Source organism: Bacillus sp. AFS029637 (genome assembly GCF_002584985.1).
Taxonomy (GTDB): domain Bacteria; phylum Bacillota; class Bacilli; order Bacillales; family Bacillaceae_G; genus Bacillus_A.
This window is the reverse complement of sequence record NZ_NUPZ01000013.1, coordinates 1-115,343: the sequence shown is the minus strand read 5'-3', so window position 1 is coordinate 115,343 and position 115,343 is coordinate 1. Positions and strand designations below refer to the sequence as shown.

At 34.5% G+C, this 115,343-nt stretch carries 107 protein-coding genes, 3 pseudogenes and 4 other annotated features; of the genes and pseudogenes, 79 read left to right on the top strand and 31 right to left on the bottom strand.

All coding sequences use genetic code 11. The features are described 5' to 3' along the window. The first annotated feature begins 374 nt into the window (after positions 1 to 374). The gene (colA, locus tag COE49_RS05475) at positions 375 to 3,011 is read left to right on the top strand and encodes a collagenase ColA (RefSeq protein ID WP_098840734.1); all 2,637 of its coding nucleotides are present in this window, start codon (positions 375 to 377) and stop codon (positions 3,009 to 3,011) included. A gap of 219 nt (positions 3,012 to 3,230) precedes the next feature. On the opposite strand, the gene COE49_RS05470 is transcribed toward colA, so the two are convergent. Continuing rightward, positions 3,231 to 4,610, bottom strand: coding sequence for a catalase (locus tag COE49_RS05470; protein ID WP_098840733.1), 1,380 nt, complete (start codon positions 4,608 to 4,610; stop codon positions 3,231 to 3,233). A 270-nt stretch (positions 4,611 to 4,880) separates the two neighbouring features. Between COE49_RS05470 and COE49_RS05465 the strand changes: the two genes are divergently transcribed. The 3 genes from COE49_RS05465 (at position 4,881) to COE49_RS05455 (ending at position 7,863) form a co-directional block, all read left to right on the top strand. Continuing rightward, the gene (locus COE49_RS05465; protein WP_088229494.1) at positions 4,881 to 6,098 is read left to right on the top strand and encodes an aspartate aminotransferase family protein; all 1,218 of its coding nucleotides are present in this window, start codon (positions 4,881 to 4,883) and stop codon (positions 6,096 to 6,098) included. 4 nt (positions 6,099 to 6,102) lie between these two features. Continuing rightward, positions 6,103 to 6,288, top strand: a complete 186-nt coding sequence (locus tag COE49_RS05460; RefSeq protein ID WP_088229493.1) for a hypothetical protein — start codon at positions 6,103 to 6,105, stop codon at positions 6,286 to 6,288. 123 nt (positions 6,289 to 6,411) lie between these two features. Further along, complete coding sequence (locus COE49_RS05455; RefSeq protein ID WP_088229492.1) at positions 6,412 to 7,863, top strand: MFS transporter; 1,452 nt, start codon at positions 6,412 to 6,414, stop codon at positions 7,861 to 7,863. A gap of 66 nt (positions 7,864 to 7,929) precedes the next feature. Here COE49_RS05455 and COE49_RS05450 read toward each other — a convergent pair whose 3' ends face one another. The 3 genes from COE49_RS05450 to COE49_RS05440 are packed head-to-tail and all read right to left on the bottom strand — an operon-like array spanning position 7,930 to position 11,103. Next, positions 7,930 to 9,039: a DUF4018 domain-containing protein gene (locus COE49_RS05450; RefSeq protein ID WP_088229491.1), complete on the bottom strand. Its 1,110-nt coding sequence runs from the start codon at positions 9,037 to 9,039 to the stop codon at positions 7,930 to 7,932. After that, a complete protein-coding gene (locus COE49_RS05445) occupies positions 9,011 to 10,177 on the bottom strand; it encodes a DUF58 domain-containing protein (RefSeq protein WP_088229490.1) in 1,167 nt (388 codons plus the stop codon). Before COE49_RS05445 ends, COE49_RS05450 begins: the two co-directional genes overlap by 29 nt. Next, complete coding sequence (locus COE49_RS05440; protein ID WP_088229489.1) at positions 10,174 to 11,103, bottom strand: AAA family ATPase; 930 nt, start codon at positions 11,101 to 11,103, stop codon at positions 10,174 to 10,176. The genes COE49_RS05445 and COE49_RS05440 overlap by 4 nt, the downstream gene beginning before the upstream one ends. Before the next feature lie 206 nt (positions 11,104 to 11,309). Here COE49_RS05440 and COE49_RS05435 point away from each other — a divergent pair, with 206 nt between their 5' ends. Together COE49_RS05435 and COE49_RS05430 are read left to right on the top strand one after the other, a co-directional pair. Beyond that, positions 11,310 to 11,627 (top strand): PadR family transcriptional regulator, encoded by a 318-nt coding sequence (locus COE49_RS05435; RefSeq protein WP_088229488.1) that lies wholly within the window; start codon positions 11,310 to 11,312, stop codon positions 11,625 to 11,627. 7 nt (positions 11,628 to 11,634) lie between these two features. Next, entirely contained in the window at positions 11,635 to 12,171 is a 537-nt protein-coding gene (locus COE49_RS05430) for a DUF2812 domain-containing protein (protein ID WP_071711860.1), read from the top strand. Positions 12,172 to 12,285: 114 nt separating this feature from the next. On the opposite strand, the gene COE49_RS05425 is transcribed toward COE49_RS05430, so the two are convergent. Together COE49_RS05425 and COE49_RS05420 are read right to left on the bottom strand one after the other, a co-directional pair. Continuing rightward, entirely contained in the window at positions 12,286 to 12,579 is a 294-nt protein-coding gene (locus tag COE49_RS05425; RefSeq protein WP_088229487.1) for a hypothetical protein, read from the bottom strand. Positions 12,580 to 12,722: 143 nt separating this feature from the next. Continuing rightward, positions 12,723 to 12,971, bottom strand: coding sequence for a DNA alkylation repair protein (locus COE49_RS05420; protein WP_088229486.1), 249 nt, complete (start codon positions 12,969 to 12,971; stop codon positions 12,723 to 12,725). A 272-nt stretch (positions 12,972 to 13,243) separates the two neighbouring features. On the opposite strand from COE49_RS05420, the gene COE49_RS05415 reads away from it, so the two are divergent. From COE49_RS05415 to COE49_RS05375, 8 genes are all read left to right on the top strand, one after another. Further along, the gene (locus tag COE49_RS05415; RefSeq protein WP_088229485.1) at positions 13,244 to 13,627 is read left to right on the top strand and encodes a VOC family protein; all 384 of its coding nucleotides are present in this window, start codon (positions 13,244 to 13,246) and stop codon (positions 13,625 to 13,627) included. A 14-nt stretch (positions 13,628 to 13,641) separates the two neighbouring features. Beyond that, the gene (locus COE49_RS05410) at positions 13,642 to 14,184 is read left to right on the top strand and encodes a GNAT family N-acetyltransferase (protein WP_088229484.1); all 543 of its coding nucleotides are present in this window, start codon (positions 13,642 to 13,644) and stop codon (positions 14,182 to 14,184) included. Then, a complete protein-coding gene (locus COE49_RS05405) occupies positions 14,184 to 14,777 on the top strand; it encodes a kinase (protein ID WP_088229483.1) in 594 nt (197 codons plus the stop codon). The genes COE49_RS05410 and COE49_RS05405 overlap by 1 nt, the downstream gene beginning before the upstream one ends. 482 nt (positions 14,778 to 15,259) lie before the next feature. Further along, a complete protein-coding gene (locus tag COE49_RS05395; RefSeq protein ID WP_088229482.1) occupies positions 15,260 to 15,994 on the top strand; it encodes a LytR/AlgR family response regulator transcription factor in 735 nt (244 codons plus the stop codon). Beyond that, a complete protein-coding gene (locus COE49_RS05390; protein ID WP_098253430.1) occupies positions 15,994 to 17,310 on the top strand; it encodes a GHKL domain-containing protein in 1,317 nt (438 codons plus the stop codon). Before COE49_RS05395 ends, COE49_RS05390 begins: the two co-directional genes overlap by 1 nt. Positions 17,311 to 17,399: 89 nt before the next feature. After that, a complete protein-coding gene (locus tag COE49_RS05385; RefSeq protein ID WP_088229480.1) occupies positions 17,400 to 18,083 on the top strand; it encodes a YhfC family glutamic-type intramembrane protease in 684 nt (227 codons plus the stop codon). Beyond that, on the top strand, positions 18,080 to 18,466 hold the full coding sequence (locus tag COE49_RS05380) for a DUF3887 domain-containing protein (RefSeq protein ID WP_088229479.1): 387 nt from the start codon (positions 18,080 to 18,082) through the stop codon (positions 18,464 to 18,466). The genes COE49_RS05385 and COE49_RS05380 overlap by 4 nt, the downstream gene beginning before the upstream one ends. A gap of 113 nt (positions 18,467 to 18,579) precedes the next feature. After that, positions 18,580 to 18,891: a hypothetical protein gene (locus COE49_RS05375; protein ID WP_088229478.1), complete on the top strand. Its 312-nt coding sequence runs from the start codon at positions 18,580 to 18,582 to the stop codon at positions 18,889 to 18,891. Positions 18,892 to 18,931: 40 nt separating this feature from the next. Here the strand turns inward: COE49_RS05375 and COE49_RS05370 are convergent, their stop codons facing one another. Together COE49_RS05370 and COE49_RS05365 are read right to left on the bottom strand one after the other, a co-directional pair. Continuing rightward, positions 18,932 to 19,147 (bottom strand): helix-turn-helix domain-containing protein, encoded by a 216-nt coding sequence (locus COE49_RS05370; protein ID WP_088229477.1) that lies wholly within the window; start codon positions 19,145 to 19,147, stop codon positions 18,932 to 18,934. A gap of 10 nt (positions 19,148 to 19,157) precedes the next feature. Then, positions 19,158 to 19,640, bottom strand: a complete 483-nt coding sequence (locus COE49_RS05365; protein WP_088229476.1) for a DUF2975 domain-containing protein — start codon at positions 19,638 to 19,640, stop codon at positions 19,158 to 19,160. A gap of 238 nt (positions 19,641 to 19,878) precedes the next feature. Here COE49_RS05365 and COE49_RS05360 point away from each other — a divergent pair, with 238 nt between their 5' ends. The 11 genes from COE49_RS05360 (at position 19,879) to COE49_RS05310 (ending at position 34,761) form a co-directional block, all read left to right on the top strand. Further along, a complete protein-coding gene (locus tag COE49_RS05360) occupies positions 19,879 to 20,667 on the top strand; it encodes a DeoR/GlpR family DNA-binding transcription regulator (RefSeq protein ID WP_088229475.1) in 789 nt (262 codons plus the stop codon). Between the two features lie 330 nt (positions 20,668 to 20,997). Further along, positions 20,998 to 21,864 (top strand): carbohydrate ABC transporter permease, encoded by an 867-nt coding sequence (locus tag COE49_RS05355; RefSeq protein ID WP_088229474.1) that lies wholly within the window; start codon positions 20,998 to 21,000, stop codon positions 21,862 to 21,864. 10 nt (positions 21,865 to 21,874) lie between these two features. Continuing rightward, complete coding sequence (locus COE49_RS05350; RefSeq protein WP_088229473.1) at positions 21,875 to 22,693, top strand: carbohydrate ABC transporter permease; 819 nt, start codon at positions 21,875 to 21,877, stop codon at positions 22,691 to 22,693. 25 nt (positions 22,694 to 22,718) lie between these two features. Beyond that, positions 22,719 to 24,080: an extracellular solute-binding protein gene (locus COE49_RS05345; RefSeq protein ID WP_088229472.1), complete on the top strand. Its 1,362-nt coding sequence runs from the start codon at positions 22,719 to 22,721 to the stop codon at positions 24,078 to 24,080. An 80-nt stretch (positions 24,081 to 24,160) separates the two neighbouring features. After that, positions 24,161 to 25,588 carry a CehA/McbA family metallohydrolase gene (locus COE49_RS05340; protein ID WP_098840731.1) on the top strand — a complete coding sequence of 476 codons (1,428 nt, stop codon included), beginning with the start codon at positions 24,161 to 24,163 and terminating at the stop codon, positions 25,586 to 25,588. Beyond that, positions 25,581 to 26,288, top strand: coding sequence for an HAD family hydrolase (locus tag COE49_RS05335; protein WP_098253433.1), 708 nt, complete (start codon positions 25,581 to 25,583; stop codon positions 26,286 to 26,288). The genes COE49_RS05340 and COE49_RS05335 overlap by 8 nt, the downstream gene beginning before the upstream one ends. Positions 26,289 to 26,349: 61 nt before the next feature. After that, on the top strand, positions 26,350 to 27,450 hold the full coding sequence (locus tag COE49_RS05330) for an ABC transporter ATP-binding protein (protein WP_098882913.1): 1,101 nt from the start codon (positions 26,350 to 26,352) through the stop codon (positions 27,448 to 27,450). Positions 27,451 to 27,690: 240 nt separating this feature from the next. Continuing rightward, on the top strand, positions 27,691 to 29,352 hold the full coding sequence (locus COE49_RS05325; RefSeq protein ID WP_098882912.1) for an alkaline phosphatase: 1,662 nt from the start codon (positions 27,691 to 27,693) through the stop codon (positions 29,350 to 29,352). Between the two features lie 218 nt (positions 29,353 to 29,570). After that, complete coding sequence (locus COE49_RS05320) at positions 29,571 to 31,958, top strand: immune inhibitor A domain-containing protein (RefSeq protein ID WP_088229463.1); 2,388 nt, start codon at positions 29,571 to 29,573, stop codon at positions 31,956 to 31,958. A gap of 293 nt (positions 31,959 to 32,251) precedes the next feature. Beyond that, positions 32,252 to 33,283 (top strand): Delta(5) desaturase DesA, encoded by a 1,032-nt coding sequence (gene desA / locus COE49_RS05315; RefSeq protein ID WP_140417273.1) that lies wholly within the window; start codon positions 32,252 to 32,254, stop codon positions 33,281 to 33,283. A gap of 290 nt (positions 33,284 to 33,573) precedes the next feature. Next, positions 33,574 to 34,761 carry an RtcB family protein gene (locus COE49_RS05310; RefSeq protein ID WP_098945755.1) on the top strand — a complete coding sequence of 396 codons (1,188 nt, stop codon included), beginning with the start codon at positions 33,574 to 33,576 and terminating at the stop codon, positions 34,759 to 34,761. Between the two features lie 275 nt (positions 34,762 to 35,036). Here the strand turns inward: COE49_RS05310 and COE49_RS05305 are convergent, their stop codons facing one another. Together COE49_RS05305 and COE49_RS05300 are read right to left on the bottom strand one after the other, a co-directional pair. Further along, on the bottom strand, positions 35,037 to 35,384 hold the full coding sequence (locus COE49_RS05305; RefSeq protein WP_088229461.1) for a VOC family protein: 348 nt from the start codon (positions 35,382 to 35,384) through the stop codon (positions 35,037 to 35,039). A 250-nt stretch (positions 35,385 to 35,634) separates the two neighbouring features. Further along, complete coding sequence (locus COE49_RS05300; RefSeq protein WP_141552134.1) at positions 35,635 to 37,059, bottom strand: amino acid permease; 1,425 nt, start codon at positions 37,057 to 37,059, stop codon at positions 35,635 to 35,637. Positions 37,060 to 37,326: 267 nt separating this feature from the next. Here COE49_RS05300 and COE49_RS05295 point away from each other — a divergent pair, with 267 nt between their 5' ends. After that, positions 37,327 to 38,076, top strand: coding sequence for an IclR family transcriptional regulator (locus tag COE49_RS05295; protein WP_098253470.1), 750 nt, complete (start codon positions 37,327 to 37,329; stop codon positions 38,074 to 38,076). 51 nt (positions 38,077 to 38,127) lie between these two features. After that, positions 38,128 to 39,792: a M20/M25/M40 family metallo-hydrolase gene (locus COE49_RS05290; RefSeq protein ID WP_098253471.1), complete on the top strand. Its 1,665-nt coding sequence runs from the start codon at positions 38,128 to 38,130 to the stop codon at positions 39,790 to 39,792. A 222-nt stretch (positions 39,793 to 40,014) separates the two neighbouring features. On the opposite strand, the gene proC is transcribed toward COE49_RS05290, so the two are convergent. Further along, positions 40,015 to 40,833 carry a pyrroline-5-carboxylate reductase gene (gene proC, locus COE49_RS05285; RefSeq protein WP_088229456.1) on the bottom strand — a complete coding sequence of 273 codons (819 nt, stop codon included), beginning with the start codon at positions 40,831 to 40,833 and terminating at the stop codon, positions 40,015 to 40,017. Between the two features lie 339 nt (positions 40,834 to 41,172). Then, positions 41,173 to 41,383: a binding site (T-box leader), on the top strand. 145 nt (positions 41,384 to 41,528) lie between these two features. On the opposite strand from proC, the gene proB reads away from it, so the two are divergent. Then, a complete protein-coding gene (proB, locus tag COE49_RS05275) occupies positions 41,529 to 42,632 on the top strand; it encodes a glutamate 5-kinase (RefSeq protein WP_088229455.1) in 1,104 nt (367 codons plus the stop codon). 40 nt (positions 42,633 to 42,672) lie between these two features. Beyond that, positions 42,673 to 43,920: a glutamate-5-semialdehyde dehydrogenase gene (locus COE49_RS05270; protein ID WP_098253472.1), complete on the top strand. Its 1,248-nt coding sequence runs from the start codon at positions 42,673 to 42,675 to the stop codon at positions 43,918 to 43,920. Between the two features lie 49 nt (positions 43,921 to 43,969). On the opposite strand, the gene COE49_RS05265 is transcribed toward COE49_RS05270, so the two are convergent. Together COE49_RS05265 and COE49_RS05260 are read right to left on the bottom strand one after the other, a co-directional pair. Beyond that, positions 43,970 to 45,163 (bottom strand): NupC/NupG family nucleoside CNT transporter, encoded by a 1,194-nt coding sequence (locus COE49_RS05265; RefSeq protein ID WP_088229453.1) that lies wholly within the window; start codon positions 45,161 to 45,163, stop codon positions 43,970 to 43,972. 215 nt (positions 45,164 to 45,378) lie between these two features. Next, on the bottom strand, positions 45,379 to 46,614 hold the full coding sequence (locus COE49_RS05260) for a helix-turn-helix domain-containing protein (RefSeq protein ID WP_088229452.1): 1,236 nt from the start codon (positions 46,612 to 46,614) through the stop codon (positions 45,379 to 45,381). Positions 46,615 to 46,749: 135 nt separating this feature from the next. Here COE49_RS05260 and COE49_RS05255 point away from each other — a divergent pair, with 135 nt between their 5' ends. The 6 genes from COE49_RS05255 to COE49_RS05230 all read left to right on the top strand — a co-directional run bounded on the left by COE49_RS05255 (position 46,750) and on the right by COE49_RS05230 (position 53,403). After that, entirely contained in the window at positions 46,750 to 49,041 is a 2,292-nt protein-coding gene (locus COE49_RS05255) for a glycoside hydrolase family 3 C-terminal domain-containing protein (RefSeq protein WP_088229451.1), read from the top strand. A gap of 202 nt (positions 49,042 to 49,243) precedes the next feature. Continuing rightward, complete coding sequence (locus tag COE49_RS05250) at positions 49,244 to 50,287, top strand: ArsR/SmtB family transcription factor (RefSeq protein WP_098253474.1); 1,044 nt, start codon at positions 49,244 to 49,246, stop codon at positions 50,285 to 50,287. Positions 50,288 to 50,344: 57 nt separating this feature from the next. After that, the gene (locus tag COE49_RS05245) at positions 50,345 to 51,559 is read left to right on the top strand and encodes an MFS transporter (protein WP_098253475.1); all 1,215 of its coding nucleotides are present in this window, start codon (positions 50,345 to 50,347) and stop codon (positions 51,557 to 51,559) included. Positions 51,560 to 51,657: 98 nt separating this feature from the next. Beyond that, on the top strand, positions 51,658 to 51,984 hold the full coding sequence (hmoA, locus tag COE49_RS05240; protein ID WP_071711829.1) for a heme-degrading monooxygenase HmoA: 327 nt from the start codon (positions 51,658 to 51,660) through the stop codon (positions 51,982 to 51,984). A 59-nt stretch (positions 51,985 to 52,043) separates the two neighbouring features. Beyond that, the gene (locus COE49_RS05235; protein WP_098253476.1) at positions 52,044 to 52,748 is read left to right on the top strand and encodes a nucleotidyltransferase domain-containing protein; all 705 of its coding nucleotides are present in this window, start codon (positions 52,044 to 52,046) and stop codon (positions 52,746 to 52,748) included. A gap of 235 nt (positions 52,749 to 52,983) precedes the next feature. Then, entirely contained in the window at positions 52,984 to 53,403 is a 420-nt protein-coding gene (locus COE49_RS05230) for a VOC family protein (protein ID WP_088229447.1), read from the top strand. Between the two features lie 104 nt (positions 53,404 to 53,507). Here the strand turns inward: COE49_RS05230 and COE49_RS05225 are convergent, their stop codons facing one another. The 5 genes from COE49_RS05225 to COE49_RS05205 all read right to left on the bottom strand — a co-directional run bounded on the left by COE49_RS05225 (position 53,508) and on the right by COE49_RS05205 (position 57,868). After that, positions 53,508 to 54,113, bottom strand: a complete 606-nt coding sequence (locus tag COE49_RS05225; protein ID WP_140417271.1) for a hypothetical protein — start codon at positions 54,111 to 54,113, stop codon at positions 53,508 to 53,510. Positions 54,114 to 54,178: 65 nt separating this feature from the next. Next, a complete protein-coding gene (gene lsrF, locus COE49_RS05220; protein WP_088229445.1) occupies positions 54,179 to 54,961 on the bottom strand; it encodes a 3-hydroxy-5-phosphonooxypentane-2,4-dione thiolase in 783 nt (260 codons plus the stop codon). A 6-nt stretch (positions 54,962 to 54,967) separates the two neighbouring features. Continuing rightward, positions 54,968 to 55,330 carry a cupin domain-containing protein gene (locus tag COE49_RS05215; protein WP_000909986.1) on the bottom strand — a complete coding sequence of 121 codons (363 nt, stop codon included), beginning with the start codon at positions 55,328 to 55,330 and terminating at the stop codon, positions 54,968 to 54,970. Between the two features lie 25 nt (positions 55,331 to 55,355). Further along, positions 55,356 to 56,918 carry an autoinducer-2 kinase gene (gene lsrK / locus COE49_RS05210; protein WP_098945754.1) on the bottom strand — a complete coding sequence of 521 codons (1,563 nt, stop codon included), beginning with the start codon at positions 56,916 to 56,918 and terminating at the stop codon, positions 55,356 to 55,358. After that, on the bottom strand, positions 56,918 to 57,868 hold the full coding sequence (locus COE49_RS05205; protein ID WP_098253500.1) for a sugar-binding transcriptional regulator: 951 nt from the start codon (positions 57,866 to 57,868) through the stop codon (positions 56,918 to 56,920). Before COE49_RS05205 ends, lsrK begins: the two co-directional genes overlap by 1 nt. Before the next feature lie 179 nt (positions 57,869 to 58,047). Between COE49_RS05205 and COE49_RS05200 the strand changes: the two genes are divergently transcribed. The 4 genes from COE49_RS05200 to lsrB are packed head-to-tail and all read left to right on the top strand — an operon-like array spanning position 58,048 to position 62,505. Then, positions 58,048 to 59,529 carry a sugar ABC transporter ATP-binding protein gene (locus COE49_RS05200; protein ID WP_098357492.1) on the top strand — a complete coding sequence of 494 codons (1,482 nt, stop codon included), beginning with the start codon at positions 58,048 to 58,050 and terminating at the stop codon, positions 59,527 to 59,529. After that, positions 59,526 to 60,479 (top strand): ABC transporter permease subunit, encoded by a 954-nt coding sequence (locus COE49_RS05195; RefSeq protein WP_088229441.1) that lies wholly within the window; start codon positions 59,526 to 59,528, stop codon positions 60,477 to 60,479. Before COE49_RS05200 ends, COE49_RS05195 begins: the two co-directional genes overlap by 4 nt. Beyond that, a complete protein-coding gene (locus COE49_RS05190; protein WP_140417268.1) occupies positions 60,476 to 61,465 on the top strand; it encodes an ABC transporter permease in 990 nt (329 codons plus the stop codon). The genes COE49_RS05195 and COE49_RS05190 overlap by 4 nt, the downstream gene beginning before the upstream one ends. Continuing rightward, on the top strand, positions 61,462 to 62,505 hold the full coding sequence (lsrB, locus tag COE49_RS05185; RefSeq protein ID WP_088229439.1) for an autoinducer 2 ABC transporter substrate-binding protein LsrB: 1,044 nt from the start codon (positions 61,462 to 61,464) through the stop codon (positions 62,503 to 62,505). Before COE49_RS05190 ends, lsrB begins: the two co-directional genes overlap by 4 nt. A gap of 46 nt (positions 62,506 to 62,551) precedes the next feature. On the opposite strand, the gene COE49_RS05180 is transcribed toward lsrB, so the two are convergent. Continuing rightward, positions 62,552 to 64,054 (bottom strand): malate:quinone oxidoreductase, encoded by a 1,503-nt coding sequence (locus tag COE49_RS05180; protein WP_088229438.1) that lies wholly within the window; start codon positions 64,052 to 64,054, stop codon positions 62,552 to 62,554. Between the two features lie 381 nt (positions 64,055 to 64,435). Here COE49_RS05180 and COE49_RS05175 point away from each other — a divergent pair, with 381 nt between their 5' ends. Then, a complete protein-coding gene (locus COE49_RS05175; protein ID WP_098945753.1) occupies positions 64,436 to 65,482 on the top strand; it encodes a DUF2332 domain-containing protein in 1,047 nt (348 codons plus the stop codon). A 416-nt stretch (positions 65,483 to 65,898) separates the two neighbouring features. Here the strand turns inward: COE49_RS05175 and COE49_RS05170 are convergent, their stop codons facing one another. Beyond that, positions 65,899 to 66,384, bottom strand: a complete 486-nt coding sequence (locus tag COE49_RS05170) for a GNAT family N-acetyltransferase (RefSeq protein ID WP_088229432.1) — start codon at positions 66,382 to 66,384, stop codon at positions 65,899 to 65,901. Between the two features lie 169 nt (positions 66,385 to 66,553). On the opposite strand from COE49_RS05170, the gene COE49_RS05165 reads away from it, so the two are divergent. The 3 genes from COE49_RS05165 (at position 66,554) to COE49_RS05155 (ending at position 68,668) form a co-directional block, all read left to right on the top strand. Next, positions 66,554 to 67,045 carry a nitroreductase gene (locus COE49_RS05165; protein WP_141556612.1) on the top strand — a complete coding sequence of 164 codons (492 nt, stop codon included), beginning with the start codon at positions 66,554 to 66,556 and terminating at the stop codon, positions 67,043 to 67,045. A gap of 125 nt (positions 67,046 to 67,170) precedes the next feature. Further along, complete coding sequence (locus tag COE49_RS05160; RefSeq protein ID WP_098945751.1) at positions 67,171 to 67,932, top strand: glycosyltransferase; 762 nt, start codon at positions 67,171 to 67,173, stop codon at positions 67,930 to 67,932. 61 nt (positions 67,933 to 67,993) lie between these two features. Continuing rightward, a complete protein-coding gene (locus tag COE49_RS05155) occupies positions 67,994 to 68,668 on the top strand; it encodes a hypothetical protein (RefSeq protein ID WP_098945750.1) in 675 nt (224 codons plus the stop codon). A gap of 30 nt (positions 68,669 to 68,698) precedes the next feature. Here COE49_RS05155 and COE49_RS05150 read toward each other — a convergent pair whose 3' ends face one another. Then, positions 68,699 to 69,217 (bottom strand): kinase, encoded by a 519-nt coding sequence (locus tag COE49_RS05150; RefSeq protein ID WP_098253482.1) that lies wholly within the window; start codon positions 69,215 to 69,217, stop codon positions 68,699 to 68,701. Positions 69,218 to 69,319: 102 nt separating this feature from the next. On the opposite strand from COE49_RS05150, the gene COE49_RS05145 reads away from it, so the two are divergent. Genes COE49_RS05145 through COE49_RS05135 form a run of 3 tightly spaced genes read left to right on the top strand, consistent with a single transcriptional unit; the run spans position 69,320 to position 70,727 of the window. Beyond that, the gene (locus COE49_RS05145) at positions 69,320 to 69,628 is read left to right on the top strand and encodes a YfzA family protein (RefSeq protein ID WP_098945749.1); all 309 of its coding nucleotides are present in this window, start codon (positions 69,320 to 69,322) and stop codon (positions 69,626 to 69,628) included. A 9-nt stretch (positions 69,629 to 69,637) separates the two neighbouring features. Then, positions 69,638 to 70,174, top strand: coding sequence for a GNAT family N-acetyltransferase (locus COE49_RS05140; protein ID WP_098945748.1), 537 nt, complete (start codon positions 69,638 to 69,640; stop codon positions 70,172 to 70,174). Positions 70,175 to 70,208: 34 nt separating this feature from the next. Continuing rightward, positions 70,209 to 70,727: a cysteine hydrolase family protein gene (locus tag COE49_RS05135; RefSeq protein WP_098945747.1), complete on the top strand. Its 519-nt coding sequence runs from the start codon at positions 70,209 to 70,211 to the stop codon at positions 70,725 to 70,727. An 82-nt stretch (positions 70,728 to 70,809) separates the two neighbouring features. Here COE49_RS05135 and COE49_RS28415 read toward each other — a convergent pair. Together COE49_RS28415 and COE49_RS05125 are read right to left on the bottom strand one after the other, a co-directional pair. After that, positions 70,810 to 70,980 (bottom strand): annotated as a pseudogene (locus COE49_RS28415) (DUF6198 family protein); the annotation flags it as partial. Positions 70,981 to 71,119: 139 nt separating this feature from the next. Next, positions 71,120 to 72,343, bottom strand: coding sequence for an ATP-grasp domain-containing protein (locus COE49_RS05125; protein ID WP_098253484.1), 1,224 nt, complete (start codon positions 72,341 to 72,343; stop codon positions 71,120 to 71,122). Positions 72,344 to 72,473: 130 nt separating this feature from the next. Between COE49_RS05125 and COE49_RS05120 the strand changes: the two genes are divergently transcribed. Then, complete coding sequence (locus COE49_RS05120) at positions 72,474 to 73,571, top strand: YheC/YheD family endospore coat-associated protein (protein WP_088229427.1); 1,098 nt, start codon at positions 72,474 to 72,476, stop codon at positions 73,569 to 73,571. Between the two features lie 256 nt (positions 73,572 to 73,827). After that, positions 73,828 to 74,358: a hypothetical protein gene (locus COE49_RS05115; protein ID WP_088229426.1), complete on the top strand. Its 531-nt coding sequence runs from the start codon at positions 73,828 to 73,830 to the stop codon at positions 74,356 to 74,358. 235 nt (positions 74,359 to 74,593) lie between these two features. Here the strand turns inward: COE49_RS05115 and COE49_RS05110 are convergent, their stop codons facing one another. Then, positions 74,594 to 75,031, bottom strand: coding sequence for a YndM family protein (locus tag COE49_RS05110; RefSeq protein WP_088229425.1), 438 nt, complete (start codon positions 75,029 to 75,031; stop codon positions 74,594 to 74,596). 181 nt (positions 75,032 to 75,212) lie between these two features. Here COE49_RS05110 and COE49_RS05105 point away from each other — a divergent pair, with 181 nt between their 5' ends. The 9 genes from COE49_RS05105 to COE49_RS05060 all read left to right on the top strand — a co-directional run bounded on the left by COE49_RS05105 (position 75,213) and on the right by COE49_RS05060 (position 90,960). Continuing rightward, a complete protein-coding gene (locus COE49_RS05105; RefSeq protein ID WP_098253486.1) occupies positions 75,213 to 78,695 on the top strand; it encodes a DUF4020 domain-containing protein in 3,483 nt (1,160 codons plus the stop codon). Between the two features lie 108 nt (positions 78,696 to 78,803). Next, positions 78,804 to 79,040, top strand: a binding site (T-box leader). Positions 79,041 to 79,094: 54 nt separating this feature from the next. Continuing rightward, positions 79,095 to 79,328, top strand: a binding site (T-box leader). 194 nt (positions 79,329 to 79,522) lie between these two features. After that, positions 79,523 to 80,599: a bifunctional 3-deoxy-7-phosphoheptulonate synthase/chorismate mutase gene (locus tag COE49_RS05100; protein ID WP_088229423.1), complete on the top strand. Its 1,077-nt coding sequence runs from the start codon at positions 79,523 to 79,525 to the stop codon at positions 80,597 to 80,599. Between the two features lie 9 nt (positions 80,600 to 80,608). Further along, positions 80,609 to 80,827 (top strand) — a binding site (T-box leader). Positions 80,828 to 80,880: 53 nt separating this feature from the next. Beyond that, positions 80,881 to 82,053 carry a chorismate synthase gene (gene aroC / locus COE49_RS05090; RefSeq protein WP_088229422.1) on the top strand — a complete coding sequence of 391 codons (1,173 nt, stop codon included), beginning with the start codon at positions 80,881 to 80,883 and terminating at the stop codon, positions 82,051 to 82,053. Between the two features lie 18 nt (positions 82,054 to 82,071). Next, the gene (hisC, locus tag COE49_RS05085; RefSeq protein WP_098253488.1) at positions 82,072 to 83,172 is read left to right on the top strand and encodes a histidinol-phosphate transaminase; all 1,101 of its coding nucleotides are present in this window, start codon (positions 82,072 to 82,074) and stop codon (positions 83,170 to 83,172) included. Further along, positions 83,165 to 84,265 carry a prephenate dehydrogenase gene (gene tyrA / locus COE49_RS05080; RefSeq protein ID WP_098840986.1) on the top strand — a complete coding sequence of 367 codons (1,101 nt, stop codon included), beginning with the start codon at positions 83,165 to 83,167 and terminating at the stop codon, positions 84,263 to 84,265. Before hisC ends, tyrA begins: the two co-directional genes overlap by 8 nt. A gap of 16 nt (positions 84,266 to 84,281) precedes the next feature. Beyond that, positions 84,282 to 85,571, top strand: coding sequence for a 3-phosphoshikimate 1-carboxyvinyltransferase (gene aroA, locus COE49_RS05075; protein WP_098945746.1), 1,290 nt, complete (start codon positions 84,282 to 84,284; stop codon positions 85,569 to 85,571). Between the two features lie 153 nt (positions 85,572 to 85,724). Next, positions 85,725 to 86,882 (top strand): GNAT family N-acetyltransferase, encoded by a 1,158-nt coding sequence (locus COE49_RS05070; protein ID WP_088229418.1) that lies wholly within the window; start codon positions 85,725 to 85,727, stop codon positions 86,880 to 86,882. A 183-nt stretch (positions 86,883 to 87,065) separates the two neighbouring features. Then, positions 87,066 to 87,632, top strand: a complete 567-nt coding sequence (locus COE49_RS05065) for a TetR/AcrR family transcriptional regulator (protein ID WP_098253491.1) — start codon at positions 87,066 to 87,068, stop codon at positions 87,630 to 87,632. Positions 87,633 to 87,843: 211 nt separating this feature from the next. Next, positions 87,844 to 90,960: an MMPL family transporter gene (locus COE49_RS05060; RefSeq protein ID WP_098357485.1), complete on the top strand. Its 3,117-nt coding sequence runs from the start codon at positions 87,844 to 87,846 to the stop codon at positions 90,958 to 90,960. A 31-nt stretch (positions 90,961 to 90,991) separates the two neighbouring features. On the opposite strand, the pseudogene COE49_RS27530 reads toward COE49_RS05060, so the two are convergent. Next, positions 90,992 to 91,430, bottom strand: a pseudogene (locus tag COE49_RS27530) (stress protein). Between the two features lie 244 nt (positions 91,431 to 91,674). Between COE49_RS27530 and COE49_RS05050 the strand changes: the two are divergent. Both COE49_RS05050 and ltaS read left to right on the top strand, forming a co-directional pair. Further along, the gene (locus tag COE49_RS05050) at positions 91,675 to 93,300 is read left to right on the top strand and encodes an ABC-F family ATP-binding cassette domain-containing protein (RefSeq protein WP_048526047.1); all 1,626 of its coding nucleotides are present in this window, start codon (positions 91,675 to 91,677) and stop codon (positions 93,298 to 93,300) included. Positions 93,301 to 93,813: 513 nt separating this feature from the next. Beyond that, positions 93,814 to 95,787, top strand: coding sequence for a lipoteichoic acid synthase (ltaS, locus tag COE49_RS05040; RefSeq protein ID WP_088229414.1), 1,974 nt, complete (start codon positions 93,814 to 93,816; stop codon positions 95,785 to 95,787). 58 nt (positions 95,788 to 95,845) lie between these two features. On the opposite strand, the gene COE49_RS05035 is transcribed toward ltaS, so the two are convergent. Continuing rightward, entirely contained in the window at positions 95,846 to 96,517 is a 672-nt protein-coding gene (locus COE49_RS05035; RefSeq protein WP_088229413.1) for a TerC family protein, read from the bottom strand. Between the two features lie 174 nt (positions 96,518 to 96,691). After that, complete coding sequence (locus COE49_RS05030; protein ID WP_088229412.1) at positions 96,692 to 98,140, bottom strand: DHA2 family efflux MFS transporter permease subunit; 1,449 nt, start codon at positions 98,138 to 98,140, stop codon at positions 96,692 to 96,694. 172 nt (positions 98,141 to 98,312) lie between these two features. On the opposite strand from COE49_RS05030, the gene COE49_RS05025 reads away from it, so the two are divergent. Both COE49_RS05025 and COE49_RS05020 read left to right on the top strand, forming a co-directional pair. Beyond that, the gene (locus tag COE49_RS05025) at positions 98,313 to 98,858 is read left to right on the top strand and encodes a TetR/AcrR family transcriptional regulator (RefSeq protein WP_088229411.1); all 546 of its coding nucleotides are present in this window, start codon (positions 98,313 to 98,315) and stop codon (positions 98,856 to 98,858) included. Between the two features lie 51 nt (positions 98,859 to 98,909). Then, positions 98,910 to 99,050, top strand: a pseudogene (locus tag COE49_RS05020) (WapI family immunity protein); the annotation flags it as partial. 64 nt (positions 99,051 to 99,114) lie between these two features. Here COE49_RS05020 and COE49_RS05015 read toward each other — a convergent pair. After that, complete coding sequence (locus tag COE49_RS05015; protein ID WP_088229410.1) at positions 99,115 to 99,942, bottom strand: peptidoglycan-N-acetylglucosamine deacetylase; 828 nt, start codon at positions 99,940 to 99,942, stop codon at positions 99,115 to 99,117. 290 nt (positions 99,943 to 100,232) lie between these two features. Between COE49_RS05015 and COE49_RS05010 the strand changes: the two genes are divergently transcribed. The 17 genes from COE49_RS05010 to COE49_RS27920 all read left to right on the top strand — a co-directional run bounded on the left by COE49_RS05010 (position 100,233) and on the right by COE49_RS27920 (position 112,532). Next, positions 100,233 to 100,916: a DNA alkylation repair protein gene (locus COE49_RS05010; RefSeq protein ID WP_088229409.1), complete on the top strand. Its 684-nt coding sequence runs from the start codon at positions 100,233 to 100,235 to the stop codon at positions 100,914 to 100,916. Between the two features lie 16 nt (positions 100,917 to 100,932). Beyond that, positions 100,933 to 101,634, top strand: coding sequence for a nucleotidyltransferase domain-containing protein (locus COE49_RS05005; protein WP_098840981.1), 702 nt, complete (start codon positions 100,933 to 100,935; stop codon positions 101,632 to 101,634). A gap of 15 nt (positions 101,635 to 101,649) precedes the next feature. After that, positions 101,650 to 102,195: a GNAT family N-acetyltransferase gene (locus COE49_RS05000; protein ID WP_088229407.1), complete on the top strand. Its 546-nt coding sequence runs from the start codon at positions 101,650 to 101,652 to the stop codon at positions 102,193 to 102,195. A 33-nt stretch (positions 102,196 to 102,228) separates the two neighbouring features. Then, a complete protein-coding gene (locus tag COE49_RS04995) occupies positions 102,229 to 102,729 on the top strand; it encodes a GNAT family N-acetyltransferase (RefSeq protein ID WP_088229406.1) in 501 nt (166 codons plus the stop codon). Between the two features lie 102 nt (positions 102,730 to 102,831). Beyond that, a complete protein-coding gene (locus COE49_RS04990; protein ID WP_088229405.1) occupies positions 102,832 to 103,770 on the top strand; it encodes a DMT family transporter in 939 nt (312 codons plus the stop codon). Positions 103,771 to 103,826: 56 nt separating this feature from the next. After that, positions 103,827 to 104,228: a GNAT family N-acetyltransferase gene (locus COE49_RS04985; RefSeq protein ID WP_088229404.1), complete on the top strand. Its 402-nt coding sequence runs from the start codon at positions 103,827 to 103,829 to the stop codon at positions 104,226 to 104,228. A 111-nt stretch (positions 104,229 to 104,339) separates the two neighbouring features. Further along, positions 104,340 to 104,948 carry a hypothetical protein gene (locus COE49_RS04980; protein ID WP_088229403.1) on the top strand — a complete coding sequence of 203 codons (609 nt, stop codon included), beginning with the start codon at positions 104,340 to 104,342 and terminating at the stop codon, positions 104,946 to 104,948. A 20-nt stretch (positions 104,949 to 104,968) separates the two neighbouring features. Further along, entirely contained in the window at positions 104,969 to 106,216 is a 1,248-nt protein-coding gene (locus COE49_RS04975; RefSeq protein ID WP_088229402.1) for a glutathionylspermidine synthase family protein, read from the top strand. Positions 106,217 to 106,483: 267 nt separating this feature from the next. Further along, positions 106,484 to 107,284: an AAC(3) family N-acetyltransferase gene (locus COE49_RS04970; RefSeq protein WP_140417296.1), complete on the top strand. Its 801-nt coding sequence runs from the start codon at positions 106,484 to 106,486 to the stop codon at positions 107,282 to 107,284. A 12-nt stretch (positions 107,285 to 107,296) separates the two neighbouring features. Continuing rightward, positions 107,297 to 107,986 (top strand): phosphopantothenoylcysteine decarboxylase domain-containing protein, encoded by a 690-nt coding sequence (locus tag COE49_RS04965; protein WP_088229400.1) that lies wholly within the window; start codon positions 107,297 to 107,299, stop codon positions 107,984 to 107,986. Positions 107,987 to 108,106: 120 nt separating this feature from the next. Continuing rightward, the gene (locus tag COE49_RS04960; RefSeq protein ID WP_140417267.1) at positions 108,107 to 108,580 is read left to right on the top strand and encodes a tetratricopeptide repeat protein; all 474 of its coding nucleotides are present in this window, start codon (positions 108,107 to 108,109) and stop codon (positions 108,578 to 108,580) included. A 12-nt stretch (positions 108,581 to 108,592) separates the two neighbouring features. Further along, positions 108,593 to 109,642 (top strand): hypothetical protein, encoded by a 1,050-nt coding sequence (locus tag COE49_RS04955; RefSeq protein WP_098945745.1) that lies wholly within the window; start codon positions 108,593 to 108,595, stop codon positions 109,640 to 109,642. Next, entirely contained in the window at positions 109,635 to 110,129 is a 495-nt protein-coding gene (locus COE49_RS04950) for an NUDIX hydrolase (RefSeq protein WP_098945744.1), read from the top strand. The genes COE49_RS04955 and COE49_RS04950 overlap by 8 nt, the downstream gene beginning before the upstream one ends. Before the next feature lie 104 nt (positions 110,130 to 110,233). Then, the gene (locus tag COE49_RS04945; RefSeq protein WP_088229396.1) at positions 110,234 to 110,743 is read left to right on the top strand and encodes a ribonuclease FAU-1 family protein; all 510 of its coding nucleotides are present in this window, start codon (positions 110,234 to 110,236) and stop codon (positions 110,741 to 110,743) included. A gap of 209 nt (positions 110,744 to 110,952) precedes the next feature. After that, positions 110,953 to 111,543, top strand: coding sequence for a TetR/AcrR family transcriptional regulator (locus COE49_RS04940; RefSeq protein WP_088229395.1), 591 nt, complete (start codon positions 110,953 to 110,955; stop codon positions 111,541 to 111,543). Then, positions 111,540 to 112,280, top strand: a complete 741-nt coding sequence (locus COE49_RS04935; protein WP_098945743.1) for a hypothetical protein — start codon at positions 111,540 to 111,542, stop codon at positions 112,278 to 112,280. Before COE49_RS04940 ends, COE49_RS04935 begins: the two co-directional genes overlap by 4 nt. Positions 112,281 to 112,439: 159 nt before the next feature. Next, positions 112,440 to 112,532 carry a putative holin-like toxin gene (locus COE49_RS27920; RefSeq protein ID WP_001290205.1) on the top strand — a complete coding sequence of 31 codons (93 nt, stop codon included), beginning with the start codon at positions 112,440 to 112,442 and terminating at the stop codon, positions 112,530 to 112,532. 228 nt (positions 112,533 to 112,760) lie between these two features. On the opposite strand, the gene COE49_RS04925 is transcribed toward COE49_RS27920, so the two are convergent. Beyond that, the gene (locus tag COE49_RS04925) at positions 112,761 to 113,582 is read right to left on the bottom strand and encodes an HNH endonuclease (RefSeq protein ID WP_098253497.1); all 822 of its coding nucleotides are present in this window, start codon (positions 113,580 to 113,582) and stop codon (positions 112,761 to 112,763) included. A gap of 149 nt (positions 113,583 to 113,731) precedes the next feature. On the opposite strand from COE49_RS04925, the gene COE49_RS04920 reads away from it, so the two are divergent. Continuing rightward, complete coding sequence (locus COE49_RS04920) at positions 113,732 to 114,817, top strand: AI-2E family transporter (protein WP_088229392.1); 1,086 nt, start codon at positions 113,732 to 113,734, stop codon at positions 114,815 to 114,817. A 239-nt stretch (positions 114,818 to 115,056) separates the two neighbouring features. Here the strand turns inward: COE49_RS04920 and COE49_RS04915 are convergent, their stop codons facing one another. Together COE49_RS04915 and COE49_RS04910 are read right to left on the bottom strand one after the other, a co-directional pair. Beyond that, positions 115,057 to 115,197 (bottom strand): YrzI family small protein, encoded by a 141-nt coding sequence (locus COE49_RS04915; protein ID WP_088229391.1) that lies wholly within the window; start codon positions 115,195 to 115,197, stop codon positions 115,057 to 115,059. 27 nt (positions 115,198 to 115,224) lie between these two features. After that, positions 115,225 to 115,343 (bottom strand): YrzI family small protein (locus COE49_RS04910; RefSeq protein WP_141552133.1); only part of this gene is annotated, 119 nt, incomplete at its 5' end.

Below are 115,343 nucleotides of genomic sequence, written 5' to 3'. Positions count from 1 at the left end.
GGAATGGTGTTAGTTGAAAATTATTTGTTGGCTAATGCAAAAATAATCTTCAACGAGTCCTTTCGTCATAAAAAGAGGAATTTGTGTCGAAATATTTATACATTGCGGAGACAAATATGTATATTTTATTCTACAGTATTAATGAAAGAATGCTAGCTATGCATAAGAAATGTAATTGGCACAGTTTTTGCTTGTATTAAATGTAAGGAAGGGGATTGTATGTAAGGAATCTGTATTCGTAATAGTATAAAACGAGCTACTATTGCATTAGTGATTTTACATGTATTTATAGCGGAACTGTAAATACATACAAATAAGTATGTTCTGATATTAAAATTCAGAATTTTCTTTAAATAATTAAAGGGGGCAATGGCATGGTTAAATATTCAAAAATTTCTAAGTTGATTCTTGGTGTTGGACTAGTGACAATATCATGTAATGGTTTGCAAATTCAAGCAGAGACAAAAGAGAAAAATGTGAAGAACGTATTACAAATGGAGCCGGTAGGAATACAGAAATCCGTTGATGAGTTGGCGCACTCTTCAACAGTACAAGAAAATGCATCTTTTACAAAACGGTTAAAGTTAGCGGATTTATCGCAGCGTCCACTAGCACCAACCGATAATATTAAACCGTTAGCTGAAGAAAAAAAGTATTCGATGGCCGAACTAAATCAATTGAGCAACAAACAATTAACTGATCTTCTTGTGACGATTAAATGGTATCAAATTCCAGAATTATTTCAGTTTAATAGTGATAGTCTCAAGTTCTATCAAGATGATAGTCGAATGCAAGCAATCATTGATAAACTAGCAGAACAAGGTCAAACTTATACGAAAGATGATTCAAAAGGGATTGAAACATTAGTAGAAGCTCTACGTGCAGCATTTTATTTAGGTTTTTACCATGATGAATTAAGCAAACTAAATGAGCGTAGCTACCATGATAAATGTTTACCGGCTTTAAAAACAATTGCAAAAAATCCGAATTTCAAACTTGGTACATCAGAACAAAATAAAGTTATTTCATCATATGGAAAATTAATTGGAAATGCATCGGCTGATGTTGAAACGGTTTTATATGCAGGTGAAATTTTTAAACAATATAACGATAATCTTGGAACTTTCATTGAAGACTTCACGAAAGGGGACGCTATATATGAGTTGATGAAGGGAATTGACTATGATATTCAGACGTATATGTACACAAATGGAAAAGAGCCAAAAGATACGATGTGGTATCGAAATATTGATAACTTTATTAATGAGGTAAATCGTTTTGCACTAATTGGTACAGTAACAAATAAAAACGGCTGGTTAATTAATAATGGAATTTACTATGCTGGTCGATTGGGCAAGCTTCATAGTACACCAACAAAAGGTCAACAAGTTGTTACAGATGCAATGCGAATTTATCCATATTTAGGAGAGCAATATTTTGTTGCAGCAGAACAAATTACTACAAATTACGGTGGAGTAGATGCGAACGGAAAAACTGTAAATTTAGATCAAATTCGAGAAGATGGTAAAAAGAAATATTTACCGAAAACGTATACGTTTGATGATGGAGCAATTGTCTTTAAAGCTGGGGATAAAGTTAGCGAAGAGAAAATTAAACGTCTATACTGGGCGGCAAAAGAAGTTCGTTCTCAATTTTATCGTACAGTTGGTAGTGATAAACCACTTGAAAGTGGACATGCTGATGATGTATTAACGATGGTTATTTATAATAGTCCAGATGAGTATCAATTTAATCGCCAACTGTACGGATATGAAACGAATAATGGTGGGATTTATATTGAAGGAATAGGAACTTTCTTCACATATGAACGTACACCACAGCAAAGTATTTATAGTTTGGAAGAATTGTTCCGCCATGAATTTACACACTATTTACAGGGAAGATACGAGGTTCAGGGATTATGGGGCCAAGGAGAAATGTATCAAAATGAACGTTTAACATGGTTTGAAGAAGGGAATGCAGAGTTTTTTGCGGGTTCAACGCGATTAGATAGTGTAGTACCGCGAAAAAGTATAATTGGTGGATTATCTAATGATCCTGCAAAACGTTATACAGCATCACAAACATTAAATGCGAAATATGGAACGTGGGATTTTTATAATTATTCATTTGCACTGCAATCATATATGTATAATAAGCGACCTGAAATGTTCGATAAAGTGCATGATTTAATTCGCGCAAATGATATTTCAAATTACGATGCATACCGTGCTACATTAAGCAAAGATAATAAGTTAAATGAAGAATATCAATCTTATATGCAAATGCTTATTGATAATAGAGATAAGTATACAATTCCACAAGTATCAGATGAGTACTTAGCACAGCATGATCCAAAACCACTTTCGGATGTTGCAGCAGAAATCACAAATGAAGCAAAGTTAAAAGACGTGAAGGTAACAAAGAATAAATCACAATTCTTTAATACATTTACACTACAGGGGACATATACAGGAAATGCGTCTAAAGGAGAAATTGAGGACTGGAAAGTGATAAATGAAGCAACAAATGAAATGTTGAAACGTCTTTCAGGAAAAGAGTGGACTGGATATAAAACGTTGACTGCTTATTTTGTAAATTACCGTGTAAATAATGCTGGACAATTTGAATATGATGTTGTATTTAGCGGACTGAATACAGAAGAAGGTACGGCTGTAGAAAAAGAACCGAATAATTCATTTGATACAGCGAATCCACTATCTTTAAATACGTTACTAAGAGGAAACTTAAGCGATCAAGATCAGGTTGACCGATTTGTTATTGATGTAAAGGACCCAAAAGATTTACAAATTACTATTACGAACGAACAAAACATTGGATTGAACTGGGTACTATATTCTGAATCAGACTTAAATAATTATGTAACTTATGCAACAAAACGTGATGGAAACAAATTGCTTGGCAATTATAATGCAAAGCCAGGGAAATATTACTTAAGTGTATATAAGTATGGCGGTGGAACAGGAAATTATACAGTGCAAGTAAAATAATTTACTATAGTTTGTTTTGAAAGGCTACTTATTGCATTTTTTAGCTAAGTGAAGTAGTTTAATGTTATACATTAAACTACTTCAATATATCCCTGTTCTAATTATAGAACAGGAATATATTGGCTTTATATTTTAAAATTAAATAACCTCATTGGATTTTGACAAGAAAATAATTAATATAGATTTGAATTCTCATTCGTAAAGCATGTTTTAATCTTCTTAATGCTCTTTCATTTTTGTCTCAATGCTTGTTTTCAAATTAGTTGATACTTGATTGAAATACCCCAAAACTATCTTCCTAATATCATCGGATATAACTTTCAAATCACTAGCTAAGTTTTCAGCAAGGTGCTCTTTTTCTATCGATTGTAACTTGTCATAAAACTCACCAGCCTGCTGAAAGTCATCCTGTTTCGTTATAGGAGTTCTTTCAATTTTACCCTCAACATATCTTCCGTCACCGCTTGTTATTTGATTAGTAGGTGTCCAATTTTGTTGTTGGTTAATAGGTAATTTGCGGAATTCGGGACCAATTCTTCTTCTTTGTGAATCACTATAAATGTTAGCACGACCTTGCAGCATTTTATCATCTGATAGTTCTGCACCGTCTAGTAAATTAGAAGGGGAGAAGGACACTTTTTCTACTTGCTCCATATAATTTTCAGGATTTTTATTTAATACCATTTTACCGACTGGTATAAGAGGGTACGCCTTTTCATCCCATACTTTTGTATCATCTAAAGGATCATAAGAAAGATGTGCTTCATCTTTCGGATCCATGAGCTGGACATATAATCCATATTCCACTGGTTTACCATTTGCAATTGCATCATATAAATCTTTCCCGCTATAATCAGGATTTTCGGCAGCTAGCTTGTTTGCTTCCACACTATTAATGTATTGTACACCTTCAAATGGATACCAATGATACTTTACGTACTTTCGATTACCTTCAGCATTTCTCCAAACGTACGTATTTACACTATGCCCTGGGATGTGGCGAAAGCTTTTTGCCGTACCAGCATCAGAGTATAAATGGATAACAAAATGAATGGATTCGGGTGCTCTAGCGACAAAACTCCAAAATCTATCAGGGTCTATTAAGTTATTTTTAGGTGAAGGTAAGAGTGCTTTAATCGTTTCAGGGAAACGCATCGGATCACGAACAGAAAAGACAGGAATGTGATTACATAAAAGATCAAAAACACCATCATTTGTATAAAATTTTGTCGCAAAACCGCGTACATTTCTAGAAGTATCAGGAGTTCCTTTCGTACTAACGGCGAATGAAAACCGTACCATAACAGGAACTTTCTCATTAGGATTTTGTAGGAAGTTTAGTTTAGTATATTCGGACATCGGATAAATCGTTTGAAAATAACCGAATGCACCAAATCCTTTTGCATGAACAGGTCGTTCTAAAATTTTTTCGTGAATAAATTCTTGTAACGTTTCGTGCAGTACACTATCTTGTTTTAGAACAGGTCCACGTGAACCAACTGTTTGAGAGTGAAGTTTAGCTGGTTCAGTAAGTTCTCGATGTTTATTAAAGTCTTCTTCTAATAAATCTTTCCTATGTTTATCATATTTTTCATTCATCGATATAGCCTCCAAATTTTTTCGTCGATTGTTACTAGATATGATTTTTTAGCTTTGATTATGTATGACATGCAAAGTTCAAAATAGTAACAGACCGCTAGATGAAAAAAACGCGCATGTAGTGGACCTGTTGAAATAGAAGAAATTATGGAAAAATGAATATCGGGAAGAAAATTACTATGAAAATTTCAATCTTAAAAATGAATGTATACATGACTTTATAGAAAATGAACATAAATAAACAGGGAAAATAACTAGGAGGAATTTAAAATGTCGGATTGGTTTCAATTAGATAAAGAATATATGATGCCTACGTATTGTCGTACGAAGGTTGCAATAGAAAGAGGAGAAGGGTGTAAACTATATGATGTGGATGGTAAAGAGTATGTAGATTTGTTTTCTGGTGTGGGAGTGAATGTATTAGGCTACAACCACCCCAAAATTGTGCAAACGACAATGGAGCAAGTTACGAAATCGTTGCATCTACCGTTTCATTTTTTAAACCCAGTTGCGATTGAGTATGCAAAGAAATTAGTTGATAATTCTTTAGGAAATGGTAAGGTCTTCTATACAAATTCAGGTACGGAAGCGACAGAAACGACTTTGAAATTAATTGACAAATATAGAGCTATTACGAATGAAGAGCGCGATGGAGTTGTTGTGTTGAAAAATAGTTTCCACGGGCGTACGTTAGGGGCACTTCATTTTACAAGACAAGAAAATGTATATCAAAATTTTCCTAAAACATCTATTCCTGTATATGAAGTAGAGCGCGAAAATATAGAGCAATTAGAAGAAACAATCATAAATGAAAAGCCGATTGCAATTATGCTAGAGCCTGTTTTAGGAAGCGGCGGAATCTATCCTTTATCAAGTGAATATTTGCATAGTGTTCAACATCTTTGTGATACATATAATGTGATTCTTATCGTTGATGAAGTACAGAGTGGTATGGGGAGAACTGGAAAACTATTTGCTTATCAAAATTTCAATATTACACCGGATATTATTCAAATTGGTAAAGGAGCAGGGGGCGGGATACCGCTTGGAGGAATCATTGTAGGTGAAAAGCTATGTGATGTATTTTCACCAGGAGATCACGGAACAACGTTTGCTCATTCATCAATGGGAGCAGCTTTAGGTTTAACGGTATTAAATACATTGATTGATGATGGTTTAATGCAAGAAGCGTATGAAATGTCACATTATTTCAATGAAAAACTGCAAGGAATTCAAAAAGAAAACTCTTATTATGTTCAGGAAGTACGTCATGCTGGCATGATGTTTGGAATTAGTTTGAATGATACGAATGAAAATGTGAAGAAATTACAATCCATATTAATGGCTAAAGGGATGTTAGTCGATGTTACACAAGGGAATATCATCCGTTTACTTCCTCCTTATATAATTACAGAAAAGGAAATTGATGCATTTATTAATGAATTTATTTCCGTTATTCATAGTGTGGCAGCGATAGCAAGTGTTTAAAAATTTGGATGAAACTACAAATGTAAAAAGTACCGTATTTTTAATTCATACAGGAAGAAAATGGGGTGAAAAAAATAAATTTTTGTATTTAAATAAAAAGCTGAAAAAAGCACTCATACAGCGCTTCTTTCAGCTTTTTAAACTATTAAATTACTTAATAAAGGAAGCATCTCATTGGACAAATAATTAATTATGTGAAACAATAATAACAGATAAGGAGACGTTGTTTTTCCTTAAGTGCTTCGAATTAATTTTATTCAATAAGAGAAGGTGTGCTTAAAGAAGTTAAATTAAAAAGGAGCTGTTTTATTTTATGCAACAAAATAATGATTTAAATTTTGAACCTCAAGACGTTAATATTGTCAATCCTAAACAAGCCAGGAAAGCAGTTATTGCTACTGGTATTGGGAATGCAATGGAGTGGTTTGACTTTGGATTATACGCGTATTTAGCGGTTATTTTAAGTCAAATATTCTTCTCAGGTGTGGATAATAGTGGTTTGCAACTTGTACTTACATTTGGTACATTTGCAGCGGCCTTTCTCGTTCGACCAATCGGAGGTATTTTCTTTGGTAGAATAGGAGATAAGTATGGCCGAAAAATTGTTTTAAGTACAACTATTATTTTAATGGCACTTTCTACATTATTCATCGCATTACTACCAACCTATGAACAAATTGGTGTATGGGCACCAATACTACTTTTAGTTGCTCGAATGATTCAAGGCTTCTCTACAGGCGGCGAATATTCAGGAGCAATGGTTTATATCGCAGAATCTTCTCCAGATAAAAAGCGTGGTATACTCGGTAGTGGTCTTGAAATTGGAACACTCTCAGGTTACATTGCTGCTTCGGTAATTGTTACCATTTTGACGTTATTGTTAACAGATGAGCAAATGCTCAGCTGGGGATGGCGTATTCCTTTCTTAATAGCTGCACCAATTGGTTTGGTCGGTTTATATTTACGCCGTCATTTAGATGAATCTCCCATCTTTGAAGAGATGGAAAAAGCACAAGAGGAATCTGAAGACAATGAACAATTTTCATTTATGGATATATTAAAATATCACAAAAAAGACTTCTTATTAAGCACAATAATTGTCGCCTTCTTTAATATTACGAACTATATGATTCTTTCGTATATTCCTTCTTATCTAACTCAAGTACTAAAAGTCAAAGAAACAACTGGCTTATTAATTATTTCGATTACGATGGCACTTATGATTCCACTAGCGCTTTATTTCGGTAAGTTAAGTGATAAAATTGGTAATAAACGCGTCGTACAAATTGGTTTACTTGGTTTAACGGTATTTGCAATTCCGGCATTTTTACTAATAGGTAACGGACATATTGCAGCTATATTTGCAGGTGTTTTCGTATTAGGTTTCTTCCTAAGTGTGTATGAAGGAACATTACCTTCATTATTGCCATCGCTCTTTTTCACCGATGTACGTTATCGAGCACTTTCGATCTCCTTTAACATTTCTGTATCAATATTCGGTGGAACAACGCCGCTCGTATGTTCATACTTAGTTCATGCGACTGGTAACCCACTCGCACCGGCATTTTATTTAACTGGTGTAAGTATTATAGGATTAGTTGCATTTAGTGTACTTTTCGTTACAACATCAGGACGTGCGCTAAAAGGTTCATATCCTACAGTAGAAACAAAGAAAGAAGCACACTTAATTGCTAAAGAAGACCCTGAAGAAACACTTTGGTGGCATGAAGAGTCATTAGAAATTGAAGCAGGGAAGCATGCTTAAGTTATAAAAGTGACGTAGAAGTATATAAAAAAACTCCTATTTTTTAATAGGAGTTTTTTTATTACATTATTTCTTTCGTTTCTTCAAATTCTTCTGATATTCATAAAGCTTATGAACTTCTTCCTTAAATTCATGCAGAAGTACAGTGTTTTCTTCGTTTGAATAACGCACTGTATTATAAGCATCTATAATAATATGCTTCTCTATATTTACATCCTCTTCACTATTTATTCTCTCTAGCCAAGCCTCAACAGTTTCTCCTCGCTCCCGGTTTAAAGGAGTTGATAACTTACTTTCTAGTTTGAAAATTTCTTTTCGTATTTCGTTATGTGGCGGTTTGTTTCGTTTAAAACGTTTTTGATTCAGTCCTTCTCTATCAGTAATAATAGTAGATTCGAAGATAGGCATATTTGGTAAACTTAAATGTTTTCGTTTTTTTACTATTTTCCATACGACATAAATTGCAATGACTGTACAGACTATTATTGTAGCGCTATTTATGAGTATTGGATCAAAATCAGGAATTTTTTTCCCGTCTTCAATTTTTGGTTTTAAGAGATGTCCTTTATTTGCCCAAACATCTTCAGTATCTTTTAATTCCGCTGCTTTAATTAATGGCATTAAAGCATAGCCGACGCCTAATGCGACTACTTCCGTTATAAAACCAAAAATAAGTCGAATGAAAGGAAATACTTGAACAATTAATATACTCATTAAGCCAATCGTAATGATAGAAGTAAAACGTAATAGTTGTTGTTTGCGATTTGCCCCGGTTAACCAAAATGTAATCATAAGATGCAAGGCTAATATTAATAGTTTCCACAACGGTGGAAAGGGTGCATAAAATATAGCTGAAACGACAAACCATACAATACCACCTAAAGATTTTTGAACTGGATATCCAGGTCCGACCGCATGTACGATAAAGAAAAATAGTGGTAATATGATTGTGCCAAAAACAGAAAAAGGTAAAAATATTGAGAAAGCAACTATTTGAAGACCTAATAGTATTATAAATCCTGTCATTTTTTTATTCATAAATTTATGAATAAGAAATACTCCTACATAGCCTGTTGTTAAAAATATTGCAATACCAATTAGTTCATTTCTTTCTGTTAGTAATGAAAGCAGGAGGAGCAGAATGAAATCATGAATGTGATATAGCCAAGTTTTCAACTGGTTCCACCATCCCTTCATCATGAATGACAAATGTCGGTTGTGTTAAAAGAGGAAGTTCTTTTTTGTGCAAACCGAGAAAAATGATAGTTGATGATCGCTCTCTTTTTTTCATTACATAATGAAGAAATCCTTGTTTCGGAAGTAACGTACTATCATCTGAAATACGGGCTAATTCTTCTAAAGCTTTTGCATATTGCGTTTGTCCTTCATTTAACGGTATATGTAATGCACCACCTTCTGCTAATACACTAATAAATAATTCAAACGGTATTTGATGCTTCGTTGCATACTGGCAAATGTATGTTGCATATGAAATAAGTTCTTCTACATTATCTCTCCAACCAAAACCGCGATCAGCAGCTAAAGAAAGACAAATCGTCCAACTATAATTTTTTACAGGCTCATATTGCTTCGCTTGTAATGCTTGCATTTTAGCGGATGCTTTCCAATGAATAGAACGGAAAGACTCACGCTCGTAGCGCTTTACACCGATAATAGATGTTTCATCAGTGTAAAAAGAAAAATTCGTTCGATAAGAACCATGTAATAGTTGCTGAAGTTCTTGCAAACCTGCTACTTCTTTAGGAGAAGGATACACAATAATTTCAGTCCTTAATTTATCAAAAATAGGTAAATGTACAGTTAATAGATGAAATGGATCTTTTAAGACACATTCGAACTGTTCAATTTGAAACACACCACGTTTCGTTGCGGTTAATGTTAAATCCCATTTTTGCGCCGAATGTGCAGGTTGTGAAAATGGGAAAGAGAATAACGTTTTTGATATTTGTTCAATCCCTTGCTCTTTGTGCGGTATAAGGGATGGATTTAAATGAAAATAACAAACACCATTAACGAGTGGTATATTTGCTCCATTTTTTAAATGAATAAAAAACTGCCCAGATTCATCAGGAAAAAGCCGTGTTGTCTGTTTCTCATTTATAACTTGAAATTTTTTCTCTATGTAAGCGACATATTTGTAAATAAAAATCGCGAATAAATAATAGAAGAAAAAGAGAAACATAAGCATTCGTTGCGGGAAAAAGAATGTGAAAAGTAACGCGACTGGAACGGTTAGTTGAATAATATGAAGTTGAAAAAATAAAGGTACAGTTACAACGCGTTGCCCATTCATGCTTGTTCAATCTCCACGGGTACATCCACTTCTTTTAAAATCCTTTGCATAATTTCATTTTTTGTTGTGCGCAGGGCGCCTTCCATTGATAAGACGATACGGTGATTCCAAACGGAAGGAATTAAAAATTGTATATCTTCAGGCGTGCAATATTCTCTGCCGCGTAAAAAGGCTAATGCTTGAACTGCGCGCACTAAAGCTAAAGTGGCACGTGGGCTTACACCGTTAGCGATGTAATCGTGATGTCTTGTAGCGTGGGCAAGTTTAATTATGTAATGTTCTAACGGTTCGGATACGAATATTTCCTTTACTCGTTTCTGTGCTTCTAAAATATCTTCTAATGAAATGACAGATGTGACACTTTCTAACGGTGTATCATTACGAAAACGTCGCATCATTTGTAGCTCATCTTCTGGAGACGGATAGCCAATTGAAATTGTCATTAAAAAGCGATCAAGCTGTGCATCTGGAAGAGGGAACGTTCCTTGTGATTCAATTGGATTTTGCGTCGCAATAACAAAGAACGGTTTCGGAAGAGGCGTAGATTGTTTTTCAAGCGTCACTTGTCGTTCTTCCATTGCTTCTAACAAACTAGATTGTGTTCTCGGCATTGCGCGGTTAATTTCATCTGCCAGTAAAATGTTTGTCACGACTGGTCCAAGCCTTAACTCGAATTCGCTCGTTTTCGGATTAAAATATTCAATACCTGTTACATCACTCGGAAGTACATCAGGGGTAAACTGAACGCGCGAAAAATGACCACCAATACTTTTTGAAATTGTTTTCGCCAGTAACGTTTTCCCAGTGCCAGGCACGTCTTCAAGTAGTACATGTCCATCAGCAAGTAGTGAAACGAGTAGTAGATCAATAACATTTTCCTTACCAACAAAAACAGACCCTATATTTTCTTTTAATTTATGAATCATATGTAACATTCCTTTCATCATAAAAGAGTTAATATTTCTATATTTTAACAAATTATTCTGAAAATTGGAATGATTTTTCAATTTAAAGAAATGGATATTTAATTATTAAAATACAATTGCATATTTTGGAATATGATTATACAATATCGGTATATGATATATCGGAAGTCGATATATCATAAGGCGATGTATCGGAGGTAGTTATAATGAATGCGAAAGCACAAAAATATATTCCGTTAACTGAGGCAGCATATTACATACTATTGTCACTCGTGAAGCCAATGCACGGTTACGGAATTATGCAAATGGTAGAAGAGATGACGAATGGGGAAGTAAAGCTCGGTCCTGGTACTTTATATGGGAATACGACGAAGTTACTAAAAGAGAAGTTAATAATTGAAGTTGCTTCTACAGATAGAAAGAAGTGCTATGAGTTAACAACGTGTGGGAGAGAGGTACTAGAACTGGAGTACAAAAGATTACAGCGATCTGTGAAGAATGGAAATAGTATATTAGGGGAGTGAATGGATGATGGAGATAAAGAAGATATTCAAACCTTTCGCAGTATGGAGCTTAGAAAAAGAAGAAGCGTATCTACGTAAAATGCATCAACAAGGCTGGGCGTTACAAAAGTATAACGTAATGTATACGTTTAAGAAAACTGAGCCGAAAGATGTAGTATATAAGGCAGACTTTAGATTAGAGTATAAAGATTCGAAAGAAAAACAAAAAGAATATATTGAAATATATGAAATGTGTGGCTGGAAACATGTAACGAGTTTTGCGAAATGGAATTATTTTTGTAAAGAAGTAGAAGAGGAAAATGAGTTGCCAGATATATATTCAGAAAAGGAAACGAGGATACAAAAACTTACTGAGTTGTTACAGTTTTTTGTAATTATGTTTGTAACGATAATGCCAGCGCTTTACTTATGTTTTCTTGGACCATCAGAATCTAGAATTCCTTATATATTTAAAGGTATGATAGGATTTGTAGGTTGTATGTATTTATATATATTTATTAATGTATCTTGGAAGATTAAAAAGTTAAAAAATGAAATATTGTAACAAAGAGTGGATTTATTAAAGAAGATGGTTGTATATTGAATGGAAATCACCTTCTTTAATTTCTATATACCCTTGTTTTGTTAGATATTTTTTATATAATAAAACATTATATATTTAAGGCATAGAACTAACAGTTACAAAGATAATCCCAGTAATAATACCTAAAAAAATCATAAATGAAGAAGAAACAATTAATAATGAACTACCAATTAATATTATTTTATTAGATTTTTGATTTTTAAAATGGAAATAAAGTAAAAGGCCACAAACAGTAGACAGTATCCATAGAGCTAAACCATAAGGAGTCGAGATTTTCTTCCATTCGAAAATCCAAAAGTAAAAGATGACTATGTGACAAGTTAATAGTAGAAATGTAGATGGAATCACTAACTTTTTATTTAAAATCATTGTTTTCACCTCCCTTATGTAAATATTACCAGGAAAGTGTGAGGTTTAATATATAATAAGGAAGAAATATGTTTTATATTACCATATTAAAAGGAAAAAACCCCTTATAGAAAAATCTATTTCTATAAGGGGTAGTAATAATTTTAAGAGAAAGACTGATTTTGAGCAGGTTTAATAAATTGTTCTGGATTTTCAACAAGCCCGCATACAGCGCATTGGACGCGGTATGTAGGTCCTTGATAAGCCATATGAAAAACATTCATCGTTTCGTTTGTGTATTCTTCTTCTACTTGACCAGTTTGTGGATTTAACTTGACTGGTTTTACTTGTTGCTCAAGAATATTAAAGCGAGTACGGTTCGTTTTACAACTTGGACATAGCATTGGTTCCATATGTATACACCTCCATTTGTATCATTTCTAAAGTGCTTTGATTTTATGCAAGTAAAAAAACTTTCTCAATATAAATAGGTATTTAATGTATTTAAAATTCAGAAAAAATAAAATATAATAAAAATAAGAACTGGTTATGTCCAAACCAAATCTCCTGTTTTATGCCAATAAGCTGGGGGCCGAGAAATCGGCCTCATTTTTTTGTGCGTATGGAACAAGGTTATTTGAAAGATTTGTCGAATTTTTATGGGATAGATAAAGGGGGGTATAACATGAATTTAAAAATGAAATACATCATATTATATGTAGAAAAGTTTGAGGAATGTTTAAGATTCTATAAAGATACTTTACAGTTACCTATAAAAGCAGAGCACGGTACATATATTGAATTTCATACTGGATCAACAATTTTAGCGATGAATACGAGAGAAGATGTAAAGAAATTAACCGGATTACCGCTTACAGAAGGTGAATTACAGTCTTCTCATTTCGAATTAGGATTCGTTGTTGATAATGTACAAGAAACGATTGAGCAATTTAGAGAACAAGGTATCAAGATTTTAGTTGAACCAATTGTAAAGCCATGGGGGCAAATAATTGCATACATTGCTGATCCAGACGGTAATTATATTGAAATTTGCAGTTCATTAGAATAGAAGGAGAAAAAGAGATGGGGTTTCCGAAACTAGAAACAGAACGTTTACTATTAAGAGAACTTACACTACTAGATGCAGAAACGATGTTCCGTTATTTTTCGAAAGAATCTGTTATACGTTATTTCGGAATGGATTCTTTCGAAAATATTGAGCAAGCGAAAATGACGATTCAAACGTTTAAAAATCGTTATGAAGAAGGAAGTGTGTTTCGCTGGGGAATCGAGAAAAAGGGGACGGGCCAACTAATCGGAACGTGCGGTTTTCATTTAATTAACAATCATCATAAAAGAGCTGAAATTGGTTATGAATTAGACGATACATATTGGGGAAAGGGATATGCATCAGAAGCACTTCAGGCCATTTTAACTTATGGATTTGAATCGTTACAGCTCATAAGAATTGCCGCTGTTGTATATGTAGAAAATAAAGCTTCGCAAAAATTGTTAAAAAAAGCAGGGTTTCAAGAAGAAGGATTACTTCGAAAACATATGATTCAAAATGGAGTTGCCCATGATACAATTTTATATTCTTTATTAAAAGAAGAGTGGCAGAAGTAATGAGTACGAACGAACTTATAACTATTATGAAGAAGCATAGGGAAAATAGATTCATTTTAGGAATAGATGGTTTAAGCCGTTCGGGCAAAACAACATTCGTAGCAAATTTAAAGGGAAATATGAAACAAGAAGGTATTCCGTTTCATATTTTTCATATGGATGATCATATAGTGGAGCGTAATAAACGTTATCATACAGGAGAGGAAGAATGGTTTGAGTATTACCATTTACAATGGGATATTAAATGGCTTCAGCAGAAATTTTTTCAGAAGTTACAGCATGAAACAAATTTGAAATTGCCTTTCTATCACGATGAAACAGACTTGTGTGAAATGAAAAAAGTACAGATCCCTATCGTAGGCGCAATTGTAGTGGAAGGAGTTTTTCTGCAGCGAAAAGAATGGAGAGATTTCTTTCACTATATGGTGTATTTGGATTGCCCAAGAGAGACAAGGTTTCTTCGCGAGAGTGAGGAAACGCAGAAGAAGCTTTCAAAGTTTCAAAATAGGTATTGGAAAGCAGAGGATTATTATTTGGAAATGGAATTGCCGAAGAATAGGGCGGATTTAGTCATATGTAACGATATTAAATAGAGGGTGCCAAAAATAAGTTTTTCAAGTAGTTATTCGTAAAGAGCTATCAATTTTATTAAAGACTGTATCTTTCAATTTAAAGGTACAGTTTTTATTTTTTTGAGCTATTCCATACTTGATAGCTATTTCTATTATCGATATTGTTAAAAATGGAATAGTTAGAAAATTCTTCTTTAGACATAAGTAAAGTATTAGAAGTGAAATGTTTTACTACTGTTCCATGTTTGGTAGGGAAAAAGAATAAATCATATTCAGGTAGAAATTGTTAAATCTATGTATTTAGTATATTCGTTTCTATATGTATACTATTCATTAAAAATCACCTCTAGTTTGTATTCTATAATAGTAGTTTAAATGCCTTTTTAATATGCAGAAAAAACAATAATAGCTGTTATTACGTTTGAAAATATAGGGAATATTATTCAGTATTTGTAAGTAATCGTGTTATTCTAAAGATAGATTTCTATAAAGCGAGTGATCATATGAGTATTTTCATTTTAGAAGATGATGTCATACAAGCGCAGCAAATGAAGCGGCTAGTTGAGGAGATTTGTGAAAAGTATATGTTGCCTTACGATTTTATTGAGGTAACTAGTAAAAGTGAAAACATTATTCATAACATTTCAAGGACGAAGTATGTCCCAATCTATTTTTTAGATATAGAGATAAAAAGAGAAGAACGGAAGGGTTTGCAAGTAGCACAAGAAATACGAAAGTATGATACGCAAGGGATTATTGTGTTTGTAACGACGCATTCTGAATTTGCACCCATATCTTATCGATACATGGTATCTGCTTTAACTTTTATTGATAAAGGTTTGCCATACGAAGAGCGATATAAGGTGTTTGAAGAATGTTTACTTCAATATGAAGCGCGTAATAAGCATATCATTCCACCTGATGACTTTATTGTTGAAAATAATAATGCGACTGTGAAAGTTCCATTTCATGAAGTTGAATATATTATGACCGATGAACCACACCGTTTAGCATTAGTGACGCTAGATCGTAACGTTTATTTTTACGGGACATTAAAGGAGATTGAAATAATAGATGAACGCTTATTTCGTTGCCATCAATCCTACGTCGTGAATACGAAGCAAATGTCTTCTTATGATGCAAAGCAAAAAATGATGATTTTAAAAAGTGGAAAACGTATCCCAGTATCACGTCGTTTAGTGAGTAAAGTACGTAACATGTTAAAGGGTGAGATGTAATGTATATTTATGATTTATTTGCACTACTGCTTACAAGTATGAGTCATACATTTTTATACATTCAATTAATTCGGTACAACAGATTGTCATATAGAATGTTAGTGACTTTAAGTGCTGTATTTATTGTTTTACTTGCAGTTGTTGTAACAGTGACTAGATATCCAGAGTTAAATAGCACAATTGTTTTATTTCTTATAAGCTTAGGATTAATGCAAAATGAATTGAAATTTATGCGGAATTTATATTTTGCACTAGTGAGTATGGTTATTATAACTTTAGTGAAAATGCTGCTTCTTGATTTAGGAATGAAACTATTTATGTTAACGCCACTCAATTTATATCTATGGACAGGTAGCATTATTCATCTTATCGTATCCAGTATTACTTTTATCGGTATTATTTTAGCTCGTAAAAGAATTCAAAAAATTGCTCAATATATAGTAGGAAGTCCACTATATTATGTAACGTATATATTACTAATTATTGGATTCATAATTGAACTAATTTTAACAAGGCCATCTACTCATTTTTTAGCAAAGTTAAATCAACAATATGGTGAATTAAGTTATATAGCAGCGATAATTTTATTTTTATTATTAGTAATCATTGTATTAATAAGCTCACATTTATCGAAAGAAAAGTTACTAGAAGAACATGAAAAGCGTTTGGACAAAGAGTTATTAGATTATGTGGAGAAATTAGAGGATATGCATGATGAACTTGCTAGTTTCCGCCATGATTATATGAATGTGTTATTGGCGTTAGAAGAGGGGATACGCACAAAGAATGTGAAAGAAATCGAACGAGTGTACGGCGAAGTTATTACTCCCACATTAAACTTAATAAATAATCATGAATTAGATATCGCGAAATTATCGCGAATTCAAATTTCTGAAGTGAAAAGTGTATTAAGAGCGAAAGTTGGTACGGCACAGCAACAACAAATAAAAGTAATGCTTGATATTCCAGATAAAATCGAAACAGTGTCGATGCCAATTATTCCATTTATTCGTATCATTTCTGTTTTATTAGATAACGCAATTGAAGAAGCAATACATAGCGAGGAAAAGGTACTGCAAATTGCTTTATTTGAAATGGATACAAAACAATATTTTGTTGTGCGTAATAGTTCTCATTATAAAGAACTGGATCTACAAAAAATATATGAGAAGAACTATTCGAGTAAAGAAGGGGAAAGAGGATACGGATTATTCTCATTAAAACGTATTATAAATAAAACAAACAATGCAACGTTAGAAACGACTTATACAAACCCTTATTTCACCCAAACTTTCATCTTAAAAGACATGAGATGACCATTTATGATGAAAATGAAACCGAATAGGAAATAACTACATACTTTCTTCACTTGTTTTTATACACTTCAAGTAAGAGGTGAAGCGAGATGAATGGTCTTATTTTTACAGCGTTTATCAGCATAGGATTACCGCTTGTTGCACTTATATATGCCTTTTGGAAGAAACGCTATATCCCGTATATATTGGGTACATTGGCTTTTGTTGTATCACAAGTGTTAATTCGCATACCGATACTAAATTATTTAAATGGAAATAGCACAGCTTTTTCTATGTTTAGTATGATGCAGCCTGTATTATTTGCGATTTTGCTTAGTTTATCAGCTGGAGTTTTTGAAGAGGTAGCTCGTTTTATCGCAATGCGTTATTTTATGAAACAGCGTGATTGGCAATCTGGCTTTCTATTCGGAGCAGGACACGGTGGTATTGAAGCGATATTAATAGTTGGTATTCCAGTATTATCTCTATTATTATCGCAAACAGTTAGTGGAAATATGGATAGTTATTTTGTCGGCGGAATTGAACGTTTCTTTGCGATGTTACTCCATATTGGACTTTCCTTCATTGTATTGCAAGCTGTCGTTCAGAAGAAATTTCGATATGTTATTATTGCCATTCTCATCCATGGAGTTGTAAATACATTAGCTAGCACGATCTCGCTATATGTACCAGGTGAAAGTGGGATAATTGCTGTTGAGGTTTCAATAGCAATAAGCGCTTTACTTGTATTTAGTTATAGTTTTATTTTAAAAAGAAAGGGTGTATTAAAATGAAAAGAATGTTACTCATTATTATAAGTGCTATCGCGGCGTTTGCACTTGCAGCATGTACGGGAAATAAAGTAGATGAAAGTACGTCAAAAAAATTTATTCCGAAGGCGGAAGAAATTGTATTACTATTAAACGAAGCGAAGTATAAAGAAGTGCATGACAACTTTGATAGTAAAATGAAAACAGGGTTATCAGAAGAAAAAATGAAAGAGCTTACACCAGTAATTGAGAAAGCTGGTACGTTCGAAAAAATTGAGAAAAAGTCGATTGAAGAAAAAGATGGTTTATATACTGTTATTCTTGTAGCAAAGTATAGTAAAGAACAACGTACCTTTATCATAACTTATAATGATAAAGAAGAAATAGCAGGGCTGTATATTAAATAGAAATATAATGGCAGATAAAGTGGTAGTGTCCACTTTATCTGCTTTTGTTTCATCCAATTTTTGGTTATTCGTGCTAAAATTATTTCATAATGATTTAGAAGGGGGATGATGGGATGAACACTGAAATAGTTCCCCAAAAGAAGTACAGTATAATAAGCTATATATCTTTACTCATCGGCATTTTGTGTTTTTTATTCGTTTTTATTACACCGACAAGGATAGCGAATGCAGGTAATATAGTGGGAGACTATATTACAGTTGCCCTGACAGTTGCAGGTATCATACTTTCTGTCATTACAATGACGAAAAAAACAGAGAAGAAAGCAATTGCAATTGTCTCATTAATACTTTCCTCATCTTTCTTTATTTTTTGGATTATTACGATTATCTTATTGTTTACTGGTCAAATTAGTTTTGCGCCGTAATGTGCAATAAAAAGAGTCCTTCTTGTATGAAGGACTCTTTTTATTCGCTCTCTTCTGGTCGATATTCTAAAATATCCCCAGGTTGGCACTCTAATGCTTTACAAATTGCTTCTAAAGTGGAAAACCGAATTGCTTTTGCTTTTCCATTTTTCAAAATAGAAAGGTTAGCCATTGTAATACCAACTTTATCAGTCAGCTCTGTTACGCTCATTTTCCGTTTAGCAAGCATTACATCAATATTAATTATTATTGCCATATGTATCACCTCAGACTGTTAAATCGTTTTCTGATTTTATATCTATCGCATCTTGTAAAAGCCTTTGGAGAACGGCAGCAAAGACCGCGATAACCATTGATGCAAGAATCATGATCATGCCAATAATGATAAAGCCTGGAGCATCATCTCTCTCCGCAATGAGATAAAAGAGTGGCATGCCTAATACGTACAAGACGCTGATTGTTAAAGCACAGTTTTTTATGTTTTTTAAAGCGCTAACAGACAATTCCGAGAAAGCATTATTTTTATCAATATAGCTTAAAAGTTTAAAAGCTTGATACAGGGCGTAGTAAAAAGGGATAGCCGTTGCATATAAATTGATAAAGACAAGATATTTTATAAATGCAATATCGGGATACAACTCAGCTGCGAAATTCCCAATTTTAGGAACCAAAAATATACACATAGCTAGAACAGGGATTCCAATTAGAATCACAACGGTTTTTAAAAAGAGTGTGGACCCTTGTTTCATAAAAAGCACCTCATTTATTTAATATCTTTTAAATTTAACATAAAATTTATCGTTTAACAATAAATTTTTATTTATTATAATCATGTTTTTATTGTTAAATAATTTTTAGATTTAAATGAATATAATCGTTTCTTATTTCTGTAAATGATGTTATGTTAAAAGTAATGATTAATCCTTTTGTATATTAAGAGTTTTTAGAAAATCAATATTTTGCGTAATTTGATGAGGTGTTAATAAAATGAAATCTTACACACAATTTGAACGAAGAAAACACATACTAGATGAGTTAGAAAAGTATAATCGAGTGATGGTAAATGATTTAGCGAAGGTATTAAATGTTACAACAGAAACGATACGAAGAGATTTAGATATGTTGCACAAGGAAGGGCAGCTTACGAAAATACATGGTGGGGCAATTAAGAAAAAAGATCAATCACTAGAATTTCATTTTGATAAACGTCGATCTGAAAATATTGAAGAAAAACGAAAAATTGCAATGGAAGCGAGTAAAATCGTAGAAGATAATGATATTATCGCAATTGAAATTGGGACAACTACAATGCAAATTTTAGATTACATATACGATAAAAAGAATTTGACGATTTTAACAAACTCGATACCAGCTGTAAATAAAATTATTGAGCTGAAAGAACAGTATGATTCCTTTGATTGCAGGTTAATAGTCATAGGGGGAATATTGAATACAAATTCATTAGCATTGTCTGGAGAAATGACGTTAAACTATCTTGATCATTTCACTGTTAATAAGTTATTTGCTTCTTGTGATGGCATTTCATTAGAAAAAGAACTAACATGTTCGTATATTGAAGATGCACAAATATTTAAGCAGCTAAAGAATAATGCAAAACAAGTTGTAATGATGGCTGATGAGTCAAAGTTTAATTTAACAAAGTTTTATAAAAGCGGGAGTTTTAGTGATATAGATGCATTATATACGAATGCAAAGCTTGATGAAGCGTGGGAAAGTGTGTTAACAAGTAATGGGGTTGAAGTAATAACAATATAGAAAAATGAAAAGAAGGCGAATTAGTGGGCTTGGATATAGTATTACATCAGGAACCAATTAATACTGAAATCATAATTCAAGAAGAACAAGTAGAACCTTAGAATAATTTCCGCTAACGAATTTTAAAACAACTAGTATCTTTTATGAGGAGCTAGTTGTTTTTTTTGTTTGTTTTTTGTTAAAGCTATTTCTTAATCCGTTGAGAAATAGCTTTATTTTTGTTTATATGTTGTTTTATTTTGTTAATTTGTTGTTTTTACAATTAGTTAACAAATTAACAACATTGTGTTAATAATATACCCGTACAATATGAATTAGGAGGTGGCAAGAATGCAAATAAAACTATCAAAAGCTGTGTTCTTTTTACTACCAGTTGGAATACCTCTAATTTTGTTTTGGATTATTCCGAATTTCATTAGTTTAGGTATTAGTTTTACTGATTGGGATTTTATGACGAATGATTTTAACTTTGTTGGTTTAGAAAACTATTTTAATTTATTTACACAAGATTCTTTTATGCAAGCATTGCTCAATACGTTTTATTTCGGAATTGGAACAGTCATTCCAACAATTGCATTGGGCTTAGGTTTCGCATTATTCTTCCGAAAAAAATTTAAAGGTTCTGCATTGTACCAATTAATGATCTTTTCACCTTGGGTAACGCCAACAATAGCTGTATCCATTGTGTGGTCACTCCTATATGAACCTCAATTTGGAGTTATTAATAAAGTGCTAAACTTTTTCGGAATACCAGGTTTGGACTGGCTTCAAAGTAGTCAAACAGCGATGTTAGCAGTCATTATAATGACAGTTTGGAAATTAGTTGGTTGGACGATGATCTTCTATATCGGCGCACTAGAAAAAGTTCCAGATAGTTTATATGAAGCAGCTAGTATTGATGGAGCAAATGCATGGCAGAAATTTCGATATGTAACACTGCCAATGGTTTCATCAACAACTTTCTTCTTAGTTGTCGTCAATACAATTTCTTCGGTGCAGGCTTACGATCAAATAAAAATCTTAACACAAGGTGGACCTAGTGGTTCTACGCGTACGTTACTTTATTTATTCTTCCAACAAGGGTTTGAACAGTTTGATATGGGATCTGCAACAGCAATCGCATTTATCATACTAATTATTACAATTCTACTATCTGTTGTAAACAAAATAATAGGTGACAAGTGGGTGAACTATTAAGGTGAATAATATGAAAAAAGGTCCATTAATTGTAAAGCATCTCTTTCTAGCGTTATCAAGTATACTATTTGTTTTTCCATTCATATGGATGGTACTTGGCTCGTTTAAAACATCTAGTGAAGTATTACAAGGAGGCTTTTGGCCTAAGGAATTTCACTGGGAAAATTATCGACAAGTATTAGACATACTACCATTTAACACATATTTATTTAATAGTTTTTATACATCTTTCCTTATTACAATATATGTGCTTGTTTCATCTGCACTGTTTGCTTATATGTTGGCATTTTACAAATTTAAAGGTAAAAATATTACATTTAGTGTTGTAATGGCAACGTATATGATTCCTGGAGCTGTTTCGTATGTTCCTGTATATGTAATGTTAGGGAAATTCGGTCTCCTTGATTCGCATTTTGGATACATGATTTCTATGGCTGTTAGTGTATTCGGTATTTTCTATTTAAAACAATCGTTCCACAAAGTTGGTTTTGAAATAGTAGAAGCAGCCAAAATTGATGGGGCAAGTGATTGGCGTATTCTTTGGAAGATTATTTTCCCAATGACACGATCATCATTTGTAACACTAGGATTGGTCACATTTATTGGTAATTATAATAATTACATGTGGCCAGCTCTTATATTGAAAGATAATACGCAAAAGTTAATTACGAATGGAATTGCTGATTATTTCATTAATAGTTCCTTAGGGCGAGATTGGTCACACATTATGGTTGCAAGCACAATCGCAACAGTGCCGCTCTTAATCGTATTTTTAATTCTACAAAAATGGTTCTTATCTGGTGTTACTGATTCAGGAATAAAGGGGTAAATAAATATTAAAGGAGATTTGTGGGATGAAAAAACTATTCATGCTTCTAACAGTTATAACATTGTTTGTTAGTGCACTTGCGGGTTGTTCAGGCGGAAAAGGAAGTACGGTTAAAGCGAGTAAAGAAGGGGAGAAGGTTGTTGTTCCATTCATTAATGGAGTAGGGGGCTCTCTTGCAGATAGTGTAGATAAGATTGTGGAAGAATACAATAAAAGTCAGGACAAATATGTAGTGAAAACGACAAAAGCAGGTAGCTACGATGAGTCATATCAAAAGCTACAAAGTGGATTTGCAGCGAATAACCAAGAAGCAATTGCATTACTAGGTTCAGATGTCATTCAAGAATATGCTAAAAAACAGTTAATCGTACCTATAGATGAATATGTTAAAAATGATACTAATTTCAAAAAAGAAGATTATGGGAAAGGTTTTATGGAGCAAGCAACAATTAACGATAAGTTATATGGAATTCCGTTTTACGGTACAACGCAAATTTTCTATTACAATAAAAAAGCATTAGCAGAGAATGGTTTTACAAAAGATGATTTAAAGACGTGGGAAGGTGTAGAAAAGGTAGCAAAAACTGTCGCAAAACGTGGTGAAAACGGTGATGTTACGTATGCTGGCTGGATGCCAATGTGGGGGACATCAAACTTAATTGATGCGGTTCGCAGTGCTGGCGGAAATGTATTAAGTGAAGATGGTACAAAAGTATTAATTAACGATGACACTTGGGTTACGGTATGGGAGAAATTCCGTACATGGCTACATGAAGATAAAATTATGAAAATACATTCAGGTGGTACTGGATGGGAATATTGGGACAAAACTGTAATTGATTTAGTTGAAGGTAGAACGCTAGGATTTACAGGATCATCTGGTGACCAAGGATTTGTTTTTAAATCATTAGGTAAAGGAATGACAGAGGAAGAACGCCTTAACACATTTGAAGCATTACCTCAGCCAGCTTGGGGGAATAATAAACCAGCTCCAAAATTAGAAACTTATTTGTTCACATTAACGAGAAATATTGATCCAGAAGTAGCAAAAGGTGCATATGACTTTATGAAATTTGCGACAAGTACGGAGAAAACAGCTGAATGGTCCATGGCTACAGGATATATTCCTGTTCGTAACAATGTAACAGAGTATGGTCCATATGCTGAATTCGTTAAAAAACAACCACAAGCATTAGTTCCATTAGAACAAGCTAATAATAATGGAGTGGGACCATTTGTAGATCCAACGGGCGGTAAAATTAATGACGCCTTAAATGTAGCGAAAGATAAAGTAGAGATTGAAGGAGTTCCAGCGAAAAAAGCATTAGATGAAGCAGCTAAAGTTGCGCAAGAAGAGTTAGATAAAGTTCTGAAAAAGAAGAAGTAATATTACCAACATGAGGTGCTTTTGAACGAAGGAAGTGCCTCTAAAATTCCTTCATTAAAACGTAAAAAGGTGTGAGAATGATGATCGAAATAACAAGTATGATAACACTTTCTCCATTCGTAGAAAATAAACATTGTTTCCAAATGGATGAAACTGATATGACAAATTTCACATTAACGATTGATCAAGGGGATAGCCGGAAAATCCCGCTTTTATTAATCGTAAGAGATCCTAACGGTTATGTACGTATACAATATCAAACACCAATTGCAAATGAAAAACTAGTCATTTCGAAAGATTCAATGTTTTGCTCTGCTGGTTGTATTGGAGGAGAAATACAGTCAGGTAATTGGGAATTAGAAGTCGTCTATATTCCTCATTGTGCAAAGAAAGCAGTAAAGTTTACCGGAGAAAAAGTTGACTACACAGTAAATATAGTAGTGAATGATCAGTTGGAACGAAAGTATAATAGAGATCATTTTTGTAAGGGAAATGTTTTTATCAATGAAGACCGTTTTAATAAGGTAGTCAATGAAGAACATCGCTGGTACAAAGGGGATTTTCATGAACATACAGATTTAACAGACGGCGAGATAGATGATGAACTTGGAATGCTAGTATGTGAAAAACAAGAATTAGATTTTTTATATGCGACGGAGCACAATATTGTTATGCCATCGTATGAAAAAGGAAACACATTAATTATACCATCTATGGAACTTACAACTCCTTTCGGTCATTACAACATTTTTGGTATGAGGGAATACGTGGATTTTACAGAGTATGTAGATGAATCATTTAGCGCTGACAAAATGAATGCACTATTTGCACTAATGAAAGAAAAAGGTTATTTATTGAGTGTGAATCATCCATTTATGAAGCCTTGGGCGAACCAAGTGAATATTAATTTAGAACATGTTCATACGATGGAAATTATGTGTGATCCAACTTATAAAAAAAGTAAAACATCCACTTTAGAAGCTTTGCGTTGTTTCGATCAAATGTGGGCAAATGGTCTTAAAATTTGGGGGATAGGTGGAAGTGATTCGCATTTACATCCATCTAAAACATTCCCAGGATCAAAAGATCCATCCATTTACGGTGATCCAGGAACATATGTATTATGTAACGGTTTATCAATTAAAAACTTAAAATCTGCAATCAAAAAGGGAAGAATTTATTTCTCTCGATTTAGAAAATTAGCGATAGACATTCAAAACGAGGGCGAAACGAAATATGTCGGTGATGAGGCTACAGGAAATATTATTTACAGCATTTCTACTGACAAACCGTGTGAGTGGAGACTCATAATAAATGGGCAAATAATGGAACAAAAATCTGGCGGCGACGTAACTTTTGAATTCTCATTACATGAAGGGGCGTACGCTAGAGTTGAGGGATGGGAAGATGACGAATTAGTAGCGTTTATTAATCCTATTCATAATAAAGTTCAAAATAAAAATATAAAAACATGGAATGAAGTTACAGGGGGAATAAAAAGTGAATAAAGCAATTATTTTTGATAAAGATGGAACATTAATACAGTTAGATTCAGTTTGGTATAAAATTGTGCATCGTGTGTTAGATGATATATTTCAAACGTATCCAAGTGAAAAAAGTAAACGAGATGATTACTTATCGATTATTGGCATGAATGATAACGATTTTGAGAGTACGAGTTTACTAGCTTGTCACACAAATTACTTTATTGCGGCTGCATGGTATTCGTTGTTAGAAAATCAACATGTGGATAAAGAAGATTTCATTCATGATGTATGTCTTTTATTCAAAAAGTACTCTACAGCAGATGATCTTGTATTTACAGAAGTGGAAGGTGCAAAGGAAACGTTACAATATTTAAAAGACAATGAATATATTATTGGGGTTGTTACGGCAGACGATGTAGATGCAGCGATTCATTCTCTAAAAATGACTGAGTTATATGATTATGTAGATTTTTTAGGTGCAGATGACGGTGTGAATAGAACAAAACCTGAAAGTGATTTTTATCATATGTTTAAAGAAAAATTTTCTCTAACTGAAGAAGATGTGCTAATGGTAGGTGATACATTAACAGACGTTACATTTGCGAGAAATAGTAACATTAAAGTAGTAGGCGTCTTATCGGGTGCGAGTAGGAAAGAAGATTTAGAAGGAAAAGCAGATTATATTTTAGACAGTATGAAGGATATTTCGAAGATTTTATAATTCATGTCATCATAATTTTTAACAATATCTATAAATATAGCTTAAATTCTAGGAGGATATTATGGCTCAACTATCATTCAAAAACATTTACAAAAAATATGATCATGATGTGACAATCGTAAAAGATTTTAACCTAGAAGTAAATGATGGAGAATTTATCGTTTTGGTTGGCCCTTCAGGGTGTGGGAAATCTACAACATTACGTATGATTGCAGGACTTGAGGAGATTTCGGAGGGCGACTTTTATATTGACGGAAAACGTGTAAATGATATTTCGCCGAAAGATAGAGATATTGCAATGGTATTTCAAAACTACGCGCTTTATCCACATATGAGTGTTTATGAAAACATGGCATTTGGATTAAAACTACGAAAATATAGTAAAGAAGAAATTGACAAACGTGTCCAACATGCAGCGAAGATTCTTGGTCTTGATCAGTATTTAAGTCGAAAACCAAAAGCTCTTTCAGGTGGACAGCGTCAGCGTGTTGCCTTAGGACGAGCGATTGTTCGAAATGCAAAGGTATTTTTAATGGACGAGCCTCTATCAAACTTAGATGCGAAGTTGCGTGTTCAAATGCGCGCTGAGATTACAAAATTACACAAACAGCTGCAAACAACAACTGTGTATGTTACGCACGATCAAATAGAAGCGATGACGATGGCAACTCGCCTTGTTGTGTTAAAAGATGGGATTGTACAACAAGTGGGGACACCGAAAGAAGTGTATGACAATCCGGAGAATGTATTTGTCGGAGGATTCATCGGCTCTCCTGGAATGAATTTTTTCAAAGGAGTATTAACAGATACCGCAGTTATAATTGATAAGTGGAAAATTGAAGTGCCAGAAGAGAAGATGAAAGGCTTACGAAATAACGGATATGCGAATAAAGAAATTATAATAGGAATACGTCCAGAAGACTTTTATTATGGAAAAGAAACCGAGGGTTTACCATATAACGCAAAAGTAACGGTATCTATTGATGTAGCAGAACTAATGGGGGCAGAAACATATCTATATTCCAACTTAAATGGACAATCTTTCGTTGCACGTGTGGATACTTCTTTAGATGCGCAAAGTCAATCAAATATAGAGTTAGTTTTGAACATGGACAAAGTTCATTATTTCGATTCAGCAACTGAGAAACGAATTGTTTTATAGAAAATAATTATGGGATTATATTTTGAAAATTCCTCCAATTGAATGAAAAATAAAAAACCGATTATCCTTTACATTACAGGATAATCGGTTTTTTACTTTTTTAAGAAACTAGTTGTTGTTAGCTACATGAAAATGGGGGATTACTATTATAAACTTACATAAATACATCGGGAGATTTCCGTCTTGTATGCATATAAAGATTCGATAGTGGATGTCGAAATAGTCTATGGAGGGACAGCGATGACGAATTGTAGTAAAAAGATAATAGGACTCATGATAACCTTAAGTATGTTAGGGACAGAAATTACAATGAAAGATAGTGAGGTTAGAGCTGAGACGAAAAAAGTAGAACATCAGCCTAGAAATGTAATTATGATGGTTATGGACGGAACAAGTTCTTCAGCGACAACATTGGCTCGCTTGTATAAAGGAGCGCCGCTTGCGTTAGATGAAATTGTAACAGGGGGCGTTCGCACATATTCGGCGGAATCAGCTATTACAGACTCAGCACCGGCAGCAACAGCATTAGCAACTGGAAATAAATCGAATGCAGGCTATGTAGGTGTATTACCTTCTATTGTGAATTCACCTAGTGTAAAGTTAATTAAAGAAGAGGACAGGATGAGACCAGTTGCCAATGTTTTAGAAGGTGCAAGACGTACTGGACGTGCTACTGGCATTGTTGCTACATCTGAAATTCAGCATGCTACTCCGGCCGGGTTTTCGGCACATCATGCGAATCGTAAGCATTTTGAAGTACTTGCAAAGCAGCAAGTGTACCAAAATATAGATGTCGTATTAGGTGGTGGGAAGGCAGCACTTTTACCTGTAAAAAGCGATGGAATCCGAAAAGACGGTGAAGATTTAATAAAAGTAATTCGAGAAAAAGGATACGACGTTGTGGAAACGAAAGATGCATTATTGCACGCTAAATCAAATAAAATTTGGGGCTCTTTTTCCCATACTGCACTTGCGTTCGATATGGATCGTGAAGCAACAAACCCAGAGCAACCAACACTTTCTCAAATGACGGAAAAAGCAATACAAGTGTTATCAAAAGATAAAGATGGTTTCTTTTTGTTTGTAGAGGGAAGTAAGCCAGACTGGGCAGCTCATGTGAATGATCCAGTTGGGATTATTAGTGATGTGTTAGCATTTGATAATGCAGTAGCAAAAGCGTTACAATTTGCAAAAAAAGACGGGAATACGTTGCTCATCGCTGTAGCTGACCATGGTAACAGCGGGATTTCTATTGGGAATATGAATACGACAAAAGAATATAAGACGACTCCGGTAACAGCTTACATAGATCCACTGAAAAAGGCAAAATTGACACTTGAAGGTGCTACAAATAAATTAAAAGGTGATTTATCTAATGTAGAATACGTAGCTGCACTATACGGTTTGGACAATTTAAATCAAGAGGAAAAAGAAAAATTTAAAGCAGTTCAAAAGAAAAGTGATGTAGGCCCAATACTTACTACATTATTGGCTAACCGTGCAAACATTGGTTTTACGACAGGCGGTCATACAGGTGAAGACGTATTTTTATACTCTTATGGACCTCAAAACCCAAAAGGATTAGTCCAAAATACGGACATTGCGAAAACGATGGCGAAAGCGATGGGCTTTAACTTAGAAGGATTAACAAATAAATTATTTGTAGAGAGTAAATCAGCCTTTAAGAAAATTGGTGCAACTGTAACGATTGACAAAACGGATGTAGCAAATAAGGTACTCGTCGTAAAGCGCAATAAAGTTGAAGCTCAATTATTTGCTAATACAAATATCATTCGTATCGATGGTAAAGAGTATGAATTAGGAAGCGTTATTGTAGAAAGCAATGGAAGATTCTATGTTCCAGAAGAGGCAATTCATTTATTTATAAAGCATTCTCTTTAAAAAATCGCCAACCACTTATCCTGGATAGGTTAAGTAGTTGGCGATTTTTTGTATGATACCGAAATAGTCTGCCATCTTTTTATTTATTTCACCTTGCGCAAAAAAATATTTCTCAACAATTGTACGAACAAAAAATATTGAATATTCGCATTATAAGGAATATTATGTTGTTATCGACAAAGAAAACGATAATTCGCAAACATAGGGGAGGAAATGCTTTGAAAAAGAATAAGAAGTTAAAACCTTTATCGGTACTAGCAACAGCGGCAGTGCTAAGTAGTACTTTTGCTTTTGGAAGTCATGCAGCGTATGCTGAGACGCCAACATCATCTCTACCAATAGATGAGCATTTAATACCGGAGGAGCGTTTGGCAGAAGCACTAAAAGAACGGGGAGTAATTGATCAATCTGCATCGCAAGCTGAGACATCAAAGGCTGTCGAAAAATATGTTGAGAAAAAGAAAGGGGAAAACCCTGGAAAAGAAATCATCAAAGAAGATAGTCTTACGCAAGAAGCTTCTGATTTTATGAAAAAAGTAAAAGATGCAAAAATGAAGGAAAATGAACAGGCGCAGCAGCCGGCGGTAGGACCAGTAGCTGGACAAGATGCTGGATTGAATGCTAGAAAATTAAATGGAAAAGTACCTACGACACCAGCGCAGCAAGCTGAGTACAATGGATCTGTTCGAAAAGATAAAGTACTTGTTTTACTTGTAGAATTTAGCGATTTTAAGCATAACAATATTGATCAAGAGCCAGGATATATGTATTCTAAGGACTTTAATCGTGAACATTATCAAAAAATGTTATTTGGTGATGAGCCATTTACGTTATTTGATGGATCGAAGATTAACACATTTAAACAATATTATGAAGAACAATCTGGTGGTAGCTACACAGTAGATGGAACTGTAACAGAATGGCTTACTGTTCCAGGGAAAGCTTCAGATTATGGTGCGGATGCGGGAACTGGACATGATAATAAAGGACCTTTAGGACCACGTGATTTTGTTAAGGAAGCTTTAAAAGCGGCGGTAGCAAAAGGAATTAACTTAGCTGATTATGACCAATTTGATCAATACGATCAAGATGGTGATGGAAATAAAAATGAGCCAGATGGCATTATTGATCATTTAATGGTTGTACATGCTGGTGTTGGTCAAGAAGCCGGCGGGGGGAAATTGAAAGATGATGCAATTTGGTCTCATCGTTCAAAACTTGGATCAAAACCATATGCAATTGATGGCACAAAATCTTCTGTTTCGAATTGGGGCGGAAAGATGGCTGCATACGATTATACAATCGAGCCTGAAGACGGAGCGGTTGGTGTGTTCGCGCATGAGTATGGTCATGATTTAGGCTTACCAGATGAATACGATACAAAGTACTCAGGACAAGGTGAACCTGTTGAATCATGGTCTATTATGAGTGGCGGTAGCTGGGCTGGAAAAATTGCAGGAACAGAGCCAACAAGTTTCTCACCACAAAATAAAGAATTTTTCCAAAAGAATATGAAGGGTAACTGGGCGAATATCGTTGAGGTAGATTATGATAAACTTCGCACTGGAATCGGTGTTGCAACATATTTAGATCAAAGTGTTACAAAATCAAACCGACCAGGAATCATTCGTGTTAACTTGCCGGACAAGGATATCAAAAATATCGAATCGGCATTTGGTAAGAAGTTCTATTACAGTACAAAAGGAAACGACATTCATACAACACTTGAGACACCAGTATTTGATTTAACAAATGCAACGGATGCTAAGTTTGATTATAAGGCATTCTACGAACTTGAAGCGAAGTATGATTTCTTGGATGTAAATGCGATTGCGGAAGATGGAACGAAAACACGCATTGATAGAATGGGTGAAAAAGATGTAAAAGGCGGTGCGGATACAACTGATGGTAAGTGGGTTGATAAAACTTACGATTTAAGTCAATTTAAAGGTAAAAAGGTAAAACTGCAATTTGAGTATGTAACAGATATTGCAGTAGCTTATAAAGGATTTGCGTTAGATAATGCAGCATTAACTGTAGATGGAAAAGTTGTTTTCTCTGATGATGCAGAAGGCGCTCCAGCCATGACGTTAAAAGGATTTACTGTGTCTAATGGATTTGAACAGAAAAAAAATAACTACTATGTAGAGTGGAGAAATTATGCTGGTTCTGACACGGCGTTACAACATGCGCGTGGTCCAGTATTCAATACAGGAATGGTCGTATGGTATGCGGATCAAAGCTTTACAGATAACTGGGTAGGCGTTCATCCAGGAGAAGGCTTCCTAGGAGTAGTAGATTCTCATCCAGAGGCAATCGTAGGGACATTAAACGGAAAACCGACTGTGAAGAGCAGTACACGTTATCAAATTGCCGATGCGGCATTCTCGTTTGATCAAACGCCAGCATGGAGAGTAGATTCACCAACTCGCGGTATTTTTGACTACAAAGGATTACCAGGAGTTGCAAAATTTGATGATTCTAAGCAATACATTAACAGTGTCATTCCAGATGCAGGACGTAAGTTGCCGAAACTAGGACTTAAGTTTGAAGTAGTAGGCCAAGCGGAAGACAAGTCTGCAGGTGCAGTTTGGATTCATCGATAAAATAAGGTGAAACGAAGAGGAGCTGCCATAAGTCGTTGAAACTGACTTATGGCAGCTCTATTCTTATTGTGAAAAAGCTCTATGTTTTTTATGTATTTATTGGAAAAAAACTCGCGTTTTCTGGGACAAATACTCCTTCCGTCCTATTGTAGTAGCCATTTTGTACGTAAGTAATTTGTAAGAAAAAAAGAGATTTTCATAATATATAATATTTATTATATCTACACTTAACACCTACTACTAATAGTATGCTATAATATGAACTAGCAACATAAAGGAAAGGAATTAAAAAAATGACCTTACAAAATACTAAAAATTTAAAAAAACAAGTTGCTCCTTTTGAAAAATCAACGATTAAAAAAAGTGTGTGGCAACTTATCAACACAATCGTGCCATTTATTATTTTATGGTACCTTGCTTATAAAAGTCTGTCTGTTTCTTATTGGTTATCATTAGTTCCATCTCTGTTAGCCGCTGGATTTATGACAAGGATTTTCATTATTTTTCATGATTGTACCCATTATTCATTTTTTAAAAGTCGACGTGCAAATAGAATAGTTGGGACATGTATGGGGGTTTTAACTTTATTCCCGTTTGATCAATGGGGGCATGAGCATTCCATTCATCATGCTACAAGTGGTAATTTGGATAAACGAGGTACAGGAGATATTTGGACGCTTACAGTGGATGAATATTTGGCGGCATCATTTAGACTCCGTTTAGCATATCGTTTATATCGCAACCCATTCGTTATGTTTGGATTAGGTCCAATTTATGTTTTTCTGCTTAAAAATAGATTTAACCGAAAAGGTGCTAGAAAGAAAGAGCGTATGAACACCTATTTGACGAATGTTTTAATCGTTGCTTTAGTAGGATTACTTTGCTGGGCAATCGGATGGCAATCGTTTCTTCTAGTGCATGGTTCCATATTCTTAATAGCAGGTTCAATAGGTATTTGGCTGTTTTACGTACAGCACACATTCGAGGATTCTTATTTTGAAGAAGATAAAGAGTGGGAATATGTGAAAGCAGCAGTGGAAGGAAGTTCGTTTTATAAACTTCCAAAATTCCTGCAATTTCTAACTGGTAATATCGGATATCATCATGTTCACCATTTAAGCCCAAGAGTACCTAACTATAAACTAGAGGAGGCACACAATAATACGCTTCCTTTAAAAAATGTACCAACGATTACTCTTGCTACAAGTTTGCGATCACTCCGTTTCCGTCTTTGGGATGAGAAAAGTAACAATTTTGTTAGCTTTAAAGACGTCAAAAATATAATTAAAAATAATGTTTCTGTTCGGGTGAAATCGGAACTATAATTTCATCGTATATAAGACTCCCCTTAATCATTTTGATTTAAGGGGAGTTTTTCTTTAAATGTATATGACTGATATTAAGGAGAAGTTGAAATGATTGTATGTATAAAAGAGACGATAAATATGTTATGTAAACAACATAAATCGTCATAATTTTTTATTATTTGGATTGGTATAATAGCTATATAATGGAAAGCAGCAAATGGATGATAACGGTTATATGTTAAAGAGTAATGATAAGAACACATAAAATGTAATACAATAATTTTTTCAAAAGGAAGGGGAAATAAAGGGTGTTGAAATTACAAGGGAAATTCAATGAAGCGAAAGTATTTACTAAAAACGTTGATGAGACTGCAGTTGGGCAAATTCTTGATCTTTGTAATCAAGAATTCGTAAAAGATAGTAAAATTCGTATTATGCCAGACACACACGCAGGAGCAGGTTGTACGATTGGGACGACAATGACAATTCAAGATAAAATCGTTCCTAATCTTGTAGGGGTAGACATTGGTTGTGGTATGGAAGTTGTAGTAATTGATAAGAAAAAAGAAGAGATTAATTTCGATCATTTAGATGAGACAATTCGTAAATTTGTCCCAAGTGGATTTAGTATACGAAATAAGGAACATCATTTTTCAAAAATGATTGATTTTGACGGTGTGAGGGCTCCTTTCACATTACAACGCGCTCAAAAAAGTATAGGTACTCTTGGGGGAGGAAATCATTTCATTGAACTAAATGAAGATGATAAAGGGAATGTATATATTGTCATTCATAGTGGTTCTCGTAATTTAGGTAAACAAATAGCAGAGTATTACCAGAAATATGCATATGAACAATTGATTCATGTTACATCAATGAAAGATGAGATTATTAAGAGATTAATTAAAGAGGGGAGAGAAAAAGAAATACAAGAAACTTTACGTGGAATTAAGAAGCCTCAGATTCGTAAAGAACTAGCTTATTTAGAAGGACAGGGATTCAAAGATTATATGAATGACATGAATATTGCACAAAAGTATGCTGAGTTAAATCGAAAAGCAATGATTGATGAAATCGTCACTAAAATGGACTGGAAAGTAACGGATCAATTTACTACAATACATAACTATATCGACATGGAAAATATGATTCTACGAAAAGGCGCTATTTCAGCTCAAAAAAATGAACGAGTAATTATTCCAATTAATATGAGAGATGGTTCAATTATTGCGTTTGGTAAAGGGAATGCAGACTGGAACTTTTCTGGTCCACATGGAGCTGGACGTATCATGAGTCGTAAAAAGGCTAAAGAATCATTGAGCCTAGAGGATTTCCAAAATACGATGACAGAAGTTTGGACTACATCAGTAGTAGAGAGCACAATTGATGAGGCACCAATGGTATACAAGCCAATGGATGAAATTATAGAAAATACAAAAGAAACGATAGATATTAAGCACATTATTAAGCCATTATATAATTTTAAAGCTAATTAGAAGGAAGTAATGATCAGCTAGTAAAAGTTATCAATCCGTTTCTTTTGTTCGGAGACAAAATCTAATCAAGGAAAGTGGAATAATAATTACATGGAACTACTTCTATTAGGGAAGATGTTCGATTGATGGCGATGAGGTAAAATCAGAGTTTACAACGAAGCTAAGAAGTTTGAATACAAAAGCCGATTCCTGTGGAGTTACGGAATTGGCTTTTGTATTTACTTTGTTGTTGCACGAAAACAAGAGTCAACTTACTAGCAAATAATGATAACTCTCTATTTCTCCCAAAGCTCGATTAGTCGACCTTCAGGATCTTTAATCCAAATAAACTTTCCAAATTCACTAACCACTTCTTTCTTCTCAAGAGGTACACCAATATGTTCAAGATGCTGAATAGTCTCGTTTAAATTATGTACCTGGAAATTTAACATCACTTGTTGTTCTGTTGGAAAATAATTATCATTTTCGGTAAAGAAAGAAAAAATAGTTTCAGTTCCTAATTGGGATTTAATCACAGTCCCATTCCAATTTTCTATGTCGATCTTCAACACATTGCTGTACCATTTTTTTACAACATCAATATTATTAGTTCGCCAAAATATTCCTCCGAAGCCTTTTATCATCATAAATAACTCCTGTCTATTTTAAAATTTTTAAGCAACATATATTCAATATATCAAAACAGTAATCGTAAGGAAAATCATTCACTTATAAAAAGTGAAAAATTATAATTACTAGCATTGTAGTGTTTTCTATACTATGGAAAATGACATTATCCTTTGCAAAACTTGCCATCCAAGCCAAGAAGTATAACAATAAAAGACCGCACATGGCTTTTAGTTCATGTGCGGTCTTTTATGTATATGTATTACATTACATAGTTTTGCTAAATTTAGTTTCTGTTTGAGTGTTAGCAGCAATCCTTTTCTTAACCTTAAAGTGATAGTAGGTGTAACAAAAGATAATAAATGGTACAGTGCAATAGATTCCTAGTCTTTGATCTGGGATAAAGATAAGACTTATTAAGATAATGCCGTATAATCCAAAACCAAGAATTGGTACAAGAGGATAAAGTGGAGTTCGGAATTTTAAATCTTCTAATTTTCCACCTTCAGCCAAATAACGTTTACGGAAAAAGAATTGAGAAACACAAATTGACATCCAAACAATAATTGTAATGACTCCAGAAATTGAAATGAGCCATAAGTAAACCGTTTCAGCAGCTACAACGCTTGTCAAAAGAGAAAAAGCAGAAATAGCGATTGTCATGATTAAAGCGTTTAAAGGTATTCCTCGTGATGATAATTTCTTTAAAAAGGCTGGAGCCATTTCATGTTGTGATAACGACCAAAGCATTCGAGTTGCGGCGTATAGTCCTGAGTTTGCGACAGAAAGAACAGCAGTAAGAATAACAAAGTTCATAATATCAGCTGCATATGGAATACCCATATTATCAAAAACAGCAACAAATGGGCTCTTTGTTAATCCCGCTTCTTCCCATGGAATTAAAGCCACGAGAACAAAGATTGCTAAGACGAAGAAAAACATCGTGCGCCATATAATATTTCTAATAGAACGAGGTAAAGTCTTCGCTGGATCTTCACTTTCACCTGCTGCGATCCCTACAAGTTCTGTACCTTGGAAGGAATAATTGACAGTAACCATTGTTAAAAGAATAGCGGCAAGTCCATTTGGGAATAAACCACCATGATTTACGAAATTTGAAAATAGCGGTGCTGGTTCGTCTCCTTTTAAATCAATAAAACCGAACATAGCGGCGCCGCCAAGGATAATAAAAGCAATAATGGCAGATACTTTAATACTTGAAAACCAAAATTCTGTTTCTGCATAACTACGTGCAGATAATGCGTTAATCGTGAATATCGTAACACCAAATATTAAACACCAAACCCAGACGGGAATATCAGGAAACCAGCGCTGCATTGTAATGCCAGCAGTTGTAAATTCAAGCCCGGTCGTGTTCGCCCAGCTTAACCAATATAACCATCCGATTGTAAACCCAGTTGCAGGGTTAATAAACTTAGTTGCATATTCCTGGAAAGAACCTGAAACAGGCATGGCCACAGCAAGCTCACCAAGACATAGCATAACGAGATACATTAATAATCCACCGGCCATAAAGGCAAGTACGGATCCACCAGGTCCAGCTTGACTTATAATATAACCAGATCCGTTAAATAACCCCGTTCCAATCACACCACCGAGTGCAATCATGAATAAATGTCTACTTTTCATCGTACGTTTTAATTCATTGTTTGTATTGTTTACTTGCGTCATCGTTTTCCTCACTTTCGTAGTTGGTAGTATGAAAATTGATGTTTTTCCGTATTATGGAATGTATTCCGTGATGTGAAATCTTGTTATAATTTTCAGATAATTAAGAAGAAAAGTCAATATTTTTTTGTTTACGCTTTCAAATTATTATTAGTGATATATTTTTATTTTTAGAAAATTGAATAAATAGATTGATTTCACTTTAAATTTTTGTTAAATTGATAGTGAATTGAGCGTACTAACATATTACAAGTAAAGTTGAGGCGAGTTATGGTACAGTCCATTGATCGAGCGATAAGTATTATTAAGCTATTGAATTCTACAAATGAAAAAGAGTATTGGGCTATTTCTGATATAGCGGATGGAACACATCTTCCGGTTAGTACAGTACATAGGTTACTGAACTCTCTAATGGAGCATGGGTTAGTTACACAAATTTCAGAAACAAAACAGTACAAAATTGGACCAATGTGGATGGAAATAGGATTACGTCAATTGGAGAAGGTAGATTACAGATCTGTTGCAAGAGAAGTGATGAAGCGTTTGGCCTCTGAAGTGGAAGAAAGTGTTTATTTGAACATTCCAAACGGAACACATTCTATTATCATTGAAAGAATTGATAGTCCTTTAAAAATTCGAGTTATCGATAACTTAGGGGAACAAATTCCTCTTTCGGTTGGTGCCGCAAATAAAACGATGCTTGCCAATTTGAAACAGAATGAAATGGAATACATTGTAGAACAGCTACTTTCTTCTTTACCAGAACAAAAGCAAATTCTTGTTGATCAAATAGAGCAAATAAGAAGTGAAGGATATGCTGTGAGTTATGGTGAAAAAACAGAAGGGACAGCTTCAGTAGCTGCACCTATTATAGGTTTTAATCATAAAGTAGTAGGAGCATTAAGTATTGGGTTAATTAGTCATCGCATCAATGATGATCGATTATCTTTTCTTATTCGTAAGGTGAAGCAAGCTGCTCATGAAATATCAATAAAAATCGGCAGTACATCAGAACTATAATTTTGATAGCTGTCGTCATTTTTTATTCATATACTGGAATTTATTTTCACAATGCGGAAAAATAGGGGGATTTATATGTCAAAGTGGCAATCAAAAGAACAATTAGTACAATTATTAAGTAATCTTGTTGAAATTCCTAGTATTACAGGTTCAGAAGCTGAAGTTATATTGCCGGACTTTGTTGTAGAACAATTATCTGATTTACATTACTTCAAAGAAAATCCGCATCATTTGCAGAAAAATCCGACGGGGGATGGACGATATTTTGTTACAGCCCTAGTAAAGAAAAGTGATAGTACGAAAAACACCGTAATTCTTGTTAGTCATTTTGACGTTGTAGATGTACAAGATTACGGTGTGTGGAAAGAAGATGCATTTAACCCTAAAAAGTTAACGTCTATGTTCTATGCTCATAAAGATGAGCTACCAGATCATGTACGTGAAGATATAGAACAAGGAGATTGGTTATTTGGTAGAGGAACAATGGATATGAAATGCGGCCTAGCATTACAAATGGCGATGGTTGAGCAAGCTTGTGAAGGAAGATTTGATGGGAATGTTCTTTTATTAGCTGTTCCAGATGAAGAAGTGAACTCTGTAGGAATGAGGGCTGCTGTTCCAAGATTATTAGATTTAGCAAGAGAACATGACTTAGATTATAAAACAGTCCTAAATTCAGAGCCTATGTTTTCACGACATCCTGGTGACCAAAATAAGTATATTTATACTGGTTCTATTGGTAAAGTGTTACCTGGTTTTCTTTGCTACGGAAAAGAGACACATGTAGGCGAACCTTTTGCAGGATTAAATGGGAGTTATATGGCTGCATTATTAACCGCGGAATTAGAATTAAACACAGATCTTTGTGATATTGTAGAAGGAGAAGCGAGTCCTCCGCCAACTAACTTGCTTCAAAGGGATTTAAAGGAGGATTATTCTGTACAAATTCCGCATCGTGCAGTCACATTATTTAACTTGTTTTTACTAGAACAATCGATGACGGACGTAGTTTCGTTATTACGTCAAAAAGTAACGAAAGTAGCAGAGAAAATCGAAGAGTCGTATGAGAAGCATGCATATCGCTTTTCTAAATATAATCCATTCATACCACCTAATCTTAAAGTAAATGTATTAACGTATGAAGAGCTTATCGCGCATGCAATTGAACAACATGGGAAAGAGAAAATAGATGAAATTCAATCTAGTATTATAAAAAATAGAGAAGATAAAGATGACCGTGCGGTAACGATTGATTTAGTAGATAAATTAGCTATTTTATGTAAAGAAAAGGCACCGATGATCGTGCAATTCTTTGCACCGCCGTACTACCCAGCTGTGAGTTCACGCAACAATCCTTTAATTAAAGAGGTAGTTGTAGAAATGGAAAAGTATGCCCAATCTAATCATAGTATTACATTTGAAAATCAAAATTATTTTGGCGGGATTTCAGATTTAAGCTATGTGGGTTTACAGTATCCATTAGATTCAATGAGTTCTCTTGTAGACAATATGCCATTATGGGATAAAGGCTATTCGATTCCACTAAAGGAACTAGAAGAGTTTGATGTTCCAGTATTAAATATGGGGCCAGTAGGAAAAGATGCACATCAATGGACAGAACGTCTCGACGTGAATTACGCATTTGAAACACTATTAGATATGTTGCCGATATGTATTGAAAAATTGCTTGTTCCTAATAAAATTACACAGTCATAGTAAGGCCTGTATAGGAAGAGAAGAATCGAAACTGTAAGATTCGGTTGTGTAGTTCTTAACTCAGAATAAGATTTAAATAGAAACAAATAGAATTATTTTAATATAACAAAAAACAAAACGGACAAACTCAATTACTTATGAATTTGTCCGTTTATCTTTTAGTGACAACGGGGAGTATGTAAACTACATGTGTATTTAGTCAAAAAAGATTTGAGATTCGTTTTATTTTTTAGTTTGATTAGATAGTTCAACAGACTTTTGTGTACAACGCTGCATAGCTGAAATGATGGCTGTTCGTAAACCTTTTTCCTCTAATACTGCTACAGCTTCTATCGTTGTTCCGCCTGGAGAACAAACCATATCTTTCAATTCACCTGGATGTATACCTGTTTCCAGTACCATTTTTGCAGAGCCTAACACAGCTTGAGCAGCGAATTTATATGCTTGATTTCTTGGCATACCATCTAGCACAGCAGCATCTGCCATCGCTTCGATAATCATATATACATATGCTGGTGAAGAACCACTTACAGATGTTACAACATCCATTAATTTTTCGCTTACGATTTCTGTTTGACCAAAACTATTAAAAATGTTTAGTACATCTTCTAAATCTTTTTCTGTCACCATTTCATTAGGACATAACGCAGACATTCCTTCACCAACAAGAGCAGGTGTATTAGGCATGACTCGTATAACCTTTACCTTTTTACCAAAGGCATCCTCAGTACTTTTTATGCTTTTTCCGGCAGCAATCGTTACGACTATAGCATCGTCTTTTATTTGCTCTTTCACTTCGTTAATTACTAATGAGTAAAGGTCAGGTTTGATTGATAAAATCAAAATATCAGCATTTCTAGCTACTTCATTGTTATCAGTAGTTGTAGTTAGTCCGTACTTTTCACTAGCATTTTTTAAATTCGTAGTGTTTAAATCTGAACAAATGATTTTATTTGAAGACACTATATTTTTGTTTAGCATCCCGCCGATGATAGCCATCCCCATATTTCCGCATCCGATGAATCCAATTTGTTTATCCATAATAATTCAATTTTTCTCCTTTTATAATAAATTATATCATTTTGAAATTGTTATTTTAGAATAATAATAACATCTCTGTGCAATATAAAGAAACATTCTAAGAGAATATATTCCTTTTTGCAACACCAAAAAATAAAAAACAATTATATTCGATATTATGCAAATATATACACTATAATTTCAGGTATTATATTTATGAATCTGAGTTAAACTTATATCAATTTGTATTTTCATTCAGTAGGGCAATAATTTCATACAAGTAACTTGTCGCTCTAGTTATTTTTAAAATACCTCTTGACACCAAATCGAACTATATCGCATAATATAAAAAAATTAAACCGAAAATCGTTGAAGGGAAATAGTACATATGTCTTCTTGCGAAAGAGAGTGGAATTCACCGGCTGAAAGATTCCTCGTATAGAATGTATCGAACCTATCCCTGAGTCTTAAATGAAAGTTTAGGCGTTCGCCTGCGTTATAGGCGCCAAGTGGATATCTATGTATATCAATTAAGGTGGTACCGCGGAACAATGACCGTTTCGTCCTTTTTATTTTATTAAGGGCGAAGCGGTCATTTTTATTTTGCCCTTTCATACGATAGGTGCAGCATGGAAGAGGATAGACATAGCTGCAAACTGTATAAATAAAAGTGTAATGTATAAAAAACTTTGATTTTAGACTTGGGGGATACAAAAATGAAAAAACAACGAATTGTTGTAAAGATTGGGAGCAGTTCCTTGGCAGATAGTCATGGAGGAATTTCTAAAGAACAGCTTTCAGATCACGTTGCCGCATTGGCTCGATTGAAAGAAGAAGGGCATGAAGTTTTGTTAATTACATCTGGGGCCGTCGCTGCAGGTTTTTCTGCTCTAGGCTATCCTAGTAGACCTGTAACAATTAAAGGGAAACAGGCTGCAGCAGCTGTCGGACAAAGTTTATTAATGCAGGCGTACACGGAGGAATTCCGTAAATATGGTATCGTTACTGCTCAACTATTGCTGACGAGAAGTGATTTTTCTAGAAAAGAACAATATAGTAACGCTTACGCTACTTTAGGAGAGTTACTAAACCGTTCTGCGCTTCCTATCATCAATGAAAATGATTCTATTTCTTTAGAGGAGCTAACGTTCGGGGATAATGATATGCTGTCAGCTTTAGTAAGCGGACTTGTGTCAGCGGATATGCTTATGATTTTTACGGATGTGAACGGTTTATATGACAAAAATCCTCAGAAACATGAAGATGCGAAGAAATATTATTTCCTTCCAGAAGTTACGGAAGAAATCGCTTCTCTTGCAGGAGATGCCGGATCAAAACTTGGGACTGGCGGTATGAAATCAAAAATTGATGCGGCAAAAACGGCACTATCTCTTGGTGTGAGTGTATTTATCGGAACTGGACGTGGACAAGAGAAGTTTGTAGATGTTTTGAAGGGCAAAGGTGATGGAACGTATGTCGGAAATGCTCCTCAAAAAGAAATGAAGATGAATAAGCAATGGATTGCTTTGCATTCGGTTGTGAGCGGACAAATTGAAATAGACGCCGGAGCAGCTACAGCTATCATTCAGCACGGAAAGAGTTTACTTCCAGCTGGTGTAACAAATGTCTCAGGATTTTTCCAAGTGGGAGAAGTCGTAGAAGTAATGACGCAACAAGGGCGCGTGATTGGAAAAGGACAATGCACATATAGCGCAGAGGAACTAAGAGATGTAAAAGGTATGCAAAGCCAAGATATTCAAGCGAGAGGCGAAAGGCATAGTTATGAAGTCATCCATAGGGACCATTGGGTTTCATTTTAAGATTAGAGATTAATTTGAACTTAAAGAGGAGGAAACAAAAATGAATGAAGTGTTGGCAAAAGGGAAGAGAGCGAAAGAAATTGCTAGAGAACTTGTGCTTAAATCTACAGATCAAAAAAATGAAGCACTCGCTATGGTTGCTGATCAGTTAATTGCAGAAACAGCTTATATTTTAGAGGAAAACAAACGGGATATTGAAGAAGGGAAGGCAAAAGGATTTTCTGACTCTCTCCTTGATCGCCTTATGCTAAATGAACAGCGTATTGTTGATATGACAGAGGGAATTAAGCAGCTAATTGAATTACGTGATCCTGTAGGAGAATGTGTAAGTGCATGGGAAAGGCCAAATGGATTATCTATTCAGGAGATGCGCGTACCACTTGGTGTTGTCGGGATGATTTACGAGGCAAGACCGAATGTAACTGTGGATGCTGCTACAATTTGTTTGAAAACAGGAAACGCAGTAATACTACGTGGTAGTTCTTCTGCTATTCATTCTAACAAAGCCATCGTTGCTGTTATTCACCGAGCACTCAAACAAACGAGCTTGCCTCAAGAAAGCGTACAGCTTATAGAAGATACAATGCGAGATAGCGCGAAGCAGTTATTTACATTAAATGAGTATTTGGATGTTCTTATCCCAAGAGGTGGCAAGCAGTTAATAGATACTGTTGTGAGAGAAGCGTCTGTTCCAGTACTTGAAACAGGTGCGGGAAATTGTCATATTTTCATTGATGAAACAGCGGATAAACAAATGGCATTTGATATAATAGTAAACGCAAAAACGCAGCGTCCATCTGTATGTAATGCAATTGAAACGATTATACTTCATGAGAAGTGGGCGCAGCAATTTGGAAGCGAGCTGTTTTCTTCATTAAAAGAAAGATGCGTGGAGCTACGAGGGGATAACAAAGCATTAGCAATTGATTCTTCTATCATACTTGCTACAGAAGAAGACTGGGAAACAGAGTTTTTATCTCTCACACTAGCGGTGAAAGTTGTTTCCTCTGTTGAAGAGGCGATTCATCACATCAATACGTATGGATCGATGCATTCTGAAGCGATTATTACAGAGAACGAGGAAAATATCAGCAAATTTTTCACATCTGTAGATGCGGCGGCACTGTATCATAATGCATCAACTCGTTTTACAGATGGGTCTGAATTCGGATTCGGAGCAGAAATTGGCATTAGTACACAAAAGCTACACGTAAGGGGACCGATGGGGCTTCCTGCATTAACTTCTACAAAATATGTGATTCGTGGAAATGGGCAAATTCGAAAATAATAATAAAAGACACTCAATTGGCTTGGGTGTCTTTTATTTTAAAAATTATTTACCATATAAATAGCCCAACGAGCATAGCGCTTAATAGGGAAACTGCCATTCCGCTCACAAGAAGCTTCCAAACATTTTTCCCGATGACTGATGATTTTTCGCCGCCAAATAATGAATTGTAAGTTCCATAAATCATTCCTACTGTACTAAAGTTAGCAAAAGAGGCTAGAAATGTTGTTGCAACCGCAACTGTATGTGGTTGTAAAGACTTTAAGTTTGATTTTAAATCCATCATTGCAACAAATTCATTTGTTGTTATTTTGATCCCCATTAATTCAGCTACATACATCGCATCACTACCTGATAAACCGAGTAAAAAAGCGAAAGGACTAAAGATAATCGAGAAGATTTTTTGAATTGTTAAACCTGTTACAAAAAATCCTAAAATTCCATTTAAACATGCTGTTAAAGCTACATATCCAATTACCATGGCTAAAATAACGATAACCATATTCATCCCAACTAACATACTGTTTGAAATAGTAGAAAAGAAATCTTTTTTTTCACTTTTTGAAGGTTTATAAACAACATCTTCTTCTTTCGTAACTTCTACAGGATTTAAAACATTAGCTAAAATTAATGCGTTAATACAGTTTAAAGGAATGGCGCTAAAAATATATGTTGCGGGAACCATTGATAAATAAGCGCCAAGAATGGATCCGCTAACGCTGCTCATACTCATAATTCCGAAAGTCAACAAACGATTTTCTTTTAACACAGATAGTTGATCACGAACAACGGCAAGTGCTTCTGTATTTCCTAAAAACATCATTTGAATCGAAAAGAAGCTTTCTAACTTTGGTAAACGAGAAATCTTTGAAATAACTGCACCTACTTTATCAATAATCCAAGTCAAGATTCCGAAATACGAAAGAATATCGAAAAAAGTAATAACGAAAATGATAGGAAGTAATGCGCTAAAGAAGAAATCAATGTGTGGACTGTCCATAGCTGAAGGAAACGCAAAACGAATACCTTCATTCGCACATGCTAGTAGCCAACTGAAAAATGAAGCGATTTTATTAATGATAATACTGCCGAGCTTCGTGCCTAACATAAACCACGTAATAAAAAGCTCCAATATGATTAGAATAACGATTGGTCTCCATTTTATTTGCTTTTTATTAGGCGAACATAGGAAAACGATTAATATGACAACGAAAATCCCTAACATATTTAATATAAAATGCATGTCAACAACTCCTTGAGGCTTATTATTTGTATATAAAAAAGCCTCTATTCTTCCAAATTTGGATTGTTATCAGAAGTTATGAAGAATGTAAATTATGCTTGGGATCAATTTATTTCAATTAATGTACTAAAAATTAATGTTTATTCGCTCTATAAAGTATATTTAGTTAGTAATGTAGAGCAACAAAATAAATCTATTGGCGGAATGAAGGACAACTAATACCTGAATCCAGTTTTAAATTGTTTAGGTGAAATACCAGTATGTTTTTTAAAGACCTTTGTAAAATGACTTTGGTCGTGAAAATTTAGTAATGTAGAAATTTCGGATATAGAATGTCTCGTATAAGTCATTAACTTTTTTGACTCATCCACTTTAGCGCGCTGAATATAGTCATTTAAAGAAATTCCAACTTCTTTTTTGAAAAGGGAAGATAGATAACTGGGGTTTAATGTGACTATTTCTGCAAGGATATTTAGTGTAATATCACCATAAAGATGAGTGAATATATAATTTTGACATACGTTTATAGGTTTTGAATGTTGCTGCATTGTACCATTTTTGACACGTTCTGCAAACTCGAGTAAAGCATTCTCCAAAAAAGGGGGAATAGCTTCATTTTTATGTATTTCTTCAAGTTTTTGTATAAATAAATCACTAAGAGTATATGCGATTTCAGGGAAAAGTCCTCCTTCTATAGCAGATCTAGTTGCAAGTGTAATGGCTGCAATGGCAGAATTTTTTTGGCTTCGCAGGTGACTTGTCTTTGATAACACGCCAAGCTCTCCTGATTCAGGTAATCTCCTTAGATTTTTAATTAAATCCTCCTTTTTCCCTTGCTTTATACACTCAAATATTTTCCTCTCAGCTAGTGGATCGATATGAGTTAATGTACTTTGTCGTTGTTCCGAAATATGTATATCAGGCTGTTCAATTTCAAAATCATTCTTTTTTAACAGTATATTTTTTTGCAAAATATCAGCAACATCTAATTTTTGTTGATACAGCATGTAATAAAGTACTAAACTTATATTTAAAAAACTCAAATTATTTAATACAGGTAGAGAACGATAATATCGAATCATTTCTTCTTTATCTATTTTTAGTTGAAGATCATTAACAATTCCTTTAATAGATGTTTCTGTTAGCCTGGAATAAAGGACTGGTCCAGCAATGATATTCCCACTAATTTGGTCGTTCAAACGCAGATTAATTGCGAAAAAATTTTCGAGAAAGGCAGTCTCTTCTAGTGATGGAAAAGTATAGGGAGGCTGGTCCTTAAATAGTTCATTAAGTATCGCCTCTTTTGAAGAATACATAGGGTTATGCTGAATATTGGACGAGATTTCAAATACTAAATCTCCTTTGTTATTAAGAAAATAGATAGGTGTTTTATGTATGTCAAAGACTAGTTTACAAATATAATATAAATCCTCTAGTTTGGAGCAATTCATTATTTTAACCTCTATCCTTTAAAAATTAACTAAATTTTTTACAAGTATTCTAAAAAATATACCATAATATATAAAAAATAATAACTATAATAACTTTAAGAAAGCGTTTACTTCATTATTTTTAGGAGGGCTACCATGAAAAGGGATATTAAGAAAATCATTTCACAAATGACATTAGAAGAAAAGGCAAGCCTATGTTCTGGATTAGACTTTTGGAATACAAAGGGGATTGAGCGATTAGGAATTCCTTCTATTATGGTAACTGATGGGCCACATGGGCTTAGAAAACAGGCAGAAGGAGCAGATCACTTAGGGATTTATAATAGTATTCCATCGACTTGTTTCCCATCAGCAGTAGGATTAGCGAGTACATGGAATAAAGACTTAATAAATGAAGTAGGAGTTGCGCTAGGAGAAGAATGTCAGGCGGAAAATGTAGGTGTTCTCCTTGGACCAGGTGCAAATATTAAACGTTCGCCGCTATGCGGAAGAAACTTTGAATATTTTTCAGAGGATCCGTATTTATCATCACAAATGGCTGTAAATCATGTTAAAGGCGTACAAAGCCAAGGAATTGGAACATCATTAAAACATTTCGCTGCTAATAATCAAGAGCATCGCAGAATGTCTGTAGATGCAATTGTTGATGAAAGAACATTGCGTGAAATCTATCTTGCTAGTTTTGAAGATGTTATTAAGGAAGCACAGCCTTGGACAGTAATGTGTGCTTACAACAAAGTAAATGGTGAATATGCTTCGGAAAATAACTATCTGTTAAATGATATTTTAAAAGATGAATGGGGATTTGAGGGCTTTGTCGTATCTGATTGGGGCGCAGTAAATGAGCGTGTCGCAAGTTTAGCGAACGGTTTGGAGTTAGAAATGCCTTCAAGCTTTGGAATTGGTGAGAAGAAAATTATTGAAGCAATTAATTGTGGTGAGCTATGTGTAGAAAAGCTTGATCAAGCAGTTGAGCGCCTTCTTTACATTATTTTTAAAGCCGCTGATAACCAATTAGAAAACGCTATGTATAGTAAGGACGAGCATCATCAGCTTGCAAGAGAAGTTGCAAGTGAAAGTATGGTTATGTTAAAAAATGAAGATTCCATCCTTCCATTGAAAAAAGAGGGAGCGGTAGCGATAATTGGAGGATTTGCAAAACAACCACGTTATCAAGGAGGTGGAAGCTCTCATATTAATCCAACAAAGCTTGAAAGTATTCTCGAAGAAATTGAAACGGTATCAGGTGAAAAAACGAACATATTGTTTGCACAAGGTTATGATATTGCCAGTGATGATGTAAATGAAATCATGGTTAATGAAGCGAAAAAAATAGCAGAGCGAGCAGATACAGCGGTCCTTTTCGTTGGACTTCCAGATCGTTATGAATCTGAAGGTTTTGATCGAAAACATTTACAGATGCCAGAAAATCACGTGCAATTAATTGAGGCTATTGCTGAAGTTCAAAGTAATATCGTTGTAGTTTTAAGTAACGGTGCACCAATTGAAATGCCTTGGATAGGTAAAGTAAAAGGAATACTTGAAGGCTATTTAGGTGGTCAAGCATTAGGCGGAGCGATTGCTGATTTATTATTTGGTGATGCGAATCCAAGCGGAAAATTAGCGGAAACATTCCCGAAAGTTTTAAGCGATAACCCTTCTTACTTAAACTTCCCTGGTGAAGGTGACAAAGTGGAATACAAAGAAGGCGTGTTCGTAGGATACCGTTATTACGATACGAAAAATATTGAACCATTGTTCCCATTTGGTTTTGGGTTAAGCTATACAAACTTTGAGTATAGTAATCTTTCAATTAATAAGAAAGAAATAAAGGATATAGAGACTGTTTCTGTAAGTGTAAACGTGAAAAATATTGGTAGTACAGCAGGTAAAGAAATTGTTCAGCTTTATATAAAAGATGTTGAAAGCACAATGATTCGTCCTGAAAAAGAACTAAAAGGATTTGAAAAAGTGGAATTGCAGCCGGGAGAAGAAAAAACGGTTAACTTTACCTTAAATAAAAGATCATTTGCTTATTATAATGTTGAATTGAAAGATTGGCATGTTGAAACAGGTGAATTCGAAATTTTAGTAGGAAAGTCTTCAAGAGAGATAATTTTACATGATAGCATATATGTTCAATCAACGACTATAATTCGAAAATCAGTACATCGTAATACTTTACTAGGGGACATATTTGCGGACCAAGTTTTAGCACCAATTGCAAAAGAGCTTATAGAAAAGGCATTAAAAGACAGCCCGTTTGGTAGTATGGCTGAAGGGGATAGTGATACTTCTGAAATGATGGGTGCTATGCTAAACTACATGCCGTTACGAGCGTTAGTGAACTTTAGCGCAGGTGCTTTTACAGAAGAAATGTTAAGTGGAATAATTGTGCTATTAAATGATGCGCAGATGAATCGATAAGCGGTGAATGAATTTTAATTACGATCAAAAAATTTATAATCAATAAAAAACGTAGTTTACAACTAAACTGCGTTTTTTTTACGTTCAATGAATTATTAAATTTAAAGGATTGTAAATATAAAAAAATTTAAATTCTAAAAAAATAGAAGGTATAGTTCGAAAAAAATAGAATTCAATACATAGCAAACAAGGAGGGGATAAAATGGAAGTCTTTCACGTAACGAGTAGAAAAAGGGAAACATACAACATTCAAATGAAGTATTCGATACTTTTCGAATGTGCACTTGGCATTGCGGCAATTACTCATAAGAGGTTAATAGACACGCTCGAAAAATCTCAAAGCGAATGGGAAGAAATTAGGGAATCATTAACAAAAGAGATGAGAGAACATTTACAGTTTGTCGAAGAGCATAATACGTGGAAAGCGTTGCTACAGTTATTGTATGAAGGGGATTTTCAAGACTTATCGCAGTTTAATGCTAAAATTGATTCGCTTTCAGAAAAAGGGTTGAAGTATATATGTTTACCGTTTTTAGGAGAGAAGTATCAAGAGAAAAGAACTTTAGCGGCAAGTGGAAACGTAGCTGCAATACAGGAACTAATGGAACTAACACATGACCATCAGTTTTTCGCTACGTATATTGGCTTTATATGTGATGTAGATGTACAAGAACTAAAAAATCACTTAATCGCTGTAATGACAGGATGGTATGAGATTGTTATTAAAAAAGAGGAGGAAGAAATTCTTTCTATATTAGAGCGAGACTATGAGGCAAAGAATGAAATGAATAAAAAAATGAAACCAGAAGAGTTTGTCGAGTGGGCCACTGGTGGAGTGAACTATATGCCAGAACCAAGTGTTCATCACGTACTTCTTATTCCGCAAATGACGTATAGACCGTGGAATATTGAAGCGGATATTGAAGATACGAAAGTGCTTCATTATCCAGTTGCGAATGAAAGCATCCATCCTGAAGATCCATATGAACCGAATTATTTTTTAGTTCAAAAGCATAAAGCACTTGGGGATGAAGCAAGGTTACGCATTGTAAAAATGTTGTTTGAAAAAGAACGTACATTGCAGGAAATGACAGAAAGATTGCAACTTGGTAAATCGACAGTACATCATCATTTGAAACTGTTACGTGCAGCTAAGCTAGTTGATATACACGATGGAAAATATGTATTGAGGAAGAAAGCAGTGCAGTCGTTAGCGAAAGAGTTAGAAGCGTTTTTGAATAGATAATATACAACGAGAATGTACATAAAGGGAGGAATTTAAGAGGAAAGTTGGCGAGCTATAGTGAAGAGTGTATTGAAAAACCGCTCCTTCTTTTATATGTGGATTGGTAGTGCAATTTCAGAATTAGGCGGGGCTTTCGGCACGTTATGTAATTCAATTTTAGTATATGAGTTAACAGGGTCGAAAACAGCATTAAGTAGTATGTGGCTATTATATTTTATTCCGTCTCTCATACTGCAGCTAATATGCGGACCATTTATTGATAAATGGAGCCGGAAGTGGATAATGATTTTTTCTCAATGGGCGCGGGCAACAGTTTTCTTACTTCCTTTAATCATGCTAGTTACAAGCAGTATAGAAGTTTGGCACGTGTATGTCGTTCAAATCGTAATCGGGCTCATTACTCCGCTTTATACACCTGCAAGTCAAGCAATTACACCGAGCATTGTAAGTAAAGAGCACCTTCAAGATGCAAATGGCTATATTGATGGAATGAATCGTCTTATGATGTTTCTTGCGCCAGTACTAGGTGGAATCGTTATTAAATTTATTGGGCTCAAATTAACGATATTTTTTGTTTGCACTTGTTTATTTATAAGTGGAGGTTTGTTATTTTTTATAAAAGAAACAAGAGTAAAACAAGAACTAAGAAAAACTTGGCTGGAACAGTTTCTTCACGGTTTTACATATTTTTTCACAAAACCAATTATCGTTTGGCTCGGTGTCTTTCTTACTTTCGTGCAATTTGGAGTAGGAGTAACGATGGTTACAAACCTTCCTTATATAAAAGATGAACTGTCAGCGGGATATGCGGAGTTTGGGTATTTTATGGCCGGTTTCCCGCTTGGCTATGTAGTTGGATCGATACTAGTCGGAAAAGTAACATATAAAAGCAGGCGTATACTTATGCTTGGAGGATTGTTTGTAGGAGGGCTCACATACATTTCACTAGGGATTAATCAAAGCATTATCATTGCGATATTAATCGAAGTCATAGCAGGTATTTGCATTGCATTTTTCAATATTCATAACACGACAATATGTCAACAATCAGTCCCAAACAATATGATAGGAAAAGTATTTTCAGTACGATTATTTTTCATACGATCCGCTATGCCGTTAGGTGTGTTATTAGGGGGCATACTGAGTGAAATGTGGGGAGTGAGAGTACTATACTTTATTATAGGATCGATTATATGTGTCACTTCTTTCATAGGAATATTACTTCCATATTTTAAATTTCTGGATGAGTCGATCGAAGAGAAATCTGCATAATTCTAAAAATTTAAAACTTTATAATTGAAAATAATTATCATAATCAACTATAATGGGAGAATAGTAGTATTCGTATTATAAAGAGGGAGTGGGATTATATGTTTATTGAAACGAAAACATTTACAGTAAAAGAAGGTACTTCAAATATAGTTGTAGAACATTTCACTGGAGAAGGAATCATTGAAAAATTTGAAGGCTTCATCGATTTAAGTGTTCTCGTGAAAAAAGTAAGACGCGGTGATGAAGAAGTAGTCGTTATGATTCGCTGGGAATCTGAAGAAGCATGGAAAAACTGGGAAACGAGTGAAGAACATTTAGCTGGACATAGAGCGAGCCGTGGTAAACCAAAACCTGATCATATTATTAACGTTGAACATGGTGTTTATTATGTGAAATCATCTAAAGCGGCTTATCAGCAGTCGTAAAATACAAGTAGAGGATACAGCAAACATGTATCCTCTTTTTTAGTACTGAGGAGATGGAAATGATAGAAAACCTTGCATTCATTACATATAAAAAACATAAAAAATTAGTGCAAACAATAGTAGCTGAAATCGTATCTAAAGATAAGGTAAATGGATTCATGCTAATTGGATCTGTCGCAAGAGGCGATGCATATCCTGAATCTGATTTAGACTTCTATATTCTTTTAGAAGACGGACAAAAGAAGAAATTTCATTCTGAAACGAGAGAAGATATTTTAGTTGAATATAAGAGTGCAGATGTTAATCAAATACAAGTAAACTTTAAAAACAATCCGATGGAACTATACTCATTTTTAGAAGGGGGAATTTTGTTTGATAAAAGCGGCGAGTTAAAAAAGTTAAAGGAAATAGCTACATATGAATTTGAAAACTATCGTGTTTCTAACGACAAAGTGAAAAGCATTTCTCATTGGTTACATAGTTCGCTCATTAAAATTCAGTCTGCTCTGAAAGCAAATGATGAGTTAAAAGCTTCATACATAGTTCATACGTCAACTTGGACATTGTTAGAAGGGATATGGGTTATTAATAATAAGCCAGTACCTCCAGCTGGATCTGTTTTGAAGTATATACAAACGCTACCTAATAGACCGAATCGTTTTGATGAGTTGATAAGTAAAGTGTTTTTAGGGGATACACGAGAGCGTATCTCTTCAGCAATTTTCTTGATGGAGTGGGTGTTAATGAATTTGGAGAGTAAATAATAAAACGAACATGATTGCCAATTTTAATCGGTAAATACATACTCCGTTTCAAGACGTTCACATAATTTCATTCACTGTATTTTAAATGTTTCATTGAAAAAATGTTCTAGACGATAAAAAAAGGTATTAGACTATTACAAAATGAACACTTGAATACAACCCCTTTACTATTGGGGTGCTATTAATATGGGGCAATATACTATCGTATAACCCTTGTTTAAAAGGAGATGAGTGAATGAAGTTGAATCATTTAAATTTATGCGTTGATGATTTATCAAAAGCGAGACATTTCTTTGAAACATTTTTTGATTTTCAATTTTTGGAACAAAAGGGAAAAGCGCTTGTAGTGATGAGTGATGAGAGTGGATTTATACTTGTGTTAAGTGATCCGAAAGCATTTAAGGGGAGTAAGGAAGTTACGTATCCGGAAGCTTTTCATATCGGTTTTTTAGTGGAAACTACAAGTGAAGTTGATCAAGCATATAATCGTTTAGTAGCTGGGGGCATTGAAATAGACAAGGAGCCGTATGCAATGAGAGGTAGTAGTTATGGTTTTTATTTTTCAGTATTCAATGGCTTATTAATTGAAGTTTCTTGTCTTGATTATAGAGAAGGTAAGAAAGTTTCAAAAATTAATAGCGATCAACAAGAGTAATCATTTGAAGGTGTATATATAGCCCCTTATCCAGTTTGGAAAGGGGCTTGCTTATTTTATTACCTTATTTATCTTACTATTTGTGGATTGATTAAAGTCTCACCTTATTTGTCTATCTGAATTTTAAATTCAAGCACAGCTTGATCTTTCCTAAACGGCATACTGAGTTCTTTAAATCGTAAGCTTATTCCAGACAAATTATCAGGAAGGACAGGAGATACAACGAATTGATGATTCATATGTCCATCGGTGCCGCCACCACCTTCTGACCAGCAATCGTATGTATCATCTATTGATAATTGGAAGAAACTATGAGGCTTATTTTCAATAAAAGCTTCATCCGTGGAATCCCAATCGCTATATAAATAAACTACACTAGCATTTGCATATTGCCGAATAAAAGTTACAGTATACATGACGCCATTATGTTCATAAGTTTTAAAAACAGGTACATGTTTTTTAAACTCAGTTGGTTCAACGCGAGGTTTAAATTCTTCTTCATCCATTATGGAAGAGAATAATGAGTTTAGATAGTCTGGATAAAATTCGTATTGCTTTGCCCATTTATAAATCGCTTCATCATGTGGAAAACCTGGGTCACCACCTGAAAGTTCTTTTCGTTCTTTTAATAGGGCGCAAATTTTTTCATCAATAGAGTATAAGCGTTCATCGTAATGATCGGTAGGACGTTCGAACGTCATTCTTCGCATAATCATTCCTCCTTTACTTTATTTTAACAAAAAAGACAGACTAATAAATAGTCTGTCTTTTTACATTAATTCTTCACATCATCATAAAGTTCAAGCGCCTCTTTCACATTCAATCTATTCTTCACAATACCATGTATTGCTTGAATCATCGCAGCTGGGTGCTCGGATTGCCATATGTTTCGGCCCATGTCTACTCCGATCGCGCCTTCCTGTAGTGCATTGTACGTAATGTTTAATGCGTCTTCAATTGAATCTAGTTTTGGGCCACCCGCGATGACAACTGGGGCAGGGCATGTGCTCGTTATTTTTTCGAATCCTTCGCAGTAGTACGTTTTAATAATGTCAGCACCCATTTCAACGCATACGCGGGAAGCGAGTGCGAGAAAGCGAGCTTCACGTTTTTGTAGTTCTTTTGCGACTGCGGTAATGCCGAGAACTGGTAGGCCGTAATCGTGAGCTTCTGAAACTACGTTTGCGAGATTCGTAACCGTTTGTGTTTCATAGTCTGATCCGACGAAAACAGAAACACCAACACCAATTGCGTTTTGTTTCACTGCTTCTTTTACAGGTGTAACGATTGTTTCATTCGCTAAGTCTTTCCCAATGATAGTAGCTCCGCCAGATACACGCATAACCATCGGTGTGCTGCAGTTTTCAGGAATACAAGAGCTAAGTACCCCTCGCGTTAAAAAGAGGGAATCTGTGTAAGGAAGCAAGTTTTTCACTGCCTCAAGTGGTTGTTCTAGTCCGTGAATCGGTCCTAAGAAATAGCCATGATCTATCGCAAGCATAACCGCTCTGCCATCAGGTAAAATTGTATTTAATCGATTTTTAAATCCCCAAGTCATTAGGAATCACTCCTTTGTTAATGTTGGATTTTCCGTTTGCACAGTATCTTTATTTGGTAAATGTGGTGACTTTATGAAAACAGCTTTAAAAGGTTTGTCAGAATGGTTAATTAGATAGTGAGATTCGTGAGGACGAACTTGCAGGACATCACCTTGTTTAATTGGGACTCTTTCGTTATTTACATAGAAGTCTATTTCGCCTTCTAATGCATAGAAGACTTCTTCGCACGTTGTATGATAATGGTTTTGAAACTCTTGCCCAGGCTGAATGACAACAAGGCCTAAATCAATATTCGGACCTTGTATTAAATATTTCGGCCCGTTATCACCGAAGCGATAGGAGAAATCATTTTCATTCGCTTTTAACATACATTCCACTCCTTTATGTAATGTGTTACAGAGCGCCGGGTGCAATCCACATATGTGAGGTGAGCCCTTTATCGGCTAAAGCGAGCTGACTGTCATACACAGTTTTCCATGTTTCATAGAACTCCTTATAAAGTTCGTGATTTTCAGTGATTGGTTCAAATGTGTGTTCCCATTGTACAAACTGTTCGGCAGTCTCTTCCATAGATTTATATATTCCAGCGCCAACTCCAGCAGCAATTGCAGTTCCTAACGCCGCTGCTTCTTTTACAACTGGTACTTTTACAGAGATGCCGAGTACGTCTGAAAGAATTTGTGGCCATAGTTTTCCTTTAGCAGCTCCGCCAGCAAAAACAACTTCAGAAGGGAATGTACCAGTGAGATTTTCTATTAATTTTAAGTTTCCGAGTGTAACGAAAGCAGCATTTTCTTCAATAGCGCGGAACAGTTCTTTCTTACCGCATTTATCTGCGTCTAAACTTAAATTTAAAAAAGAAGGTGCGGCATGACGCCAAGAAATGTAGTTCATAACGTTTGAAAAAGTAGGGATAATGCCATGTGACCCGGTCGGCACGTCTTTTGCTTGTTCTTCTAATAATTCATAAGCATCTATACCGAGTTTTTCAGCGAGCTTCTTTTCTTCTTGGCAAAAAGCATCTCGAAACCAGCGCATAACAAGACCAGGGAAAAAGGCAATCGTTTCATATTGCCATAAGTTCGGAACGACATGACAATTTACGCGAATCGCAGCTTGTGGATCCGTTATTGGCTCAGTAATATTCACTTCTTGTTGCCAAAAACTGCCTCCGCATATTAGTGTTTGATTTGGCTTAACAACTCCAGTTCCGAGTGAGGCCATTTGCGCATCACCGCCGCCAGCGACGACAGGAATTCCTTCGCGTAAACCAGTTAATGCTGCACACTCTTTTGTAACAGTACCAATCACTGTACCAGCTTCATTTACTTTTGGTGAAAATGGCAAAGCTAGACCGCATTCTTTAGCGACGCTGTTATCCCAACCTCTATTTTGTAAGTCGAAAATACCAGACGTACATCCGTTGGAAGGATCAATTTGTAGTACGCCACTTAATTTATATAAAATCCAATCATTTAACATCGTAAAAGAATGAATATCGCTATAGACGTTTGGCTCATGTTTTTTTATCCAAAGTAGGCGAGGTAAAGCACCTAATGAAAAAGTTTGTCCAGACGTTGTATATAGATCTTCTTCGAGATGTGCCCGGATTTCTTTTAGTTCACTAACTTCAGCAGATGCACGCCCATCAACATTTGCGCAGGCCCATATTTCTTGCCCACTTTTATCGTATAATACGAAACCTTCACGCATACTTGTAGCGCTTATAGCTTGAATAGAAGAGGGAGATATATTACTTTTTTGCATAACTTCTTTCGTGCACTCTTGTACAAGCTGCCAATTTTCTTTCACATCAAAATTCATAGAGCCTGGGTAACGAGGATCAGATTTATGAATCCATTCTTTTTGACTTACTGCAATTTGATTGCCATGTAAATCAAAAAGAACTGCTCGAATGCTTCCTGTACCAGCATCGAAAGCTAATAAAGTAGACATTAAGAATCACCGTCCTTTCGTAATAAAGAGAGCGCTGTTTCTTCATCAGTAATTAATGTATGAATAAACTTTCCTTTTAAAGCCCCATAAATGGCATCTATCTTTTGAATGCCTCCAGCAACACCAACGACATGATTCATGTTGCGCAAAATAGAGAGAGGCGTGCCAATTAGGCGATTGTGATGCGGAAGCTCTAATAAATTGCCATTCGTATTATAAAACTGTCCTAAAATATCGCCAACGCCGTTTTGGCTACGAATATATGTCATTTCACGTAGCGTTAATTTTTCTTCTTTCACAATAGTGGCATCTTGCGATAAACCGCCAATACCGACAACTGCTGTTTGAGCAAGTGAAGCGACATGCAGCATATCTTTTACACTCGGTTCTGATAGAATACTTTGTGCCATTTCGGTTGTAGATGCTAGAAACGGCGTAGGGATAATGTGAAGATCGCCTTGCATGTAATGTAAAAAGTTTTGTTTTCTTGGGAGATAGTGGTTTACTCCGCCTGTTAACGTTACGATTGAAAGGTTAATAGAACTTTCAAAATGAATGTTTTCTAGCATTTTACTTATCGTTTCGCCCCAGCCAATGCCGAGTAAATCGCCTTGTTGGAGCTGGGTTTCTAAATATTGTGCAGCAGCTTTGCCGAGAGAAGTAACATAATCGTCTATTGGAGTAGGGATAATGAAAGCATCTTTTAAGTGGAACTTTTTTATTAGGTCACGTTCAATACTTAAACAGTGTAAACCAGTTCCTTTTATATGAAATGTTACGATTCCTTCACTGCGTGCCTTATCTAATAACCGAACCACTTTATTTCTTGAAATGTGGAGAAGTGAAGCGATCTCCTGTTGGGTTAATTGATCTTTATAATAGTACCAAGCTACTTTAGTTAATAAATTTTCTTCAAAGTTCAGCTGTGACATACTCTTCATCCCTTTCAACAATTGACCAATGCTTAAACATATGTGCCGTATATTTTGTTTATTCCAGTTGAAACGATAAATAGTCTGGTGAAAAAAGTGTTCTAGATATGAAAAAAGGAATATACAATGCTACAAAACAAGTAGAACAAATAATCATTTTCTCAAAAAATGTTCTGGATAAAGGCAGGTGACATCATGTGGAAAGCGTACCCTTATTACAAATAAAGAAAATGAGTAAGGCGTTTTCAAATCAACTTGTACTTAAAGAAGTGAATTTACAAGTAGAGCGTGGTGATATATACGCTTTAGTTGGGGGAAATGGTGCTGGAAAATCAACATTAATGAAAATATTAACGGGGTTATATTCGTATGATAGTGGAGAAATGTATGTAAAAGGCATGAGGCAACAGTTTGTAAATCCAAAAGAAGCACATCGAGAAGGGATTTATTTAATACCACAAGAACCTCTCATTTTTTCGCATATGACCATTGAAGAAAATATATGTATCGGACTAAAGGGGCATAGAAAGAAACTAAAGGTAAAAGTTCAGCAATTAATTGACAGTTTAGGTTGGGATATTGATCTTAATGAGCTAGGAGGATCGTTATCCATTGCGCAGCAACAATTAGTAGAAATCGTTAGAGGATTAATACGAGAAGCCGAGATTCTTATTTTAGATGAGCCAACATCGACATTAACAACTCACGAAATGAAGAGTCTTTTTGTGTTGCTGAAAAGTTTACAAGAAAAAGGAATTGGAATGATATACATTACGCATCGCTTTCCAGAAATCTTTGAAATTGCCAATAAAGTAGCGATATTACGTGATGGCATGATTACAAACCAAGGGGATGTATGTAATTATACCTATGACATATTGATGGAGGGACTATTACCAAAAGGGTATAAGCAGAAAGAGAAAAAAGAAGTAGTTCAAGAGACAGAAAGGATGAAAAAGATATTAGAAGTGATTGATGTGAATGGTCACGCATTCGAAAATATATCACTAACTGTACATGCTGGAGAAATTGTAGGTATTGCTGGCATTGTTGGATCAGGTAGAACAGAACTAGCAGAAGCGATATTCGGATTGAAATCTATACAATCAGGTTCCATTTTATTAGAAGGAAAATCAATTGATACATGCTCTTTACATAAAAGGCTAAGCGAAGGACTCGTTTACGTTCCAGAGGATCGGGCGAGAAATGGAATTTTTTCAATTGCATCTGTGACAGAAAATATGACAGCAGCCAGTTTACAGCAAAATAATCGCTATTTTATTAATCGAGAAAAAGAAAGCGCTTTAGTAAAATCGTTTATAGAACAGTTTCGAATTGTTGTACCGAATATGAATGTAGAACTTGCATCTTTATCAGGAGGTAATCAGCAAAAAGTCGTGCTTGCGAAATATCTCGCATGTAATCCGAAAATCATTATTCTAGATGAACCAACGCGTGGAATTGATGCGAAAGCAAGGCTTGAAGTGTATGAGACGATAGAAGAAATGAAGAGGGAAGGACTTGCCATATTATTAATCTCTTCAGATGTAGAGGAAATTGTCCAATTAGCAAACCGTGTATATGTAATGCGAAATGGGCAATTTGTTTCTAGTTTGGAGAAAGAACAAATAAGTGCGGATGAAGTTACACGCCTTGCATACGGAGGTGTAACAGAATGAAGCGTTTGTTTAAAATGCATGAGACGTCTATCGTATTGTTACTATTCATTTATATAGTTATTGTTGGAATAATAAATCCTAGTTTTGTTCAATTTAACTCGTTATCTTTAGTAATGAAATCAAGTGTTATTTTAGTCGTTCTAGCAATTGGCCAATCTTTCGTCTTATTTACGAAAAATATAGACGTATCAGTTGGCTCGATTATGGGAATAAGCGCAGCGGTTTGCGGAATGATGTTAACGAATGGTTATAGTGCATTTTTGTCTATACTTACTGCTATTTTGCTAGGAGCTGTTATCGGTTTCGTAAACGGGATTGGCGTTGCGAAGTTTCGGGTACCAGCCATCATTATGACATTAGGCATGCTAGGCATCATTAGAGGTTCGATGCTAATTTTCACAGGCGGAAAGTGGATTGAAGATATTCCAAATGATTTCAAACAACTGTCATCAATCGTTATACTTGGCTTACCAATCACAGTATGGAGTGTTTTTATTATTTTATTATTACTGTATTTCTTTTTAATGAAAGTACCATACGGAAGGTACTTCTATGCGGTTGGTGATAATGAAGACGGTGCGAGACTTGTTGGAATATGTGTCAATAATGTAAAGACATACGCTTTTATGATTTCAGGCACAAGTGCTGGGCTTGCTGGTTGCATATTTGTTATGAATATCGGGTTCGTTCCAAATCAAACAGGTACAGGATTAGAATTGCAAGTAATCGCCGCCGCTGTACTAGGAGGAATTCATTTAAAAGGAGGAACAGGATCTATATATGGAGCGGCATTAGGAGCATTATTTTTAGAAGCAATAAGTAGCTCACTCGTATTTTTAAAAATCCCAGCATTTTGGAATAATGCTATTTCAGGTTTTTTATTATTACTTATCATCATATTGGATAGTGTTATGAAAAAGTGGAAAGCAGAAAGGAGGATGAATCTATGAAATATTTTTACAGATGGGAAGGTGTTTTAATCGTATTGCTTCTTATAGAATTCGTCCTCTTTAGTTTTCTAAATAGTGATTTCTTAAATGTTAGTAATCTCCTTTTTAGTACAAATGATTTCCTATTCATCGCAATCGCGGCGATACCAATGACTTTCGTTATTGTAACAGGAGGAATTGACGTATCGGTTGGCTCAATAATGGGGCTCACTTCGATCTTGATCGGTGTACTTTGGATGAAGGGTATCCCTATTTTACTAGCAGTCATAATCGCCTTAATAATTAGTTGCTTAGCAGGTGCTTTAAACGGACTCATTATAAAAATGACAGATGTAGAACCACTCGTCGTTACACTAGGAACGATGTTTTTATACGGAGGGATTGCGCTCGTTATTTCAGGAGGAGCGGGTGCTTCTGGATACGAAGGAATCAGTGGTTTACCTGACGCATTTGTACAACTGGCAAATATGAGTTTTATAGGAATACCTAACTTATTATGGTTACTTATCGTATTAACAATCATATGTACTACATTGTTTCACAGAACGATATATGGGCGTCACGTTAAACTAACAGGGGCGAATGAAAATGCAGCGAAATACACGGGGATCAAAACGAAAAAAGTAGTTATCATTGCTTACATACTTTCTGGGTTAGGAGGTGGATTAGGGGGAACTTTCTTAACTGCATATTTCGGTTCCGCCCGTGCTGATATTGGAAGTGAAACGATTTTACCAATTATTACGGCAGTCGTATTAGGCGGAACACTTATTACAGGTGGAAAAGGTAGCATTTTTGGTACGGTACTTGCTAGTATTTTCATTGGACTTATGCAGTATGGTCTACAAATGACAGGTTTAACAAATGAACAATCCAATGTAGTAATAGGTATTATCCTTATTCTTTCAGTTATTATGAGACATTTCAAATTACATCAATTCTTAGCGGAAAAAAGAAGGAATTTGCATAAGGGGGAAATGTCATGAAGAGAAAACTGGGGATTGTATTGATTGTATGTATTTGTTTAATCGGTTTAATTGCGTGTTCTAGCCAAACGGCAGATAAGAAAAAGGCTGATGATGTGAAATTTGCATTTATTCCGAAATTAACAGGAGTTGGTTTCTTCACATCGGGTGGTGAAGGGGCAAAAGAGATGGGAGATAAGTTAGGCGTGCAAGTGAAGTATGATGGACCGTCTGAAGCGAGTGTTTCAGGGCAAGTTAAATATATAAACAATTTCATTAATCAAAACTATGATGCGATTATGGTTTCATCTACGTCAGTGGATGGGCTATCGCAATCACTGCAACGTGCTAAGAAAAAAGGGATGACGGTGTTAACATGGGATTCTGATGTGAATCCGAAAGATCGTTCTTTTTATATAAGCCAAGGAACACCAGATCAACTTGCTAATTTATTAATAGAAATGACTTCAAAGCAAATTGGAGATAAAGGAAAAGTAGCATTCTTTTATTCTAGCCCGACAGTAACAGATCAAAACCAATGGGTAACGAAAGCGAAAGAAATTATTAAAAAGAAATATCCGAATTGGGAAATTGTAACAACGCAATATGGTGAAAATAATGCTCAAAAATCATTATCAGTAGGAGAGAACATATTAAAAACGTATCCCGATATTAATGCAGTCATTTGTCCAGATGCAACGGCGCTTCCGGCAATGGCGCAAGCAGCTGAAAATTTGAAAATGGATAAAAAAGTAGCCGTAACCGGATTCTCTACACCAAACGTCATGCGTGATTATGTAAAAAGAGGTACAGTACAGCAATTTGGACTATGGGATGTAAAACAACAAGGTGCCCTCGCTACGTATGTCGCAAATGAAATTGTTGTAAAAGGGAAGAAGTTAAAAGTAGGCGATAGCTTCGAAGTAAAAGGAATTGGCAGAGTGAAAGTAGAGCCAAACTCGATTCAAGGATATGACTATGAGGCAGAAGGAAATGGAATTATCGTATTACCAGAGCGAGTTGTATTCACGAAGGATAATATTGATAAGTATAATTTCTAGTAATGAAAAAACGTCCGAATATATCGGACGTTTTTTGATCTCATCATTAATTATGAACAGTTTCTTTTTCGTTTAATCCAAGTGTGCGTCCTGTGGAAGCGTGTAAATCTTGGAATAGCTTTGGATTTTCAGTTAGTGAAATGCCGTAAGAAGGAATCATTTCTTTAATTTTTGGTTCCCATTCAAGGATACGACCTGGGAAGCATTTTTCTAATACTTCAAGCATGACGTGAACGGCAGTAGAAGCACCTGGAGAAGCGCCAAGTAACGCAGCAATTGATCCGTCAGCCGCACTAACAACTTCTGTACCGAATTGAAGTGTTCCTTTACCGCCAGCATCAGTGTCTTTAATTACTTGCACACGTTGTCCAGCAACTACAATGTCCCAATCTTCACTTTTCGCATTCGGAATGAATTCACGTAATTCTTCCATACGTTTTTCGTGTGACAACATAACTTGTTGGATTAAGTATTTTGTTAATCCCATTTCTTTTACACCAGCTGCTAACATCGTTAAGACGTTATTTGGTTTTACAGAGCCGATTAAATCAAGATTTGAACCAGTTTTTAAGAATTTAGGTGAGAACCCTGCAAATGGTCCAAACAGTAAAGCTTTTTTATTGTCTATATATCTTGTATCCAGATGAGGAACAGACATTGGCGGAGCGCCAACTTTAGCTTTACCGTATACTTTTGCATGATGTTGCTCAACAACCTTTTGATTTTTACATACCATAAATAGTCCACTTACTGGGAATCCACCGATATGTTTTGATTCAGGAATACCAGTCTTTTGTAGTAGAGGTAGACTACCGCCACCACCGCCAATAAAGACGAATTTTGCAGTGTGATGCTCGATTTTTCCACTGTTCATATCATGTACTTTCACATCCCACAAACCGTTCTTTGTGCGTTTAATATTTTCAACACTATGTTTGTAGTTTAGTTCGACATTTTTAGTTTTTAAGTAATCAAACAACATGCGCGTTAACGCACCGAAGTTAACATCTGTTCCAGAATCAATTTTCGTTGCAGCCATTGCTTCATTAGATGCACGGCCATCCATAATGAGTGGAAGCCATTTTTTTAATGTTTCAGGAGCATCAGAAAATTCCATCCCTTGAAATAGAGGATTTTTTGTAAGCGCTTCAAAACGATTTTTTAGAAACTCTACATTTTTTTCCCCTTGTACTAAACTCATGTGGGGTAGTGGCATAATAAAATCTTGTGGATTACGAATTAAATTTCGTTTTACAAGATACGCCCAAAATTGTCTTGAAAGCTGAAATTGCTCATTCACTTTTACAGCCTTACTAATATCTATAGATCCGTCAGATTTTTCGGAAGTATAGTTAAGCTCGCATAGCGCAGAATGCCCAGTACCTGCATTATTCCATTCGTTAGAGCTTTCTTCCCCGGCACTTGCGAGTTTTTCAAAAACTTTAATTTCCCATTCTGGTGCTAATTCTTTTAGCAATGAGCCTAACGTTGCACTCATAATTCCTGCACCGATTAAGATAACGTCTGTTTTTTGCTGCATGTTGCTCATGATAATCTCTCCATCCCCTATATTGGCAAAAAAGTGTAGGTGTTTACTATATCTAAGCCGTAAAATTGAAAACACCGCCTAGGCCCCACCTAGGTGTATACCTTTTTTGTCTCAATTATATAACCATCTCATACTCTATTATAATAATTAATAGACTAAAATATCTAGTGTTATCTGATAATTTTAAACTAATTCCTGCTATATTTGCTAAAATTCTTATTTAACAAGCACTTTTCAGTGAATGAATAGAAAAAAATCACGGTTTGAAATTATCCCGAAAAAGCTTACATACCCCTAAGTGGTTAGGGAGGATACCTTTTTATAGAAATTTATCCCTATAAATGGTAAGATTATTCAGAAAAATGAAAAGGAGGGATACCAATGCGTACACAAGAACAAATCGCAAATTTATTTCGAAACTTTTCAATAAAGGAATGTAAAGGATCAAGTGATTTATACGAATATTTATCAATAAACATTGCTGAAGATGAGGAAGTACTTACACTATCTTCTTATGCTCAAACAGGCCAACCAATCCCGAATTTATTATTAGGCGCAGTACATTATTTATTGTTAGTCGGTAAAGAGCATGATTTAAAAATGTATTATAGTAGCTTAGTTGAGAATGTCACTACAAATTTAGATAAAGCTTTTGAACACTTTAAAGATTTTTGTAAGGAGTACCGAGAAGAAATCATTACTTTATTACAAACGAAACTCGTTCAAACGAATGAAGTAAGACGATGTGCGTACTTATACCCAAGTTTCTGCTACATATTTAACAAAGTGAAGAAACCGTTAGCGTTAATTGAAATTGGGACAAGCTCTGGATTACAACTGTTCTGGGACAAATATAGCTATTCGTACGGTACAGATGAAACATACGGAAATATAAATTCGAATGTACATGTAACTTCTGAAATAAGAGGGGAGAACGTACCTCATTTATTAAAAGAAAGTCCACCTGTCGTAGAAAGAGTTGGGCTTGATTTACATGTGAATGATTTACATAATGAGGAAGATTATTTATGGTTACGTGCACTAATTTGGCCGGAACATAAAGAAAGGCTTGAAATGTTTGATCAAGCAGCATCTTTAGTAAAAAAGGAATCTGTCCAATTAATAGAAGGAGATGGTGTGGAGCTATTGCCATCTATCATTAATCAAATAAGCGAAGATGCTGTTATTTGCATTTTTCATACACACGTTGCAAATCAAATACCTGAACAAGTAAAACGTAAGCTAGAAAATCAAATTCAAGAAATCGGTGCAAAACGTGATGTATGCCACCTTTATAACAACATGTGGGACCGGGAACTTCATATGGATTATTATATTAACGGAAACGAATATCGTGAAACGGTTGGAGAAACAGAAGGGCATGGTAGATGGTTTAGCTGGAAGCTTGGGAATGAGACATTCTGTTAAAGTGAAGTAGGAATCCTTCACTTATATTTCTTACAAATAAGATGAGGTAAGAAATATAGAGTAGTTTTGAATATCATGGTGAAAAAGTTAAATCATCAAATAAATGTATACATGATTAAAATAATAATTAGCACAAAAAATGCTTGAGAGAAATCTCAAGCATTTTTTGAATTGAATTCAAATTCTAAAATGGATCATGTACTTCTGTTCTGGTGTAGTTTGTACAATCTTTGAAGCTAATTCATTCAGCTCAACAGAATGATCCTTTTAGTAAGGTATTTCCGTATTATTTGCAATAGAGAAACAGCTATTACATATAAGGCTGCTTCTCTACTATAGGAAAATATCGGGAATGGATATGAAATAAATTTATAGTCATTTCGTCATTTTAGGGTCGTAATACGTCCACTTTAAAGCTATATATATGTACTTAAAATTTCCCCAGGCAAGCCATCAATCTCACAAACTATTTCAGATGTAAAACCGGCGTTTAGTAATATTTTTTGAGAGGGGATATTGTTCGGATCAATAATTGCTTTTAGTACGCTTACATCTGTCTGTTTCGCAATATTCATTAATTCCTTGGCAATTGCACTTCCGTATCTTTTCCCCCAGTGTTCCGGCAAGAGCATATATCCAATTTCAGCCTCTTTTGCATTTTCCTCATTTACCGTGACATGTCCAAGACCAATGTATTCATTTGTAATAGAATCACACACTTTATAAGAGCCGAATAGTTGATGTTTTTCATTGCGCTTTAACAATTTTTTAAAGTTAGCTTGCGCCTCTTCTAACGGAATGGAACGCTCTGTAATTTGGGCCATTACTTCTTCGTTTGAAACGAGCAGGAAATATAAGTTGAAATCTGTTGGTTCAAATTTATTGAAATATAGCCTCATCATAATATTCCTCCAAACTAATTTTTAATTGTTCTTCAGAAAAGATATATCATAATTTCAATTATAAAAGATTAACAAAGACAATTGTTAATCTTTGGTGGATAGAGTACATACAATTGGTAATTAAGTGGATGCATTATGGTGTAATTACAGAAAAGGGTGAATAATGATTATGAGTTCATTTGAGCAAATGATATATGTCGGTATCATCATGTCTATTGTATTATCCGTATTGATTTTGGGGGCTTTATATTACAATCCTCGTCTTTCGTTAACTGATTATCCGAAAGACATTCAGAAGGTAGTATTTCCGAAAACAATCAATGAAAAAAAGCAAACGATTTACTTTAATATTGTATACAATACGATTTTCTTCGGTACTCCTTTTATCTCTACGTTTATATTGCATCAACAAGAAAAATTATTGTATATGGATGCTTATTTACATACTTTTGGCATTTTAATGATTTTCAATTTAGTAGATTTATTAATAATTGATTGGTTTATTTTTTGTTGGATTACCCCGAGATTTGTGGTTATTCCTAGTACGGAAGGTATGAAGGGATATAAAGATTATAAGTTTCATGTAAGAGGGGCTATAGTAGGTACTTTGTTTTTAGCGATTGTAAGTATATTTTTGGCAGGAATTGCGACAACTATTTAATTTTAAGCAGAATGTAACGCCAAATGTAAAATTTTCTGTTTGTTTTTTTCAGTGGAAGAATCTTAAGTGGTTTTAATCAAACTATTAATAGATAGTGTTTCGCTTTATAAAAAGGGGGGAATAGTATGCCTGAAACAAATGAATCTTCAAGAGTCGATTTAAAGAAAGATGTGAAGTTTTCTATTATAATCCCTGCGCACAATGAAGAGAAGTATATTAGGAAATGTTTAGATTCAATTTCAAAGGCAGCGGAGGCATATAAAGATCAAACTGAAGTTATAGTTGTTTTAAATCGTTGTACAGATAAAACAGAGGCAATAGCAAAGTCGTATAACTGTATTACATTAAAAAATAACGATAAAAACTTATCCAAAATCCGAAATGAAGGGGCAAAAATAGCTAGTGGAGAAATCATCATTACTATAGATGCTGATACCCAAATGGCAGAGTCAATGTTGTCTAATGTAGACAAAAATTTAGTTTCAGGTAAATACATTGGCGGTGGGGCAACGGGGAAGTTTGAAAGGATATCTTTAGGAATATTCCTTTCCGCAATGTTAATAATAATTCCTTTACTTTTTAAGTATGGGGCTATATCTGTAGGGATTTTTTGGTGTTATAGAAAAGACTTTATGGAGATTAATGGATTTAATGAAAAGATGCTTATGGCAGAAGATGCAGATTTTGCAAAACGGTTAAAAGAATGGGGCAAGCAAAACAATAAGAAATTCGGTACAATAAAAAATGGAATGATAACTTCATGCAGAAAGTTTGATACATATGGAGACTGGGCTTTACTTAAAAATCCAAAAGTAATTTTAGCTTATCTAAAAGGGAACGATAAAAAATACGCAGATCAAACATATTATGATAACCAAGAAAGATAATGACTTCTAGTGTTAATGATCTTATAATATAGATCAGATTTTTATAAAGCGAGGACGGAATGTGACAACAGAATTGTATGGCGCACGTTGTAATGAATTGAAAGGCTATAGAGTAATGGAAGGAAGAGATTCATATAATCATTACTTCGGTGGCCAAGATTGTAATTTACCAATATGTAAGCTATGTGGTGAGAAGATGCATCAAATCATTTGCTTTGATTTGAAAGATAAGAGACTTGCAGAACTTAAGAATGGTGCACTGGACATTATACCATTCGTTTCATGCTTGAACTGTGCGATGGTGTGGGAGCCGCAATATTTCCAGTTAAGTGATGGGGGTAAAACAGTTCAAATTATAAGGCAAGATAATATAGAAGAGTGGGTAATGGAAGAGGAATATAAGCTACCGGTGCCCCTCCCAAAAACAAATGTAAATCTTGTAAATATGAAAAATGAAGATATACCTACTGATGAAGACAGCTACTGGGAAGCTTTTGACTTGTTCGGTTCAGAATATGTATGTAGGTTATTAGGAGCACCTTTATATAATGATCTTCCAGAAGATTTGGCATGTCCAAGTTGCTCTAAAGAGATGCAGTATGTTGCTACTATTGCACAAGATATTGGGGAACGGAAACGTATTTCAGTAGTTGATTTCCAGTTTGGGGAAATGCACATTTATTTTTATTTGTGCAAAGATTGCTCTGTAATAAAAACTGAAATACAAAGTACATAATAAAAATAAGACTGACTCATTCTGTCAGTCTTATTTTTGCATCGTAACATCATTAAGAATCGCATCAAATATATCTTTTTGAGTAAAGTTATCAGTAAAAATAATTTCGCCAGCAACTTCAATTGTATCGTGCGGATTATACCATTTTTGTAGGGAATCTTCACCAAATTCATGCTGTTTATCCCTTGTATTATGGCGTCTAATTGTTTCCTCTAATGATAAATCGAAGTAATATGTAAATGCATTTTCATCAAAATAATGTATTAATTCTTTCAACATATCACCATACCTACGACTGTTCAGTATACCTTCTAAAATAACAAACTCACATTTTCCTTTCCCGTACTTCGTAATTTCAAATAGTAAATCATGTGATAAATTACCCATCGTGTCGTGTACTCTAAGCATATCTCTACGCACGACATCTTGTGAGACTAAAAGTGTACCTTGTCCGAAATGTTCTTGCAGTTCTTTTGCGATTGTTGTTTTTCCACTTGCGGAGTTTCCTCTAAGGATGATTAAAGTTGATTTTTGTATAGGATTAGACATAATATATTTCCCCCAACACTTTTGATTATATAGAAAATTTTAACAAATGAAGCAAGGGAAGTGTATAATCAATTTGATGGAAATAAAAAAGGCGGGACATAGATGGAAGATAAATTAAATAAGGCGCAGCCGATTTGGAAGCGAAATTGGTTTCGTTATTTAGGAGCTTTTTTAATTGTTCAATTGCTATTTGTTATATGTGATGTTACCGAATGGGCACCAAATTTTAGATCTGGCGGAGAATTTTTCAATAGAGTTTTACATTCTCGATTTTTTACGGAATGGTTTACTCCATATAAAGTCCCTCAATTTAATGTGTTTACAGCTTTTTTTTCGATAACATTACTACCATATGCATTAGTAGGAGCAATTAAAGATGTGATATCAAAGAAAAATATAAATGAACAATAGAGGTGTAACATGCTATTTCAAAAAGAAAATGTATTAGTTAGGTATGTAATAGAAGATGATGCACCTATCATTTCTAAATGGTTATCAGATCCAGAAGTCCTGCAGTATTACGAAGGAAGAGATAATCCGCAATCTGTAGAAAAAGTACTGGATCATTTTATACATACTCCAAATAGTCATGAAAAAAGGTGTTTAATAGAATTGGATACCGTTCCGATTGGTTACATACAAATGTACCCGGTTGATGCTGAATGGAAAGCATTATATGGATATGAAGAATCGAATAATGTATGGGGAATGGACCAATTTATCGGAGAACTGGCCTATTGGGGGAAAGGAATTGGAACTAAACTTGTTCAGGCAGCAATTACATATATTATGGAGAATGAGGGAGCAGAAGCAATCGCAATGGATCCTAAAGTAAATAATGAGCGTGCGATAAAATGTTCCGAAAAATGTGGATTTAAAAAGGTGAAGATACTAAAGGAACATGAACTACATGAGGGGAAATTAGAAGATTGCTGGATGATGGAATATAAACAATAAAAATCGCTTATACAAACAAAGGGAGATGCGTGAAATGAAAAAAGCATTAATGGTAATTGATGTGCAAGCGGGTATGTATACAGCAGGAATGCCAGTACATAATGGGGAAAAGTTTTTAGAAACGTTACAAGAGCTTATAGGGGAATGCCGTTCAAATGATATTCCGGTTATTTATGTACAACATAACGGGCCGAAAGATCATCCTTTGGAAAAAGGTACAGATGGCTGGGAAATCCATGCGGCAATTGCTCCGCAAGAAGGGGACAGTATCGTTGAAAAGACGACGCCAGATGCATTCCATAAAACGAACTTAAACGAAGTGTTACAGGAAAAAGGGATTGAGCACGTAATTATTTCAGGTATGCAAACAGAGTACTGCGTGGACACGACAACGCGTAGAGCGTGTAGTGAAGGGTACAAAGTAACGTTAGTTAGTGATGCGCATAGTACGTTTGATACTGATGTATTACGTGCTGAAGATATTGTTAAGCATCATAACGTAGTGTTTGGAGCGTTTGCTGATGTTGTTGTATTTAAAGATTTGAAAGTGTAAGTGGGAAAGCGGCTGTCTCTAAAAGAATGGCCGCTTTTTTGATTTGAAATCAAGTTTTCGAAATGAATCAATAAATCGATTTGATTGATCCTAATGATTGAATGAAAATTACACATATTGTACCAGCCACACAAATATTTATTAAATTGCTTGGAATTTTTGCTTTACCGAATTTCAAATTAAATTTTTCACTAATTGCATAAGTTAACGCAATGTACGGCATTAAGGGGAGTTTTGCTAGTGTATAGCCCATATAAAAAAGCTCACTTCTCATATAAAAATAGATGAGGAGTGAGCCTTTTTGTTATGAATAATGACAGAGGATAATAATTAGAGTTATAAGAGATATGATGTTTTGTATATTTTTATCTGTTGGTGTATATATGTTGTATTTATTCTTTTTGGATTTCAAATGAAATTTCTTTAGCTGCTTCTAAAGAAATTTTTTTAGCTTCTGCTTTAACATAGGACGCTGCTATAACGTATCCATATCGATGTCCCATTGATGTAGGTGGTTTTAGAAAAGTTCCTTTTTTAGGTTTTATATAAACTTTCTCTACACCAGGATATCTAGAACTACGATTTTTCCCTGTAACTCGAATTAGTTTTCCCATAGATTTAACTGTTAGGTAATGAGCATACACATATTTATGATGTTTTTTATTTAGTGAAGGTTTATTTCCTAACATTAATTTAATAGTTTCTTGTACTAAGTTGATTCCATGCCCAATTTCAATTATGTCATTCATTGCTCCACCTGATATTCTCGGGTTTATCTCAATTAATTTCCAAACATCTTTTATTCTCCGGAGTTCTAGATGACAAGCCCCATTTTTCATATTAAAAGCCTGAATAACAGAATTAACTGCATTGAAAAGACTATTGTATAGTCTTTTGTCTACCTGTCCTAGTAAAGAATAACCAGTAACGATAAAGCGTTCAAAAAGTGTGATTTCTTGTTCAATTATTGCTATAATATGGACTTTTCCATTTTGAACTAAAATTTCGACTAAGTACTGAGGTCCATCTATATATTCTTCAAGTAGAATTTCTTCATTAGGTAATTTTTTTAAAAGACTTTGTATAGATAAAATTAATTGATCTTTATTTTTTACTAATAATACATCTTTTGATCCTGTTGATTTAGGGGATTTCACAATAAGAGGGAAATTTATCTTATTAGTTTTTTTTAAAAAAGATGATAATGATTCTGTCGGTTTATAAATTAAATAGTTGAGTGAGATTGGTAAATCTTTAAGTACATGACGAGTTAATATTTTGTTTTCCATATGATGGATAGCTTTAGTAGATACAATATTTGAGCAAAATTTTTCTGATAAACGTGCAGCCATATAAACATAAGGGTCAATAAAACTAAAAATCCCTTTTATGTTTTTTCCTGATTTATTTAATTTTTCAATTGTTGTAATTATATTATCATAATCATTTATATCAGTGAAAATCATCTGATGTACATCAGGGAATATAGTACGTTCAATAATAAATTTTGTTTTTTTAGTTAATAAAACAGTAAAGAAATTAAGTTTTTCAGCTGCTTTGATTGCTTCTCTACTTGATCCAGATTTATTTGTTTCAATGAAAACGATAGTATCCATTTTATGTCACCTTAACCTTTATCATTTATCATTTTATAAAACCTCAGGTTTATTATTTCTATAGGTAGAGTATTAAAATGAGCTTAAGCTTGTTCCGGATTTTTCGAAAAATGGTTGAATGAGGGAGAACATGAATATATATATAATGAATTTGATATTTGTTTTGAAAAAGACCTTTAGAAAGAAGGGAAGAAGAACTGACATGACTATAATTGGTATGCTTCATCATCGGAAAGATCCGAATGACGTAAAGAAAGCATATACTTACGCTGCTGTAGCTAAAGCTGAAGGTGTGGACTTTTTTTATTTTACTTTAGGGAAGGTAAATATAGAAACGGAGAAGATTTTAGGTAAAACTTATGAAAATGGTAATTGGGTTGAACAAGAATTTTCTTTTCCAGATGTTATTTATAATGCAAGTGTTCATATTAGTGATAAAAATCAGCAAATCTATGATTATCTACATGAAAAAGTTCCTTTTACAAGTCATTCAATTGGAAATAAATTAAGTGTATATAATAGAATAAATAGAGCAAAAAAATTTAAGCAATATCTTATTCCTTTTTATGAATTAAATGATGTTAATACGTTTTTTGACATGATTAATCGTTATGAAAAACTTATTATTAAACCAATTTCTGGACATCAAGGTAGTGGTATTGTTTTCATTGAAAAAAATGGGATGAATTACAGTATGAATGAGTCAGAACAAATTTCATCTATTAATAAAAAACAATTACGGAGCTTTATATCTGATAAGATTCAACAGCAAGGATACATAGTTCAGCAGTTTATTTCATGTCGAATGAAATCTGGTCATGTTTATGATTTTCGATTGCATGTTCAAAGAAATGGAGAAGGCAGGTGGGTTGTTACTTCTATATTCCCGAGAATAGGTCCATTAGGAAGTATTGTATCAAATATGGCTAAGGGTGGTTATAGTACTTATTTAGATGTTTTTTTAAAAGCGGAGTTTGATGACGATTGGTATAATATGAAAAGGTATTTAGAACGATTTGCAGTAACTTTTTCTAACCATTTTAATTCTTTATTTAAGGATGTATTATTTGATGAGTTAGGAATTGATGTAGGGATTGATAAAGATCAAAAATTGTGGTTATTTGAGGTGAATTGGAGACCAGGGGTACCTAATATATTTAATCTTGAATTAGATGTAGCTAGAAATTTAATTCACTATGCTAGATATTTGGCTGATAAATCTAAATAAGAAAAGGAAAGTAGAAAAAATGAAACCTTTATATACAAATGTTTCTACTAATCTCTCTTACTATATCTCCTATAAGATTATTCTCCATGCGTCCCATGCTGGGCTACCGTCAAGTCGAAGTACCTAATACGAGCAAAATACCGGAACCTGATCATACATCCTTCATTGTGGGCGAGGGCACATATTTATAAAAAAAATACGCTTGTCCAATCCATTAGCATTCTCCAGTCATTTAATATTACAAAGGGGGGAGAACATGGAAAACAATGAAGAAATCACGTTTCGATTTGTAAAAAAAGATGGAGAAGAAATTAATTTGGGGAATATTGCTAATAAACGAAAAATTGTCATTGTCATTAATAATCAGATTACATTTGCACCGAATACAACACAAATTGCCAGTGGGGCCGGACAAAACAGTGCAGCAGGAAGTAATGCAGCAATTGATTCATCAAATACTAGACAGCAACAAACGGTGGGCGCTGGAGGCGAAGCCATAAATAAGGGAATTAGTGGGGACCAGATTGAACCGCATAAAATGAAAAAAGAAACTTCGGATGAAGAGACAGAATTTGTAATTGTCATCAATAATCAAATTAATAAAACACGTAAGGAACAGGCTAGTGCTACTCAAGTGGCAAGTGGTGGTGGCGATGACAGTGCTGCTGGAACCAACGCTGCTATCGAAAGTTCTAATACTAAACAGCAACATGCAGTGGGAGGCGGAACGGATAGTTCGGCAGAAAATGCAGGTGAAGAAGGCGACCAAATAGAAAAATGCGATTAAAGAAAAGGGCAGAATNNATTCTGCCCTTTTCTTTAATAGGTTATTACAGTTAAGATAGTTTACTCTCGATAAACACTTTTTTTAGACGAGGTAGCACAACATACGAATCAACTTAAGCGTTTTATTGCACCCAAAAACAAAAAAATGTACATTTTCTCTTGGAGATGTCAATTTATTCATTTTGAGGTATTTGCTTTTTTTAGCTTGATGGCGATGGAGCTCCTGCATCAAAATATTATTTCTTCTTATCTTTATCCAACACATTTTGTTCTTCCGCAAACTCTGTACCATATGCAAAGCGGCGATTAATATGAATGTTATCGTTGTTGTGCCTTGTGTGTGAATTAGAAAAGCGATGCACGATTACTTCAGATAATGTAAAGACAATTGCAGATAGGATACTGCCCCATGCAATTTGCATATAGTTGTCTAATAAAATATTACCGAAAATCCATACGCTTAAATATGTTAGTAAGAAATCTGACATAATGGCACCATTATTGCCAATTCGTTCTAAAATAATTTTATCAACGAACATATAAGATACGATTGTAACGAAGAGACTAAACGAAATGATTTGAACAAACGTTGCAGGGAAAAACAAAGCGAGTCCAATGCTAAAAGCGATGATGCACGATATAAATTTGATAAGTACTACAGTAAAACCATTCAATAATTACACCTCCGATTTATACATAGTTTTGCAATAAATTCAGGAGTTCATACATTGTATCGGATTTATTTAAATAAAACTTTTTCACGTTATTGTTTTTATCTAAATATTATAAAAACAATAAAAAAATGTTATAGTAAAATGAGAGTATATGACATTTTTAGGTAAGGGGGAATCCGGAATGTGGATTACTTCAGAAGTAGAAATTCCAGATGAGTTAATCGATCATCTTGAACAAGGGAAGTTAGTGTTATTTGTTGGAGCAGGAGTTTCTATGCAAGGGAAATCAAACTTACCCAATTTTGATGATCTAGTTGATGAAATTTCCAAAAAATTATACGTCGAAAAACGTGAAATAACGGAACCGCATGATTATTATCTTGGTAAAATTGCAAAAACGAAAGACGTACATCAAGTAGCGAAAGATGTTGTTCATATAGAAAAATCAAAACCGAATCCACTCCATTATGCAATTCCAAGGTTGTTTCCTTTAGATACAGATGTCCGTATTGTGACGACAAACTTTGATCAACATTTTACAACTGTAAGTAAAGAAATGAATAGGGAGATAAATGTTTATTACGCACCAGCGTTACCGACAGGGAGAGCGTTTAAAGGTCTGGCTTATATACATGGCAATGTAGAACAGGAGAAAGAAGCTTTAATTTTAACAGACGGTGATTTTGGAAGGGCTTACTTAACGGAAGGTTGGGCGAGAAGATTTTTAGTTGATTTATTCTCAAATTATACCGTTTTATTCGTTGGATATAGTCATAATGACCCAGTAATGAAATATTTAGCAACTGGTTTACCACCAAGTACAAGGCGTTATGCATTTGTCGCCCAAGGGGAAAACACATATCATTGGGAGCACTTAGGAATAAGACCGATTGTGTATCCAAACAAAGCAAATAATCATCAGTCCCTTGTCAAAGCGGTGAAGCGATGGGCGGAATTAATGGGCGATAATTATATTACAAAAAGAATGCGAATTCGGGATATTGTAACGGTCCCACCATCAGTAGAACAGGAACAATTGTCATACATAAAGCAGTCAATAAAGAAAATTGAAACAGTCCGTTATTTTGTTGAATTTGCCCGAGATTATGAATGGGTGGAATGGCTTGAAGCAGAAGGGAAATTACGAAATTTATTCTTGCTCACGCCAAACTATAACGAGGTAGACGAATTACTTGCAGAATGGTTAGTTGAACAATTTCTTTTTAGTCATCAAAAGGAACTATTTCAACTTATTTATAAAAATCATTCAAAAATATCCCCATTATTATGGCGAACAATTTGTCACTATTTAAACGAATTGAAAATAAAGATGGATCCGTTGTTGTTTGCAAGGTGGACACTCCTTTTGTTAGAAACAGCTGAAAAAGATAGTAGCTCTATTGAAAACATTTCATATTTACTGCAAAAATGTTCTTTTCCAGAGCATAAAGAAATTGCACTATTGTTACTAGCGTTTATTTTAGATGGGAAACTGAAATTAAAGCGTGTAAGAAAGTGGGGAAATGATACGCAAGAATCAATAGAACTTGAGGAATCGAGTCGTATACCAGTGTCTACGTTTTCTCATGTGGAGAAAATTTGGGATGAGAAGATGCGACCGCATATTTCTTATTACGCTGTTCCAATAATGATTATGGGATTAGAGAAGATGCGACTGTTGTCATTAAGACAAACAGCTCTGAAAAAAAGAGATAAGGAAAATGAAGAGAAAGAATTTCATCAAAATGACCTTGCATTTTTAATTCAAATTGTAAAAGAGTGTTTAACTTATTTATGTGAAAACAATGAGAAAAAAGCGAATTATTATATTACAGAAATGATAGAAGCAAATAGTGTACTTCAAAAGCAAATTGCCATTGATGCGATGAATAAAAATATATTCATTAGTGTAGATGACAAAATAAAATGGTTGTTACATGAAGGACTTCTTTTAGATTTAACGTATAAACACGAAGTTTTTCAACTTTTAAAAAGGCAGTATACACATTCTTTAGAAGAAACAAAGGAAGAAGTCATTCAAACTGTAGTGAAACACCTTACAGAGGAAAGGGCATTTGATGTATGTCTCGTCTTAGACCTATTATTTATGTGTGATTCGAATAGCCCATCTACAGCAAAAGGGTATGAGTTCATGAAGAAAAAGCATCCTCACTTTCATTCTGATCGATACAGTGTACAAAAGAAAGAGACTGCAGAACAAAGCATTACTTGTAATGTAACTGCGGATGGCTTGCTGCAATTAAAAGATGATGAAATTATGAAGCAAGTTCGGCAATTTTCTCAAGATGGTGTTTTTGAGCAACGCCATTTTTTAGAGATGTTATCTAAAGCATGTAAATTGAATACGGAGTGGAGTATTTCATTTGCATATCAATTAGTAGGCGTGCACGAAATAAGTAATGAAGTATGGTTTGTTTGTATTAGAGAGTGGCGAAATAACCGGGAACTGACAAATGAGCAAATCCAAAAAATCATTCCGCTATTGCAGAAATTTGTTAGAAATACAGCATTTCATTGGTTAATTAGTAGTTTTCTATATGAAATTAGCAATCGATTAGAAGAGTTAGAGGAGAATAGTATACGAGTTGTAAAACGTTTTGCTTTTTCAGTTTTCCCTCAAGTTATGAAAAGTAATACGGACTTTAAGCTTGGAAAACAAGACTTTTACAATGAATCGATTCAGCATCCTGTTGGAAAGATGACAGCGGTATTATTAAAACTGTTATCATATGATCATTTATACGATCGTAACGTGTATGAATATTTATTTTTATTTGAAGAACAAGTAAGGAATAGTTCAGAACGGACGAACTTTATGTTTGCGCGTTTAATAGCAGATATTACATTTTTATATCATATCGAGAAGCAGTGGTGCCGAAAATATTTGTTACCATACTTAGATTTAAAGAAAGAAAACGAGATTACAAAATATGCATGGGCAGGCTTATGTTACACGCAAATTAATTTACCTTTATTTACAGAGATGAAGCGATTTATTAAGTATGCGGTAGAACATTTGGAAGTGTTGCATCCGCATACACGGGAAGCATTCTTGAAGTGGCTTAGCTTTGTATTTATTAAATGTGTATTGTATTGGGAGCAAAAAACAGATTGGTTATACCCGCTACTCATACAAGGAAACGAAGAGAATAAAATTAAGTTTATGCAGCATGTATGCTATTACGTCAAAACATTAAGCGCAAAAGAGCAGCAAAAATTTTGGACGACTTGGCTCAGTGTATTTTTGCGAGAAAGACCAAAAATGGGCGAGATAACAACGAGAGAATATGTAATGCTTTTACGCATTATTTTATACATGGATGAGATTGTAGAAAAAGGATTATGTATTATATCTCGTACATTTTTAGATGTGAATGGAAAATGTACGGGGGAGGAAATGAAGCAGTTATTTAGTGAAATATTAGATAAGAAGGAAAGTATAAAAGCGCATAAGGAAATGTATGCAAATGTATTTTTTATTTTATTACAAACATGTCAGGAAGCCGATTTACTTGAAAGTGAAATCATACAAATAAAAAAACAATTAATCGAGTATGAAGTAGATAAACATGTATTAAATGTAATAGAAAATGAGATAATTCGCATCGGAATTGTAATGGGGAATTTACAAAAGGAATTATAGGTTGAAAGTGGAATTTGAAAAAATATATAAAAAGTTGTTGACAGTGTTTTGAAAAGCGTTCTATAATACGAATCATACTTATTCAATTTCAAAAAACAATTGAATAAACAAAGTGCAATGAAGAGATCACAGTAGTGATTAGTCTTACTGTAACAGAGAGCTGGTGGTTGGTGTGAACCAGTACAGGGATAATCATGAATTACAGTCTTGGAGCATCTTTTTCTTAGTAAAGATAGTATTGTCTTTATGAAGGAAAAGCGGTCAATTGATCGTTAACAGTGAAGAGAGGTAGACGGAAAGTTAGTCTACAACTAGGGTGGTACCGCGATAAATATCGTCCCTACTGATTTATTCAGTAGGGACTTTTTGTATTTTAGTGGTCCAACTTGAAAATAAAATAGTCATGCATTGAAAGGAAAAGCAGTAGTTGTTGTTTCCCTGTAACAGAGAGCTGGTGGTTGGTGCGAACCAGTACAAAAACAAGAGCGAATTACAGTCCTGGAGCATCTTTTTCGTAGTAAAGATATGTATCTTTATGAAGGGGAAGACGGTCAGATGATCGTTAACAATGAAGAGAGGTAGACGAAAGAAGTCTACAACTAGGGTGGTACCGCGATAAATATCGTCCCTACTGATTTATTCAGTAGGGATTTTTTGTACAAAAAAGTGGGTTTTATCTAGTAGATAGTGTCTTTATGGTAATTATTAGTTTAAAATAAGAAGAGGTATCGATTCCACTTTAAATTTTGTATAATTCATCAGTTCAGAAAATAGAGAATTTTCCATTCTCTTACTATACTTTTAAAACATTAGAGGAGGATTTCCAAATGGCAAATCATGAATTAGATCAATTACGTAAACAGGTAGATGAAATTAACTTACAACTATTACACCTATTAAATAAACGTGGTGAAATCGTTCAAAAAATTGGGGAACAAAAGCAAGTACAAGGTACGAAACGCTTTGATCCAGTACGTGAGCGTGAAGTGCTTGATATGATTGCAGAGCATAACGAAGGACCATTCGAAACGTCAACGGTTCAACATATTTTCAAAACAATCTTCAAAGCGAGCTTAGAATTGCAAGAAGATGATAACCGTAAAGCATTACTAGTATCACGTAAAAAGAAACAAGAAAATACAATCGTTAATATAAAAGGTGAATTGATTGGTAACGGCACACAAACATTCATCATGGGACCTTGTGCAGTTGAAAGCTTAGAGCAAGTTCGTCAAGTAGGGCAAGCGATGAAAGATCAAGGCTTAAAATTAATGCGCGGTGGTGCTTTCAAACCGAGAACATCTCCATACGATTTCCAAGGTTTAGGAGTAGAAGGATTACAAATTTTACGCCAAGTAGCAGATGAGTTTGATTTAGCGATTATTAGTGAAATTTTAAATCCGAACGATGTGGAAATGGCATTAGACTACGTTGATGTAATTCAAGTTGGCGCACGTAACATGCAAAACTTCGACTTACTACGAGCTGTAGGTAAAGTTAACAAGCCAGTATTACTAAAACGTGGTTTAGCAGCAACAATTGATGAGTTCATTAACGCAGCTGAATACATCATTGCACAAGGTAACGACCAAATTATTCTATGTGAGCGCGGTATCCGCACATACGAAAGAGCGACACGTAACACATTAGACATTTCAGCAGTACCGATTTTAAAGAAAGAAACACATTTACCAGTTATCGTTGACGTAACGCACTCAACTGGACGTAGAGATTTATTATTACCAACAGCGAAAGCAGCACTTGCAATTGGCGCAGATGCAGTAATGGCTGAAGTACATCCAGACCCAGCAGTTGCATTATCAGATTCTGCACAACAAATGGATATTCCAGAATTCCATAAATTCATGGAAGAGTTAAAAGGATTCAAAAATAAATTATCTTAATTCCATATCATATATGCGCTGAAGAGGAAACAGTAGTGCTTATCTCCCTGTTATAGAGAGCTGATGGTCGGTGTGAATCAGTACAAAGGTAAGCATGAATTACAGCCCTGGAGCATCTTTCTTCCAACTTTTGGAGGGAAAGACGGTCAAACGATCGTTAAAGAAGAAGAGAGGTAGACGATAGTTGTCTACAACTAGGGTGGTACCGCGATAAATATCGTCCCTACTGAGCGCTCAGTAGGGACTTTTTTGTACAAAAAAATAGTAAAGGGGCAAGAGAAATGAGATACATTACAGCTGGAGAATCACATGGGCCGCAGTTAACAGTTATTTTAGAAGGTGTACCAGCAGGTTTAACACTCACGGCGGAACATATTAATAAAGAATTATTAAGAAGACAAAAGGGGCATGGTCGCGGAAGACGCATGCAAATTGAAACAGATACAGTTGAAATTGTAAGTGGTGTACGTCATGGGACGACACTTGGCTCGCCGATAACGTTAATTGTCAAAAATGATGATTTCAAACATTGGACGAAAGTAATGGGTGCAGAGCCAATTTCGGAGCAAGAAAGTAAAGAAATGAAACGTACAATTACGAAACCACGTCCAGGACATGCAGATTTAAACGGAGCAATTAAATACGGTCACCGTGATATAAGAAACGTACTAGAGCGCTCATCTGCAAGAGAAACGACAGTTCGTGTAGCTGCTGGAGCAGTTGCGAAACAAATTTTGAAAGAATTAGGCATAGAAATTGCAGGGCATGTGCTTGAAATTGGTGGTGTAAAAGCAAAGCATATTTCAAACTTACCAATTGAAGAAATTCAAACAATTACTGAAAGCTCACCAGTTCGATGCTTAGATAAAGAAGTAGAACAAGAGATGATGGATGCGATTGATAATGCAAAAAGTAGCGGAGATTCCATAGGTGGAATTGTGGAAGTTATTGCAGAAGGTATGCCAATTGGCGTTGGTAGTTACGTTCATTACGATCGTAAATTAGATGCAAAACTTGCTGGTGCGATTATGAGTATTAATGCATTTAAAGGTGCTGAAATTGGCGTTGGTTTTGAAGCAGCGAGACAGCCAGGAAGTAAAGTGCATGATGAAATTTTGTGGGATGAAGAAAAAGGATACACGAGAAAAACGAATAATGCTGGCGGGTTAGAAGGCGGTATGACAACAGGTATGCCAATTGTCGTAAGAGGCGTTATGAAGCCAATTCCTACATTATATAAACCGTTAGCAAGTGTTGATATTGATACGAAAGAAGCATTCCAAGCGAGTATTGAAAGATCTGATAGTTGCGCAGTACCAGCAGCCGGTGTTGTAGCTGAATCTGTTGTAGCATGGGAACTTGCAGTTGCACTAGTCGAACAATTCGGAAAAGATCGTATGGAGTTAATTCAGCAAAACATTACGCAACATAATAAATACGCAAAAGAATTTTAATAAAAAGGTGGTTTTAACATGCAAGTAAAAGATCAACTATCATCATTACAACCATATAAACCAGGTAAATCACCTGAACAAATGAAAGAAGTGTACGGAGATCATTCATTTGTGAAATTAGCATCGAATGAAAATCCATTCGGCTGTTCGCCACGTGTTTTAGATGAGTTGCAAAAATCATGGTTGGAACATGCTTTATATCCTGACGGAGGTGCTACAACGCTCCGTCAAACAATTGCAGATAAGTTACATGTACAAATGGAACAAGTACTTTGCGGTAGTGGTTTAGATGAAGTCATTCAAATGATAAGCCGTGCAGTACTAAGAGCTGGAGATAACATCGTAACAGCTGGTGCAACATTCCCGCAGTACCGCCACCATGCGATTATTGAAGGCTGTGAAGTGAAAGAAGTTGCGTTAAATAACGGTGTATACGACTTAGATGAAATTTCTTCAGCAGTGGATCATAATACAAAAATCGTGTGGATTTGTAATCCGAACAACCCTACAGGAACATATGTGAATGAACAGAAATTAACTCAATTCATTAAAGAGATTAGTGAGAATACGTTAATTGTCATTGATGAAGCGTACTATGAGTATGTAATAGCGGAAGATTTCCCAAAGGCATTACCGCTTTTAGAAAAACATAAAAATATTCTTGTGCTTAGAACGTTTTCTAAAGCATACGGGTTAGCTTCTTTCCGAGTGGGATATGCAATTGGACAGGAAGAGTTAATCGAGAAATTAAATGTCGTACGTTTACCATTTAACGTATCTTCATTAGCGCAAAAAGCAGCAACGATTGCTTTTAACGACGAAGCATTTATCGAAGAAATTGTACGTGTGAATGCAGAGGGATTACAACAATACGAAAGCTTCTGTAAGGAAAATGAAATTCCATTTTACCCGTCACAAACAAATTTCATCTTCTTGCCAGTTGAGGATGCTGGAGAGATTTATGAAGCTTGTGCACACGCAGGATTTATTATTCGTCCGTTCCCGAATGGGGTCCGTATTACAGTCGGAACTAGGGAACAAAATGAAGGAGTGATTTCAGTGTTAAAACAACACTTTGAAAATAAAAAAAGTAAGTCTCGAGATGAGGCAAATGTGTAAAAAAGTAGTATTAATTGGAACTGGTTTAATAGGAGGCTCTCTCGCATTAGCAATTAAGAATGAGCACGATGTAACGATAACTGGTTATGATATTTTTCCAGAACAAGTAGAACGCGCGAAAGAATTACACGTAGTAGATGAAGTAGCAATAGATTTACAGCATGCATGTGAAGAGGCACATTTAATCGTTTTTGCTTCTCCTGTTGAAGAAACGAAGAAGTTATTGCATAAACTAGCGTCATTCCGTTTACGAGAAGATGTTATTGTGACCGATGTTGGTAGTACAAAAGGAACGATTATGAACGAAGCAGAAGCTTTATTTTCAAAAGAAGTCTCTTTCATTGGTGGACATCCAATGGCAGGTTCTCATAAAACGGGAGTTGAAAGTGCAAAAGCACATTTATTTGAAAATGCATTTTACATTTTAACACCGATGAAGCATGTACCAAATGAACAAGTGGAAGAGCTTAAGCGTTGGTTAAAAGGAACAGGGTCACATTTTCTCGTTTTAAATACAGAAGAGCATGATTATGTAACAGGAATTGTGAGTCATTTTCCGCACCTAATTGCGGCAGGGTTAGTAAAGCAAGTTGAAAAACATGCAGGGGATAATCCGCTCATCCATCAACTAGCTGCCGGAGGGTTTAAAGACATTACACGTATCGCATCTAGTAGCCCGAAAATGTGGAGTGATATTGTAAAGCAAAATCGTGAGCATTTAATGGTATTATTAAAAGAGTGGATCTCTGAAATGGAAGGTTTATATCATACAGTTTCTACCGGAGATGCAGGCGAGATTCAAAACTATTTTGCAGACGCGAAAGAATACCGTGATTCGTTACCAGTCCGAAAAAGCGGTGCAATTCCTGCTTATCACGACTTATACGTCGATGTTTTAGATAAAGTGGGGGCTTTAGCTCATATTACGAGTATTTTGGCGCGTGAGGAAATTAGTATTACGAACTTGCAAATATTAGAAGCGCGTGAAGGATTACTTGGGGTATTACGTATTAGCTTCCAAAGAGAAGAAGATCGAATGAAAGCAAAGCTAGCGCTTGGAGAAGAAGAATATCAAACATATGAAACAATTTAAATGAGAAGGTGAAAACGTGAAGAAAAAAACGATACAACCTGTTAATAACGGATTAAATGGCAACATTACAATTCCAGGTGATAAGTCCATTTCACACCGCGCTGTTATGTTCGGCGCGATCGCAGAAGGAAAAACGACAATTAAAGGTTTCTTGCCCGGTGCAGACTGTTTAAGTACAATTTCTTGCTTTAAAGAAATGGGAGTAGACATTACGCAAAATGGTGATGAAGTTACTGTAGTTGGTAAAGGATTAGAAGGTTTACAAGAGCCGAAAGCTGTATTAGATGTTGGTAATTCTGGTACAACGATACGATTAATGTCAGGAATTTTGGCAAATACACCATTTTTCTCTTGCGTACAAGGTGATGCGTCTATCGCAAAAAGACCGATGAAACGTGTAACAAATCCATTAAAACAAATGGGCGCAAACATTGATGGCCGGGAAGAAGGAACGTTTACACCGCTAACAATACGCGGCGGTGATTTAAAAGCAATCGAATATACGTCTCCAGTTGCAAGTGCGCAAGTAAAATCAGCTATTTTACTCGCAGGTCTTCGCGCAGAAGGTGTAACAGCTGTTACAGAACCACATATTTCACGTGACCATACGGAAAGAATGCTAGAAGCATTTGGCGTTAAAGTAACCCGCGTGGGAAAAACTGTGAAACTTGCAGGTGGACAGAAGTTAACAGCAACAGACGTTCAAGTGCCGGGCGACGTATCATCAGCAGCATTTTTCTTAGTAGCAGGCGCAATCATTCCAAATAGTAAATTAGTATTAGAAAATGTAGGGATGAATCCAACTCGTACAGGTATTATTGATGTTTTAGAGAAAATGGGTGCTACGTTTACTGTAGAGCCAATTAACGAAGGAGCATCAGAACCAGCTGCAAATATAACAATCGAAACATCTTCATTAAAAGGAATCGAAATCGGCGGAGATATTATCCCAAGATTAATCGATGAAATTCCAGTAATCGCATTAGCAGCAACACAAGCAGAAGGAATTACAGTTATTAAAGATGCACACGAATTAAAAGTAAAAGAAACGAACCGTATTGATACAGTCGTTGCAGAGTTAACGAAACTAGGAGCTCGCATAGAAGCTACTGACGACGGCATGATTATTTACGGAAAATCAGCTCTAAAAGGCGATACAGTAAATAGTTACGGTGATCACCGCATCGGAATGATGCTTGCGATTGCTGGATGTATTGCAGAAGGAAAAACAACAATTGAAGATGCAGAAGCAGTAGGCGTATCATATCCTACATTCTTCGAAGAACTTCAAACGTTAGCTAAATAAAGTGATGAGAAGCAGATGCGGAATGTATCTGCTTTTTTATGTTGCATTATTGCGAAATCGATAGCATTTGTTGAGCGTCTATAAAATTTCACTTACCGAATTGTAATAATGAGAATTATGGTACAATTCAAATAGGGAATGGAGGAGAGATAAATGAATGTCATACAATTAAAAGAAGATAAATTTAGAGAAGCATTACGTTTATCAGAGTACGCTTTTCAATATAAAGTAGATGAGGAACGATTAAAGCAACAACTTATAAAGATGAAGGAAAGTCATGAAGTATACGGTATTATGGAAGGTGAAGATTTAGCAGCAAAACTGCATCTTATTCCGTTTCATATCTACATGGGAAAAGAAAAATTTAAAATGGGAGGCGTTGCAGGGGTAGCGACGTATCCGGAATATAGAAGGAGTGGCTATGTAAAAGAGTTACTTCAGCATTCACTTCAAACGATGAAAAAAGATGGGTATACCGTATCGATGCTACATCCGTTTGCTGTTTCATTCTACCGTAAATACGGCTGGGAACTTTGTGCGAATCGCTTAGTATGTCATATGACAAAGAGCGATTTAGTTATGAAAAAACAAGTGAATGGTACTGTGAAACGTTTCAATAAAGAAAATCATCCGGAAGAAGTAGAAAAGATTTATGAAACATTTGCAGAACGCTTTTCAGGGATGCTAGTTCGCAGTGGAAAATGGTGGTTACAAGCAGTCTATCATGATTTTACATTAGCGATTTACTATGATGAAAATAAAACGGCAGCAGGTTACATGTTATATAAAATAGAAAACTATAAAATGACAGTAGAAGAATTTGTTCCGTTGCATAATGAAGCTAGAAATGGCCTATGGAACTTCATATGTCAGCATGATTCTATGATAAAAGAACTAGAAATGACTATAAGTGAAAAAGAACCATTGTTATATACATTGCAAGAGCCAAGAGTGAAGACAGAATTGAAACCATATTTTATGGGCAGAATTGTAGATATAGAGCAGTTCTTAAAACAATATGAGTTGAATTGGAACAATGTACAGCAAGAAGTGATCTTACATATTACAGATTCATTTGCTCCGTGGAATAACGTTACAGTGAGACTTGCAAATCATGAAGTAGCAATTATAGAAGAAGCAAAGGATAAAGGAATCAAACTGGATATAAATGCATTATCTACAATTATGTTTGGTTATAAACGTCCGTTAGAACTAAAAGAACTTGAATTAATTAGCGGAAGTGAAGAGGAAATACGAGCATTTGAGAATGTAGTACCAGTTCGTAAGCCATTTATTTATGATTTCTTTTAATTTGAAAATAGGGGCGAGCTGTACTAAAGGAAACGTCGGTACAGCTTCCTTTTAGAATTTCACTCTTTACGCACGATCAATGAGAAAAATCGATTTTACTTTGTCGCACTCTTGACTTTTAATCCATCTAATTTATAATTAAAAACGGAATGAATTTTCATTCCTGAAAAGCGAGGTGAAAAAATGGCTAAAAACAAACAAGAAGACATTTTTGATGCTGCAATACAACTTTTTGCAGAGCGGGGGTATGATGGTACAACAATTCCGATGATTGCTGAAAAAGCAAAAGTAGGTGCAGGTACTATTTACCGTTATTTTGAAAATAAAGAGGCACTTGTTAATTCTTTATTTACGAAAAGTGTTTTACAACTATCGGAATTAATAAAAACCGATTTTCCAGTCGATGCAAATATTCGTGAACAGTTTAGCCATACGTACAACCGTTTATTTGAATTTGCGAGACAAAATGCAGATGCTTTTCTTTTTACAAATTCTCACTGTGATAGTTATTTTCTCGATGAACATAGTAATGAAATATTCGAGGACTTTATGGGCTTCTTCAGGGACTTGATTGAAGATGGAATCGAAAAAGGTTTTCTTCGTCCATTACCACCCATTGCTTTAATTATTATTGTATATCAACCAATTGAAAAATTAATTAAAGTAATGGAAACAGGTCAATTAGAATATACAGAAGAATTGGTAAAAGAACTGGAAGAAAGTTGTTGGAATGCTATTAGAATCATTTGATTCTATAGCTTTATAAGGACAGGAATGAACATTCATTCCGAGAAAGGTATAAAAACAATAACAGGAGATGATAAATCTTTACAAATAAAGGAATGAATATTCATTCCGGAATTCACAGTTTAATAGAGTTAAAAAGTAATTCGATAGAATGATAGGAATGAACGTTCATTCCTATAGAAACATGAAATTCTAATAGCGGGAGATGATTCAAATGAGCAAGCTAAAAAGTTGGAGAAGTTTATCTTTTCTATTATGGATAGTTATTACTATTACAATGGTCGTAACGATGCCGAATATGGATAAGTTAGTGAAAGAAAAAGGGCAAATTACGATTCCTCATACAGAACAAAGCAGTATGGCTGACAAGATGATAAAAGAGATGGATAAAGAAGGAAGCGAAAAGTATGAAATAATAGCGGTTTTTAATAGTGGAGATAAAAATGCTTTAACGAATGAACAAAAAGAGGAAATAGCGAAAACAATCAATGCGTTACAAAATGACAAAGAGAACTTAGGAATAAAGGAAGTTGTTTCACATTTAGATAATAAAGATTTGGAAGAACAATTAATTTCTAAAGATAATACAACGATTTTAACGCAAATATCGGTAGATAAAAAACATGGTAACATATCAAAAGTTGCAGATGAGCTTCATAAAAAAGTAAAACCGAAAGGGGTAAAAACATACTTAACAGGAAGCGACTTAATCGGAGATGATTTTCTTAAATCTTCTCAAGAGGGAGTGAAAAAGACAGAAATTATTTCAATTATTTTCATTCTTGTAGTATTAATCATTGTATTTCGTTCACCGATAGTTCCGATTATTTCTCTACTTACAGTTGGGGTATCGTATTTAGTTTCAATGGGGGTAATTGCTCATCTTGTAGATCAATTTAATTTCCCATTTTCGAATTTTACGCAAGTATTTGTCGTAGTTGTACTATTTGGAGTAGGAACAGATTATAACATTTTACTATATACGAGATTTAAAGAAGAATTAAGTAAACAAGAAAATGCATTTTTGGCCACGAAAGAGACATTTAAATCGGCAGGGAAAACAGTTATATATAGTGGGATAGCAGTGCTAATTGGTTTTGCATCACTTAGTTTAGCTAATTTTAACTTATATCAATCAACTTCAGCAGTATCAATTGGTGTCGCAGTATTACTACTCGTATTAACCACTTTAAATCCATTTTTTATGGTGCTTTTAGGAAAAGGAATGTTTTATCCAGTTAAAACATTTAAAGGTCATGAGGATAGTCGCTTATGGGGATTCTTTGCGAAAAATTCAGTTGCAAGACCATTTATCGCATTAATCATTGTAATGGTGATATCGATTCCTTTCGTATTAAAATATTCTAACACATTGAATTACAATGACTTATTTGAAGTAGACAATAAATACGAATCAAAGATGGGGATTAACGTAATTGAGGAGCATTTTCCGCCAGGGTTTTCTTCACCAAGTACGTTAGTCATTCAATCTAATAAAAAGTTAGATGGGGCGACTTCATTACAGACTTTAGATGAACTAACTGATAAAATTTCGAAAGTTAAGGGAGTTTCAGAAGTATATTCACCGACGCGTCCAACCGGTGATAAGATAAAAGAATTATATATAAATAAACAAGCGGGAGAACTTAATACAGGATTAGGAGATGCTAATGGTGGCTTAAAAGAAATCAATGATGGATTAACGGATGCGAAAAATAAAATGGGCGGTAATGAATCAAACGGTCTCGCAAATGTTCAAAAGTTAATTGATGGAACGAACGATGCAAAAAATGGAGTAACAGCATTAGGAACAGCGTTAAATCAATTATCAAGTGGCATAAACGATGGAGCACAAGGAGCACAGCAAATTGAGAGCGGGTTAACCTCACTAAACGAAAATATAAATATTTTATCAAATGCAACGTCGCAGTTGCATGCGGGTTACGCACAGCTAGAGAAAGGTTTAAGTTCTTACGATCAATACTTCGAGAGTATTTCGCAAGCAATTGATGGTGCGAAAAAAGGTTATGAGCAAATTGAAATGTTAATGACCAATTTTGTTCAAACAAAACCAGAATTAGCAAATGATCCTAATGTGAAGCAAACGATAGGAATTGCGAAGGAAGCCCAAAAGCAATTAAATGTACTGTCAAACGAATTAAATCAATTAGCAACGCAGCATAAAGCAGCGATGAGTTCATTTAAAGAAGCGAATCAGTCGTTATTGAAAGTAGATAACGGTTTAAAAGAAATGAATAATGGCGTTACAGAGTTACAAAAAGGAGCTACTGAGCTGAAAAATGGCTTGAATGAAGGTGCTACAGGTTCAAAACAAATTGCGAACAAATCAACTGAGCTACAATCTGGATTAACGAAAATAAATGATGGCCAAGGGCAGTTATTAACTGGATTAAAAGACTTGCAAGAACAGATGGGGCAATTGCAATCTGGTTTGTCTAAAAGTACAGAAGGGCTTGAAAAGGTAAGTAACGGTCTAGGGGATGCTCAGAAATATTTAGGAGAACTGAATGAATCGAAAAGCTCTGAGAAGTTTTACATTCCAAAAGAAATTTTGGAGGGAGAAGACTTCCAAAAAGCATTAAATACGTATATGTCACATGATAGAAAAACTGCTAAAATGACAATTATTTTAGATGTAAATCCATATTCGAAAGAAGCGATGCCTATTATTCATGAAATAAATAAAGCAATAGTTGGCACGTTAAAGGGGACGGAATTAAATGATGCGAAAACAGCAATTGGAGGGACAACAGCTAGAAATGTTGATTTAAAAGAAGTAACGGGGCAAGATTTCTTGCGTACTGCTACGATTATGTTGATTGGAATTGGGATTGTACTAATTGTAATTACCCGTTCATTCTTAAATTCAATTTTTATTATCGGATCTTTACTTTTAACGTACTTTGCATCACTTGGCATAAGTGAATTAATTAGTACACATGTATTAAACGTTGATTCATTAAGCTGGAATGTTCCATTCTTTAGTTTCATAATGCTTGTCGCTTTAGGAGTGGATTATAGTATCTTCTTGATGATGCGCTATAACGAGCTTGAAGGGGATTCGGTAACGAAAATTGTAACTGCATCTCGTCACATAGGCGGAGTTGTATTATCAGCAGCACTTATTTTAGGTGGGACATTTGCAGCGTTAATACCTTCAGGTGTATTAACTCTTATACAAGTTGCTTCCGTTGCTGTTATTGGGCTTCTAATATTAGCTCTTATTATTATGCCAGTATTATTTCCCGCTTTAATTGGTTTAACAAGTAAAATGAAGGGCTATACAAAGAAAATGAATAATAAAAAATAATTGAATCCCCCTTTAAAGGGGGATTTTTTTGTTACTTAATAAACTTGTCCATCACATCTTTATATTTTGCAAACTCTTCGTCTTTCATATCTCCATTCATTTGTAAGAGGAAATTTCCTTTTGCATATGTATGGGAAAATAACATGGGAGAGGAGTTTCCTAATTCGTCGTAATATTTCTTCACTTTTTCCAGGTCTTCTTTTTTAGTTATTTCAAATAAGCGACCACCACTATCCTCACCAAGTGCTGGTACCATAATACGTTTCCCTTCTTTACGCAAGTTTCCGAACTCTTTTTGAGGTAAATCAGTTGGGTTTTCTGCTTGTAGACCAGCATTTTTAAATTCGGAGATAATCGAATCTATTGTAACTTTTTTTTCTTTTTTTTTCTTGCTTAGATTCAGTTGGTGAATTAGCGTTGTTGCTACCGCATGCAGTTAAAGAAGTTAATGATAAACATAATGCGGCTATTACTAAAATTTTCTTCAAAGTAACTCCTCCTTAAAGTATATGTTATTGCAGTATGATATTTTTTCGTTAAAAATATAAAAATTATTCAAGGTTGAAAATGATTGAATAACAATCAATCGTTGCTATTCATCCAGCTTCTACTATATAATAGCTATAGTCTACAATAATTGAGTCGTAATATGCGATTTTTTAAGACAATCGGTGAGAAAACGCTGAAATAAGCGGTATTAGTAGGAGGACACAAATGATTACAGTAAGTAACGTTAGTTTGCGTTTCGCGGATCGCAAATTATTTGAAGATGTTAACATAAAATTCACGCCAGGTAACTGCTACGGTTTAATCGGAGCGAACGGTGCTGGTAAATCAACATTTCTAAAGATTTTATCTGGAGAAATTGAGCCATCAACAGGTGACATACATATTACGCCAGGTGAGCGTTTAGCGGTATTAAAACAGAACCACTTCGAATATGAAGAGTTCCCAGTATTAGAAACAGTAATTATGGGTCACACGCAACTTTACAAAGTAATGCAAGAGAAAAATGCGATTTACATGAAAGAAGACTTTAGTGATGAAGATGGTATGCGTGCTGCTGAACTTGAAGGTGAATTCGCTGAGCTTAACGGTTGGGAAGCAGAATCAGAAGCTGCAATCCTTCTTAAAGGTTTAGGTATTGGGGAAGATCTTCATGATAAGAAATTGTCAGAATTAACTGGGGCAGAGAAAGTAAAAGTATTACTTGCTCAAGCTTTATTCGGTAAACCTGACATTCTATTACTAGATGAGCCTACCAACCACTTGGACTTAAAAGCGATTCAATGGTTAGAAAACTTCTTAATGAACTTTGAAAATACAGTAATCGTTGTATCCCATGACCGTCACTTCTTAAATAAAGTTTGTACGCACATGGCTGATCTTGATTTCGGTAAAATTCAACTTTATGTTGGTAACTATGACTTCTGGTATGAGTCAAGCCAATTAGCTTTAAAATTAACACAAGATGCTAATAAGAAAAAAGAAGAGAAAGTAAAAGAGTTACAAAACTTCATTGCGCGCTTTAGCTCAAACGCATCTAAAGCGAAACAAGCAACTTCTCGTAAAAAATTATTAGATAAAATTACATTAGATGATATTAGACCATCATCTCGTCGTTACCCATTCGTTGGCTTCACACCTGAGCGTGAAGTAGGAAATGACTTATTAACAGTTGAAGGTCTTTCTAAAACAATTGATGGCGAAAAAGTGTTAGATAATGTGTACTTCACTTTAAATAAAGGTGATAAAGTTGCATTTATCGGTCGTAACGATATTGCAATGACAACATTATTTAAAATTCTGATGGGTGAAATGGAGCCAGATAGCGGTTCATTCAAATGGGGCGTTACAACTTCTCAATCTTACTTCCCAAGAGATAACTCTAAGTACTTTGAGAACAGTGACTACAACTTAGTTGAATGGTTACGCCAATTCTCTCCACAAGATGAGTCAGAAAGCTTCTTACGTGGTTTCTTAGGTCGTATGTTATTCTCAGGTGAAGAAGTTAAGAAGAACGTTTCTGTACTATCTGGAGGCGAAAAAGTTCGTTGTATGCTATCTAAAATGATGTTAAGTGGTGCGAACGTAATTACACTTGACGATCCAACGAACCACTTAGACCTTGAGTCTATTACTGCATTAAACAACGGTTTAATCGCATTTAAAGGTACAATGTTATTCACATCTCATGACCATCAGTTCGTACAAACAATTGCAAACCGCATTATCGAAGTAACGCCAAACGGTGTAATCGATAAAGAGGCTACTTACGATGAGTTCTTAGAAAATGAAGAGCTTCAAAAACAAGTAGATGCAATGTATAAAGGTCAATAATATATGAAAAAAACCTCGCTCTCGTTTTGAGAGCGAGGTTTTTTTATGTATTATGAATAATTATTCAAAACTAACTTTAGTGGAGGTAATTGATTTTGATGTTGCATCCAGTGGAATTACCCGAACGTTAATAAACATCGAATTAATGTATCCTTTTTTATACAATGAAAAAACAAATGTTATGTATAGTGAATTTAAATACATTACAATAATGTTCCAAAATTGGAGACATATTTATTTGCGAAGCAGTGAATATAGGTTTATAGTATGTGGAGTCATAATTAGTTGGATGGACTTTGGGAGAAAACAGGAAATGTTACAAATTTATTTCGTTAAATAGAAACCAAGGTCAAAATGTTTAAAAAGAAATAGTTGAATAAATAAAGGCTTCAAATTATAATTACTAATATTCTTCATATAGTTAAATAAAAAAATCTAGTTGAAGAAGAAAAATTGAATAGAGAGACAGACTTATATCAAAATAAGCCTTGGATGATCAAAAGAGGTGGAGAGATGAAACAATTACTATTAAAGAGTAAACGAGTGTTAAGCAATCACTTTGGATTTTTCGTGTTTGCAGTTATTTTATTATGGTTAAAAACGTATGCAGCATATGTGATAGAATTTAATTTAGGGATATCAAATACAATCCAAAAGTTCTTACTGTTTTTCAACCCGTTAAGTTCAGCAGTTATATTTTTAGGGCTCGCATTATTCGCAAAGGGGAAACGAGCTTACATTTGGTTAATTGTTATTGATTTGCTAATGTCTATACTTTTATACTCAAACGTAGTATATTACCGCTTTTTCAGTGACTTTATTACGTTCCCGACATTAACACAATCGAATAACTTTGGAGATTTAGGTAATAGTATTTTTGCATTGCTACATGTATATGATCCACTATATTTCTTAGATACAATCATTTTAATTGTTTTAGTCGCAACGAAATTTGTAAACCCTAAACCAATCCGTGTTGCGAAGCATAAATTATCACTTGTGTTTATAGCGGGTATTTTATTCTTTAGTATTAACTTAGGACTTGCAGAATCAGATCGTCCTCAGTTATTAACAAGAACATTCGACCGCAATTATATCGTGAAATATTTAGGAGTGTATAACTTTACAATTTATGATGGTATTCAAAGTGCGAAAGCATCAACAGAACGTGCACTTGCAGATGGCGATAGTATGACAGAAGTAAGAAACTATCTTTCATCAACTTATGCAAGTCCAAATCCTGAGTATTTCGGTAAAGGAAAAGGAATGAACGTAATTTATATTCATTTAGAGTCATTCCAAAACTTTTTACTAAACTACAAATTAAATGGCCAAGAGGTTACACCATTCTTAAACTCGTTTATAAAAGATGAGAATACGTTATACTTTGATAACTTCTTCCATCAAACAGGACAAGGTAAAACATCTGATGCGGAGTTTATGTTAGAGAACTCAATGTACGGATTACCACAAGGATCTGTTTTTACAAATAAAGCTCATAACACGTATCAATCAGCACCAGCTATTTTAGGTCAACAAGGATATACATCAGCAGTGTTCCACGGTAACTATAAAACATTCTGGAACCGTGATGAAATTTATAAATCATTTGGTTTTAATAATTTCTTTGATGCGTCATACTATGATATGAACGAAAAAGATGTAGTAAACTACGGCTTAAAAGATAAACCGTTCTTTAATGAATCAATTCCGTTATTACAAACGTTGAAACAACCGTTCTATACGAAGTTCATTACGTTATCGAATCATTTCCCTTATCCGATCGATAATGCGGAAGCGACGATTGAACCAGCTAAAACAGGTGATTCATCAGTAGATACGTATTTCCAAACAGCACGCTATTTAGATGAGTCTGTAAAAGGCTTCGTGGATTACTTGAAACAATCTGGTTTATACGATAACTCAATTATCGTTATGTATGGTGACCATTACGGTATTTCAGATAATCATAGTGCAGCAATGTCTCAAATAATGGGTAAAGAAATGAACTCATTTGAAAATGCTCAATTACAACGTGTACCTTTAATCATTCGCGTACCAGGAATGGAAGGCGGCGTACAACATCAATACGGTGGAGAAATTGACGTGTTGCCAACGTTATTACACTTACTAGGGACAGATACGAAAAATTATGTCCAATTCGGATCAGATTTATTATCACCAGAGCATAAACAAGTCGTTCCATTCCGTAACGGTAACTACGTAAGCCCGACAGTTACTGCACTGAACGGTAAATACTATGATACGAAAACTGGAAAACCTGTAGAATTTACTGATGAAATAAAACAAAATGAACAAATGGTTCAAAAATCACTAAAATACTCTGACCAAGTTGTTAACGGAGATTTATTACGATTCTACACACCGGAAGGATTTACACCGGTCGATCGATCGAAGTACAACTATAACCATCGTGATAAAAATAAAACGAAGGTAAAGACGACTGAAGACGGGGAAACGAAATAAATATTAAAGAGCGCTACTCATATGAGTAGCGCTCTTGTTTGTAAATAGAACGTTGTCATTATATAGAACCATCTTTCGTTTTTTGTTTCATCTTTCCAAAGAATACTACACCGGCAATGATAATAACGATGAATGCCCACTTTATGAAAGGATTACTTTCGAAAAACCCAACGAACCATTTCTCATCTACAATCATTTTTGCAGCAGTATAAGCTAAAACAGCTGCTCCAATTGTAATGATGACAGGAAAACGGTCAACCCATTTTAAAATTAATGTACTGCCCCATACGACTACTGGAATAGAAACTAATAGCCCGATGATTACTAAAGAAAAATTACCATGTGCAGCTCCTGCAACGGCGAGGACATTATCAATTCCCATTAACGCATCCGCAATAATAATGGTTTTAATAGCAGACCAAAATCCTTCTTCAGCCTTAATATCATGATCTTTTCCTTCAGCAATTAATTTGTAAGCAATCCATATGAGAAGTACACCACCAATTAGAAGTAATCCTGGTATTTTTAATAACCAAACAACAACTAAGGTAGCAGCAGCTCTTATAGCGATTGCTCCGATTGTTCCCCAAATGATAACTTTCTTTTGTTGATCTTTCGGTAATCGTCTTGCGGCTAATCCGATTACGATGGCATTATCACCAGCTAACACCAAATCAATTACAATAATAGCAAGTAGGGCAGACCAATATTCAGGTGAGAGAAAGTCCATTTATATATCACTCCTTACGAGTAATATGTGCTAAGCTGTTACGCTGTATTAAAAATTCAAAAGTTGAATCGAAGATAATAATTATAATCGTAAGCAATACATACTTAAAAAGATGGATTCGGTACACATTTTAATCCACCTTGTAAGTACTTAATTTTTAACATTGTTTTTGCTCTAAGATTTACTTTCATATTTTTGAATTGCTACTTTTTTAGGTGTGAAACATGCAATAATTAAAGCAACAAAAGACAAGACTAACATAAATACGTAGGCATCATTTGAGCTGAAGATAGAAGCTAATTTTTTTACTTGTATAGCTGATATGTTTCCACTTTCACTAGATAACTGTAAAGTATGTGAAGTTGATTGGATTGTATATACAGTAATGATAACTGCTGTTCCAATTGCACCTGCTAATTGACGAATGGTATTGTTTACTGCTGAACCATGTGAACCCAGTTCTCTTGGTAAAGCATTCAGCCCCGCAGTATTTAACGGCATCGAAATGAAGCTTAGCCCAATTCGTAAAATAATAGTACGAACCATTACATACATATAAGTTGTAGACTCCGTTAAATCAATTACACCCCACATTGAAATAATTATACATATTAAGCCTGTAATAAAGAGTGGCTTTGCTCCGTATTTATCAAACATTTTGCCCGTGATAGGGGATAAGAAGGCATTAATCACAGCTCCAGGCAAAAGAAGTAGACCGGATTCAAATGCGGTAAAACCACGCCCATTTTGTAAGTAAATTGGTAAAAGAATTAAATCAGCATACATAATCATCGTAATAAGTACGTTAATGATTGAAGTAAGAGTGAAAATTTTATATTTAAATACGGATAAATTTAGTAATGGATCATTAGACTTTATTTGACGTAAACAGAATAAAGTTGTAACGAATATACCGGTGATAATGGTAGTAATAACAACCGGATGATCCCAACCTTTGCTTCCTGCACTACTAAATCCGAATATAATACAACCAAAGCCAATCGTTGATAAAATGACACTTACGATATCTAATGTGGCTTTTGTTGTCTCAGCAACATTCATTAAATATTTAAATGCGAGAATTATAACGATAAATACGAATGGAGCCAATCCGATAAATAGCCATCTCCATGATACATATTCAATTATAAAACCAGATAAAGTTGGAGCGATGGCTGGCGCAAAAATGATAGCGAAGCCGATAGTCCCCATTACACTTCCGCGCTTTTCACTAGGGTATAAATATAAAATAACTGTCATCATTAGTGGCATAATAATTCCTGCCCCAACTGCTTGAATCATTCTTCCTGTTAACAGAACACCAAAGTTCATGGCACATGCACAGAGAACAGTTCCAATAAACAAAGAGAGCATCGAGCTAATAAATAGCTGCCGTGTTGTATAACGTTTCATTAAAAATGCAGTAATTGGTACTAGAACACCATTTATGAGCATAAAGCCTGTTGATAGCCATTGTACTGTTGTAGCTGTTACATCAAATACTTCCATTAAATTACTCATTGCTACATTTAATAAAGTCTGATTGAGTGTTGATAAAAAACAGCCAGTAATGAGGACAATTAATATAATTTTTTTGTTTTTTTCCGATATTTCCTTTTGCATGAGTAAACTCCTTCGTTGTTTCTTGATTTATCGACATTGCGTCGATAAAATAAATGGTAACAAAATAAATTTTCTTTGACCATGAACAGTTTGATTGAAAATGTTTACTACTCGATACTGAAGGTATACACTGTCGAGTAAGTTAAGAGAAAATCTATAAAGGAGTTTTAAAATGTCTACACATAAAAAAGAAGATCCTCGTACAGTTCGTTCAAGAGACATGTTTAAAAATGCTGTTTTTTCTCTTTTAAGTGAGAATCTTAGTATTTCAAGCTTAACGGTTCAGAAAGTCGCAACAAAAGCAGGATTAAATCGAACAACATTTTATTTACATTATCAGGACATTCAAGATTTATTAGACCAAATCACGAATGAGATTTTAAATGAACTTTCTAATAAAATTATTGATTTAATACATGCCGGAGATTTATCAGAAAAACAAAAGCTAACACAACTACTGGATTATTTATATATCCACCGAAATTATTTATTTATTTTATTTAAAATGAATCAATTTGAGGAGCAATTATTTTTATTTATAAAGCAACTAATAGAAACGAGAAGAGAGAATACAAACCAGGAGTTACCTGATGATTATGTTGCAGTTGATATTAAAACGGCCTCATTGGTAGGTATTATCATGTGGTGGATACGGAATGGACTTCATTTTAGTTCAGATTATATCGCAAATCAGATTTATTTCATGTATAAAGGATAATGGTTTTTTAGTATCGGAATTAATAAAATCCATTAAACAAAAGATTCATAGAAAGAAGGGGAGTTTCACATTGTTATTCACTTATCATTGGAACTTAATCCTTCATGGTGTAAGGAAAAAGAATACGAATTTTCTATTAGAATAACTCAAGGTGATAGAGAGGACATTATGCGTTCTATTGAAGAACAATAAAGAAAATTCCCGAAGCGATAAAAAAAGACTCAATAACCTACTAGAGGAAATCAAGTCTTTTTCATTACATACGATTATCATGCCAGAAGTTTAATGGGAAGTGTTCGTTCTCATGATAGGCTTCTAATTCATATCCTCTTTCTTTCAGCCCCTTAATAATACCAGGAACTGCTTGAACAGATTGTGGATGAATATCGTGCATAAGAATAACTTCTGTTGGATTTGTAGCATGAGCTAGAACGTTTTCTACAATTTTAGCTGATGCAGCATCAACAGGCATTTTGTTATATTTCCAGTCTAAAGAATCAATTGTCCAATCCCAAACTTTTAACCCATTTTCAACAACTTTGTTACGAAGAGTTTCGTTTAATCCTGGCATTGAGCCGTAAGATGGACGAGTTAATACTGGTGATTTGCCTAGAACGCCAGCGATTAAGCCTTGATCTTCCTTCATTTCATCTACGTAATGACCTTCTGTGTAAAGTTTCTTGTAGTTATGAGTCATACTGTGCATCCCAACGTAGTGGCCTTCAGCATCTTCACGTTTTACAAGGTCAGGGAAAGCTTTTACGTTTGAACCAATTAGGAAGAATGTTGCTTTTGCATCTTCTCTTTTTAACATATCTAAAAGCTCAGCTGTATATTTTCCGGGACCATCATCAAATGTTAAATAAGCGACTTTTCTAACTTGCCCGTTATAGTGTTTTGGAGCTTCTTTTGGAGCAAGAGATGTTTGAATTTCACTTACCAGTTGAACAGATTTAGCTTCATCCTCTGTACTTGCTAGAGCAGTATGTACTGATCCAAAAGCGGCTTCGTAAGTAAATAATACCCCAGCGCAAATCAACATAGCCCTTTTCACTAAAGTTGTCATTCGAATTCCATTGTGCATAATTTTCCTTCTCTCTATAAAAGTTCTACTCTACTATATTAGCAACTATAGGTAGGGAAATGCAAAAAAACTTTTTTACAAGTGTAAGAAAGTTTGTCCAAAAGTATGCAAGATTATAGTGTTTTGTAAGTTCTAAAACTAGAATGTATAGAGGAGTGGAAAATAGGGGGAGTAACATATAATTTCACATACCGTATTTTTAAAATACATATAGGAAAATCGAAAAATAATGTAGAATATATCGTACATACATATATGAAGTCAACATAAAACAAAAATGAGGTGGACATATGTTACTTGAAGAAGTAATGCAGCAACTAGAAGAATATGGGACAGAACAAACGCGTAAGACGTATAAAAATCATGGAGCGAAAGAGCCTTTATTTGGAGTTAGTTTTGCGAATTTAAAATTATTAAAAAAGAAGATAAAAAAAGATCATGGTTTAGCAATTTCATTATGGGAAACAAAAAATATGGACGCAAGGACTTTGGCGACGATGGTTTTAGATCCAAAGAGGCTTACGAAAGAGCAGATAAATGAATGGGTTGGAGAAGTCGATTATTATTGTTTAATGGACGTTCTGATGACAGCTATATGTACAGCGCCAATCGCGATTGAAAGAATGGACGAATGGACAAAGTCTGATGATGAATGGATTGGAAGAGCAGGCTGGTCTTTATTAGCAAATATAGCGATTAAAAATAAAACGTTACAAGATGATTTTTTCTCACCGTATTTAGAAGAGATTAAAGTACATATACATAATGAAAAAAATAGAAAAAAAGAAGCGATGAATAGTGCCTTAATCGCGATAGGAATTCGTAATGAAGACTTAGAGCGACAAGCGATTGAAATTGCACGTGAAATTGGAAAAGTACAGGTTGATCACGGCGCAACGTCATGTAAAACACCCGACGCTGAAGCCTATATAAAAAAAGCGAGAGAAAGAGCTGAAAAAAAGAAAGTGAAATAAGAAAAGGGGAAAGCCTATGAAACCAATTGAAGCGGCACAAAGCATAATTACATCACAATTCCCGAATTGTGATGTAGCTTTACTCGGAGGAAGTGTTGTACGAGGGGAAGCAACAAAAACATCTGATCTTGATATTGTAATAATAGACGATAGTTTGTCATCTTGTTATAGAGAATCTTTCTATAGTAATGGATGGCCTGTTGAAGTGTTCGTACATAATTTTGAAACGTATAAAACCTTTTTTAAAATGGATTGCGATCGGGGGAGACCTTCGTTACCACAATTAGTTTCAGAGGGGATCGTATTAAAAGGGGAAAATGAAATTGTTGAAAAATTAAAAAGAGAAGCGAATGATTTAATAAATAAAGGACCAGCTAAATGGACCGAAGAAACGATGAAGCAGAAGCGGTATTTTATTACGGATACTTTGGATGACTTTATTGGTGCTACAAAAAGAGAAGAAGAATTGTTTATTGCAAATTTGTTAGCTGATTTAGTACATGAATATGTATTAAGAGTAAATGGTAAGTGGCTCGGAAATTCAAAATGGTTTATTAGAGTGTTAAGAAGATATGATGAGCAATATGCAAACCAATTTGTAGCAGCTTTTGATCATTTTTATACAACGGGAGAAAAAAGAAAATTAATTACTTTTGTAGAAAAAACGTTAGAACAGTATGGAGGACGAATGTTCGAAGGGTTTTCTATAGGAAAATAAAAAGGAGTTAACACAATGAATGTACCATACGTTCAATTAAGAGAATTAACAGTAGCTGATATAGAAGATCGATATCAATGGTCATTAGATACAAAAGTGACAAAGCATTTAGTCGTACCAGATCAATATCCTCCGTTCACACGTGAAGATACGAAAAAATGGATTGAAGCTTGTATAAATCGAGAAAATGGTTACGAACAAAGAGCTATCGTTACCGAGAACGGTATACACATTGGATGGGTAGACCTTAAAAACTTTGATAAAGCAAATAAAAATGCAGAACTAGGAATTGCCATTGGAAATAAAGACTATTGGGGAAAAGGATTTGGAATGGCAGCTCTAAATAGCATGTTACAAATCGGATTCTCTCAGTTCGAATTGGAGAAAATTTGGTTACGTGTAGATGAGGATAATACACAAGCTAGAAAGAGTTATGAAAAGGCTGGTTTTGTTTGTGAAGGGTTAATGAGAAATGATAGATTACGTCAGGGGAAGTTCATTCATCGCTATCGTTACAGTATATTAAAAGAAGAGTATGAATCAAAAGTTAGTAGCATATAAAAATATTATGTAAAATAAAAAGGGGAAGATAAAATGATTCGATTACTTACAAAGGTGGATGCGAAGCAATATTGGGAGTTACGTTTACAAGCATTACAAGTAAATCCAGAAGCATTTGTAACGACTTATGAAGAAGCAGTGCGTCAAGAAAATCCGCTTGAACGAGTTGCTAGTAATCTTTCATCTAACAGTAGTTTTACATTTGGCGCTTTTAATAAAGAAAATTGCTTAGTTGGGGTTGTTACTTTATTAACAGAAGAAAAGGAAGCATATAAGCATAAAGGACATATCGTTGCGATGTATGTAGATACTGATAATCGAAGAAGTGGTCTTGCACGTGATTTAATACGTAAAGCTATTGAAAGGGCAAGAGAAATGAAGTTAGAGCAATTGAATTTAGGCGTGGTATCAACGAACGAACCAGCCAAACGATTATATGAATCAATGGAATTTAAAACGTACGGTATAGAAAAAAATGCTTTAAAGATAAATGGTGTTTATAGTGACGATCAATATATGGTACTGTTTCTTTAAGGGAAGAAGTTTATTATATTACATCCAATTTAAAAAATGAGAATTTTAATTATATTCATTTTTTGTATAGTATTAAGAAGAAACTAAACAAGGGGTTTTATAATGAAAGCTATTGCAGTAGGAATTTTGGCATCATTTTTCTTTGCCTTTACCTTCGTTTTAAACCGGGCGATGGATTTAGAAGGTGGAAGCTGGATTTGGAGTGCATCATTACGGTATTACTTTATGGTTCCAATGCTTTTACTTATTGTCATGTATAGAGGGAACTTAAAGCAACTCTTTCAATATATGAAAAAGAATCCGAAAGAATGGTTAGTATGGAGTATTGTTGGATTTGGCCTCTTTTATGCACCGCTTAGTTTTGCTGGAGCGTTCGGACCAGGTTGGCTTGTTGCATCAACATGGCAAATAACGATCGTCGCTGGTATTTTATTAACACCCTTTTTTGCGGTAGACCCATTACATAAAAAACTTCCAATGAAGGAGTTAGTAATGTCAGGCATTATTTTATGTGGTGTTGTGCTTATGCAAGTAGAACATGCTTCTTCTTTAGGCATTCGTGAAACCATTTTATGTGTCGTTCCTGTACTTATTGCAGCGTTTGCGTATCCTCTTGGAAATCGAAAAATGATGCAAGTTTGTAAAGGGGAGTTAGATGTATTCCAGCGAGTTCTCGGTATGACATTGGCAAGTTTACCATTTTGGTTTTTATTATCTGGTTACGAAGTATCAACAGGTGGGTTACCATCAAGTAGTCAAGTGTTCCAATGTTTTATTGTAGCAGTTAGTTCTGGTTTAATCGCGACAGTACTATTTTTCTTTGCGACAGATCTTGTGAAAGATGATCCGCAAAAACTAGCAACAGTGGAAGCAACGCAGTCTGGTGAAGTTTTATTTGCACTAGTAGGAGAGCTCATTTGGTTATCTGCCCCAATTCCGTCATCTTTATCTTGGATCGGCATGAGCCTCGTTATAGTTGGAATGATACTACATAGTTATGTAGCGGTCGTTGTGAAGAAAGAAGAAAAGATAACAGCGTAGAGAGATTAGCTCTTTTTATAAAGAGCTAATCTTTTTTCATAGAAAGGGATATGAGTATGAATTTACAGCGTGTTGAACAAATTGAAAAAGATATAATTTTTAATGTACTAAAGTATGCCGTCGGTCCAAATGAAATAAGCTTAAAGAAAGCAGTATTATTTTATCAAGGAAGTGAAGGGACATTATATAAATACGAAGAAAAAGCTTGTATAGGTATTGAAGTTATCGGATCAATGAAAGCGAGAATATGTCACATTGCTGTCATGCCAAAATATCGTCATCAAGGAATTGCGTTGCGAATGATAAGAGAAGTAGTAAGAATGCATCAATTGACTTATGTCGAGGCAGAGACAGACGATGAGGTAGTAGAATTTTATAAGAAAATTGGTTTTCAGGTTAAAAGTTTAGGAGAAAGATATCCGGGGATTGAAAGGTTTCATTGTTATTTAGAAAAATAGTATAAAATATGCAAATGTGCATATAGGGTTTAGTTTGAAAAAAGTAATATTTACATTATATAATAAAGGTATCTGGAAAAATATAGATAACAGAAATTAGGTGTATAACACATGAGAATGGATAAAAGAAAATTTATAAAAGTCGCTGCTTCTATAGGAGTATCATCATTTTTATTAACGGGCTGTGGTGATTATGAAGAAGAGACTGTACAGAAAGAAAGTACTGCTGTTAAAACAGATGATGCGAAGCAAGGGAATGAACAAGGAACACTAAATTGTGACGATAAAACTCCAACAACGGAAAATGTAGAAAAAGATGAGTTATGTCAGGAAATTAATCCATCATTTTCATCGTATCACGAAAACTCACATTTACCGATACTTCCATTCGTAGCAGGATATTTATTAGCAAACAGAGCCTCAAATATGAATTATACAGTGAAACCAAATGTAATGAAGAAACCATACACAAGCAATGTTATTCCTTATCGTGAAAAAGATGAAAGGAGAACTGGTGGTAGCGGTGGCGGAGGAAATTACGGCGGCACTAACAGTAACAGCAACTCTTCAAATAAAGTTGATTTAAATAAGCAACCTCCAAATACAACAAATAAAGTGACGCCAGATACAAATACGCCAAAATCATCTACGACACAAACGCCAAAAGTAAATTCTGGTTCAAGTGGAATTGGGAACGCAAAAGCGCCAGCCGGATCATAACACGAAAGGAAAATAGGATCATGTATACAGAACAAGAGCAGAAAGAGTATATGAAAATATGGTTTTCACTTGCGGAAGAGGCTGGCCGAAATGGATTTACGTGGCCGAGTCTGTTAGAGAAGGAAGAGTGGAATCAATATATGGCAACAGGGATGTATCGCATGCCGGCAAACACATATACCGCTATTTCTAAAGCGACAGAAGAAATTATGTATGTGTTATATAGAACATATCAATTTATTGTAAATACGACAGAAGATTTTCAAAAACTTGGATTTCCGCCCGAAACGTGGGAAATTGCGAGAATGAAGCATACTGGTTTGTTTTCATATTTTACAAGGTTTGATTTTATCGTAAATGGTGATGATATTAAATTAATAGAAGTAAATTGTGATACACCAACAGGATATTTAGAACCGTCTGTCGCAAATGAAGTGTTGTGTCGTTATCATGATGTAAATCATCCAAATCATATTGAAGAGCATATTGTGCAGGCGTGGGAACAAATTAAGCATGATTATAATATAGGGCCTGAAGAGACAATATATTTTACAAGTTACGATTGGCACGATGAAGACCGTCAAACAGTTCAATTTTTGAGAAGTTATTGCTTAAATCAGCCCACCGAATATGTGGGAATTCAAGATATCGTCGTTGCAGATGATGGCATATATATGCCAGACGGAGAAAAGATTAAATATTTATATAGACTGTATCCGATAGAGTATTTAGTATCGGACGTCGATAAGAATGGAAAAAGGATTGGTTTACAATTTTTAAATCATATCGCGCAAGGAAGAGTACGAATTATTAATCCACCAGCTGCATTTGTTATGCAAAATAAAAGTGTACTCGCTTTAATTTGGAAGTTGTACGAAGAAGAGGTTTTCTTTGGAGCAGAAGAGCGAAACGTCATTCAAAAATATTTCCTACCAACATATTTTACGAATAAACCATTTTTAGAAAGAAATGAATCGTATGTTTCCAAACCATTATATGGCCGAGAAGGTGGCGGAGTATCTATATACGAAAATGATGAACTGCTAGCTGAAGATAAAACAGAGTATTACTTTGAACAACGGAAAGTATACCAGCAATATATAGAAATGCCCGATTATACAATTGACACTTGGGATGGTCCGTATACTGGTAAATTACTAATCGGCTCGCATTGTATAAGCGGAAGAGCAGCAGGTTTATTTTTACGTGTAGGCGAGAAAATAACGGGAAACTTATCAATGTTTACTGGGGTTACAATTGAAGGGTAAAGCACACAAAGAGCTCATCATTTGTGATGAGCTCTTTCGTCTATGTATAAAATATAGATTGGAATGAAAGCTTATAATTACTGTGATGTAAAACCTTCACCTTCTTTTGTTAGTGTAAACACAATTTAACTATATCCCACATGCTAATATTACCATTTTTATAGATATGAAAAATGATTAAGTTAAAAATTAAGAAAAATATGATAATATATTTATGTATAAGTTTAAATTTTAATATATAGGGTTAGTGGGGGAACCGTTATGAAAATAAATGAAATAGTAGCAAATACACAATTTCCGAATACAATTGAATCCATTACGAAAGATTTAAAGGCATTAGGAGTCCGAAAAGGAATGACAATTATCGTTCATTCATCATTAAGTTCAATCGGTTGGATTTCTGGTGGAGCGGTTGCGGTAGTAGAAGCGTTAATGAAAGTCGTTACAAAAGAAGGAACAATAATTATGCCAACGCAATCTTCAGATTTATCCGATCCGAAACATTGGTCAAGACCGCCTGTACCTGAAGACTGGTGGCAGATTATCCGTGATAATGTCCCAGCATTTGATCCACGCATAACACCAACAAGAGGAATGGGTGAAATAGTTGAATGTTTCCGTACATATCCGAATGTAGTGCGCAGCAATCATCCATTAGGAAGTTTTGCTGCATGGGGAAAGCATGCAGAGGGAATAGTCAGGGATCATTCACTATCAATGAGCTTTGGAGAGGAATCACCATTAAGAAAAATATACGATTTAGATGGATACATATTATTAATTGGTGTTGGCCATGATTCTAATACGTCTGTACATATATCTGAAGTACGTTCTGGTGCACGTGAGTTAATACAAGTAGGAGCACCAATTTTAGAAAACGGTGAAAGAGTATGGAAAGAATTTGTTGATATGGATTACGATTCTGAAACGTTTGTAGAAATCGGTGTACAGTTTGAGCAAAAAGGAACTGTAACAAATGGAAAAATAGGTAATGCAACGTGCCGTATTATGAAGCAACGTGATATAGTTGACTTTGGAACAGAATGGTTTCGTAAGAAAAATCAGTAAGGGATGATTGCGATGAAGGGGAAAAAAGTATTAATTACGAGCGGTGGTTGTTTAGAAAAATGGGATGAAGTACGCGGACATACAAATATGGCAAAAGGAACAATCGGAAGGATAATCGCGGAAGAACTTATAGCAAAAGGGGCACACGTTATATATTTACATGGTTATTTTGCGGAGAAACCGAGCGATGTACATAGAGGGTTAGAGCTACATCCATTTGAAGGAATAATTGATTTACAAGATAAAATGAAGAGTATTATTACGCATGAAAAAGTTGATGCGGTTATTATGGCAGCAGCTGGATCCGATTGGATTGTGGACAAGATTTGTGATCAAGATGGGAATGTTCTTGATATGAATGGGAAAATCTCAAGTGATATAGCGCCTATTATACATTTCAAAAAGGCACCGAAAGTATTAAAACAAATTAAAGAGTGGGACCCAGAAACAGTACTCGTTGGTTTTAAACTTGAAAGTGATCTAAATGAGGAAGAATTGTTTGAAAGAGCGAAAAATAGAATGAAAGAAGCAAAGGCGAATGTAATGATTGCAAATTCACCACATTCTTTATATTCGCGCGGGGCGGTGCACTACGTCATTGGACAAGATGGTAAAGGTAAGTTATGTAATGGGAAAGATGAAACAGCGATAGAAATTGTCAAAAGCTTAGAGATATTATGTAATCGTATTACTGCCTTGTAAAATTTGGTTTTTAGATAAGTATGAATCCGCATAGTATATAAATGAGCGAGACTTTAATCAAATGTGAAGTGTAAACCAATCAAGATCTATACAGAGAATAATTGGTAAGGAGTGGGTTCTATGGAACATTTATTAAAGCAAGCTATTAAACTCCGAGACGAAAAGAAATATGCGCAGTCCAGAGAAATACTTATAGGATTAACACATTTTACGAGGGATGCAGAAGTGATTTATCAATGCGCTTGGATACATGATGTAATGGGTCTTGAAATAGATGCTGTGCCGTATTATGAGCAGGCAATTGCAAACGGCCTTGAAGGAGAATCACTTTGCGGTGCTTATATTGGTCTTGGTAGTACATATCGTTGTATAGGTGAGTATGAAAAGGCGATTACAGTATTAGAAGCTGGGGTTAAGAAATTTCCAGAGAACGATCCAATGAAAGTGTTTTTATCATTAGCAAAATATAACGTAAACGATCATGAATCTGCAATGAAATTATTACTAGAAACTGTCGTAAAAGTAGAAAAGGTAAAAGAATTTGAACGTGCCATTTCATTTTATAAAGACCGTTTAAACGAGGTTTTTGAATAGAGGAGTGACCGTATGAACATATCCATATCGCGAAAGCGAAAAGGAATTTGGGTGGGGCTCGTATCTTTCATTATGTTATCAAACTATTTAGTGTATGCCCTTCCAATTGTACCAGCCGCTCCAAAAGAAGTTGTGCTTGGTTCTTTGTTAGATTGTATAGTTGTAATTCCAGTACTCACGTATTTCTTAATTATTCGAAAGAGATATTCGTTAACCTATATATTTCCTGTTGTAATAGCTGGTTATATATTTGCAAGGTTTATTATTCCAAGTGACTATTTACAAGCTTTTTCATACGTTTCTTATATTATAGTTGCGGGAGAAATTGCATTTGTATGCTTAGAATTATTCCTTTTATATAAAATTGTTAGAATGCTTCCTAACATAGTAAAAAGATATAAAAAATATAAAAGAGAGTATTCTTCATTTTCTTATGCAATTGATGCAGCGTTTGATGCGACTATGAAAAGAGGTACGTTAGTAGATGTTATTTTAACAGAGTGTAAGTTAATCTATTATGCGTTTTTATCGTGGTGTGTAAAAGTACCAGAAGATGAATCTGTGTACTCATATCATAAAAAGACTGGTGCTATAGGTGTTTATATTATGATTATCCACGCAACAGTAATTGAAAGTATCGGTTTTCATTATTTGCTTCATCAATGGAATCCAGTAATAGCATGGGTTTTACTTATTTTAAACGTATATGCAATGTTTTATTTTTTAGCTGAAATACAAGCTATGCGTAAAAATCCAATTATTGTTGCGGAAGAAAAAATAATTATTCAAATTGGATTAGGAAAGAAAATTATTATACCATTTACACAAATTGATAAAATTACGTTTTATAAAGGAGAACCTGTAAAGAAAGAGGAAGAGGTTCTTGACGCAACTGTGTTGGAATTTATTAAGGAACCTCCAACATTTGAAATAAAACTAAAAGAGCCAGTGAAAGCGCAATTGTTATATGGATTTTCTAAAACAGTAAGTCGTGTTCACTTAAATGTGGATGAGGAAAGAAAATTTTATGATGCGTTAATGGAGAAATTGAACCATGAATAATGCTACTAATTTTCATCTTGCGTTTGGTGTGTACGGTATTTGTATCGAAAACTATAACATATTAGTAATCGATAAAATTAGAGGTCCATATAGAAATCGGTATGATCTACCTGGTGGTAGTTTAGAAGATGGTGAAGCATTATTAGCTGGACTTCATAGAGAGATTAAAGAAGAGACCGGGCTAAATGTAACGGTAGTAAAACAAATAGGTACAATTGATTTTCAATTCCCATCAAAATTCAAGGAGTACACACATGTACATCATATCGCAGTTTTCTACGGTGTTGAAAGGTTCGAAGATGAATTCGTAGTACTGGAACAATTTGAAGAACAAGATTCATTAGGGGCTAGATGGATTCCTATCGAAAGCATTACAGATGACAATGCATCTCCGCTTGTATGTAGTGCAGTAGAGTGGCTGAGAACAAATGAGCTTCCATTAGAAGTGAAAAAATATGAAACATGGACAGTGAAAAACTCCTTCTAAAATAAGAGGGAGTTTTTATTGTGTAATTGAGGACCAAACACTTTTTCATCACTATATAAATGGATATAATTAAGACTAAAATTAGCATAAGGGGAACCAAAATAATGAATAAATTACGAACAGCAAAAAGTGAAATTATAGAAAGAAAAATTCGGTATGACTCGACAATAGTAGATCACAATTGTTTAATACTTGAAAAGAAATCGCAAAGTATCGTGTTATTTCATGAGGTGCAATATTCATTTACGATGACTACACATGATTCGAGTTTAACAATACCGAAAGGAAGTTACACCATTGCATACTATTGGGAAGATCGTCCATACAATTTATACATATGGAGAGATAAGAATGGAATGTATGTAGGCTCTTATTTTAATGTTGTAAAAAATACGCAAATAACAGACGAACTAGTGTTATTTGAAGACTTAATTATTGATATTCTGGTACTTCCAAGCGGAGAATACTTTATTTTAGATGAAGATGAATTACCTGAGCCCTTAGAGAGTTTTGAAGATGGTTATGTGGCTGAAGCTCTTTATGTATTAAAGGAAATAATTAAAAAGTCGCTTCCTCAAATGATTGGAGAGACAGAAATGGTGCGGCTAAAATAAAGTTTAATCGATTTGAAAAGAAAATATGTGTGTAATGAAATTGAGTAGTCTTAAGTTATTTTTTTGAGATTACTCTTTTTTGTAGAAATTTTGTTGTTTAGTTTCTAAATGGATTGTTAAATTTAACAACCAAGGTTGACTGAATATAGTTCAGTCAATTATGATTGAATCAGATTCAGTCGTGATAAAAACATAGTAGGAGATGAAGTATGAAAAGAATATCAAAAGAACCAGATGTAAGACGCCAAGAGTTAATGGATATTGGCTTTGAACTATATATGAATAATGGTATGAAAGGATTTAGCATAAAAGATGTTGTTAGTCAGGCTGGTGTAGCAACAGGCTTATTTTACTATTACTTCAAGTCTAAAGAGAATTTTGTTGATGAAGTTTTAAATGACTTTATTGTGAAAAATATGGAGTTAATTGAAGAAATACTTGTTTCTAATGAACGGTCTGTCATGCAAAAGATGAAGGATTCTCTAAATATATTTTGGACATTTATTGAAAAATTAGTACCCTATAAAAATATGAGTTCTTTTCAGACGGAACAACATTTTCAACTGGAACAGAAATTATTCGCGCGAATGCAACCATTAATTCGACAAGTAATTGAAGAAGGGGTAAAAACAGGGGTTTTTAATACTAATAACTCATTATTAGCTTCAGGATTTATTTTATACGGTCTTAGCAGTATTGCTCATTCAGAATTGAAGTTGAATCTAGATACGAAGCAAGAAATGGTTAATTTAGTATTAACTACACTACGATACGATCCAAAGGAAGGAGAATGTATATGAAGATTATTATCGATGAAAAAAATATTTCACAAGAGCAACTTACAAAGTGGAAAAGAGTACGTATTAAAAAAGTATTACATACATTAGGACATAAAGAGGCTAAAATAAATGATACAGACGTTATGATGAAAAAACTAACGGAACGAAAGTTAAATTATTCATACAATGAAATGTATGATAAGTTGAAATCTAAACTTAAATTAAGTGAAATGGGTATGCGTATTTGTACTGTTTTATCTGGCGATAGACGAAAATTTTCAAAAACAAGTATTTATTTAGACGGGATTACGGCAGAAGAAGCGATAAATGGAATTGATAGTTTTATGCTTGAACAATCACGTGAAAATGATCAAGTGAATTTATCAGCTTGTCCGGATCACTATGTACTAAGACCCTTTGGGGAAAATGAATTAGAAGTTATTGAAACTACTGGTAATTCTCCGTTTCCGGTTCAATTTTTTATTGTTTTTGGTGACGAAACGGGAGTGAAAACACCTAGAGATAAGTCTTATCCATACCATTCAACAGGTGTTGCACGTATGAAAGACGGTACTATTATTGGTGGAGTCCGGCATCAATTTAAAGATATAGATACTGGCATAAAAGTAAGTCTAGTTGTAGAGTTCCCGGCACTTTGTCCTAATAGCCTTATTAAATCGCATCAAATGCATTTGGCATGTGAGTTTTCTTATTGGTTACAGTGGATTAAGGACCGTAAAAAAATAGTTTTCAAATAAACAACAGTCAAGATGTTCAAACAAAAAAACTCGCAAGTTATTAAGCTTACGGGTTTTCATCGTAAACAATTAATAAATATGGTAAAATTAAGAGGTAACTTATGGTACGGTTGGTTGTTCAATTATCACTTCTCCAAAGTAGGAGGGGGGTGATAATACATGAGTGAAATTACGTTGTTACTGCAAGGTGGACTGTTTCTCGTTGCATTGTTAACGTTTATTGTCGTCTTAATTGACAAGCTCAAAAAATAACAACCCACCTATGCCTATAGAATGTGGGTTGTTTTGTTTGTAAGAAACAAATAGGATAAATGAACAATCCAATCTGCTAAGTTACGTGGACTAGTGTGTAGCCGCACACTAGTCTTTTTTATTTATATACAATTTTTAATTAGATTATGTGATTGTATTGTTCTTTTCATAATCATTATAACACAGTGTCTTTTCATCAAGAAAGGAGACCGTATGTTCTCATTCTGATTATATAGAAGGTGTTTTTTCTTTAAATAGCCCGTCCATATATTGTTTTAAACTTTGGACATAAAATTCCTGCGTATTTACGTTATTTACGCCGACAATGGGTGATGGAAGTTCATATCGCTTTTCTGATAAATGAACGACAACGTCAAAGATATCAAATAGACGAATGAAACAGAACAGCCCGTCTTTATCGCTTAATAAAATAAAATAATGGTTTTCACTATTTGTATTTAATGTATTCCATAGTGAACTTTTACTTAAGTCACGAACAATGCTCTTTTCTTTCAATTCCATAAAATCGGCATTTGATAGAATGTTAGAAATATCAATTGCATCTTGATCTTCAAAGTAGTCATCAATTGTTTGTACAGCGAAAGTATAAGCCATTTTTAATACGCTCATTTTGTATTTACGGTTATCTAAAAGTAATTCACGTTGAATAGAGCTAGCTACTTTCGTTACACGTTCTTCTTTCCAAATTTCATTATGTAATGAAATATCATGTTTTTTACATAGTTTCATAATTAATGCATTGGAATAAAGTATTTCATCACTTACTTCAATAATATCTGTCTCAGCCGCCGCAAGTTCCTCACCATGTTCATTCGTATAAAGGGGGGAGTCGATTTGTTTTTTCATTTGCTCAATCTTATATTGACTTAACTTATGCCTAATTAAAGGGCGATCAATATTTGTTGTCATTTGTTCATGACAAGTATCACAAATTGAGTTTGTGAAATAATACCCACATAATATTTCTGGGATGACATATTGTTCACTAAGTTCTTTCGTATCTTTTCTGCAAATGATGCATTGTGTCATATTTATCACCTTTACCTGCAAATTTGTATGTAATCTCATTGTAGTGTATTTATTGGCATTTTGGAATATTGTTAAGGAAAATATTATGTGAAATTCATGTTTATTTTGGTACAATATAGAGAAGTGCTAGTTTAAAGGAGGACGTTTTTTTGAAATCGAAAGTGCACTTTTGGACATTAGAAGTGCTGATGGTTGTAGGGATTATATTTATTTGCACAAAAATATCGTTTCTATTTCAACCAATTGGTATCTTCATATCAACATTATTTTTCCCTATTTTAATCGCGTTATTTTTATACTTTGTATTTAACCCTTTGTTAGTCTTTTTAGAGAATAAAAAAGTTCCTAGAAATTTAGCGATTTTACTACTATACCTTTTTATTATCACATTAGGTGGGGTTGCTATTGGAGTAGTCGTTCCAACCATCTCACAACAGTTAATGGATTTAGTAAAAAATATGCCAACTTATATAAAAGAGGGGAAAATATACATACAAGAGTTATCCCATCATAGATTTTTTGAATGGATATCTACACAAAACTACGTTTCCATTGAAACAATTGAAAAAAATGCGATTGCATCTTTAAAGGAAATTCCAAACACAATTACGTCGAGTGCAACGGCTGTATTTGGTATCATCACGAATGTTGCGTTAGTTATATTTACAGTACCGTTCATATTATTTTATATGTTTAAAGATGGACATGCCTTTCCAGGGAAAGCAGTTAGTCTATTACCTGAGTCTTACCGAGAAGAAGGACTTCGTATCATAAAGGAAACGAACGAAACATTATCTGCATATATTCAAGGTCAAGCGCTCGTTTGTTTATTTATCGGTGCCTTTACATTTACTGGTTATTTAATTATCGGTTTACCGTATGCTTTCGTTTTAGGGATTATCGCAGCATTTACAAATATAATTCCGAACTTAGGTCCATTTATCGGTGCAGCACCGGCTGTCATTGTAGGTCTGTTCGTATCTCCGATGCAAGCATTGTACGTAATAATTATCGTAACAATTGTACAGCAGTTTGAAAGTAATATTATTTCACCGCGTATTATGAGTTCAAAATTAAATATCCACCCGTTAACAATTATTATTTTAATTTTAGGGGTAGGTAACTTTGCGGGAATTATCGGGATGATTTTAGCAGTGCCAGTTTATGCAGTAACAAAAACGGTTGTTTCGAACTTAGTGAGATTGTTTAAGACGAAACGAAATAATCGAAAATAGTAATTGTTGACAAAGATACACCGCTTTTTAAGTGGTGTATCTTTGTTTGTAAATTAATATTTAAAAGTGTACTAATATAGTTTTAATATATATTTTTTACATATCAAATTCAACGGTAAGCCTGTGTGATATGATCCCTATAAGACTATGTGGAATCCCTCTGAACTATCCAAATCATTTCTTTACACCGTGCTATCAACATCATAATCGACTCCTTTCAATTTGTTATATTTAAACGATTATAGGTGAGTGTAGTATTTGCTTCTACGATCACGAATTTCATCAATAATTTGTTTATATTGTTGCTCTTGTTTTAATTCATTTTGAGACATCGTTTCTTTTTGAATCGTAATAGTTAAAAAGAAAAGGTGAAACTTCATAAGTGAATTCCTCCTTTCAAATCGGAATTACAGATGACTACAGTAATGACTTTGTCTTTCCTTTACATGATCCATATCCTGATTAATTTGTCGTTCATGAAGTATTTCAGATTCAGAAAATTTATTTTTTTGAATGGTAATAGTTA

Coding starts and splice junctions, on each gene's coding strand:
- COE49_RS05435 (WP_088229488.1), top strand. CDS start 11,310: ATGAATGCGAAAGCACAAAAATATATTCCGTTAACTGAGGCAGCATAT.
- COE49_RS05465 (WP_088229494.1), top strand. CDS start 4,881: ATGTCGGATTGGTTTCAATTAGATAAAGAATATATGATGCCTACGTAT.
- COE49_RS05160 (WP_098945751.1), top strand. CDS start 67,171: ATGCCTGAAACAAATGAATCTTCAAGAGTCGATTTAAAGAAAGATGTG.
- COE49_RS05300 (WP_141552134.1), bottom strand. CDS start 37,059: ATGACGCAAGTAAACAATACAAACAATGAATTAAAACGTACGATGAAA.
- COE49_RS05150 (WP_098253482.1), bottom strand. CDS start 69,217: ATGTCTAATCCTATACAAAAATCAACTTTAATCATCCTTAGAGGAAAC.
- COE49_RS05425 (WP_088229487.1), bottom strand. CDS start 12,579: ATGATTTTAAATAAAAAGTTAGTGATTCCATCTACATTTCTACTATTA.
- COE49_RS05360 (WP_088229475.1), top strand. CDS start 19,879: ATGAAATCTTACACACAATTTGAACGAAGAAAACACATACTAGATGAG.
- COE49_RS05340 (WP_098840731.1), top strand. CDS start 24,161: ATGATCGAAATAACAAGTATGATAACACTTTCTCCATTCGTAGAAAAT.
- COE49_RS04945 (WP_088229396.1), top strand. CDS start 110,234: ATGAATAAATTACGAACAGCAAAAAGTGAAATTATAGAAAGAAAAATT.
- hmoA (WP_071711829.1), top strand. CDS start 51,658: ATGTTTATTGAAACGAAAACATTTACAGTAAAAGAAGGTACTTCAAAT.
- COE49_RS05015 (WP_088229410.1), bottom strand. CDS start 99,942: ATGCACAATGGAATTCGAATGACAACTTTAGTGAAAAGGGCTATGTTG.
- COE49_RS05050 (WP_048526047.1), top strand. CDS start 91,675: ATGATTACAGTAAGTAACGTTAGTTTGCGTTTCGCGGATCGCAAATTA.
- COE49_RS05235 (WP_098253476.1), top strand. CDS start 52,044: ATGATAGAAAACCTTGCATTCATTACATATAAAAAACATAAAAAATTA.
- COE49_RS05420 (WP_088229486.1), bottom strand. CDS start 12,971: ATGGAACCAATGCTATGTCCAAGTTGTAAAACGAACCGTACTCGCTTT.
- COE49_RS05115 (WP_088229426.1), top strand. CDS start 73,828: ATGGAAAACAATGAAGAAATCACGTTTCGATTTGTAAAAAAAGATGGA.
- COE49_RS05445 (WP_088229490.1), bottom strand. CDS start 10,177: ATGAATGGGCAACGCGTTGTAACTGTACCTTTATTTTTTCAACTTCAT.
- COE49_RS05330 (WP_098882913.1), top strand. CDS start 26,350: ATGGCTCAACTATCATTCAAAAACATTTACAAAAAATATGATCATGAT.
- COE49_RS05065 (WP_098253491.1), top strand. CDS start 87,066: ATGGCTAAAAACAAACAAGAAGACATTTTTGATGCTGCAATACAACTT.
- COE49_RS04960 (WP_140417267.1), top strand. CDS start 108,107: ATGGAACATTTATTAAAGCAAGCTATTAAACTCCGAGACGAAAAGAAA.
- COE49_RS05125 (WP_098253484.1), bottom strand. CDS start 72,343: ATGGATACTATCGTTTTCATTGAAACAAATAAATCTGGATCAAGTAGA.
- COE49_RS05215 (WP_000909986.1), bottom strand. CDS start 55,330: ATGTTAAAAGCGAATGAAAATGATTTCTCCTATCGCTTCGGTGATAAC.
- lsrF (WP_088229445.1), bottom strand. CDS start 54,961: ATGACTTGGGGATTTAAAAATCGATTAAATACAATTTTACCTGATGGC.
- COE49_RS04915 (WP_088229391.1), bottom strand. CDS start 115,197: ATGAAGTTTCACCTTTTCTTTTTAACTATTACGATTCAAAAAGAAACG.
- COE49_RS05345 (WP_088229472.1), top strand. CDS start 22,719: ATGAAAAAACTATTCATGCTTCTAACAGTTATAACATTGTTTGTTAGT.
- COE49_RS05070 (WP_088229418.1), top strand. CDS start 85,725: ATGAATGTCATACAATTAAAAGAAGATAAATTTAGAGAAGCATTACGT.
- COE49_RS05430 (WP_071711860.1), top strand. CDS start 11,635: ATGGAGATAAAGAAGATATTCAAACCTTTCGCAGTATGGAGCTTAGAA.
- COE49_RS05195 (WP_088229441.1), top strand. CDS start 59,526: ATGAAGCGTTTGTTTAAAATGCATGAGACGTCTATCGTATTGTTACTA.
- COE49_RS05470 (WP_098840733.1), bottom strand. CDS start 4,610: ATGAATGAAAAATATGATAAACATAGGAAAGATTTATTAGAAGAAGAC.
- COE49_RS05250 (WP_098253474.1), top strand. CDS start 49,244: ATGGAAGTCTTTCACGTAACGAGTAGAAAAAGGGAAACATACAACATT.
- COE49_RS05350 (WP_088229473.1), top strand. CDS start 21,875: ATGAAAAAAGGTCCATTAATTGTAAAGCATCTCTTTCTAGCGTTATCA.
- COE49_RS05440 (WP_088229489.1), bottom strand. CDS start 11,103: ATGATTCATAAATTAAAAGAAAATATAGGGTCTGTTTTTGTTGGTAAG.
- COE49_RS05030 (WP_088229412.1), bottom strand. CDS start 98,140: ATGCAAAAGGAAATATCGGAAAAAAACAAAAAAATTATATTAATTGTC.
- COE49_RS05255 (WP_088229451.1), top strand. CDS start 46,750: ATGAAAAGGGATATTAAGAAAATCATTTCACAAATGACATTAGAAGAA.
- COE49_RS05370 (WP_088229477.1), bottom strand. CDS start 19,147: ATGGCAATAATAATTAATATTGATGTAATGCTTGCTAAACGGAAAATG.
- COE49_RS05145 (WP_098945749.1), top strand. CDS start 69,320: ATGGAAGATAAATTAAATAAGGCGCAGCCGATTTGGAAGCGAAATTGG.
- COE49_RS05265 (WP_088229453.1), bottom strand. CDS start 45,163: ATGCATTTTATATTAAATATGTTAGGGATTTTCGTTGTCATATTAATC.
- COE49_RS05000 (WP_088229407.1), top strand. CDS start 101,650: ATGAATGTACCATACGTTCAATTAAGAGAATTAACAGTAGCTGATATA.
- COE49_RS05355 (WP_088229474.1), top strand. CDS start 20,998: ATGCAAATAAAACTATCAAAAGCTGTGTTCTTTTTACTACCAGTTGGA.
- COE49_RS05410 (WP_088229484.1), top strand. CDS start 13,642: ATGGGGTTTCCGAAACTAGAAACAGAACGTTTACTATTAAGAGAACTT.
- COE49_RS05380 (WP_088229479.1), top strand. CDS start 18,080: ATGAAAAGAATGTTACTCATTATTATAAGTGCTATCGCGGCGTTTGCA.
- COE49_RS05305 (WP_088229461.1), bottom strand. CDS start 35,384: ATGATAAAAGGCTTCGGAGGAATATTTTGGCGAACTAATAATATTGAT.
- COE49_RS05120 (WP_088229427.1), top strand. CDS start 72,474: ATGAATATATATATAATGAATTTGATATTTGTTTTGAAAAAGACCTTT.
- COE49_RS04990 (WP_088229405.1), top strand. CDS start 102,832: ATGAAAGCTATTGCAGTAGGAATTTTGGCATCATTTTTCTTTGCCTTT.
- COE49_RS05225 (WP_140417271.1), bottom strand. CDS start 54,113: ATGCGAAGAATGACGTTCGAACGTCCTACCGATCATTACGATGAACGC.
- COE49_RS05230 (WP_088229447.1), top strand. CDS start 52,984: ATGAAGTTGAATCATTTAAATTTATGCGTTGATGATTTATCAAAAGCG.
- COE49_RS05140 (WP_098945748.1), top strand. CDS start 69,638: ATGCTATTTCAAAAAGAAAATGTATTAGTTAGGTATGTAATAGAAGAT.
- COE49_RS05405 (WP_088229483.1), top strand. CDS start 14,184: ATGAGTACGAACGAACTTATAACTATTATGAAGAAGCATAGGGAAAAT.
- COE49_RS05025 (WP_088229411.1), top strand. CDS start 98,313: ATGTCTACACATAAAAAAGAAGATCCTCGTACAGTTCGTTCAAGAGAC.
- COE49_RS04975 (WP_088229402.1), top strand. CDS start 104,969: ATGTATACAGAACAAGAGCAGAAAGAGTATATGAAAATATGGTTTTCA.
- COE49_RS05290 (WP_098253471.1), top strand. CDS start 38,128: ATGCGGAAAAATAGGGGGATTTATATGTCAAAGTGGCAATCAAAAGAA.
- COE49_RS05395 (WP_088229482.1), top strand. CDS start 15,260: ATGAGTATTTTCATTTTAGAAGATGATGTCATACAAGCGCAGCAAATG.
- COE49_RS04965 (WP_088229400.1), top strand. CDS start 107,297: ATGAAGGGGAAAAAAGTATTAATTACGAGCGGTGGTTGTTTAGAAAAA.
- COE49_RS05385 (WP_088229480.1), top strand. CDS start 17,400: ATGAATGGTCTTATTTTTACAGCGTTTATCAGCATAGGATTACCGCTT.
- COE49_RS04995 (WP_088229406.1), top strand. CDS start 102,229: ATGATTCGATTACTTACAAAGGTGGATGCGAAGCAATATTGGGAGTTA.
- COE49_RS04925 (WP_098253497.1), bottom strand. CDS start 113,582: ATGACACAATGCATCATTTGCAGAAAAGATACGAAAGAACTTAGTGAA.
- COE49_RS27920 (WP_001290205.1), top strand. CDS start 112,440: ATGAGTGAAATTACGTTGTTACTGCAAGGTGGACTGTTTCTCGTTGCA.
- COE49_RS05005 (WP_098840981.1), top strand. CDS start 100,933: ATGAAACCAATTGAAGCGGCACAAAGCATAATTACATCACAATTCCCG.
- COE49_RS05170 (WP_088229432.1), bottom strand. CDS start 66,384: ATGATGAGGCTATATTTCAATAAATTTGAACCAACAGATTTCAACTTA.
- COE49_RS05365 (WP_088229476.1), bottom strand. CDS start 19,640: ATGAAACAAGGGTCCACACTCTTTTTAAAAACCGTTGTGATTCTAATT.
- COE49_RS05135 (WP_098945747.1), top strand. CDS start 70,209: ATGAAAAAAGCATTAATGGTAATTGATGTGCAAGCGGGTATGTATACA.
- COE49_RS05455 (WP_088229492.1), top strand. CDS start 6,412: ATGCAACAAAATAATGATTTAAATTTTGAACCTCAAGACGTTAATATT.
- hisC (WP_098253488.1), top strand. CDS start 82,072: ATGCAAGTAAAAGATCAACTATCATCATTACAACCATATAAACCAGGT.
- COE49_RS04935 (WP_098945743.1), top strand. CDS start 111,540: ATGAAGATTATTATCGATGAAAAAAATATTTCACAAGAGCAACTTACA.
- COE49_RS05325 (WP_098882912.1), top strand. CDS start 27,691: ATGACGAATTGTAGTAAAAAGATAATAGGACTCATGATAACCTTAAGT.
- lsrK (WP_098945754.1), bottom strand. CDS start 56,918: ATGTCTACTTTATTAGCTTTCGATGCTGGTACAGGAAGCATTCGAGCA.
- COE49_RS05390 (WP_098253430.1), top strand. CDS start 15,994: ATGTATATTTATGATTTATTTGCACTACTGCTTACAAGTATGAGTCAT.
- COE49_RS05295 (WP_098253470.1), top strand. CDS start 37,327: ATGGTACAGTCCATTGATCGAGCGATAAGTATTATTAAGCTATTGAAT.
- colA (WP_098840734.1), top strand. CDS start 375: ATGGTTAAATATTCAAAAATTTCTAAGTTGATTCTTGGTGTTGGACTA.
- COE49_RS05270 (WP_098253472.1), top strand. CDS start 42,673: ATGAATGAAGTGTTGGCAAAAGGGAAGAGAGCGAAAGAAATTGCTAGA.
- COE49_RS04985 (WP_088229404.1), top strand. CDS start 103,827: ATGAATTTACAGCGTGTTGAACAAATTGAAAAAGATATAATTTTTAAT.
- COE49_RS05175 (WP_098945753.1), top strand. CDS start 64,436: ATGCGTACACAAGAACAAATCGCAAATTTATTTCGAAACTTTTCAATA.
- COE49_RS05010 (WP_088229409.1), top strand. CDS start 100,233: ATGTTACTTGAAGAAGTAATGCAGCAACTAGAAGAATATGGGACAGAA.
- proC (WP_088229456.1), bottom strand. CDS start 40,833: ATGGATAAACAAATTGGATTCATCGGATGCGGAAATATGGGGATGGCT.
- COE49_RS05105 (WP_098253486.1), top strand. CDS start 75,213: ATGTGGATTACTTCAGAAGTAGAAATTCCAGATGAGTTAATCGATCAT.
- desA (WP_140417273.1), top strand. CDS start 32,252: ATGACCTTACAAAATACTAAAAATTTAAAAAAACAAGTTGCTCCTTTT.
- ltaS (WP_088229414.1), top strand. CDS start 93,814: ATGAAACAATTACTATTAAAGAGTAAACGAGTGTTAAGCAATCACTTT.
- COE49_RS04980 (WP_088229403.1), top strand. CDS start 104,340: ATGAGAATGGATAAAAGAAAATTTATAAAAGTCGCTGCTTCTATAGGA.
- aroC (WP_088229422.1), top strand. CDS start 80,881: ATGAGATACATTACAGCTGGAGAATCACATGGGCCGCAGTTAACAGTT.
- COE49_RS05060 (WP_098357485.1), top strand. CDS start 87,844: ATGAGCAAGCTAAAAAGTTGGAGAAGTTTATCTTTTCTATTATGGATA.
- COE49_RS04950 (WP_098945744.1), top strand. CDS start 109,635: ATGAATAATGCTACTAATTTTCATCTTGCGTTTGGTGTGTACGGTATT.
- COE49_RS05100 (WP_088229423.1), top strand. CDS start 79,523: ATGGCAAATCATGAATTAGATCAATTACGTAAACAGGTAGATGAAATT.
- COE49_RS05180 (WP_088229438.1), bottom strand. CDS start 64,054: ATGAGCAACATGCAGCAAAAAACAGACGTTATCTTAATCGGTGCAGGA.
- COE49_RS05375 (WP_088229478.1), top strand. CDS start 18,580: ATGAACACTGAAATAGTTCCCCAAAAGAAGTACAGTATAATAAGCTAT.
- COE49_RS04940 (WP_088229395.1), top strand. CDS start 110,953: ATGAAAAGAATATCAAAAGAACCAGATGTAAGACGCCAAGAGTTAATG.
- proB (WP_088229455.1), top strand. CDS start 41,529: ATGAAAAAACAACGAATTGTTGTAAAGATTGGGAGCAGTTCCTTGGCA.
- lsrB (WP_088229439.1), top strand. CDS start 61,462: ATGAAGAGAAAACTGGGGATTGTATTGATTGTATGTATTTGTTTAATC.
- COE49_RS05165 (WP_141556612.1), top strand. CDS start 66,554: ATGAGTTCATTTGAGCAAATGATATATGTCGGTATCATCATGTCTATT.
- COE49_RS04955 (WP_098945745.1), top strand. CDS start 108,593: ATGAACATATCCATATCGCGAAAGCGAAAAGGAATTTGGGTGGGGCTC.
- tyrA (WP_098840986.1), top strand. CDS start 83,165: ATGTGTAAAAAAGTAGTATTAATTGGAACTGGTTTAATAGGAGGCTCT.
- COE49_RS05190 (WP_140417268.1), top strand. CDS start 60,476: ATGAAATATTTTTACAGATGGGAAGGTGTTTTAATCGTATTGCTTCTT.
- COE49_RS05415 (WP_088229485.1), top strand. CDS start 13,244: ATGAATTTAAAAATGAAATACATCATATTATATGTAGAAAAGTTTGAG.
- COE49_RS05035 (WP_088229413.1), bottom strand. CDS start 96,517: ATGGACTTTCTCTCACCTGAATATTGGTCTGCCCTACTTGCTATTATT.
- COE49_RS05260 (WP_088229452.1), bottom strand. CDS start 46,614: ATGAATTGCTCCAAACTAGAGGATTTATATTATATTTGTAAACTAGTC.